92 protein-coding genes and 1 other RNA gene are annotated in these 93,391 nt (G+C 55.2%); 49 read left to right on the top strand and 44 right to left on the bottom strand.

Annotated elements, in window-relative coordinates:
• A partial coding sequence (locus ACKWMY_RS21675) for a hypothetical protein (protein ID WP_409487011.1) occupies positions 1-198 on the top strand: 198 nt, incomplete at its 5' end.
• An 81-nt stretch (positions 199-279) separates the two neighbouring features.
• Here the strand turns inward: ACKWMY_RS21675 and ACKWMY_RS21670 are convergent.
• Complete coding sequence (locus ACKWMY_RS21670; RefSeq protein WP_021180661.1) at positions 280-1,185, bottom strand: LysR family transcriptional regulator; 906 nt, start codon at positions 1,183-1,185, stop codon at positions 280-282.
• Between the two features lie 107 nt (positions 1,186-1,292).
• Between ACKWMY_RS21670 and ACKWMY_RS21665 the strand changes: the two genes are divergently transcribed.
• A complete protein-coding gene (locus tag ACKWMY_RS21665) occupies positions 1,293-1,994 on the top strand; it encodes a pirin family protein (protein ID WP_211136841.1) in 702 nt (233 codons plus the stop codon).
• Between the two features lie 47 nt (positions 1,995-2,041).
• Here ACKWMY_RS21665 and rnpB read toward each other — a convergent pair.
• Positions 2,042-2,420, bottom strand: an RNA gene (gene rnpB, locus ACKWMY_RS21660) — RNase P RNA component class A.
• 237 nt (positions 2,421-2,657) lie between these two features.
• Between rnpB and ACKWMY_RS21655 the strand changes: the two genes are divergently transcribed.
• A complete protein-coding gene (locus ACKWMY_RS21655) occupies positions 2,658-3,170 on the top strand; it encodes an ATP-binding protein (RefSeq protein WP_309046746.1) in 513 nt (170 codons plus the stop codon).
• 16 nt (positions 3,171-3,186) lie between these two features.
• On the opposite strand, the gene rsmI is transcribed toward ACKWMY_RS21655, so the two are convergent.
• Positions 3,187-4,056, bottom strand: a complete 870-nt coding sequence (gene rsmI, locus ACKWMY_RS21650; RefSeq protein WP_166733477.1) for a 16S rRNA (cytidine(1402)-2'-O)-methyltransferase — start codon at positions 4,054-4,056, stop codon at positions 3,187-3,189.
• A gap of 62 nt (positions 4,057-4,118) precedes the next feature.
• On the opposite strand from rsmI, the gene ACKWMY_RS21645 reads away from it, so the two are divergent.
• Genes ACKWMY_RS21645 through dolP form a run of 4 tightly spaced genes read left to right on the top strand, consistent with a single transcriptional unit; the run spans position 4,119 to position 7,709 of the window.
• Complete coding sequence (locus ACKWMY_RS21645; protein ID WP_024528161.1) at positions 4,119-6,131, top strand: penicillin-binding protein activator; 2,013 nt, start codon at positions 4,119-4,121, stop codon at positions 6,129-6,131.
• Positions 6,128-6,481: a YraN family protein gene (locus ACKWMY_RS21640; RefSeq protein ID WP_024528160.1), complete on the top strand. Its 354-nt coding sequence runs from the start codon at positions 6,128-6,130 to the stop codon at positions 6,479-6,481. The genes ACKWMY_RS21645 and ACKWMY_RS21640 overlap by 4 nt, the downstream gene beginning before the upstream one ends.
• Positions 6,482-6,532: 51 nt before the next feature.
• Complete coding sequence (diaA, locus tag ACKWMY_RS21635; protein ID WP_025120033.1) at positions 6,533-7,123, top strand: DnaA initiator-associating protein DiaA; 591 nt, start codon at positions 6,533-6,535, stop codon at positions 7,121-7,123.
• Between the two features lie 10 nt (positions 7,124-7,133).
• Complete coding sequence (dolP, locus tag ACKWMY_RS21630) at positions 7,134-7,709, top strand: division/outer membrane stress-associated lipid-binding lipoprotein (RefSeq protein ID WP_024528159.1); 576 nt, start codon at positions 7,134-7,136, stop codon at positions 7,707-7,709.
• A 206-nt stretch (positions 7,710-7,915) separates the two neighbouring features.
• Here dolP and mtgA read toward each other — a convergent pair whose 3' ends face one another.
• From mtgA to ACKWMY_RS21610, 4 genes are all read right to left on the bottom strand, one after another.
• Positions 7,916-8,647 carry a monofunctional biosynthetic peptidoglycan transglycosylase gene (mtgA, locus tag ACKWMY_RS21625; RefSeq protein WP_261161392.1) on the bottom strand — a complete coding sequence of 244 codons (732 nt, stop codon included), beginning with the start codon at positions 8,645-8,647 and terminating at the stop codon, positions 7,916-7,918.
• The gene (gene elbB / locus ACKWMY_RS21620) at positions 8,644-9,297 is read right to left on the bottom strand and encodes an isoprenoid biosynthesis glyoxalase ElbB (protein ID WP_024530635.1); all 654 of its coding nucleotides are present in this window, start codon (positions 9,295-9,297) and stop codon (positions 8,644-8,646) included. The genes mtgA and elbB overlap by 4 nt, the downstream gene beginning before the upstream one ends.
• Positions 9,298-9,534: 237 nt before the next feature.
• On the bottom strand, positions 9,535-11,874 hold the full coding sequence (gene arcB / locus ACKWMY_RS21615) for an aerobic respiration two-component sensor histidine kinase ArcB (protein WP_074031537.1): 2,340 nt from the start codon (positions 11,872-11,874) through the stop codon (positions 9,535-9,537).
• Between the two features lie 114 nt (positions 11,875-11,988).
• Positions 11,989-12,915, bottom strand: coding sequence for a TIGR01212 family radical SAM protein (locus ACKWMY_RS21610; protein WP_024530633.1), 927 nt, complete (start codon positions 12,913-12,915; stop codon positions 11,989-11,991).
• A gap of 695 nt (positions 12,916-13,610) precedes the next feature.
• On the opposite strand from ACKWMY_RS21610, the gene gltB reads away from it, so the two are divergent.
• Both gltB and ACKWMY_RS21600 read left to right on the top strand, forming a co-directional pair.
• Positions 13,611-18,071: a glutamate synthase large subunit gene (gene gltB, locus ACKWMY_RS21605; protein WP_024530632.1), complete on the top strand. Its 4,461-nt coding sequence runs from the start codon at positions 13,611-13,613 to the stop codon at positions 18,069-18,071.
• Positions 18,072-18,082: 11 nt separating this feature from the next.
• Positions 18,083-19,501 carry a glutamate synthase small subunit gene (locus ACKWMY_RS21600; protein WP_024530631.1) on the top strand — a complete coding sequence of 473 codons (1,419 nt, stop codon included), beginning with the start codon at positions 18,083-18,085 and terminating at the stop codon, positions 19,499-19,501.
• A gap of 135 nt (positions 19,502-19,636) precedes the next feature.
• Here the strand turns inward: ACKWMY_RS21600 and sspB are convergent, their stop codons facing one another.
• The 5 genes from sspB to zapE all read right to left on the bottom strand — a co-directional run bounded on the left by sspB (position 19,637) and on the right by zapE (position 23,431).
• The gene (gene sspB / locus ACKWMY_RS21595; protein ID WP_024530630.1) at positions 19,637-20,140 is read right to left on the bottom strand and encodes a ClpXP protease specificity-enhancing factor; all 504 of its coding nucleotides are present in this window, start codon (positions 20,138-20,140) and stop codon (positions 19,637-19,639) included.
• 5 nt (positions 20,141-20,145) lie between these two features.
• A complete protein-coding gene (sspA, locus tag ACKWMY_RS21590; protein WP_024483694.1) occupies positions 20,146-20,787 on the bottom strand; it encodes a stringent starvation protein SspA in 642 nt (213 codons plus the stop codon).
• A gap of 387 nt (positions 20,788-21,174) precedes the next feature.
• Positions 21,175-21,567, bottom strand: a complete 393-nt coding sequence (gene rpsI, locus ACKWMY_RS21585) for a 30S ribosomal protein S9 (RefSeq protein WP_024530629.1) — start codon at positions 21,565-21,567, stop codon at positions 21,175-21,177.
• Positions 21,568-21,582: 15 nt separating this feature from the next.
• On the bottom strand, positions 21,583-22,011 hold the full coding sequence (gene rplM, locus ACKWMY_RS21580) for a 50S ribosomal protein L13 (RefSeq protein WP_021180678.1): 429 nt from the start codon (positions 22,009-22,011) through the stop codon (positions 21,583-21,585).
• 295 nt (positions 22,012-22,306) lie between these two features.
• Positions 22,307-23,431, bottom strand: coding sequence for a cell division protein ZapE (zapE, locus tag ACKWMY_RS21575; RefSeq protein ID WP_409487010.1), 1,125 nt, complete (start codon positions 23,429-23,431; stop codon positions 22,307-22,309).
• A 230-nt stretch (positions 23,432-23,661) separates the two neighbouring features.
• Between zapE and zapG the strand changes: the two genes are divergently transcribed.
• The 3 genes from zapG (at position 23,662) to degS (ending at position 26,780) form a co-directional block, all read left to right on the top strand.
• Entirely contained in the window at positions 23,662-24,060 is a 399-nt protein-coding gene (gene zapG, locus ACKWMY_RS21570) for a Z-ring associated protein ZapG (RefSeq protein ID WP_024530627.1), read from the top strand.
• A gap of 198 nt (positions 24,061-24,258) precedes the next feature.
• A complete protein-coding gene (gene degQ, locus ACKWMY_RS21565; RefSeq protein WP_024530626.1) occupies positions 24,259-25,632 on the top strand; it encodes a serine endoprotease DegQ in 1,374 nt (457 codons plus the stop codon).
• Between the two features lie 89 nt (positions 25,633-25,721).
• Positions 25,722-26,780 carry an outer membrane-stress sensor serine endopeptidase DegS gene (degS, locus tag ACKWMY_RS21560; RefSeq protein WP_024530625.1) on the top strand — a complete coding sequence of 353 codons (1,059 nt, stop codon included), beginning with the start codon at positions 25,722-25,724 and terminating at the stop codon, positions 26,778-26,780.
• A 57-nt stretch (positions 26,781-26,837) separates the two neighbouring features.
• Here the strand turns inward: degS and murA are convergent, their stop codons facing one another.
• The 7 genes from murA to mlaF all read right to left on the bottom strand — a co-directional run bounded on the left by murA (position 26,838) and on the right by mlaF (position 31,662).
• Entirely contained in the window at positions 26,838-28,097 is a 1,260-nt protein-coding gene (murA, locus tag ACKWMY_RS21555; protein WP_021180688.1) for a UDP-N-acetylglucosamine 1-carboxyvinyltransferase, read from the bottom strand.
• Between the two features lie 53 nt (positions 28,098-28,150).
• Positions 28,151-28,405: a BolA family iron metabolism protein IbaG gene (ibaG, locus tag ACKWMY_RS21550; protein ID WP_021180689.1), complete on the bottom strand. Its 255-nt coding sequence runs from the start codon at positions 28,403-28,405 to the stop codon at positions 28,151-28,153.
• Positions 28,406-28,560: 155 nt separating this feature from the next.
• On the bottom strand, positions 28,561-28,863 hold the full coding sequence (gene mlaB, locus ACKWMY_RS21545) for a lipid asymmetry maintenance protein MlaB (RefSeq protein ID WP_024530624.1): 303 nt from the start codon (positions 28,861-28,863) through the stop codon (positions 28,561-28,563).
• The gene (mlaC, locus tag ACKWMY_RS21540; RefSeq protein ID WP_024530623.1) at positions 28,863-29,492 is read right to left on the bottom strand and encodes a phospholipid-binding protein MlaC; all 630 of its coding nucleotides are present in this window, start codon (positions 29,490-29,492) and stop codon (positions 28,863-28,865) included. Before mlaC ends, mlaB begins: the two co-directional genes overlap by 1 nt.
• A 14-nt stretch (positions 29,493-29,506) precedes the next feature.
• Positions 29,507-30,055: an outer membrane lipid asymmetry maintenance protein MlaD gene (gene mlaD / locus ACKWMY_RS21535; protein WP_024530622.1), complete on the bottom strand. Its 549-nt coding sequence runs from the start codon at positions 30,053-30,055 to the stop codon at positions 29,507-29,509.
• Positions 30,056-30,059: 4 nt separating this feature from the next.
• On the bottom strand, positions 30,060-30,842 hold the full coding sequence (mlaE, locus tag ACKWMY_RS21530; protein ID WP_021180693.1) for a lipid asymmetry maintenance ABC transporter permease subunit MlaE: 783 nt from the start codon (positions 30,840-30,842) through the stop codon (positions 30,060-30,062).
• 4 nt (positions 30,843-30,846) lie between these two features.
• A complete protein-coding gene (mlaF, locus tag ACKWMY_RS21525; RefSeq protein WP_024530621.1) occupies positions 30,847-31,662 on the bottom strand; it encodes a phospholipid ABC transporter ATP-binding protein MlaF in 816 nt (271 codons plus the stop codon).
• A 381-nt stretch (positions 31,663-32,043) separates the two neighbouring features.
• On the opposite strand from mlaF, the gene ACKWMY_RS21520 reads away from it, so the two are divergent.
• The 11 genes from ACKWMY_RS21520 to npr all read left to right on the top strand — a co-directional run bounded on the left by ACKWMY_RS21520 (position 32,044) and on the right by npr (position 40,144).
• Positions 32,044-33,021, top strand: coding sequence for a calcium/sodium antiporter (locus ACKWMY_RS21520; RefSeq protein ID WP_021806956.1), 978 nt, complete (start codon positions 32,044-32,046; stop codon positions 33,019-33,021).
• A gap of 15 nt (positions 33,022-33,036) precedes the next feature.
• Positions 33,037-34,023, top strand: a complete 987-nt coding sequence (kdsD, locus tag ACKWMY_RS21515) for an arabinose-5-phosphate isomerase KdsD (protein ID WP_199062758.1) — start codon at positions 33,037-33,039, stop codon at positions 34,021-34,023.
• 17 nt (positions 34,024-34,040) lie between these two features.
• A complete protein-coding gene (gene kdsC, locus ACKWMY_RS21510) occupies positions 34,041-34,595 on the top strand; it encodes a 3-deoxy-manno-octulosonate-8-phosphatase KdsC (RefSeq protein WP_409487009.1) in 555 nt (184 codons plus the stop codon).
• Positions 34,592-35,170 (top strand): LPS export ABC transporter periplasmic protein LptC, encoded by a 579-nt coding sequence (gene lptC / locus ACKWMY_RS21505; protein ID WP_024530618.1) that lies wholly within the window; start codon positions 34,592-34,594, stop codon positions 35,168-35,170. Before kdsC ends, lptC begins: the two co-directional genes overlap by 4 nt.
• Positions 35,139-35,678, top strand: coding sequence for a lipopolysaccharide ABC transporter substrate-binding protein LptA (gene lptA / locus ACKWMY_RS21500; RefSeq protein WP_021180699.1), 540 nt, complete (start codon positions 35,139-35,141; stop codon positions 35,676-35,678). The genes lptC and lptA overlap by 32 nt, the downstream gene beginning before the upstream one ends.
• A gap of 6 nt (positions 35,679-35,684) precedes the next feature.
• Complete coding sequence (lptB, locus tag ACKWMY_RS21495) at positions 35,685-36,410, top strand: LPS export ABC transporter ATP-binding protein (protein WP_021806959.1); 726 nt, start codon at positions 35,685-35,687, stop codon at positions 36,408-36,410.
• A gap of 50 nt (positions 36,411-36,460) precedes the next feature.
• Complete coding sequence (gene rpoN, locus ACKWMY_RS21490) at positions 36,461-37,897, top strand: RNA polymerase factor sigma-54 (protein WP_021180701.1); 1,437 nt, start codon at positions 36,461-36,463, stop codon at positions 37,895-37,897.
• A 23-nt stretch (positions 37,898-37,920) separates the two neighbouring features.
• Entirely contained in the window at positions 37,921-38,208 is a 288-nt protein-coding gene (hpf, locus tag ACKWMY_RS21485) for a ribosome hibernation promoting factor (RefSeq protein ID WP_024483719.1), read from the top strand.
• A 218-nt stretch (positions 38,209-38,426) separates the two neighbouring features.
• The gene (gene ptsN, locus ACKWMY_RS21480) at positions 38,427-38,888 is read left to right on the top strand and encodes a PTS IIA-like nitrogen regulatory protein PtsN (protein ID WP_024483720.1); all 462 of its coding nucleotides are present in this window, start codon (positions 38,427-38,429) and stop codon (positions 38,886-38,888) included.
• A gap of 129 nt (positions 38,889-39,017) precedes the next feature.
• Positions 39,018-39,875 (top strand): RNase adapter RapZ, encoded by an 858-nt coding sequence (gene rapZ / locus ACKWMY_RS21475; protein ID WP_021180704.1) that lies wholly within the window; start codon positions 39,018-39,020, stop codon positions 39,873-39,875.
• Positions 39,872-40,144, top strand: coding sequence for a PTS phosphocarrier protein NPr (gene npr, locus ACKWMY_RS21470; protein ID WP_074031531.1), 273 nt, complete (start codon positions 39,872-39,874; stop codon positions 40,142-40,144). The genes rapZ and npr overlap by 4 nt, the downstream gene beginning before the upstream one ends.
• Positions 40,145-40,202: 58 nt before the next feature.
• Here the strand turns inward: npr and ACKWMY_RS21465 are convergent, their stop codons facing one another.
• From ACKWMY_RS21465 to ACKWMY_RS21450, 4 genes are all read right to left on the bottom strand, one after another.
• Positions 40,203-41,696 carry an aldehyde dehydrogenase family protein gene (locus ACKWMY_RS21465; RefSeq protein WP_409487008.1) on the bottom strand — a complete coding sequence of 498 codons (1,494 nt, stop codon included), beginning with the start codon at positions 41,694-41,696 and terminating at the stop codon, positions 40,203-40,205.
• Positions 41,697-41,716: 20 nt separating this feature from the next.
• Positions 41,717-42,082, bottom strand: a complete 366-nt coding sequence (locus tag ACKWMY_RS21460; protein ID WP_409487007.1) for a cupin domain-containing protein — start codon at positions 42,080-42,082, stop codon at positions 41,717-41,719.
• A gap of 38 nt (positions 42,083-42,120) precedes the next feature.
• Positions 42,121-43,422, bottom strand: coding sequence for an NAD(P)/FAD-dependent oxidoreductase (locus ACKWMY_RS21455; protein WP_074031530.1), 1,302 nt, complete (start codon positions 43,420-43,422; stop codon positions 42,121-42,123).
• 99 nt (positions 43,423-43,521) lie between these two features.
• Positions 43,522-44,289, bottom strand: a complete 768-nt coding sequence (locus ACKWMY_RS21450; protein ID WP_409487006.1) for a response regulator transcription factor — start codon at positions 44,287-44,289, stop codon at positions 43,522-43,524.
• 287 nt (positions 44,290-44,576) lie between these two features.
• Between ACKWMY_RS21450 and ACKWMY_RS21445 the strand changes: the two genes are divergently transcribed.
• Entirely contained in the window at positions 44,577-45,704 is a 1,128-nt protein-coding gene (locus tag ACKWMY_RS21445; RefSeq protein ID WP_024530611.1) for an iron-containing alcohol dehydrogenase, read from the top strand.
• 168 nt (positions 45,705-45,872) lie between these two features.
• Here ACKWMY_RS21445 and ACKWMY_RS21440 read toward each other — a convergent pair whose 3' ends face one another.
• The 10 genes from ACKWMY_RS21440 to ACKWMY_RS21395 all read right to left on the bottom strand — a co-directional run bounded on the left by ACKWMY_RS21440 (position 45,873) and on the right by ACKWMY_RS21395 (position 55,095).
• On the bottom strand, positions 45,873-47,789 hold the full coding sequence (locus ACKWMY_RS21440) for a BglG family transcription antiterminator (RefSeq protein WP_029711774.1): 1,917 nt from the start codon (positions 47,787-47,789) through the stop codon (positions 45,873-45,875).
• A 50-nt stretch (positions 47,790-47,839) separates the two neighbouring features.
• Positions 47,840-49,069 (bottom strand): lactonase family protein, encoded by a 1,230-nt coding sequence (locus tag ACKWMY_RS21435; protein WP_074031526.1) that lies wholly within the window; start codon positions 49,067-49,069, stop codon positions 47,840-47,842.
• A 467-nt stretch (positions 49,070-49,536) separates the two neighbouring features.
• Positions 49,537-50,277, bottom strand: a complete 741-nt coding sequence (gene dagF / locus ACKWMY_RS21430) for a 2-dehydro-3-deoxy-phosphogluconate aldolase (RefSeq protein WP_024527928.1) — start codon at positions 50,275-50,277, stop codon at positions 49,537-49,539.
• Complete coding sequence (locus ACKWMY_RS21425) at positions 50,274-51,392, bottom strand: DgaE family pyridoxal phosphate-dependent ammonia lyase (RefSeq protein ID WP_308870991.1); 1,119 nt, start codon at positions 51,390-51,392, stop codon at positions 50,274-50,276. Before ACKWMY_RS21425 ends, dagF begins: the two co-directional genes overlap by 4 nt.
• Entirely contained in the window at positions 51,376-52,515 is a 1,140-nt protein-coding gene (locus tag ACKWMY_RS21420; RefSeq protein WP_409487005.1) for an amidohydrolase/deacetylase family metallohydrolase, read from the bottom strand. Before ACKWMY_RS21420 ends, ACKWMY_RS21425 begins: the two co-directional genes overlap by 17 nt.
• 53 nt (positions 52,516-52,568) lie before the next feature.
• Entirely contained in the window at positions 52,569-53,219 is a 651-nt protein-coding gene (locus ACKWMY_RS21415) for a DUF4310 family protein (RefSeq protein WP_024483730.1), read from the bottom strand.
• 11 nt (positions 53,220-53,230) lie between these two features.
• Entirely contained in the window at positions 53,231-54,007 is a 777-nt protein-coding gene (locus ACKWMY_RS21410; RefSeq protein WP_021180718.1) for a DUF4311 domain-containing protein, read from the bottom strand.
• Positions 54,008-54,093: 86 nt separating this feature from the next.
• Entirely contained in the window at positions 54,094-54,390 is a 297-nt protein-coding gene (locus ACKWMY_RS21405) for a DUF4312 family protein (protein WP_021180719.1), read from the bottom strand.
• Entirely contained in the window at positions 54,390-54,755 is a 366-nt protein-coding gene (locus ACKWMY_RS21400; RefSeq protein WP_021180720.1) for a glycine-rich SFCGS family protein, read from the bottom strand. The genes ACKWMY_RS21405 and ACKWMY_RS21400 overlap by 1 nt, the downstream gene beginning before the upstream one ends.
• A 37-nt stretch (positions 54,756-54,792) precedes the next feature.
• A complete protein-coding gene (locus ACKWMY_RS21395) occupies positions 54,793-55,095 on the bottom strand; it encodes a glycine dehydrogenase (RefSeq protein WP_370572534.1) in 303 nt (100 codons plus the stop codon).
• A 466-nt stretch (positions 55,096-55,561) separates the two neighbouring features.
• Here ACKWMY_RS21395 and rnk point away from each other — a divergent pair, with 466 nt between their 5' ends.
• Positions 55,562-55,972, top strand: a complete 411-nt coding sequence (gene rnk / locus ACKWMY_RS21390) for a nucleoside diphosphate kinase regulator (protein ID WP_021180723.1) — start codon at positions 55,562-55,564, stop codon at positions 55,970-55,972.
• Positions 55,973-56,014: 42 nt separating this feature from the next.
• Here the strand turns inward: rnk and ACKWMY_RS21385 are convergent, their stop codons facing one another.
• Positions 56,015-56,803, bottom strand: coding sequence for a sulfite exporter TauE/SafE family protein (locus ACKWMY_RS21385; RefSeq protein WP_409487004.1), 789 nt, complete (start codon positions 56,801-56,803; stop codon positions 56,015-56,017).
• A gap of 117 nt (positions 56,804-56,920) precedes the next feature.
• Between ACKWMY_RS21385 and ACKWMY_RS21380 the strand changes: the two genes are divergently transcribed.
• Entirely contained in the window at positions 56,921-57,685 is a 765-nt protein-coding gene (locus ACKWMY_RS21380; protein ID WP_409487003.1) for an AraC family transcriptional regulator, read from the top strand.
• Positions 57,686-57,727: 42 nt separating this feature from the next.
• On the opposite strand, the gene cybC is transcribed toward ACKWMY_RS21380, so the two are convergent.
• Entirely contained in the window at positions 57,728-58,114 is a 387-nt protein-coding gene (cybC, locus tag ACKWMY_RS21375) for a cytochrome b562 (protein ID WP_024527933.1), read from the bottom strand.
• A gap of 278 nt (positions 58,115-58,392) precedes the next feature.
• A complete protein-coding gene (gene pmbA, locus ACKWMY_RS21370) occupies positions 58,393-59,733 on the bottom strand; it encodes a metalloprotease PmbA (RefSeq protein ID WP_024483736.1) in 1,341 nt (446 codons plus the stop codon).
• A 201-nt stretch (positions 59,734-59,934) separates the two neighbouring features.
• On the opposite strand from pmbA, the gene yjgA reads away from it, so the two are divergent.
• A complete protein-coding gene (gene yjgA / locus ACKWMY_RS21365; RefSeq protein ID WP_021180727.1) occupies positions 59,935-60,483 on the top strand; it encodes a ribosome biogenesis factor YjgA in 549 nt (182 codons plus the stop codon).
• A 33-nt stretch (positions 60,484-60,516) separates the two neighbouring features.
• Here yjgA and ACKWMY_RS21360 read toward each other — a convergent pair whose 3' ends face one another.
• The 5 genes from ACKWMY_RS21360 to aaeX all read right to left on the bottom strand — a co-directional run bounded on the left by ACKWMY_RS21360 (position 60,517) and on the right by aaeX (position 64,598).
• Positions 60,517-60,816, bottom strand: coding sequence for a barstar family protein (locus tag ACKWMY_RS21360; RefSeq protein ID WP_024527935.1), 300 nt, complete (start codon positions 60,814-60,816; stop codon positions 60,517-60,519).
• Positions 60,817-60,820: 4 nt separating this feature from the next.
• A complete protein-coding gene (locus tag ACKWMY_RS21355) occupies positions 60,821-61,270 on the bottom strand; it encodes a ribonuclease (RefSeq protein WP_261161402.1) in 450 nt (149 codons plus the stop codon).
• Between the two features lie 214 nt (positions 61,271-61,484).
• Positions 61,485-63,452: a p-hydroxybenzoic acid efflux pump subunit AaeB gene (gene aaeB / locus ACKWMY_RS21350; RefSeq protein WP_199062766.1), complete on the bottom strand. Its 1,968-nt coding sequence runs from the start codon at positions 63,450-63,452 to the stop codon at positions 61,485-61,487.
• Positions 63,452-64,387, bottom strand: coding sequence for a p-hydroxybenzoic acid efflux pump subunit AaeA (aaeA, locus tag ACKWMY_RS21345; protein WP_024527938.1), 936 nt, complete (start codon positions 64,385-64,387; stop codon positions 63,452-63,454). Before aaeA ends, aaeB begins: the two co-directional genes overlap by 1 nt.
• 7 nt (positions 64,388-64,394) lie before the next feature.
• On the bottom strand, positions 64,395-64,598 hold the full coding sequence (aaeX, locus tag ACKWMY_RS21340) for a p-hydroxybenzoic acid efflux pump operon protein AaeX (RefSeq protein WP_021180732.1): 204 nt from the start codon (positions 64,596-64,598) through the stop codon (positions 64,395-64,397).
• A gap of 326 nt (positions 64,599-64,924) precedes the next feature.
• On the opposite strand from aaeX, the gene aaeR reads away from it, so the two are divergent.
• The 22 genes from aaeR to ACKWMY_RS21230 all read left to right on the top strand — a co-directional run bounded on the left by aaeR (position 64,925) and on the right by ACKWMY_RS21230 (position 87,112).
• Positions 64,925-65,836 (top strand): HTH-type transcriptional activator AaeR, encoded by a 912-nt coding sequence (aaeR, locus tag ACKWMY_RS21335; RefSeq protein WP_024483740.1) that lies wholly within the window; start codon positions 64,925-64,927, stop codon positions 65,834-65,836.
• A gap of 407 nt (positions 65,837-66,243) precedes the next feature.
• Positions 66,244-67,146 carry an acetamidase/formamidase family protein gene (locus ACKWMY_RS21330; protein ID WP_409487002.1) on the top strand — a complete coding sequence of 301 codons (903 nt, stop codon included), beginning with the start codon at positions 66,244-66,246 and terminating at the stop codon, positions 67,144-67,146.
• Between the two features lie 10 nt (positions 67,147-67,156).
• Positions 67,157-68,500 (top strand): APC family permease, encoded by a 1,344-nt coding sequence (locus ACKWMY_RS21325; RefSeq protein ID WP_024527940.1) that lies wholly within the window; start codon positions 67,157-67,159, stop codon positions 68,498-68,500.
• Between the two features lie 132 nt (positions 68,501-68,632).
• Complete coding sequence (locus ACKWMY_RS21320) at positions 68,633-69,577, top strand: nucleoside hydrolase (protein ID WP_024527941.1); 945 nt, start codon at positions 68,633-68,635, stop codon at positions 69,575-69,577.
• A gap of 102 nt (positions 69,578-69,679) precedes the next feature.
• Positions 69,680-70,408, top strand: coding sequence for a MerR family transcriptional regulator (locus ACKWMY_RS21315; RefSeq protein WP_024527942.1), 729 nt, complete (start codon positions 69,680-69,682; stop codon positions 70,406-70,408).
• A 98-nt stretch (positions 70,409-70,506) separates the two neighbouring features.
• On the top strand, positions 70,507-70,917 hold the full coding sequence (gene uraH, locus ACKWMY_RS21310) for a hydroxyisourate hydrolase (RefSeq protein ID WP_024527943.1): 411 nt from the start codon (positions 70,507-70,509) through the stop codon (positions 70,915-70,917).
• 168 nt (positions 70,918-71,085) lie between these two features.
• On the top strand, positions 71,086-71,520 hold the full coding sequence (locus ACKWMY_RS21305) for a nuclear transport factor 2 family protein (RefSeq protein WP_024527944.1): 435 nt from the start codon (positions 71,086-71,088) through the stop codon (positions 71,518-71,520).
• On the top strand, positions 71,517-72,236 hold the full coding sequence (locus ACKWMY_RS21300; RefSeq protein WP_199062769.1) for an SDR family NAD(P)-dependent oxidoreductase: 720 nt from the start codon (positions 71,517-71,519) through the stop codon (positions 72,234-72,236). Before ACKWMY_RS21305 ends, ACKWMY_RS21300 begins: the two co-directional genes overlap by 4 nt.
• The gene (locus tag ACKWMY_RS21295; protein ID WP_211135814.1) at positions 72,233-73,492 is read left to right on the top strand and encodes an NAD(P)/FAD-dependent oxidoreductase; all 1,260 of its coding nucleotides are present in this window, start codon (positions 72,233-72,235) and stop codon (positions 73,490-73,492) included. Before ACKWMY_RS21300 ends, ACKWMY_RS21295 begins: the two co-directional genes overlap by 4 nt.
• Position 73,493: 1 nt before the next feature.
• Positions 73,494-74,207 (top strand): DUF1365 domain-containing protein, encoded by a 714-nt coding sequence (locus tag ACKWMY_RS21290; RefSeq protein WP_409487001.1) that lies wholly within the window; start codon positions 73,494-73,496, stop codon positions 74,205-74,207.
• A 5-nt stretch (positions 74,208-74,212) separates the two neighbouring features.
• Entirely contained in the window at positions 74,213-75,433 is a 1,221-nt protein-coding gene (locus ACKWMY_RS21285; protein WP_409487000.1) for a class I SAM-dependent methyltransferase, read from the top strand.
• Positions 75,430-75,915, top strand: a complete 486-nt coding sequence (locus ACKWMY_RS21280) for a DUF2878 domain-containing protein (RefSeq protein ID WP_409486999.1) — start codon at positions 75,430-75,432, stop codon at positions 75,913-75,915. Before ACKWMY_RS21285 ends, ACKWMY_RS21280 begins: the two co-directional genes overlap by 4 nt.
• Positions 75,912-76,439: a hypothetical protein gene (locus ACKWMY_RS21275; RefSeq protein WP_211135810.1), complete on the top strand. Its 528-nt coding sequence runs from the start codon at positions 75,912-75,914 to the stop codon at positions 76,437-76,439. The genes ACKWMY_RS21280 and ACKWMY_RS21275 overlap by 4 nt, the downstream gene beginning before the upstream one ends.
• The gene (locus ACKWMY_RS21270) at positions 76,436-76,966 is read left to right on the top strand and encodes a DUF3833 domain-containing protein (RefSeq protein ID WP_024527950.1); all 531 of its coding nucleotides are present in this window, start codon (positions 76,436-76,438) and stop codon (positions 76,964-76,966) included. The genes ACKWMY_RS21275 and ACKWMY_RS21270 overlap by 4 nt, the downstream gene beginning before the upstream one ends.
• A 12-nt stretch (positions 76,967-76,978) precedes the next feature.
• Positions 76,979-77,938, top strand: a complete 960-nt coding sequence (locus tag ACKWMY_RS21265; RefSeq protein ID WP_065684770.1) for a YbgA family protein — start codon at positions 76,979-76,981, stop codon at positions 77,936-77,938.
• 439 nt (positions 77,939-78,377) lie between these two features.
• Entirely contained in the window at positions 78,378-79,919 is a 1,542-nt protein-coding gene (locus ACKWMY_RS21260; RefSeq protein WP_211135809.1) for a class I adenylate-forming enzyme family protein, read from the top strand.
• A 138-nt stretch (positions 79,920-80,057) separates the two neighbouring features.
• On the top strand, positions 80,058-81,413 hold the full coding sequence (locus tag ACKWMY_RS21255) for an MFS transporter (protein WP_024527954.1): 1,356 nt from the start codon (positions 80,058-80,060) through the stop codon (positions 81,411-81,413).
• 52 nt (positions 81,414-81,465) lie between these two features.
• On the top strand, positions 81,466-83,043 hold the full coding sequence (locus ACKWMY_RS21250; RefSeq protein WP_074032177.1) for an acyl CoA:acetate/3-ketoacid CoA transferase: 1,578 nt from the start codon (positions 81,466-81,468) through the stop codon (positions 83,041-83,043).
• A gap of 64 nt (positions 83,044-83,107) precedes the next feature.
• A complete protein-coding gene (gene fabG, locus ACKWMY_RS21245; RefSeq protein WP_024527956.1) occupies positions 83,108-83,845 on the top strand; it encodes a 3-oxoacyl-ACP reductase FabG in 738 nt (245 codons plus the stop codon).
• 10 nt (positions 83,846-83,855) lie between these two features.
• Complete coding sequence (locus ACKWMY_RS21240; protein ID WP_409486998.1) at positions 83,856-85,040, top strand: thiolase family protein; 1,185 nt, start codon at positions 83,856-83,858, stop codon at positions 85,038-85,040.
• 219 nt (positions 85,041-85,259) lie between these two features.
• Positions 85,260-86,429: a sugar diacid recognition domain-containing protein gene (locus ACKWMY_RS21235; RefSeq protein ID WP_211135805.1), complete on the top strand. Its 1,170-nt coding sequence runs from the start codon at positions 85,260-85,262 to the stop codon at positions 86,427-86,429.
• Positions 86,430-86,653: 224 nt separating this feature from the next.
• Complete coding sequence (locus tag ACKWMY_RS21230) at positions 86,654-87,112, top strand: GNAT family N-acetyltransferase (protein WP_024527959.1); 459 nt, start codon at positions 86,654-86,656, stop codon at positions 87,110-87,112.
• A gap of 117 nt (positions 87,113-87,229) precedes the next feature.
• Here ACKWMY_RS21230 and tldD read toward each other — a convergent pair whose 3' ends face one another.
• From tldD to yhdP, 3 genes are read right to left on the bottom strand one after another with little or no spacing between them, the layout of a single operon-like run.
• Positions 87,230-88,675, bottom strand: a complete 1,446-nt coding sequence (gene tldD / locus ACKWMY_RS21225) for a metalloprotease TldD (RefSeq protein WP_024527960.1) — start codon at positions 88,673-88,675, stop codon at positions 87,230-87,232.
• Between the two features lie 7 nt (positions 88,676-88,682).
• Complete coding sequence (gene nit1, locus ACKWMY_RS21220; RefSeq protein WP_024527961.1) at positions 88,683-89,540, bottom strand: deaminated glutathione amidase; 858 nt, start codon at positions 89,538-89,540, stop codon at positions 88,683-88,685.
• A complete protein-coding gene (gene yhdP / locus ACKWMY_RS21215) occupies positions 89,537-93,349 on the bottom strand; it encodes an AsmA2 domain-containing protein YhdP (protein ID WP_199063301.1) in 3,813 nt (1,270 codons plus the stop codon). Before yhdP ends, nit1 begins: the two co-directional genes overlap by 4 nt.
• Between the last annotated feature and the right edge of the window lie 42 nt (positions 93,350-93,391).

Genomic DNA, 93,391 nt, shown 5'->3' with positions numbered 1-93,391 from the left:
CGTCCGGTGACCTTGGTGGGCCCGTGTAGCTTCGAAAAGCAGGGATTAAAAACAAGAAAGGCAAGGTATTACGCTGAGCAATTAACGACCTCGATCGGCCCCCCTTCCTCAGGGAGGCGGCTGTCCGGAGTGCGTAATTTGTCCGTACAACTTCGGAAGATTGCGAGTAAAAACAAGAAAGGCAAGGTATTACGCTAAGCAATTAACGACCTCGATCGGTCCCCTCTCCCTGTGGGAGAGGGTTAGGGTGAGGGGACACAATGCGAAAATGCGAAGAAGTTACTGGTTCTCCTCGCGTGCAAACAGGCGCGGGATCTCACGCAGGAACCAGGATTTAGCCTCGCCCATGCTGTCGCGCCGCCAGGCCATAATGATGTCCGCCTCACGGCTATATTCCGGCCCTACCACGCGCAAGCGCCCCTGCTCGATATCCTTCTCCACCATCTGATAAGGCATAGTGGCAACCCCCAGCCCCGCCAGCAAGGCGCGGCGCTTATCTTCGATGGTGCTCACCGTCAGGCGCTGCTGTTTATCCAGCAATTGTACCGTCAAGACTGGCCGCTCCCGCGCAGTATCTGCCACTGCAATACCACGGTATTTCACCCGAGTCAGCTCCGACAGCGGCTCCGGCTCCAGATGGATCGGATGTTCCGGTGCAGCAACGTACACGCTCATCACCTTATACAGCTTGCGGGTGTTGATTTCAGAAGAGGCGCGAAAGTGCATATCCGGCGCAATAACGATATCGGCCCGCCCTTGCTCCAGCCGCTCCCACGCCCCGGCCAACACTTCGGTAAAGATCGAAACCTGGGTATTGGCCTTCAACGCCAGCTTATCGACCAAGGGGAACAGCTTGTATGCCGGCGATAGTGCTTCGCTGACGATGGTGAGATGGGTTTCCCATCCCCGCGCCAATGCCTCTGCATCGGTCGTCAGCTTGTCCGCGGCCTCAAGCAGTACGCGGCCACGCTCAAGCAGCATGCGCCCAACGTTGGTAAATTTGGTGCGATGCCCAGATCGGTCAAACAGCACCACATCCAGTTCTTCTTCCAATTTTTGCATGGTGTAGCTGAGCGCCGAAGGCACTCGCCCCAGCTCATCGGCAGCGGCGGCAAAGCTGCCACGGCGGTCGATCGCATCCATAACCCTAAGCGCTTCAAGCGTTAACGCCCGATCTCTGGCCATCGAAACTCTCTATCAGGAAATTTGAATATACCGACCAGATTAACTGGCTAACAATCCGCCGTCCAGATGCTTACCATCAAGAGAATGAATTTAGAGAGCCGATTGCCATGATCACATGCAGAACAGCACAACAATGCGGGCAAGCTGACTTTGGTTGGCTACAGGCTCGTTATACCTTTTCCTTTGGCCACTACTTCGATCCCAAACTGATGGGCTATGCGTCGCTGCGGGTACTGAATCAAGAGGTATTGGCACCGGGTGCCGCCTTCCAGCCCCGCACCTATCCCAACGTAGATATACTGAATCTGATCCTGCAGGGTGAAGCCGAATACCGGGACAGCGACGGCAATACCGTACGCGCAGCGGCAGGAGAGGCGTTATTGCTGGCTACGCAACCGGGGCTTAGCTATAGCGAACAGAACGTCAGCAGCAGCACGCCACTGACCCGGATGCAACTGTGGCTGGATGCCTGCCCGGAGCGTAGCAATGAGCGTGTACAGCGTTTGAGCCTGCCAGATCAGCCCTATACGCTACTGGCCTCACCGGATGGTGCCCAAGGCAGCCTGCAACTGCGCCAACAGGTCTGGATACATCATTTGAACTTACCGGCGGGAGCACAGCAGACGCTTACTCTGCATGGGCCACGTGCCTACCTGCAATCGATCCACGGTACCGTTGAGGTCAATGGCAACCATCACCAGAGCCAGCGCCTGACCTGTGGAGATGGTGCGTTTATCCGCGAGGAAAACCGCCTCACCATCCAGGCCGAAGCGCCGCTACGTGCGCTGCTGATTGATTTACCGGTATAGATAAAGAAAAACCCCGCGCGACTCTCGTCACGCGGGGTTATCTGTATAGAGGGAGTTGACCGGTAAGCCGGGTTCTGTCGTGGACAGTCATTCCTCTAGGCCAGCAATCGCTCACTGGCTCAAGCAGCCTACCCGGGTTCAGTACGGGCCGTACCATGTGAACCCCTATTTGGCCTTGCTCCGGGTGGAGTTTACCGTGCCACGGACTGTTGCCAGCCGCGCGGTGCGCTCTTACCGCACCCTTTCACCCTTACCTGATCCCGCTTGCGCGGGCCATCGGCGGTTTGCTCTCTGTTGCACTAGTCGTAGGCTTGCGCCTCCCAGGCGTTACCTGGCACCCTGCCCTATGGAGCCCGGACTTTCCTCCCCTCCATCTGTCTCCCCCGAAGAGGACGGCAATGAAGCGGCGACTGTCTGGTCAACTCCGGCGCGGATAGTAGCGTTGTGGTTGCGGTAGGTCAACCGTTTTAGGGGGAACAGAAAACAGATCTAGAGGCGGGGCCTGCAGATATGCTAGCTTGGCGATATGAAACCAAGACCTTCAGCCCTGATTTGCGTCGAGATTATTATTTACCGCTTGCCAATCTAAGGTGGGATGACGCTCGTCAGTTTGTTCCCGCCGGTAAGGCGGGCCTTACCGGCATCACTCCAGTGAGGTTAATCATGACCCGTTCGTCCCGCCATACGCCGGAAAAAGCCAAGCCTACCCTGCATCTTCTGTCAGGAAAAATAGCGTCAGGAAAGTCCACGCTTTCAGCCAAGCTGGCAACCCAGCCTGGCAGCGTGATAATCGCGGAAGATAGCTGGCTTGCTCAGCTATACGCCGATGAGATGCGCACCGTTGCAGACTATATCCGCTGTAGTAGCAAGCTGAAAAACGCCATCAAACCCCATCTGATAGCACTGCTTAACGCCGGGGTGACCCTCATTCTGGACTTTCCGGCCAACACCGTGGCCAACCGTGAATGGATGATGGATATCATCCGCGAGTCGGGTGCCGATAACCAACTGCATTATCTCAACGTGCCCGATGATGTCTGCAAGGCCAGACTGCATGCCCGCAATCAGTCGGGCACTCATGATTTTGCCGCGACCGATGAGCAGTTTGATCTCATCACCCGCCATTTTGTTGAGCCGAATGACCAGGAAGGGTTCAACATCATTCGGCATAGCTGAGTCACAACGCTGGGGCTCAGTTAGCCTGTTCCTGCTGCTCCAGCGCATGTTTATACAGCGCATTTTTCTTCACGCCGTGGATCTCTGCGGTTAACGCCGCCGCCTTTTTCAACGGCAGCTCTTTTTGCAGCAGAGCCAGGGTACGCAGCGCTTCGAGCGGCAAATCGTCTTCCTGTGCCTTGTGGCCTTCCACAATCAGCACCATCTCCCCACGGCGGCGCATCTCATCTTCCAGCACCCAGGCCAGCAGTTCCCCCACCGGGGCTCCGTGGATAGACTCCCAGGTTTTGGTCAGTTCGCGCGCCAGCACCACATAGCGCTGCGGCCCCCACACGGTGACCATGTCCTGCAAACTTTCCAGCAAACGGTGGGTAGATTCGTAGAAAATCAGCGTTCGCGGTTCCTCTGCCAGCGCCAGCAGGGTATCCTTACGGCCTTTGGTTTTGGCTGGCAGGAAGCCTTCGTAGCAGAAACGATCGGAAGCCACACCGGCGGCACACAACGCGGTGGTGGCAGCACAGGCGCCCGGCAGCGGCACGACGCGGATCCCCGCTTCACGGCAACGGCGCACCAGGTGATAACCCGGATCGTTAATCAGTGGCGTGCCTGCGTCACTCACCAGTGCTATGCTTTGGCCTTCCTGCAGTTTTGCCAGCAGTTGGTCCGCCTTCTGCTGTTCGTTATGGTCGTGCAGCGCAAACAACCGCGCGCTAATAGCAAAGTGTTGCAGCAGCAACCCGGTATGGCGCGTATCTTCCGCCGCAATCAGATCGACGCTTTTCAGTACCTCTATGGCCCGATGAGTCATATCCCCCAGGTTGCCGATGGGGGTGGGCACCACGTACAGTGTCGAGGCAGAAATAGCTGATTGTTGGTGTTGATTCATTGTTTCATCCGGGTTGCCGATTTAATATTGAGCATCTTGAAAAAAACATCACTGGATACAGTATGCTTTCCTCAACATTCCTTCGTACCAAAGCAGGGCGATTAGTACCTGTTGTACTGGCAGCCTTGCTGTTAGCGGGTTGTCCAAGTCGGGTTCCACAAACTCCGCCCTCAAATATCCAGGACGAAGCCAGTGCCAACTCTGATTACTATCTGCAGCAGTTGCAGCAAAGCAGCGATGATAACAAGGCTGACTGGCAATTACTTGCGATTCGCGCATTAACTCGCGAAGGCAAACTGCCACAGGCCAACGAGCAACTGAGCACCTTGCCGCAAAACCTGACGAGTACACAACAGCTTGAGCGCCAGCTATTGAGCGCAGAACTGCAGGTGGCCAACAAGAATTTGAGCGCAGCCCGCGACGCGCTGAATAACATCGACAGCAGCGCGCTGTCACCGAATCAGCGGGTTCGCCTGTATCAGGCGCAGATCGCGGCAAATCAGGGCCAAGCCTCACTGCCACTGATCCGCGCCTATATTGCCCAGGAGCCGTTACTAAGCGGCCAGGCTCATCAGGATAACCTGGATAAAACCTGGCAAACGCTGCTTGGCCTGAAACCGGCCGACATGAACAGCCTGGTGATTAACGCCAACGAAAACGTGCTGCAAGGTTGGCTGGATCTGTTACGAGTCTATCAGGACAACCGTCAGGATCCCGATCTGCTGAAGGCCGGGATCAAAGACTGGCAGAACCGCTATCCGCAGAACCCGGCGGCGAAAAGCCTGCCAACGCAGTTGAATCAGGTGCTGAATTTCACCCAGGCTTCAACTTCGCATATCGCCCTGCTGCTGCCGCTGAACGGCCAGGCCAAGGTGTTTGCCGATGCGATCCAGCAGGGCTTTAACGCAGCGCAAAGTGGCATAACGCTCGCAGCGCCGGTTCAGGCACCGCAACCAACCACTAATCCAGACCAGACAGTGGCAGCTACGCCAGACAATGCCAACGGTGCCGTAAGTACTTCAGCCCCTGCGGCGGATGCAACTCAGGTAGCCGCAGTACAACCTGCTACCCCTGCTCCGGTACCCGTCACTCCAGCCCCGGCAACCGGCGGGCAGGTGAAGGTCTACGACACCACCAGCCAGCCTCTGCCAGCATTGTTGGCTCAAGCCCAGCAGGATGGTGCAACCCTGATCGTGGGCCCGCTGTTGAAGGCCGAAGTCGATCAACTCGCCACCACTTCAACGACGTTGAACGTGCTGGCACTCAACCAGCCTGAGCAGCCAAAGGACAGCCCGAATATCTGTTACTTCGCCCTGTCACCGGAGGATGAAGCCCGCGACGCCGCCCGCCATATCTGGGAACAGCAAAAACGCCAGCCGTTACTGCTGCTGCCACGCGGCGCGTTTGGCGATCGCATTGCCAAAGCCTTCACCGAAGAGTGGCAGAAACTCGGTGGCCAGACCGTGCTGCAACAAGGGATTGGTTCTGCCGGTGAGCTACGTCAGATGGTCAACAGCGGTGGGATCCGCATGAGCGGCACCCCGGTGGCCTCACAGGCTCCAGCGCAGCAGTCGGTGACTATCGCTGGCCTGACTATTCCAGCGCCACCAAGCGATATCCCGGCCTCTACAGGCGGCGGCGTAGACTCGGTGTATATCGTCGCCACGCAAGACCAGTTGACGCTGATCAAGCCGATGATCGACATGACCACCAGTTCTCGTAGCAAACCAGCCATGTTTGCCAGCTCGCGCAGCTATCAGGCCGGCGCTGGCCCGGACTTCCGTCTGGAAATGGAAGGCCTGCAATTCAGTGATATTCCTCTGCTGGCAGGGGCCAATCCACAGTTGCAGCAGCAAGCCACCGCCAAATTCCGCAACGACTATTCCCTGGTGCGTCTCTACGCCATGGGGATGGATGCCTGGACATTGGCCAACCACTTTGCTCAAATGCGCCAGTTGCCAGGATTCCAGGTTTCAGGCACCACGGGTGTACTGACATCGTCACCTAACTGTGTGATCACCAGGAAACTGACTTGGCTGCAATACCGCCAGGGCTCGGTCGTTCCGGTCTCCTGAGTCAACGCGCCAAGGGAGCGGGCTATGAGATCCAGGCCCGCCAATACCTGGAGCGCGCCGGGCTTACCTTCACCGCCGCCAACGTGGCGGTACGTGGGGGTGAGCTCGATCTCATCATGCGTGATGGTCAAACCTGGGTGTTCGTCGAAGTCCGCTACCGTCGCAACGCCGCCTTTGGTGACGCAGCGGCCAGCGTGACTTACCGCAAGCAACGGCGATTGCTGCATGCCGCCGCCGTTTGGCTGGCAGGGCGAGGAGCCAGTTTTGACACATCATCTTGCCGTTTTGATGTTTTAGCCATTACCGGTAGCCAGTTAGAATGGATACCCAATGCCTTCAATGCGGATTAAACCCTGTTGACCGGTGTATGCCGGCCCTTTGACCTAGTGGATTAAAACAACGTGCTGGATAGAATCAAAGTCTGTTTTACCGAGAGTATCCAAACCCAGATTGCGGCGGCGGAAGCCTTACCTGACGCGATATCCCGTGCCGCGATGACCCTGGTTCAATCGTTATTGAACGGCAACAAGATCCTGTGCTGTGGCAACGGCACCTCGGCGGCTAACGCTCAGCATTTTGCTGCCTGCATGATCAACCGCTTTGAAACCGAACGCCCTAGCCTGCCCGCGATCGCGCTAAACGCCGATAACGTGGTGCTGACCGCCATCGGCAACGATCGTTTGCATGATGAAATGTATGCCAAACAGGTGCGAGCACTCGGCCACGCCGGTGACGTGCTGCTGGCGATTTCCACCCGCGGCAATAGCCGTGATATTGTGAAAGCGGTCGAAGCTGCGGTAACGCGTGATATGACCATTGTTGCGCTTACCGGCTACGATGGCGGAGAGCTGGCGGGTTTACTTGGCCAGCAGGATGTGGAGATACGTATCCCCTCTCACCGCAGTGCACGCATTCAGGAGATGCATATGCTTACCGTCAATTGCCTATGCGACCTGATTGATAACACATTGTTCCCCCACCAGGACGATTAGAGGAACCGAGATGAAGCTAAGAGCCACATTTGCAGTGCTGTTCAGCGCCCTACTGCTGCAGGGTTGCGTCGCGGGCGTTGTCGTTGGCAGCGCCGCGGTTGCCACCAAAACGGCAACCGATCCACGTACCGTAGGCACACAGGTCGATGACGGCACGTTGGAAGCCCGGGTCGAAAATGCCATCAGCAAAGATCAGCAACTGAAGAAAGAAGCCCGTGTCGTAGCCACCGCCTATCAGGGCAAAGTGCTGCTGACCGGCCAGGCTCCTACCACCGAGCTCGCCAGCCGGGCGAAGCAGATCGCACTTGGCGTCGATGGTGCCGTTGAGGTGTATAACGAGATCCGCCAGGGCACGCCGGTCAGTCTGGGTACCGCCTCTTCCGATACCTGGATCACCACCAAGGTACGTTCGCAGATCCTCACCAGCGATACCGTCAAATCCTCGAACGTGAAGGTCACAACCGAAAATGGCGAAGTGTTCTTGTTAGGTTTGGTGACACAGCAGGAAGGCCAGTCTGCGGCGCAGATTGCCAGCCAGGTTAGCGGCGTGAAGCACGTGACAACGGCGTTTACCTACGTTAAATAATCTCGCGAACCGGGATGAGATCGGCGTTGTCAGCTGCCCTCACCCTAACCCTCTCCCACAGGGAGAGGGGACCGATCGAGTTCATTGATTCTTCCGAGTCATGTCCTATCTTTCTTCCTAAGCTCGACTTTCCGAAGCCGCACGGAGCCAGCACGCGCTCCGTTCAGCTCCCTCTCCCTATGGGAGAGGGTTGGGGTGAGGGGCCATCACTTAAGATCGTTCGCCTGGAGAAATCCTTCCCCACCCAACTGGCGCATCTGACGCATAATCCACTGTTGGCGCTGGGTTACGTACCCCGAAGGAGCACCGGCCTTGAAACGATGTGGATTAGGCAGCACTGCCGCCAGCAGGGCAGCTTCAGATGCCGTCAGGCGGCTTGCCGGCTTGTGGAAAAAGTGCTGAGCCGCCGCTTCCACGCCGAAGATGCCGTCACCAAACTCGACGATATTCAGGTACACCGTCAAAATTCGCCGCTTGGTCCAAACCAGCTCAATACCCGCCGTTAGCCCAACTTCCAACCCTTTGCGCACCCAGCTACGCCCGTCCCACAAAAACAGGTTCTTTGCCGTTTGCTGAGAAAGGGTAGAAGCACCGCGGATGCGCGTTGGCCGCTTTTCGTTGTGGCTGATGGCCTTTTCAATGGCCGCCACGTCGAACCCCCAGTGGTCGGGGAATTTCTGATCTTCTGCCGCCATCACTGCCAGCGCCATCGAGGGGGCAATATCATCCATCGCTACCCAGTCGGAATGCGCCACATAGCCGAAATCCCCGCTCAGCCAAGCACCGACCTGCCGCTCCACCATCACCGCAGAAAACGGCACCGGCAGAAAAGCAAACAAAATGATCCCCGCCAGCCACAGGCCAATAACCGCAAGAACGCCTCGTTTAAACCAAAACCACAGGCGAACAATCCACGATTTACGAGAAAACCTTATCATTCCACCAGATCCAGCACTCGTGACACCAGCTTATCAATTCCCTGCGCCGCCTCGCCGATCGACTGGGCCAACATGTAGGCCGGGGTAGTGACAACCTTATTTTCAATATCAACCACGATGTCATCTACCGGACAGATCACCGGCTCACCGCCCATGGCATCAATCACTTCCCCCAGATCGGGATCGTTACCAATGGTCAATCGCAACGGTTGATCGAAAACTTTCGGCAACAGCGTTGGCGCAATGCACATAAAACCCATTGGTTTGTTTTTCTTATGCATTTCTCGAATAAGCTTAGACAAATCGGGATCAACTGAACATTCCGCACCTTGCGTGGCAAAGCTGCTCAAATTCTTCGCCGCACCAAATCCACCGGGCACAATCAGGGCATCCAACTGCTCGGCATCGGCCAGAGAAAGCGCCTGAATTTTGCCACGAGCGATGCGTGCCGACTCCAACAAAACGTTGCGACTTTCTGGCATTTCTTCGCCGGATAAATGATTAATAACATGCAGTTGTGCCTTATCCGGTGCAAAGCAAACCGCTTGCGCACCGGCACGATCCAGAGCCAGCAAGGTGAGCACCGCCTCATGGATTTCTGCCCCGTCATAAACACCACAACCACTCAGCACTACAGCGACCTGTTTCATCGACATTCTCCCAGCCAGGACCGCCGGTAAAGGCAGGCCCAGAGGCGACAAATACTAACTACATCACATATTTTAATGATTCTTCTAACAAGAGCGCTTACATTTGCTATGTTGTTCGCTGTATGATGTATACGAATTTTGTACCACCTGCTCTACCAGAACGCTAAAAACCAATACGCAGGTTAATGATTTCCCTGGTGTTGGCGCAATATTCGCGCACCCCGGCCTCGGCTGGGGTCATTTTTTTTCAGCGTTCTCTACCCAAGCTCGCAGCACCGCCACATCATTGCGCCATTCTTGCTTCAGCTCATCGACCCACTCCTGCACGTTGTCTTGCCAGGCTGGTAACGTTGGCGTCTGGATCTGCTGGGCCAGCTGTTGCAGATGTTTTAGTCCGACGGAGCCAGCGGCACCCTTGATTTTGTGCCCTTCTTCGGTGATCCCTTTCTCATCCTTCGCGGTCATGTTGGAATCCAGCACCGCCAGATACCCCGGCATCACCTGTTCAAACATTGCCAGACTCTGATGGATCAGCTGCGGCCCCACCAGATCCATGTACTGCTCCAGCATTGCGGTATCCAATAACGATTCATTAATCTGCATCGACTTTTGCTCCGTTTTCTTTGTGGTATGTTGGGGTTGATGATCCCAGTAATGTTTGATCATCTTGGTCAAGGCCGGTACCGACAACGGCTTACTCAGTACATCGTCCATGCCCGCTTCAAGATACTCTTTCTTGTCTTTCAGTACATTAGCTGTCAACGCAATCAACGGCGGCAGTGAGCGCCCCGCATAACGCTCGCGCAGCTCACGGGCGATATCCAGCCCGCTCATGTCCGGCAATTGGATATCCAACAGGGCCAGGTCGAATTCGTCCGGGTCGAACATGGCTAACGCATCGCGGCCGTTCATCGCTACCGCAACGCTGTTGCCCAGCTTCTCCAACACCGAACGGGCCACTATCACGTTCAGTTCGATATCTTCCACCAGCAGGATATGCAACGCAGGTAGCGGCATTTCTTCCACCGCCTGGACCTCATTGACCACTTCCTCCACCGCAGGTGCCTTGATGGTCAAGGTGAAGCAAGAACCGTGCCCTTGCACGCTGTTTACCGTGATATCTCCGCCCATACTCTGCGCCAGCCGTTTGGAGACCGCCAGACCGATGCCGGTGCCGGTCGCCGGACGCCCGCCGTTCTGGTCTTTGACCTGATAATACATGGCGAAAATCTTGTCTTGCTCATCCTGCGGGATCCCCATGCCTGAGTCTTCAACCTCAAACACGATCTGTTCCTGCTCTTCGCGCCTGACGCGCACCACGATCTGGCCTTGCTGGGTGAATTTCACCGCGTTGCCGATCAGGTTCCACAGGATCTGCCGCAGGCGCGTGCCGTCCGTAATGATTTTCTCCGGTAGCGGTAACTCGGGCTCCATCACGAACTGCAGCCCTTTCGGCTGCACCAGCAGGCCGGAGAGGTTCTCCAGATCCGCCAGGAAGCCGGTAAAGTCGACCGGCTGATTGTCCAACTGGACCTTACGCCGCTCGAGTTTATCCATCTCAATGATGTCGTTGAAAATATTACCCAGGGTGATAGCGCTGACGTGGATGGTTTTCAAATACTTCAATTGTTCATCGTTCAGTTCGGTATCGAGCAGAATACGGCTCAGGCCGACGATGCCATTAAGCGGCGTACGCAGCTCGTGGCTGATCGTTGAGATAAAGGTAGTCTTCTCCCTGCTGGCATTCTCCAGCGCGTCCTGGTAGCGCTTACGCTCGGTTATATCGCGGCCAAAGCCCATCAGCCCGTGACGTTTGCCCACGCGGTCGTAAAACGGCACCTTGCGCAGTTCAAAACAGGCCTTGCGACCGTCTGGGTACACCAGCCATTGTTCATAGGTCAGGGAGACGTTGTGGCGGAAGACTTTCTCATCGGTTTCGATGACTTTTTCGGCGATCTCTTTGCTGTAGACATCAAAGGGGGTCAGGCCAATCAGCTGTTTTTCACTCTTGCCGGTCAGCAACTCCATCGCCCGGTTGCAGCCGGAAAACTCTTTTTCTTCGTTGCGGTAGTAAACCAGATCGGGGGAGGCATCAAGGAAAGAGCGTAGCAATGCCGATTGTTGGCCCAATTCTACCTGTGCCTGTTCGCGCTGCTCCATCTCTTCGGTCAGCTTATCCATCACCTGTTGGCGATCTTGTTCCGCCTTGATACGGTCGGCAATTTCCTGATTGAGCTGGCTGATGTTCTCTTGCATCTGCTGGTTCAGCGCGAGATCGCGATTGCGCATCTCCTCAAGCTTATCCACCAGCCGAGCCAGGCGCTGACGCGACTCCTCCAGTTGCTCCACCACCACCGAAAGGAAGTAAACCGCCCACGGCGTGATCAGCAGGCCGAAGAAAATGGATCGCACCACGTCGATGCTTTCCACTTCACCACGCAGCAGCATGGTGACCGCCATCTGCACCACCATCGCCAGTATCACCAGCGCTGAAGCCAGCAACAGTGAAAAGCGCACCAGCCCCAGTTTTACCATCAAATCAACGTAGTACTGGGCTAACACCCGGATTTGCTTCATGAGCCATTCCCAACAGACATAATCTCTCAAATCATACCGTAAAATGCGGTTAAGATAAGAAACCTTACTGTGAACTGTGGGAATGGTTGCAATTCGCAACCTGAGAACGGGGTTTTAAGGCAGGTATTGCTGGTCTGCGGCCAAAGCCGAACCCTGGCCACCATGCCGCTGAAGATAGCCGCCGACGGCCTGCATGCCGTTCCAACGGTTTTCGCACCATAATGGTGCCAACAGGGTGGGCCGACGGGCACTGGCCGAGATGCGGTGGTAGATAATCTCCTTCGGCGTATGGCGGATCATTTCCCCGGCGCTGAATGCGTAATCCTCCAGCGACAGCTCAGGCAAACGCCCCGCCTGCCAGGCTCGTGCCATGGTGCTACCGGTGACGATATGCAGCGGGTGCAGCTTGATGCCGTCTACCCCGCTCTCAGCCACCGCTTGCAGCGTGGCCAAATGGTGTTGATGAGTCTCTCCAGGCAGGCCAACGATCAGGTGGCTGCATACCTTCAGGCCGCGTTCCCGCGCCAGGCGGCTGGTCTGCTGGTAACAGGAGAAATTGTGGCCACGGTTGATACGCTTTAGCGTTTTATCGTGCGCCGTTTGCAGCCCCAGCTCCAGCCACACCTCGAAGCCCTGCTCACGGTAGCCTGCCAGCAGATCGAGCGCCGCCTCTGGCACGCAGTCTGGCCGGGTGCCGACACAGATACCCACCATCTCAGCCTGCGTCAGCGCCTGTCGGTACATGTTGGCTAACAGTTCGACTTCGGCATAGGTGCTGGTATAGGCCTGGAAATAGGCCAGATAGCGCTTGGCCCGGTTAACTTTCTGCGCCTGAATGGCCAGTTGCTCCGCAATGCTTTGCTGCTGCATCTGCTCATCGGCAAAAGAGGCCACGTTGCAGAAAGTACAGCCGCCGCGCCCCAGCGTGCCGTCGCGGTTTGGGCAGCTAAACCCACCGTGCAGCGTGAGTTTGTGGATCTTCTCCCCATAACGGCGCTGAAGATCGCTACCAAACATATTGACTAATTGCGGCAACTGCATAATCTTGGTGTCTCTCTGTGTTTGAAGGCCGTTATGCTATTAAGAAACGGCTTTTCCCGCGATGACAGGGATCAACGCTTTTCCCCAAAGGCCGCCGTAGGCATAACTATTCATTATTAGTGCAAATAAAATCATTTTTATCTCGATGAAAGTTTCTAATCCTCAGTGCGCTATTAACAGCTTTATGACAAAGCGATGAAAAATAGTTATAAACAACAATAAATGTAAATTTACCAGAATAAAATTCTGGCATTGCCGCCAGCACTAGCATGGTGCAGAGATTCAGGCATTGCACTATAGTGAGACAGCTCACATTTTTGCGGCACTTCCCCTGCCTTTCCATCGCACCAAAAAGGTCTGAAAAAACTTATTTTTCATCATCATAAACCTCATGCAAGCCATCAAAATCCCTGTTAAGCCCATATTTGACCTGCGTATTCTTTCTCGCTAAGTTGGAGGTCCGCTGGAAGCTTTCTGGACGGGCAAACGTCTCGTCATAATTATGCAGTAATTTAAGACTCCCTCTTAAAACAAGTCATTTACCACTTGTGAGAACCGTCACGAGAGGCCATTGATGGAGGGCGGAAAAGCAGATTGGCGATATTAACCTTGCTGATTGGACTTCTGCCTGAAATTGAGCAGGCCCTTCGCAGTGGGTTGTAAGAGTCACACAGAGCCTGGGGAGGTTCACTGATATGCTGTACGATAAATCCCATGAGAGGGACAACTGTGGTTTCGGCCTGATCGCCCACATAGAAGGCGAACCTAGCCACAAAGTGGTGAGGACCGCTATTCACGCACTGGCCCGTATGCAACACCGTGGTGCAATTCTTGCTGACGGCAAGACTGGCGACGGTTGCGGCCTGTTATTGCAAAAGCCCGATCGCTTTTTCCGCATGGTGGCGGAAGAGCGCGGCTGGCGTTTAGCCAAGAACTACGCCGTTGGCATGATGTTCCTCAGCCAGAACGAAGAGGAAGCCCGTGCCAGCCGCCGCATTGTTGAAGAAGAGCTGCAGAACGAAACGCTGTCGATCGTCGGCTGGCGTGAAGTTCCTACCAACCCGGACGTTCTGGGTGAAATCGCCCTCTCTTCCCTGCCGCGTATTGAACAGATTTTCGTGAACGCCCCTGCGGGCTGGCGTCCACGCGATATGGAACGCCGCCTGTTTGTGGCCCGCCGCCGTATCGAGAAGCGCGTCCAGGACGACAGCTTCTATGTGTGCAGTTTCTCCAACCTGGTGACGATCTACAAAGGTCTGTGCATGCCAGCCGATCTGCCACGCTTCTATCTGGATCTGGCCGATCTGCGGCTGGAATCGGCCATCTGCCTGTTCCACCAGCGCTTCTCAACCAATACCGTGCCGCGCTGGCCTTTGGCACAGCCGTTCCGCTATCTGGCGCACAACGGTGAGATCAACACCATCACCGGTAACCGCCAGTGGGCACGTGCTCGTACCTACAAGTTCCAGACCCCGCTGATCCCTGATTTGCAAGCCGCTGCGCCTTTCGTTAACGAAACCGGCTCCGACTCCAGTTCGCTGGATAACATGCTGGAACTGTTGCTGGCAGGCGGTATGGATCTGATCCGTGCCATGCGTTTGCTGGTGCCACCGGCCTGGCAGAACAACCCGGATATGGACACCGATCTGCGCGCCTTCTTTGACTTCAACTCGATGCACATGGAGCCGTGGGACGGCCCGGCAGGCATCGTGATGTCCGATGGCCGCTACGCCGCCTGTAACCTGGACCGTAACGGTCTGCGTCCAGCGCGCTACGTCATCACCAAAGACAAACTGATCACCTGCGCCTCGGAAGTCGGCATCTGGGATTACCAGCCGGATGAAGTCATCGAAAAAGGCCGCGTCGGGCCAGGCGAGCTGATGGTGATCGACACCCGCAGCGGCAAGATCCTGCACTCCGCCGAAACCGACAACGATCTGAAAAGCCGCCACCCGTATAAAGAGTGGATGGAGAAGAACGTCAAACGTCTGGTGCCGTTCGAAGACCTGCCGGAAGATCAGGTGGGCAGCCGCGAGCTGGATGACGCCACACTGGAAACCTACCAAAAGCAGTTCGGCTACAGCAGCGAAGAGCTGGACCAGGTGATCCGCGTACTGGGCGAGATCGGCCAGGAAGCTACCGGTTCGATGGGGGATGACACCCCGTTCGCCGTGCTTTCCAGCCGTCCGCGCATCATTTATGACTATTTCCGCCAGCAGTTCGCTCAGGTCACCAACCCGCCGATCGATCCGCTGCGTGAAGCCCACGTGATGTCTCTGGCTACCAGCATCGGCCGGGAGATGAACGTATTCTGCGAAGCCGAAGGCCAGGCCCACCGCCTGAGCTTCAAATCGCCAATCCTGCTGTATTCAGACTTCAAGCAGCTCACTACGCTGGAAGGCGAATATTATCGTGCCGACACCCTCGATCTGACCTTCGATCCAGCGGAGCAGGATCTGGAGCAGACCATCCATGCCCTGTGCGACGAAGCGGAACGTAAAGTCCGTGACGGCGCAGTGTTGCTGGTACTGTCCGACCGTGCCATCAGCAACCAGCGTCTGCCAGTACCCGCGCCAATGGCGGTGGGGGCGATCCAGACCCGTCTGGTGGACAAGAACCTGCGCTGCGATGCCAACATCATCGTTGAAACCGCCAGCGCCCGCGACCCGCACCACTTCGCCGTGTTGCTGGGCTTCGGTGCTACCGCTGTCTACCCGTATCTGGCCTATGAAACGCTGGCCAAGCTGGTCGATAGCCAGGCGATCGACAAGAAATACCGCGACGTGATGCTCAACTACCGCAACGGCATCAATAAAGGGCTGTACAAGATCATGTCCAAAATGGGCATCTCGACTATCGCCTCTTACCGCTGTTCCAAACTGTTTGAAGCCGTCGGCCTGCACCGTGACCTGTCCGATCTCTGTTTCCAGGGTGTGGTCAGCCGCATCGGCGGTGCCAGCTTCAGCGACTTCCAGCAAGATCTGCAAAACCTGTCCAAACGCGCCTGGCTGAAACGCAAGCCGCTGGATCAAGGTGGCCTGCTGAAGTTCGTCCACAACGGCGAATACCATGCGTATAACCCAGACGTGGTGAACTCGCTGCAAAAAGCGGTGCACAGCGGTGAATACAGCGATTACCAGGCTTATGCCAAGCTGGTGAACGAGCGCCCGATTGCCACACTGCGCGATCTGCTGGCGATCACCCCGAAAGGCGCACCAATCCCGGTCGATCAGGTTGAACCGGCCGAATCGCTGTTCAAACGCTTTGATACCGCCGCCATGTCCATCGGGGCACTCAGCCCGGAAGCCCATGAGTCGCTGGCGATTGCCATGAACAGCCTGGGCGGTTTCTCCAACTCCGGTGAAGGCGGTGAAGATCCGGCGCGCTACGGCACCAACAAGGTTTCCCGTATCAAGCAGGTAGCCTCTGGCCGCTTCGGTGTGACACCTGCCTATCTGGTGAACGCCGACGTGATCCAGATAAAGGTCGCCCAAGGTGCCAAGCCGGGTGAAGGTGGTCAGTTGCCTGGTGATAAGGTCACGCCGTATATCGCCAAACTGCGTTATTCGGTGCCGGGTGTTACCCTGATCTCGCCTCCGCCGCATCACGATATCTATTCGATTGAAGATTTGGCACAGCTGATTTTCGATCTGAAACAGGTGAACCCGAAGGCAATGATTTCGGTGAAGCTGGTTTCCGAGCCGGGCGTGGGCACCATTGCCACCGGCGTAGCGAAAGCCTATGCCGATCTGATCACCATTGCCGGTTACGACGGTGGTACCGGTGCAAGCCCGCTGTCATCGGTTAAGTACGCTGGCTGTCCGTGGGAGCTTGGCCTGGTGGAAACCCAGCAGGCGCTGGTAGCCAACGGCCTGCGCCACAAAATCCGCCTACAGGTGGATGGTGGCCTGAAAACCGGCGTCGACATTGTTAAGGCTGCCATTCTGGGGGCAGAGAGCTTTGGCTTCGGCACCGGCCCGATGGTCGCACTGGGCTGTAAATACCTGCGTATCTGCCACTTGAACAACTGCGCGACCGGCGTGGCAACTCAAGATGAAAAACTGCGCCGCGATCACTATCACGGCCTGCCAGAACGCGTGACCAACTACTTCCAGTTCATCGCTCGGGAAACCCGCGAGATCATGGCTACGCTAGGCGTCAGCCAACTGGTCGATCTGATTGGCCGCACCGAGTTCCTGACCGAGCTCGACGGGATCTCCGCCAAGCAGAACAAGCTGGATCTGTCGCCGTTGCTGAAAACCGCCACGCCACACGCGGGCAAAGCCCTGCACTGCACCGAAAGCAGCAACCCGCCGTTCGATCAGGGCGTGCTGAACAAGGAGCTGATGGCACAGGCGCAACCGCATATCGAGGCCAAGCACAGCAAGACCTTCTATTTCGATATCCGTAACACCGATCGTTCCGTCGGCGCGACCTTGTCAGGGGCTATTGCCACGCTGCATGGCGACCAAGGGATGGCTGCCGATCCGATCAAGGCGCATTTCTCCGGTACCGCAGGCCAGAGCTTCGGCGTGTGGAATGCCGGCGGCGTTGAGCTGACCCTGACCGGCGATGCCAACGACTACGTCGGTAAAGGCATGGCCGGTGGCCGTATCGCCGTGCGTCCTCCGGTGGGCTCTGCCTTCCGCAGCCACGAGGCCAGCATCATCGGCAACACCTGCCTGTACGGCGCAACCGGCGGCAAGCTGTTCGCCGCAGGCCGTGCCGGGGAGCGTTTCGCCGTGCGTAACTCCGGGGCAATTACCGTGGTTGAAGGCATTGGCGATAACGGCTGTGAATACATGACCGGTGGCATCGTCTGCGTATTGGGCAAGACCGGCATCAACTTTGGTGCAGGCATGACCGGCGGCTTCGCCTATGTACTGGACGAAGACGGCGAGTTCCGCAAACGCGTCAACCCGGAACTGGTGGAAGTGCTGGACGTCGATCAACTGGCGATCCATGAAGAGCACCTGCGCGGTTTGATCACCGAACACGTGCAGTTGACCGGTTCATCGCGGGCAGAAGAGATCTTGGCTAACTGGCCGGTATGGGCGCCGAAGTTTGCGCTGGTCAAACCGAAGTCCAGTGATGTCAAAGCATTGTTGGGTCACCGTAGTCGTTCCGCAGCCGAGCTGCGGGTTCAGGCGCAGTAAGGGGTCATTGAATGAGTCAGAACGTTTATCAATTTATCGACCTGCAGCGCGTTGATCCGCCAAAGAAACCGCTGAAGATCCGCAAAATTGAGTTTGTAGAAATCTACGAACCCTTTTCGGAAACCCAGGCGAAATCACAGGCCGACCGTTGCCTGTCCTGCGGCAACCCCTATTGCGAATGGAAATGCCCGGTTCACAACTATATTCCGAACTGGCTGAAGCTGGCGAATGAAGGCCGCATCATGGAGGCGGCGGATCTGGCACACCAGACCAATAGCCTGCCGGAAGTGTGTGGCCGCGTTTGCCCGCAAGATCGCCTGTGCGAAGGTTCCTGTACCCTGAACGATGAGTTTGGCGCGGTGACCATCGGCAATATCGAGCGTTACATCAGCGATAAAGCCATCGAGATGGGCTGGAAGCCGGATATGTCCCACGTGCACCCAACCGGTAAGCGGGTGGCCGTTATTGGCGCTGGCCCGGCGGGCCTGGCCTGTGCCGACGTGTTGACCCGTAACGGCGTCAAAGCGGTGGTTTACGATCGTCATCCAGAGATCGGCGGTTTACTGACCTTCGGTATCCCGGCCTTTAAGCTGGAAAAAGAGGTGATGGTAAAACGCCGCGGCATCTTCAGCGAGATGGGTATCGAGTTCCAGCTCAATACCGAAGTCGGTAAAGACATCACCATGGATGCACTATTGAGCGAATACGATGCGGTGTTCCTCGGCGTAGGTACCTACCAATCGATGCGTGGTGGATTGGAGAACGAAGACGCACCAGGCGTGTACGATGCGCTGCCGTTCCTGATCGCCAATACCAAGCAGTTGATGGGCTACCAGCCAGAACAGCACGAGCCGTATGTCAGCATGGAAGGCAAGCGTGTGGTGGTGCTGGGTGGTGGTGACACCGCCATGGACTGCGTGCGTACCTCTGTTCGTCAAGGCGCGACTCAGGTCATCTGTGCCTATCGCCGGGATGAAGCGAATATGCCGGGTTCCAAACGCGAAGTGAAGAATGCGCGTGAGGAAGGGGTCGAGTTCCAGTTCAACCTGCAGCCGCTGAGCATTGAGCTTAACAGCGCGGGGCGCGTCGCTGGCGTCAAGATGGTGCGTACTCAGTTGGGTGCCCCGGATGCCAATGGCCGCCAGGTTGCCGAACAGGTGCCAGGCTCTGAGCACGTGATCGACGCCGATGCGGTGGTGATGGCCTTTGGCTTCCGCCCGCACCAGATGGACTGGTTGGCTGCGCACGACGTGCAGTTGGACAAGCAGGGCCGCATCGTGGCACCGGAATCGGTCGATAATGCTTTCCAGACCAGCAACCCGAAGATCTTCGCCGGTGGCGATGCGGTTCGCGGTTCCGATCTGGTGGTTACCGCGATTGCCGAAGGGCGCAAAGCTGCCGAAGGCATCATGTGTTATCTGGAAGTGTGATTTACACTTCTACGTTCTCCCAAAGGGTCGGCACGCCGGCCCTTTGCTTTTACCTTCCGGATACCCAACTTGCCGGTCTACAGGCAATAAAAAAGGCACAACCTGAGTTGCACCTTTTTCCCTGCCTGCCGTAGCTTACTTCACGACACGCAACGCCGGACGGCCACCACCGCGTGGCGGCTGAGGCGGTTCATCATCAGGGCCGTTATCGTCTTCAACGCTATCCTGACGATCGCTATCAACCACTGACATCAGACTACCCGCAGGGGTAGACACCTCTTCCAGCCCTTCGAAAGCCCCTTCATCTTCATACTTGGCTTCCGGTTCAAACAGGGTACCGGCCCCGTTCTCCCGTGCATAAATCGCCAGCACGGCCGCCATTGGCACCAGCACCTGACGAGGAACGCCACCAAAGCGTGCGTTGAAGGTCACTTCGTCATCGCCCAGTTGCAGGTTGCCTACGGCACGCGGAGCAATGTTCAGCACAATCTGACCATCGCGTGCAAACTCCATCGGAACCTGCACGTCTGGGCGCATCACGTCCACGACCAGATGCGGAGTCAGTTGGTTATCCAACAGCCAGTCATAGAATGCCCGCAAAAGATAAGGACGGCGCGGGGTCATCTGAGACATATCCATGATGCTTAGCCCCGAGTCTGCAGGCGCATTTCGCGCTCGGCTTCGGTCAGAGAGGCCAGGAATGCATCACGCTCGAAGACGCGGGTCATGTAGCCTTTCAGCTCTTTGGAGCCGGCACCGCTCAGTTCGATACCCAGTTGCGGCAAACGCCACAGCAGCGGGGCCAGGTAGCAGTCTACCAGGCTGAACTCTTCGCTCATGAAATACGGGGTCTGGCCGAAGATTGGCGCAATCGCCAGCAGCTCTTCGCGCAGTTGACGGCGTGCTGATTCAGCTTCCTGGCCGTTGCTCTGCTCGATTTTGTACATCAGCGTGTACCAGTTTCTCTCGATACGCAGCATCATCAGACGGCTTTCACCACGTGCCACCGGATACACCGGCATCAACGGCGGGTGAGGGAAACGCTCATCAAGGTATTCCATGATGATACGGGATTCATACAGCGTCAGCTCGCGATCGACCAGCGTCGGTACCGTTTGGTATGGGTTGAGGTCGATCAGATCCTGCGGCAGATTATCGGGTTCTACCTGCTCGATCTCGACGCTGACGCCTTTTTCCGCCAGTACGATACGTACTTGATGGCTAAAGATGTCGGTCGGGCCAGAGAACAGCGTCATTACCGAACGTTTGTTGGCAGCGACAGCCATGAAAACCTCCAAGTTATCTAGAAAATACGGCGAATAGCCAAATACCCATCACTCCACGAGCCATTGCGTTGTTGCCGCCTGGCTGCGACGTGAAATTGATTGGGTATCTCAGGCTGCTATCCTGAATAATCGTGACCGCAAGCCCGCAGCTCACAGATAAACCTTAGGTCTGGAAAACGGCCTCGGAGGTAGACTGACAGCACTGCACGGCGAACAGGCGCAAAAGTGGATGATAGTTTACCAGATTTTGACTGTTTTGTGGTGGTTATGCGTTGATTTATCACATAACAAACTGATTTAAATGAAGTTTAATCTAATTGCAGGCATAAAAAAACCCGCCGGAGAGGCGGGTTTTTCGCGTAAATCGTCCTGCCGAAGCAGAAGAAATTAACGCTTGGAGAACTGCGGACGGCGACGTGCTTTACGCAGACCGACTTTCTTACGCTCAACTTTACGCGCGTCACGAGTGACGAAGCCAGCTTTACGCAATTCACCACGCAGAGTCTCGTCGTACTCCATCAGTGCACGGGTGATACCGTGACGGATAGCGCCAGCTTGACCAGAAATACCACCACCTTTAACGGTGATGTACAGATCCAGTTTACCAACCATGTCGACCAGTTCCAGCGGTTGACGAACTACCATGCGGGCAGTTTCGCGACCGAAGTACTGTTCCAGGCTGCGCTGGTTAATAACGATGTTACCACTGCCCGGCTTGATAAAAACGCGAGCGGCGGAGCTTTTGCGGCGACCAGTGCCGTAGTATTGATTTTCAGCCATTGCCTATAATCCCGATTAGATGTCAAGAACTTGCGGTTGCTGTGCCGCGTGAGTGTGCTCGGTGCCCGCGTAAACTTTCAGTTTACGGAACATTGCACGACCCAACGGACCCTTTGGCAGCATGCCTTTAACCGCGATTTCAATCACGCGCTCAGGACGGCGGGCAATCATCTCTTCAAAGGTCGCTTGCTTGATACCACCGATGTGGCCGGTGTGGTGGTAATACACCTTGTCTGTACGCTTGTTGCCGGTTACAGCAACTTTTTCTGCGTTCAGAACGATGATGTAGTCACCGGTATCAACGTGCGGGGTGTATTCCGCTTTATGCTTGCCGCGCAGACGACGAGCCAGTTCAGTAGCGAGACGGCCTAAAGTTTTACCGTCTGCATCAACAACATACCAGTCACGTTTTACGGTTTCTGGTTTAGCTGTAAAAGTTTTCATTAGAAAGCTTACCCAATAATTTAGTTACACGTAGGTGTTCACCCAACGCTCGAAAACAGTTGAGGCTCACACGACCATCAAGTCCAGCAAACCTACCCCTTCGAATAGCCATTGCCGGCACTATACAAAGTTTTGGGAAAAAAACTTTGTTGTAACGTGGGGTCGCAAGATTATAGAGAAGTCGCTCACAAAGGTCGACCTGTTTTTAGCGGGAAAACGGATTTAGCACGGGGGACCGATTTGGCAGCGATAATCGGGGACGAAACTGGGCCTGGAAGCCAGGCCCGAACGTCGTTTACGGCAGATGAGGCAGCTTCAGATACTCCTCGCTCTGCATCTCTTGCAGGCGGGACAGGCAACGCTGAAACTCGAACTTCAGCTGTTCACCCTGGTAGATCTCGAACATCGAAGCTTCGGCGGCGATCACCAGTTTGACGTGGCGCTCGTAGAATTCGTCCACCAACGCCAGGAAGCGGCGGGCGGTGTTTTCCTTCAGTGGCCCCATAATGCGCACATTATACAGCATCACGCTGTGATAGAGGCGAGACAACGCGATGTAATCCAGTTGGCTACGCGGCTCTTCGCAAAGAGTATGAAAATCGATCGCCAATACCCCTTCCACCGCACGCAAGGTGGGCATTGGCCGGTGATTGATTTGCAGCACTGGAGCCTCTTCCCCGACGTGACCCGCCAGCTTGAGGAAGATGTGATCCATCGTGTTCTGCGTTTGCTGATTGAGCGGGGTCAGATACAGATGGGCCTGCGTCAGGGTACGTAACCGGTAATCAATGCCCGCATCTACGTTCATCACGTCGCAATACTCGTTGATCAAATCGATCGCCGGTAGGAAGCGTGCGCGTTGCAGCCCGTTGCGATACAGGTTGTCCGGAATAATGTTAGAGGTAGCCACCAACGTAATACCGCGAGCGAACAGCGCCTGCAACAGCGTTGCCAGCAGCATGGCGTCGGTAATGTCGGAGACAAAGAACTCGTCAAAACACAGCACGTCCGTTTGCGCCTTGAAGCCGTCCGCGACGATCTCCAGCGGGTTTTCCTGCCCTTGCAGCTCCGTCAGCTCTTCGTGCACCCGCAGCATAAAGCGGTGAAAGTGCAGCCGCAGTTTGCGATCGCCGGGCAGGCTGTGGAAAAACAGGTCCATCAGCCAGGTTTTACCCCGGCCAACGCCGCCCCACATATACAGCCCCTGTACCGGCCGCTGCGAGGTGGTTTCCTCACTCTTACCTAACCAACGGCTAAGCAGGTTACGGCGCTTGCCAGCGTTAGCGGGAGCCGGTACCTGCTGCAACGCCTGATAGACCTGATCCAACTGCGTGACGGCCTGGCGCTGAACCGCATCGGCCTGATATTCCCCCGCATCCAGCGCCTGCTGGTAGCGTGATAACGGTGACTGTGCCTGCATGTATTCGCAATCCCTAACAACGCTGAGAATTTATTTATCCAATTTTCGCGGCGGATGGCGGCCGCTTCCCACCCTGATCGCCACATTTATCGGCGTTATGCCCCAAGAAAACCCCTGCAAACTGCAGGTATTGGCTTATCAGGATTCCACTCGGACAAGGTTAACGGTTATAGTGGATATTATTAAGTGAAAAATCCCTGCGGAACAACGAAGTCAAAATAGGAGTCATCATGACCTGGGAGTATGCGCTGATTGGTTTGGTGGTCGGTATCGTGATCGGTGCGGTAGCGATGCGTTTTGGTAACAGTAAATTACGTCAGCAACAGGTGCTGCAAAAGGAACTGGATAAAAGCAAAACCGAGCTTGAAGAGTACCGTCAGGAGCTGGTTGGCCATTTTGCCCGCAGTGCCGAACTGCTGGATAACATGGCGCGCGACTATCGCCAGCTGTATCAACATATGGCGAAAAGCTCCAATAACCTGCTGCCGGATCTGCCGATGCAGGACAACCCGTTCCGCTATCGTCTGACCGAAGCGGAAGCGGATAACGATCAGGCGCCAGTGGAAATGCCACGTGACTATTCCGAAGGGGCCTCCGGCCTGCTGCGCGGCGCACCACGCGATAATTGATCCCCGTTATACTGACCCGTGGGGTGTTCCCACGGGTTGTTCACTTTGTTCGTCCCTAATTCCCCGCACTGACTATGCTTACTCTTGACGATTAAGTGAACTTTTCGCGTAAATTCATTGTCCTAGACTGCACAAATGGTATTGCTATGGCAGTATCGTAAAAAATTTCACCGGCAGATTTTGAGAGAGCTATAACCAATGAAGAAAAGATCTTTATTTCTTAGTGCATTAGCAATGAGCATTAGCCTGGCATTTGCCTCTGTCCCGGCAGCCAACGCAGCCATGCCTGCCGCCGTTGCTGGTGAGTCGCTGCCAAGCCTGGCGCCGATGCTGGAAAAAGTGCTGCCCGCCGTAGTTAGCGTGCGTGTAGAAGGCACCCAGGTACAACGCCAGCCACAGCTGCCAGAGCAGTTTAAATTCTTCTTTGGCCCGAACATGCCTACACCGAAAGAAAGCACTCGCCCGTTTGAAGGGCTGGGTTCCGGTGTGATTATCGACGCGGCGAAGGGTTACATCCTCACCAACAATCACGTCATCAACAACGCCGACAAGATCAGCGTGCAGCTCAATGATGGCCGCGAATATGACGCCAAGCTGATTGGCCGTGACGAGCAGTCTGACATTGCCCTGCTGCAGGTCAGCGATGTCAAAAACCTGACGGCGGTAAAAATCGCCGACTCCGACAAACTGCGCGTTGGTGACTTCGCCGTAGCCGTCGGTAACCCGTTCGGCCTTGGCCAGACGGCAACCTCCGGCATCATCTCCGCACTGGGCCGTAGCGGCCTGAGCCTGGAAGGGTTGGAAAACTTCATCCAGACCGATGCCTCCATCAACCGTGGCAACTCCGGCGGCGCGCTGGTGAACCTGAACGGTGAGTTGATCGGTATCAACACCGCAATCCTGGCACCGGGTGGCGGCAACATCGGTATCGGCTTCGCCATTCCAAGTAACATGGCACAGAGCCTAAGCAAGCAGCTGATTGAGTTTGGTGAAGTGAAGCGCGGCCTACTGGGCATCAAAGGCAGTGAAATGACGGCCGATATGGCGAAAGCATTCAATACGGATGCCCAGCGCGGGGCCTTCGTCAGCGAAGTGATGCCAAAATCCGCCGCAGCCAAAGCCGGGATCAAAGCCGGTGACATTCTGGTCTCCCTGGATGGCAAGCCGATCAGCAGCTTTGCCGAGCTGCGTGCCAAAGTGGGCACCACCGCACCGGGCACGACCGTTAAAATAGGCCTGCTGCGTGAAGGCAAACCCATGGACGTTGCCGTCACCCTTGATAACAGCGAAAGCGTATCAACCAATGCCGAAACGCTGTCGCCTGCGCTGCAAGGTGCCTCCCTCACCAACGGTGCGCTGCCAAACGGTGATAAAGGCGTGAAGATCGACAAGGTGGATAAAGGCACTCCGGCGGCGCAGTTTGGCCTGCAGAAAGGGGATGTGATCATCGGCGTCAACCGTCAGCGCGTTGAAAACATCAACGCACTGCGTAAACTGCTTGAGGCTAAACCGGCGGTGATGGCGTTGAACATCGTACGTGGCGACGAAAACATTTATCTGTTGCTGCGTTAATTTGTTGCGAAACCGGGCGCGCCAGCATACTGCGCCCGGTTAACTCGTGCTATCCTCCGTTCATCTTCCTCAACACTAACTAAAACTCTATGTTTGCTAAGCTCTTGCGTTCTATTGTTATTGGTTTGGTCGTTGCCGGTATACTGCTGGCCGCCCTGCCCGTATTGCGTTCCGCCAATAACATATTCGCCAGCAAATCTGAGAATACCAGCGATCAAACGCCGGCCAGCTATAACACCGGCGTGCGCCGGGCTGCCCCTGCCGTCGTCAACATCTACAACCGCAACATCAGCGGCGCGACCAACGTACTCTCCCTGGGTTCCGGCGTGATCATGAACGATCGCGGCTACATCATTACCAACCGCCACGTGATCAAAGACGCCCAGCAGATCACCGCCGTACTGCAAGATGGCCGCCGCTATGAGGCGTTACTGGTCGGCTCCGATAGCCTGACCGACCTGGCCGTACTGAAAATCGATCCGGGCAATTTGCCAGTGATCCCAATCAATACCGCACGCCCCGCTCGCATCGGTGATGTGGCGCTGGCGATCGGTAACCCGTACAACCTTGGGCAAACCGTTACCCAGGGCATTATCAGCGCCACCGGGCGTATCAGCCTGAGCACCACCGGGCGACAAACCTTCCTGCAAACCGATGCTTCAATCAACCGGGGTAACTCCGGCGGTGCGCTGGTTAACTCCCTGGGTGAGCTGATGGGCATCAACACGCTGACCTACGACAAGATCACCGATGGTGAAACGCCAGAGGGGCTGGGCTTTGCCATCCCGGTAGAGCTGGCAACCAAGATCATGGATAAGCTGATCCGCGATGGCCGGGTGATCCGCGGTTACTTTGGTATTCAGGGCAAAGAGATTATCCCGGTGCGTACCTCGACAACCGGCATCGATCGCCTGCAGGGGATCATCGTGACCGAAATCACCCCTAACGGCCCGGCCGCCAATGCGGGGTTCCATATTAATGACATCATCATTAACGTCGATAACAAACCGGCGGTGTCGGTATTGGAGACGATGGACCAGGTGGCGGAGATCCGCCCTGGGACGGAGATCCCGGTGGTGGTGCTGCGCGATGGGCAACGTATTACGCTGCATATGGCGGTGGGTGAGTTCCCGGAAGATAATAATTAGTCAGCAAAAAGCCCGGCTCGCCGGGCTTTATTCGCACAAACAGGCTAAAACTGTCGATTACTCGCCTTTCACACGTTCGATATTGGCACCTAGCGCACGTAATTTGTCTTCAATGCGCTCGTAACCACGGTCGATGTGATAAATACGATCCACCACCGTTACGCCTTCGGCAATACAACCCGCCAATACCAGGCTGGCAGAGGCACGCAGATCGGTCGCCATCACCTGTGCACCAGAAAGCTGCTCTACGCCGTGGCAAATCACTGTGTTGCTCTCGATTTCTGCGTGTGCGCCCATACGGATCAGCTCAGGCACGTGCATAAAGCGGTTTTCGAAGATCGTCTCGGTGATCACACCGGTTCCTTCCGCTACCAGGTTCAACAGGCTGAACTGCGCCTGCATATCGGTTGGGAAACCAGGGTGTGGAGCCGTACGCAGGGTTACCGCTTTCGGGCGTTTGCCATGCATGTCCAGGCTGATCCAGTCTTCACCCACTTCGATATCGGCCCCGGCTTCACGCAGTTTGGCCAACACCGCATCCAGCGTATCTGGACGAGTATTGCGGCACAGCACCTTGCCACCGGAAACGGCAGCGGCAACCAGGAAGGTACCGGTTTCGATACGGTCTGGCAGTACACGGTAAACCCCGCCACCCAGGCGCTCAACGCCTTCGATGGTGATCCTGTCCGTGCCTGCGCCGCTGATTTTGGCACCCAGCGTGTTGAGGAAGTTGGCGGTATCGACGATTTCCGGCTCACGTGCCGCGTTCTCGATGATGGTCGTGCCAGTCGCCAGGGTTGCAGCACTCATGATGGTGACGGTCGCACCTACGCTGACCTTATCCATCACGATATGTGCACCCTTCAGGCGCCCTTCCACAGAGGCCTTGACGTAGCCCTCTTCCAGTTTGATTTCAGCACCCAGTTGCTCCAGGCCAGTAATGTGCAGATCAACCGGACGTGCGCCGATGGCACAACCACCTGGCAGCGATACCTGGCCACGGCCAAAGCGCGCTACCAGTGGCCCCAATGCCCAAATGGAGGCACGCATGGTTTTCACCAGATCGTAGGGAGCACAAAACTCATTCACGCCGCTGGCATCAACATAGACCGAACCATTGCGCTCGATCTTGGTACCCAACTGGCTGAGCAGTTTGATGGTGGTGTCAATGTCCTTCAGCTTCGGGACATTTTGCAGTTCGACAGGCTCTTCCGCCAGCAAGGCGGCAAACAGGATCGGCAGGGCGGCGTTTTTCGCCCCGGAAATGGTCACTTCACCGCTAAGACGGGTCCGGCCATGCACACGAAATTTATCCATTTAACTACTCTCTGTTATCTGTTCTGAGCTGCCTGCCCGCAGGGCAAACAGCCTTAAAATCCGTTGAGTTTGCGATCCCGCTGCCACTCTTCTGGGGTATATGCCTTGATCGACAAAGCATGAATGCGGTTGTCCGCGATGTATTCCATCAGCGGCGCATAGACGGCCTGCTGTTTCTTGACGCGGCTCATGGTGGCGAACAGTTCACCCACGGCAATCACCTGAAAATGGCTGCCATCGCCGGTCACATGCGCTTCTTCCAGTGCCAGCGCCTTCATCAGCACGTCTTTAATTTCGCTATTTTCCATAGTATCCAATTCTGCATCGAAGGATCATAGTCACCCGTGGCGACTTCTTGGCGTCTATCTTAGTGGAATCCGCCGCTTTCTTAAACCAAAGAAAAAGCCCCTGAGCAACAGGGGCCTTTAACTGATTTTTCCCGGCCGAACAGCCAAAAATGTGGCTAACTAGCGGTTTCGACAGGCATTATTGCTGACAAATTGTAGAGCGTGATCAGCGTTTGCAACCGATCGGTAATGCCGGAAATTTTTATCTCAATTCCCTGCTGGCTCCGTTGCTCACGTAAATGCAGCAGCAGGGCCAGACCGGAAGAGTCCACGCGCTGCAGTTGAGCCACATCAATCACGGTTTTATCTGCCAACAGCGTCTCACGTTGCTGCCACAGCGGCAATAATGTCTCACGATCCAGCTCACCGCTCAGTACCAGCGTTTGCTGTTGTGATACCCAGCTCAGCGCTGCGGCCATCAGTTTTTCTGATCCAGGGTGATCGGCTGTTTGGCGGCCGCTTGCAGCTGCTGGGTCAAACCGTCTACACCTTTGAGGCGCAGAGTCGATGCCCACTCATTCTGCTTGGTGGTGATCATGCTGACGCCTTCGGCGATCATGTCATACGCCTGCCAGTGGCCGGTTTTGCTGTTCTTGCGCCATTGGAAGTCCAGACGCACCGGCGGGCGGCCACCTTTATCGATGATGGTCACGCGGATCGCGATGATATCAGCATTGCCCAGAGGCTGTTCCGGTTCGATCTGATAGGTCTGGCCCTGATACATGGCTAACGCCTGGCCATACGCCTGCTCCAGATAGGCCTGGAAGGCGGTGAAGTAAGCTTCACGCTGGGCTGGCGTAGCGTCTTTGTAGTAACGGCCCAGAACCAACGCACCGGCATATTTCACCTGCACGAACGGCATCAGCTCTTCATGCACGATGGTGCGCAGGTAGTTAGGATCCTGCTTGATTTTTGGCTGCTCGCTTTTCAGGCGGGTGAAGGTTTTCTGCGCAGCGTCTTGCATCAGGCTGTATGGGTTAGTCTGATCGACCGCATTAGCTAGCGGTGCAACCACCAGCAGGGCAACCATTAAAAAACGTTTCAACATGCAGGTTTCCTCGATTAGTGAGTGGTAGCGGAATGCGCAGCGGCATCCGGTGCCGAAGGTGCAGCAGCGGCATCCGGTGAGTTCGGGCTATCCTGACCTCCGCTCTTGTACAAGAACTGGCCGATCAAGTCTTCCAGCACCATGGCTGATTTAGTGTCCTGAATGGTCCCACCATCTTTAAGGATAGCCGTGCCCATCTCAGGATCTTCAAAACCGACGTTCAGCGCCAGATACTGTTCCCCCAGCAGGCCGGAGGTGCGGATCGCCAGCGAGCTGGTGTCCGGGATCTGGTTGTACTGTTGCTGGATATCCAGCGCCACTCGTGGCGTGTAGGTCTTCGGGTCGAGCGAGATAGCCGCAACACGGCCAATCATCACCCCACCAATCTTCACGGGCGAACGCGCTTTCAAACCACCGATATTATCGAAGGTGGCGTAGATACGGTAAGTCGGTTCATTACCGATCGATTTAATATTGGCCACCTGGAGGCAGAGGAAGATGATGGCGCACAGCGCAATCAGCATAAACGCCCCAACCCAGATTTCACTCTTCTTCGTTTGCATCAAATCAGTTCCCAAACATCAGTGCAGTCAGCACGAAATCCAATCCCAACACCGCCAGTGACGAATGTACCACGGTCCTTGTCGTTGCCTGACTAATCCCTTCAGAGGTCGGTACGGCATCGTAACCATTGAAGATCGCAATCCAGCTAACGGTTATGGCAAACACCACGCTCTTGATCAGGCAGTTAAGTAAATCCTGACGCCATTCAACGGCCCCTTGCATCGCTGACCAGAAGAAACCGCTGTCGATCCCTTTCCAGTCCACGCCGACAATTGCGCCGCCCCAGATGCCGATGGCCACGAAAATAATCGTCAGCAACGGCATGCTGATAAGGCCGGCCCAGAAACGTGGGGCAACAATACGCCGCAGTGGATCGATCGCCATCATTTCCAGGCTGGAGATCTGCTCGGTGGCCTTCATCAGACCGATTTCGGCCGTCAGAGCCGAACCGGCGCGGCCAGCAAACAGCAGAGCGGTCACTACCGGCCCCAGCTCACGCAGCAATGACAACGCCACCATCATACCCAGGCTCGCCTCGGCACTGTAGGTGGTGAGGACGATGTAACCTTGCAGCCCCAACACCATGCCGATAAACAAGCCGGAAACCATGATGATCAGCAGCGACTGAACGCCCACGCTGTGGAGCTGTTTGAGCAGCAGCGGCCATTGTTTACGCGGCTCCGGGCGCCCGATCAGCGCGTGGAACAGCATCAGCCCGGCGCGTCCAAAGGCTGCGCTGGTGTTGATGCCACGGCGTCCTAACGACGCTAACGCCTTTAAAAACATGAGGTTATTTACTCCCTTCCCCTAAAAGCTCTGTCTGATAATCACCGGCCGGGTAACGGAATGGTACCGGCCCATCGGCAATACCATCCAGAAACTGACGCACTCGCGCATCAGGATTGTTCTGTAATTGTGCTGCCGAGCCTTCGGCAATCACATGGTGATCCGCCACAATATAGGCGTAATCCGCGATACTCAAGACTTCTGGCACATCATGGGATACCACGATGCAGGTGATCCCGAGCGCGTTATTCAGCTCATCGATCAGCTTGACCAGCACGCCCATGGTGATCGGATCCTGGCCAACGAAGGGTTCATCGAACATGATCAATGTCGGATCCAGCGCGATGGCACGCGCCAGGGCAGCTCGCCGGGCCATCCCGCCGGAAAGCTCGTTCGGCATCAGATCTGCCGCGCCGCGTAGCCCTACGGCTTCCAGTTTCATCAGCACCGTGCTGCGCAGGATTGGCTCTGGCAGGCGGCTGTGCTCACGCAACGGGTAGGCCACGTTCTCAAATACCGTCAGATCGGTGAACAGCGCTCCCGACTGAAACAGCATGCTCATCTTTTTGCGTGACTCATACAGCTGATGGCGCGACAGCGCCGGGATGTTGTCCCCATCAAACCAGATCTCGCCACAGTCCGGGGTCAACTGGCCACCAATCAGGCGTAACAGCGTGGTTTTACCAATGCCGGACGGCCCCATGATGGCCGTCACTTTGCCACGGGGAACCGTCAGGTTGATGTCTTCGAATATCAGCCGATCGCCGCGAGAGAAGCTCATGCCGCGTACTTCGACCAGATTATCTGCCTTCTGGTGCATGTTTATTGATCCTGTACAGGCTATTTTTTTGCCAAATCATCCGTGATGGTAAAGCAATAGGGGCGATACGTCCTATTTTTACCGAAACTTACCCTCAATGCGCTACCAATGATGCCATAGGTTTTACTTTTAGGCTCCAGACGGTCAAAATTAGGAAATAACGCAAAAAAATAAATTCTGACTGATGACAAACTGAGAATGTTTCTGAGGGCGCAGCATGCGGCGCCCCTACAAAGCCAGTTCATCAGGATTAGTCGCAGTCTTATGTGGTTCGACCTTTTACCGGGAAAATTCGTTGTTATGTGCAACGAGGGGTGTGCAAGCTGGCCGATGATGGCCTTTAACCAACGAACCGGGATTATACCCAATATAGGACCCTGAATGTTTCTCGCGATAGTGCTGTTGATCGTTGGTTTATTTTTACTGGTGTATGGGGCAGATAGATTGGTTTATGGTGCGGCAGTGATTAGCCGCTCGCTGGGGGTTCCCCCGTTGATTATCGGCATGACGATAGTCGGTATAGGCACTTCGTTGCCAGAATTGATTGTGTCGGTCACCGCCGCCCTCAATGGGCAGACCAACCTGGCGGTGGGTAACGTGATTGGCTCCAACATCACCAATATTTTACTGATCCTGGGGGTGGCAGCCCTGATACATCCGCTGTCGGTTCGCTCCGAAGTGTTACGGCGTGAACTGCCACTGATGCTGGGGGTTATCCTGCTGTGCGGCTACGTGCTGATGGATAACACCCTGAGCCGGTTCGATGGTGTGCTGCTGCTGTTGGCCGCCACCGGTTTTATTCTGCTGATGCTGAAAATCGCCAGGCTGGCGCAACGTGAAGGCAACGACAGCCTGACGGTGGAGCAACTCGCCGAACTGCCGCAGGACAGCAGCAACACCGTAGCCATTCTCTGGCTGGTGCTGGCCTTCATTATTCTGCCGCTGTCATCAAGGATGATCATCGATAACGCTTCGGTGATTGCCCACTACTTTGGCCTGAGTGAACTGGTGGTTGGCCTGACGATTATCGCCATCGGCACCAGCCTGCCCGAATTGGCCACCTCGATCGCTGGAGCACTAAAAGGCGAAGATGATATGGCGGTAGGGAATATCATCGGCTCGACGATTTTTAACACGGTGATCGTGCTGGGCGTGCCTGCCCTGCTATCACCGGGCAGTATCGATCCCGCAGCCTTCCAGCGCGATTACTGGGTGATGCTGGCGGCCGGTATCCTGCTTGCCGCGCTGTGTATTGGCCGCAAACATCGTATCGGTCATCTGGCGGGAGCTCTGTTATTATGTGGCTTTATTGCGTATCTTGCAGTGCTGTTCTTTAACCCTTTCAGTACGTTCGGCTAACCGTTGAGAATGAGTATGTCATCTAACCAGTTGCAACCGGGCTTTGACTTTCAGCAGGCCGGCAAAGAAGTGCTTCAGATTGAGCGTGATGGCCTGGCCCAGCTCGATCGGTACATCAATGCAGATTTTACCCGGGCATGTGAAGCGATCGCCGGATGCTGCGGTAAAGTCGTGGTCATGGGTATGGGCAAATCCGGCCATATCGGCTGCAAAATTGCCGCCACGCTGGCCAGTACCGGAACCCCAGCGTTCTTCGTGCATCCGGCGGAGGCTAGCCACGGCGATCTGGGTATGGTGTCGACGCAGGACATCGTGCTGGCGATCTCCAACTCCGGTGAGTCGAACGAAATTCTGGCGCTGATCCCGGTGTTGAAACGCCAGCAGATCCCACTGATTTGTATGACCAACAACCCGGAAAGCTCGATGGGCAAGGCGGCAGACGTGCATCTGTGCATCAAGGTACCGCAGGAAGCTTGCCCACTGGGTCTGGCCCCTACCACCAGCACCACCGCCACCTTGGTCATGGGCGATGCGTTAGCCGTAGCGCTGCTGAAGGCCCGCGGCTTTACCCCGGAAGATTTTGCCCTGTCTCATCCTGGCGGAGCATTGGGCCGCCGCCTGCTGCTGCGCGTTAGTGATATCATGCACAGCGGTGACGAAATTCCGCACGTCAGCCCCGAAGCCTCGCTGCGCGACGCGCTACTGGAGATCACCCGTAAAAACCTGGGCATGACGGTAATCTGCGACGATCTGATGAAAATCGCCGGTATTTTTACCGATGGTGACTTACGCCGGGTGTTCGATATGGGCATCGATCTGAATAATGCCAACATCACCGACGTCATGACGCTGGGCGGTATCCGGGTGCGCCCGAACCTGCTGGCGGTCGATGCGCTCAATCTGATGCAGCAACGCCATATCACCGCCGTGCTGGTTGCCGATGGCGACCAATTGCTGGGTGTGGTACATATGCATGACATGCTGCGCGCTGGCGTCGTTTAATGAAAGGAACCAACTGCATGAGTCTGGTTGAAACCTGTTACGGGCCGGTAGCTGAAGAAGTCATGGCCCGCGCCGGGAAAATCCGTCTGTTGATTTGTGATGTCGACGGCGTGCTGTCAGACGGCCTGATCTACATGGGCAATAACGGTGAAGAGCTGAAAGCCTTCAACGTCCGTGACGGCTACGGCATCCGCTGCCTGAAAACCTCGGGTATCGAGGTGGCCATCATCACCGGGCGTTCGGCCAAGCTGCTGGAAGACCGGGCAAAAACGTTGGATATCACCCATCTGTATCAAGGACAGTCCGATAAGCTTTTGGCCTTCCGTGAACTGTTGGATAAACTGTCCCTGGTGCCAGATGAAATCGCCTACATCGGCGACGATCTGATCGACGGGCCGGTCATGGCCGAAGTCGGTCTGGCCGTCGCAGTGGCCGATGCGCATCCATTATTGTTACCTCGTGCCCATTATGTCACCCGTATCAACGGTGGCCGTGGTGCGGTGCGCGAGCTGTGCGACCTGATCCTGCTGGCGCAAAACAAGCTGGAGGACGCCAAAGGGCTGTCAATATGAGTAAAACCAAACTTTGGATCACCCTCTTGCTGACCGTGATCGCGCTGGCGCTGATTGGCTGGAACATGGCCGATTTCAGCGATGACGGCAGTTCGGTACCGGTCAACAACCAAGACCCGACCTATCAGAGCCAGCATACCGTGACCGTGGTGTACAACCCGGCCGGGCAGCTAAGCTACAAGCTGGTGGCAGAAGAGGTTAAATATTACACCGCCGATGAGTTAAGCTGGTTCACCCAGCCGGTGATGACGCTGTTTGATGAGCATGCCGTGGCCACCTGGTCAATACGCGCCGATCGCGCCAAGCTGACCAAAAACCGCATGCTGTATCTGTACGGCCACGTGGAGGTGAACAGTTTGACAACCACCTCACAGCTGGAAAAAATTAAAACCGATAATGCCCAGATTAATCTGGTCACCCAGGACGTTTCTTCCGATGATGAAGTGACCCTGTTCGGCACGAATTTCACCTCTAACGGCATGAAAATGCGTGGTAATCTGCGGAACAAAACCGCTGAGCTGATTGATAAGGTCAAGACCAACTATGAAATTCAGAACCAAAAGCCAACTCCGTAATCTGTTGATCGTCAGCCTCGTTTTGACCGCCAGCTCCCCCGCATTGGCGTTGAAATCCGATTCTGACCAACCGGTAAGTATCGACTCGCTGAAACAGTCGCTGGATATGCAGAGCAACGTCAGCACCTTTACCGACAACGTGGTGATCAAGCAGGGCACCATCGAGATCAAGGCCGACAAGGTCGTGGTCACGCGCCCGGGTGGCGATCAGAACAAAACCTATATTGAAGCGTTCGGTAATCCGGTAACCTTCTACCAGATGCAGGACAACGGCAAGCCAGTGAAAGGCCATGCGCAGAAAGTTCGTTACGACGTCGCGCCGCAGCTGATCACCCTCACCGGCAACGCCTATCTTGAACAGCTCGATAGCAACGTGAAGGGCGACCGTATTACCTATCTGGTGCCACAGCAGCAGATGCAGGCGTTCAGCGATAAAGGCAAACGCGTGACCACGGTTCTGGTGCCATCACAGTTGCAAGACAAAAACGGTCAAAAGAAGAGTAACTAATTACTTATGGCAACACTCATCGCAGAAAACCTGGCGAAAGCCTACAAAGGCCGCAAAGTCGTTGAAGACGTGAGCCTGAAAGTGAAATCTGGCGAGATCGTCGGCCTGCTGGGGCCAAACGGTGCCGGTAAGACCACCACTTTCTACATGGTGGTTGGCATCGTTCAGCGCGACGCCGGGCGCATCGTAATCGATGACGAAGATATCAGTATTCTGCCGCTGCACGCCCGCGCACGCCGCGGTATCGGCTACCTGCCGCAGGAAGCGTCGATTTTCCGCCGCCTGAGTGTTTACGACAACCTGATGGCAGTGCTGGAGATCCGCAACGATCTCACCAGTGAGCAGCGCAACGATCGGGCTATCGAGCTGCTGGAAGAGTTTCATATCTCCCACCTGCGTGACAACCTGGGCCAATCGCTTTCCGGGGGTGAACGCCGCCGCGTGGAGATTGCCCGTGCGTTGGCCGCCAACCCAAAATTTATCCTGCTGGATGAGCCTTTCGCCGGGGTTGACCCGATTTCCGTTATCGATATCAAGAAAATCATCGAGCACCTGCGTGACAGTGGCCTCGGCGTGCTGATCACCGATCATAACGTGCGCGAGACGCTGGACGTGTGTGAACGTGCCTATATCGTCAGCCAGGGCAAGCTGATTGCCCACGGCACGCCGGACGCCATCCTGGCCGATGAGCAGGTGAAACGCGTTTATCTGGGCGAAGAGTTCCGCCTGTAGGTTCCAGCGGCAGGCCAACAGGCCGCCGTTAACGGAAGTAGCAGAAGATTATGAAGCAAGGTTTGCAACTCAGGCTCAGCCAGCAACTGGCCATGACCCCCCAACTTCAGCAGGCGATCCGCCTGTTGCAGCTGTCCACGCTTGAGCTCCAGCAGGAGATCCAACTGGCACTAGAGAGCAACCCGCTGCTTGAACAGACCGAAGACCAGCACGAAGAGATCGACACCAAAGAAAGCGTCGAGACCGAAGGGCTAGACACCCGCGAAGCGCTGGAACAGAAGGACATGCCCGAAGAGCTGCCTCTGGATGCCACTTGGGATGAGATCTATACCGCCGGTACCCCTTCCGGCACCGGTACCGACTATGGCGATGACGAACTTCCGGTCTATCAGGGCGAAACCACGCAAACGCTGCAGGACTATCTGATGTGGCAAGTGGATCTGACGCCGTTCTCTGACACCGACGCCGCCATCGCCACCTCGATCGTCGACGCCGTCGATGACACCGGCTATCTCACCGTACCGCTGGAAGACATTCTGGAGAGTATGGGTGACGATAATGTGACGATGGACGAGGTCGAAGCGGTATTGAAGCGCGTACAGCGTTTTGATCCGGTCGGCGTCGCGGCGCGCGATCTGCGTGACTGCCTGTTGATCCAGCTTTCCCAGTATGCCAAAGACACGCCCTATCTGGCGGAAGCCCGCCTGATCGTCAGCGAGCATCTGGATTTGCTGGCCAACCACGACTTTCGCAGCCTGATGCGAACAACTCGCTTAAAAGAAGATACACTGAAAGAAGCGATGGTGTTGATCCACTCGCTCGATCCGCGCCCTGGGCAGTCGATCAATACCGGGGAATCCGAGTATGTGATCCCGGACGTGCTGGTGCGCAAGGTGCAGGATAAGTGGGTGGTGGAGCTTAATGCAGACAGCATCCCACGGCTGAAAATCAACCAGCAATATGCGGCACTGGGCAATACGGTGCGCAACGATGCCGACGGCCAGTATATCCGCAGCAACTTGCAGGAAGCGAAGTGGCTGATCAAGAGCCTGGAAAGCCGGAACGACACGCTGCTCAAGGTGACCCGCTGTATTGTCGAACAGCAGGAGGCGTTCTTTGAACAGGGTGCAGAATTTATGAAGCCCATGGTGCTGGCGGATATCGCCCAGGCCGTGGAAATGCATGAATCGACAATCTCACGCGTGACGACGCAGAAGTTCCTGCACAGCCCGCGTGGTATTTTCGAATTGAAGTATTTCTTCTCAAGCCATGTGAATACCGACAGCGGTGGCGAAGCCTCCTCTACGGCGATCCGGGCGTTAGTGAAGAAATTGATCGCGGCGGAAAACCCTGCCAAACCGCTTAGCGACAGCAAGCTGACCACGATGCTTTCCGATCAGGGGATCATGGTGGCGCGGCGCACCGTTGCCAAGTACCGAGAGTCTTTGTCCATCCCGCCGTCCAACCAGCGTAAACAGTTGGTTTGACCTCTATAGAGAAGGAAGACATTATGCAGCTCAACATTACCGGACACCACGTCGAAATCACCGAACCAATGCGTGAGTTCGTCAACACCAAGTTTGCCAAACTCGAGCAGTATTTTGACCGCATTAACCAGGTATATGTCGTACTCAGTGTGGAAAAAGTGCAGCAGATTGCGGAAGCAACGGTGCATGTGAATGGCGGCGAGTTGCACGCCACCTCGGAAAAAGAAGATATGTATGCCGCAATTGACTGCCTGATCGACAAACTGGCGCGTCAATTGAACAAACATAAAGACAAACTAAAGCAACACTGACATTCTGGACCGTTATGCAATGCGTAATGGCCCGCATCGTAGTCGTATTGGCTACACGGCAACCCTCGGCGCAGCACCTGTATGGGTATGCGCCGATAAGCCATCAGGGTTAAACAGGCGAAAAACCGTTTCATGAAGGTTATCAGCGCAAGCCTACTTTCCAATGGTAAAGCAGGCTTGCAATAAAGCGACAGGACGCGGTTTTAAGTGAAGATGAGATGAACAACGAAATAATGCAATTAAGCTCGGTGTTAAACATCGAGTGCACCAGAAGCTCGGTACACTGCACCAGCAAGAAACGGGCTTTGGAAATTATCAGCGAGCTGGCGGCCAAGCAGCTTAACCTGCCTTCACAGGTGGTGTTTGACGCAGTACTCACCCGGGAACGTATGGGCAGTACCGGTATCGGCAACGGTATCGCGATCCCACACGGCAAACTGGAAGAGGACACTTTGCGGGCCGTTGGCGTGTTTATCCGCCTTGAGCAACCTATCGCCTTTGATGCCATTGATAATCAACCGGTCGATCTGCTGTTCGCCTTGCTGGTACCGGCCGATCAATGTAAAACTCACTTGCATACGCTGTCGCTGGTCGCCAAACGGCTGGCCGACAAAACCGTATGCCGCCGCCTGCGCGCAGCGCTGAGCGACGAAGAGCTGTATCAGATCATCACCGAGTAACCAGCGGCTGGCGTGACTTTCCGCCATGAAAACGCTACTGTTTTACTCACGATATATCCGGGCCGTGGCCCGGATACTAGATCCTAACGGTGGCGATGAGCGCCATTGAGATGCCAGGGGAGTTACCACATGGTGCTGATGATTGTCAGCGGCCGTTCCGGTTCGGGGAAATCCGTCGCCTTGCGGGCGCTGGAAGACATGGGTTTTTACTGCGTTGATAACCTGCCCGTGGTGTTGTTGCCACAGCTGGCCCAGACGCTGGCCGAACGTAATAGCTCCGCTGCGGTAAGCATCGACGTCCGTAACATGCCGGAATCGCCGGAAGTGTTTGAATATGCAATGACCCAGCTGCCGGAGAGCTTCACGCCGCAGCTGCTGTTCCTTGATGCCGATCGCAACACTCTGATCCGCCGCTACAGCGACACCCGTCGCCTGCATCCTCTGTCTGCCAAGAACCTGTCGCTGGAAAGCGCGATCGATGAAGAAAGCGATCTGCTGGAACCGCTGCGTTCCCGTGCCGATCTGATCATCGATACCTCGGAAATGTCGGTACACGAGCTGGCAGAAATGCTGCGTACCCGTCTGCTGGGCAAGCGCGAACGCGAACTGACGATGGTGTTCGAATCCTTCGGTTTCAAGCACGGCATTCCTATTGATGCCGATTACGTGTTCGACGTCCGTTTCCTGCCCAACCCGCACTGGGATCCTAAACTGCGCCCGATGACCGGCCTGGACAAGCCCGTAGCCTCGTTCCTCGATCGCCACACCGAAGTGCACAACTTCATCTACCAGACCCGTAGCTATCTGGAACAGTGGCTGCCGATGCTGGAGACCAACAACCGCAGCTATCTGACGGTCGCCATTGGCTGTACCGGCGGTAAGCACCGTTCGGTGTACGTGGCTGAACAGTTGGCGGATTATTTCCGTTCACGCGGCAAGAACGTGCAATCCCGTCACCGCACACTGGAAAAGCGTAAACAACAATGACGGTCAAGCAGACGGTTGAGATCAAGAACAAGCTGGGCATGCATGCACGCCCGGCGATGAAGCTGTTTGAGCTGGTGCAGAGTTTTGACGCCGAAGTGCTGCTGCGTAATGACAGCGGCACCGAAGCGGAAGCCAGCAGTGTGATTGCGCTGCTGATGCTGGATTCCGCCCAGGGCCGCCAGATCGAAATTGAAGCCAGCGGGCCGCAGGAAGTACAGGCGCTGGCAGCGGTTATTGAGCTATTCAACTCAGGCTTCGACGAAGACTGATCCCCCGACAAATAACCTCACTCTTGTAAGGGCGCTGCAAGCTGCGCCCGTCTAGCTGTCAATATCTCATCATCACCGATTTCAACTCGGTATAATGTTCGATAAACGCACTGCCGAACTCTCTACCCATCCCCGACGATTTCACCCCACCGAACGGCAACGCCGGATCGAGGAAGGTGTGCATGTTGATCCACAAGGTGCCCACTTCAATCCGCGGGATCATGCGCATCGCCTTGCTGAGATCGTTAGTCCACAGGCTGGCGGCCAGACCATAAGGCGAATCATTGATCATGGCGATCATCTGCTCTTCATCCTCATAGGCCAGGAAAGTGCCCACCGGGCCAAAGGTCTCCTCACGCATTAACGCATCATGCGGCCCATTAGCGCGGATCGCCGTCGGCGCAACAAAGAAGCCAGGACCTGCCAACGCCTGACCGCCGCAGACGATGTGGCTGCCATCAGCCCGTGCCTTGTCAAACAGCGCCAGTACCTTGCGGTAATGTGCCTCGTTGGCTAACGGCCCCACTTCCGTGCTCTCATCCAGCGGTGAGCCCACCGTCATGGCTGCCAAGCGCTGCGTCAGCTTTGCCAATACCTCGTCGATATGGCTGGCAGGCAGGTAGAAACGTTCCGCTGCGGCACAGATCTGGCCCTGATTCAGGTAACCCGCCTCGATAATCCCGTCGACCATCTTGTCGACCGAGACGTCCGCCAGAAACGCGGCGGCATTCTTACCCCCCAATTCCAGCGTGGTACGCACAATCCCTTGCTCCATCGCCGCTTTTCCCACCGCGATCCCGGTAGGCACCGAGCCGGTGAAGGTCACTTTGGCACAGCGTGGATGGGCGATAAGCATAGGGCCAAGACGTGCGCCTGAACCGTTGATCACGTTGAGTGCACCTGCCGGGATACCCGCTTGCGTTGCCAGCTCGGCCACCCGCAGCATGGTTAGCGGCGTGTATTCACTCGGCTTGAGCACCACCGTACAGCCGCAGGTGAGCGCCGCAGCCAGCTTCCAGATGGCGATCATGATCGAGAAGTTCCACGGAATGATGCCGACCACCACACCCAATGGCTCACGCCGGGTAAATGCGCTGTATTGCTCACCCTGGAAGGAAGGCAATGAAACGTTCAGCGTTTCCCCGCTGATTTTGCTCGACCAGCCAGCAAAATAACGCAGGAACTGCGAGGCCATATCGATTTCCAGCCCGCGAGACAGCTGAATGGTTTTGCCGGAACACAGGCTTTCCAGCTGCGCCAGTTCCTCACGATGGGTTTGCAGCAGATCGGCCAGACGCGTCAGGCAGTTACCACGCTCTAATGGCGAAACCTGTGCCCAGCTACCGTGGAAAGCGTCAAAGGCCGCCTGCATCGCCGCATCGACTTCAGCCTGGCCGCCTTCATTCACCTGTGCGATAGCCAGCCCGGTGGCCGGGTTAACCACCGCAAACCTTTCTACGCCTGCCCCGGCTACGGGTTGCCCATGAATGTAATGGCCCTGCTGGCGGTCCAGAAAAGCCGTGACCTGTGGCAATAGTGTAATATCCGTCATCGCATCGCCCTCCTTGCGGGTTAGCCTTCGACAATCGCCAGATAATGCTTCACAAAACGATCGGAGGTGATTTCCCAGCGTACCGGGGTACCCTTCTCAACAAACCAGGAATCCCCGGCCTGATACTTTACCGACTCGCCGGTGTTCTCATTGGTCAGCGTTGCCGTGCCTTCCCACACCGTGGCATGTTCCGCAAACGGGTATTCCATCACGAAGCTGCCACGGGTGCAGCTAAAGACACCACAGTTCAGGTTGTCCGTTGGGGCGCCAAAAATCATCGCCACGCCGACGTTAGGTTCACCGGCGACCACCGTGGCCCCCAGGTTGCTGACGCTGCCAATCTGTTGCAGTTCTGGGAGCGCTTGCTTAAGCAGTAATGGTTTCATGGTTTTTTCCTTTTAGATCAGTAATAAGGGGGTCAGAACTAACGACGCCCCTTCCAATAGCCGGAAGTCTGGTGCCAAACCTTGCCCGCGGTGGTCATCACACGGCGCAGCTTGTCTTTGCCAAAAATATCCACGTGCGGGATCGAACTCATCAGGTCATAACGATCGGATCCCTCACTCATTCCTTCCGCCAACACCTTGCAAACGATATGGCTCGGCGTCACCCCAAAGCCGGAATAGCCTTGCACGTAAAACACGTTATCGTGCTGCGGCAGGGTGCCGATCTGCGGGAACAGGTTGGCGCTGCAACACAGCGGCCCGCCCCAGGCCAGGTCGATCTTCACATCCTTCAGATACGGGAAAACCTTCAGCATCAGGTTGCGGTTCCAGGCCTTCAGGTCTGAAGGAATATATTCGACCAGCCGGGTAGCGCTGCCGAACAGCAGGCGGTTCTCGTTGGTGACGCGGTAATAGTCGATCACCGGCCGGATATCGCTGTAAGCCCCACGGATTGGGCTGATCTGGTTGATCAGCTCGTCAGACAGCGGTTCTGTCGCTAACTGGAAGGCGTAGGTATTGATGGTCTTTTTGTAGATAAAGGGATCCATGCCGTTGAGGAAGCCGTTGCATGCCCACAGCATCTTGTTGGCGCGTACCGATCCCATGGCGGTACGCACGGTAATGCGCGGGCCGTATTCCACATTCAGCACGTTGCTGTTTTCGAAGATTTTCACCCCATAACCACTTAGCGCCTGCGCCTCCCCCAACAGCAGGTTGAGCGAATGAACGTGCCCCCCTCCCATATGTTTCAACGCACAGGTATAAGCATCAGATCCCACCACCTGCTTCACTTCGGAACCGGTATAGAGCTCGATCTCTTCATCCGGTGAAACCGCTTTGAACTCTTTGAGCCAGGAGCGCAGGGTCTTTTCCTGCCTGGCGTTGCTGCCGAGGTAGCCATAACCAAAGCAGAAATCGGCGTCGATGGCGTACTTTTTAATCCGCTCGCGGATAATCCCGGCACCAAGGTTACTGATCTTGAAGATGGTTTCTAACCCTGCCGGACCAACGTGACGTTTGATCTTCTCCAGATCGTGGCCGATCCCGGCCATCACCTGACCACCGTTGCGGCCCGTCCCGCCGTAGCCCAGGTGGCGGCCCTCCAGAATAGCGATATTGGTGATGCCTTTTTCCGCTAGTTCCAGCGCCGTGTTAATGCCGGAAAAGCCACCGCCGATGATCACCACGTCAACATCCAGATCCTCTTCCAGCGTGGGGAAGCGCAGATCGTATTTCTTGGTCGCCGCGTAGTAGGTTAACGATTCGATTTGATTATTCATTGCTGCACTCCCTTTACCCATTGCCTTAGCCTGGATTATCAGCAGAGCGTGGGCGGGCGGCTATGTCCCTTTAGGGATATTCGCAACACTTTTTTAACATTATGCCGTACGGCGCAGGGGGGGACTCAAGAACAGGCTGAACAACTCGGCCTGAGAGCCAATATTCAGCTTGCCGTAAATATTCTTGCGATGATTTTTTACCGTGCCCAGGCTGATAAACAGCCGTTCGGCGATCTGCTGCGATCCGTTGCCGCTCAGGATCAGATCGACGATCTCACGTTCACGCGGGCTTAAGGCATAGCGCGCCTGGGCTGCGCTATCTACCAGTGGGGTGGAGGGAGTGGGCACATTAGCCGCAACCACCACTTCCCCATGCAACCGCGCCACGCTTTTTACCAGCGTCAACGCGCCACGCAGGTCAGCCAGTTGGGGATAACGCACGCCGACCGTTTGCCGCGCCGAGCCAAAAAATATGCCTAACCCGCGTTCCGGCGTCAGTTGCAGCAATACGCCAGCCTCGTCGTGCCAGCCGGTTTTACGGTAAAAGTTACGGTAGTAATCCGTCTGGTAAAAACCACAGGGAGCCAGTTGCCGCAGCGTAAACACATCGCCATGGCCGCCGCCGTTCAGCGCCTGGTAAAAGGGATCTTCAAGGTAAGCACCCTGCTGGTAAATCTGGTTTACCGCATCGCTGTTTTCTTTCTCGGTTTTCATCAGACAGCGCGGTGCCTGACCATATTCGAAGGCATAGACGATGGCATTATCAAAGGCGAAGAAGCCCTCCAGATAACCCAGCAGGCTGGCATAGAATTGGCGGGTCGCTACTGCATCGATCACCGCCGATAATCTTTCGACCTGAATATTCATTTCGCCCCCCGCAATCATTAATAAATTAACAATCAACCTTTCCCAACGTATCAGTGACCGACATTGGGCCAATAAGCTATAAAAAGCATTCAATTGGCCAGAATGCAAGGGCATTACTGTTTACATGTTAATCAAATCACAAGTTAGGCCCCTGCAACGATTAACCACACAATTCGAGTTGATTAATATCTTAACAATTTCGCGTTAAGCGACGGAAAAGCGTTGGTTCGCCTAGCCAGGCTGAATTATGCTGTGGTTTCGATGCCCAAATGCGCCAAGGAGAGAGCATGACCACTAGTCTGATGATCGCCAACCGGCAGGCCTGGTTTGGCAAGGGCAGCATCCAACAACTGATCCCACTGCTCCAGGCCGAGTCGCAAACTACGCTGCTGTTCACCTGCAGATCGTTTCTTAACGGTCCCCTCTATGCTGAATTGGCCCCGGCGCTGACGCCGTTGCTGGTGGGCAGAGAAATTGTCGCTCATGAGGCCTCCCCGCAAGAAATCGACCAATGGGTGGCCCGCTGGCGAGGCCAAGTGCAAAGAGTGGTCGCCATCGGTGGAGGTAGCGTGCTGGATGCCGCCAAGGCGTTCGCTGCCCTGATTGAACACCCACTGCCAACCTTGCGTTACATGGAAAAAGTGGGTGACAGCAAAATCAGTGGCTCAACGCTGCCGTTGATCGCCATCCCCACCACCGCAGGCACTGGCAGCGAGGTAACGCAAAACGCAGTGATCACCGATACTCAGGTCTCCAAGGTGAAAGCCTCATTGCGGCATAATAACTTTGTGCCGCAGGTGGCGATCCTCGATCCTGACCTGCTGAAGGGAGCGCCAGACCATGTCCTGGCCTATTGCGCTATCGATGCCTTCACCCATCTGTTTGAAGCCTACCTTTCCAAGACCGCCAGCAGCCTGTCGCGTGAGATGTCGTTGAGCGGCATCCATCACTTCCTTTGCGCCTGGCCGGTGCTGAAACAGAGCGATGAGGCCCGCGAAGCGATTATGCAAGCTTCCTACCTGGGTGGCCTGACGTTGAGTATGGCGGGCCTGGGTGTGATCCACGGCATCGCGGGCGAGATAGGGGCATTGCGTGATTACCACCACGGCCAGGTCTGCGGCCGCCTGCTGCTGCCGTTCCTTGAATTGCTGGGGAAAAGCGAACAACCGCAACAACGTGCATTAATGACCGAACTGGCCCTGCGGCTATTCCCTGAAGAACAGGACAGCCCAGCGCGGTTTTTGATCGACTTTATCACCCGCCACGCCATTGCCCCGTTCTGGCAGGACGAGCTATCCCTTAGCAAGGCGGAACTGGCCATCGTACTGGAGAAGTCCAACAGCAAGAATTCCTGGCTCAGCTACACTACCGAGCAACGGAGAGTAATGATCGATGGGGCGTTCTTGATTGAATGATAATATAATCAGAACTATAGGATCGCAGGAGCACAACAATGAGTTTGGTTGACTGGATTTTAGGCGGTATCGCCCTGGGGCTGATCGTCGGCGCGCTGATGAAGATATTCGGCAAGAAGAAAGACGATTAATGCGGTGCTCCCCCTCTGCCTTCAGAGGGGGAAGCCGTTAAATGCGGCTCAGGCAGTCCAACGCTACCGCTTTGAAGCTGTCGAAATTGTCACTGCCCAGCAGGCGGGTCATCGAACGTTCGCGCACAAAGGTGACGAACAGATCGTAGATCGCCATCGCTTCCTCATAATCACTTTTGCTGATTGCCAGCAAGAAAATGACGTGTGCCACCTCACCTTCTCCCCATGGAATACCCTGCGGTGCCAGCAGCGTGACCACCACGGTCTTTTTCGCCAACAGCCCCAGAGAGTGCGGCAGAGCAATCCCCTCCCCCAGCAGGGTAGAAACGATGGCCTCCCGCTCAACGACCGAAGGGTAGAAATCACTGCCCACATAGCCTTCCTGCTCTAACTGAGCGCAAACTTTGCTAAACAGCTGCTCCTGCGTTAACGGCTCGTTGACGATCATAAAGTGGCTGGCATCAAAGAATTTTTCCAACATATACGGCTTGGTACGATCGACCAGCACCAGCTTGCCCAACTGCTCTAGCTGATACTCCGTTGGGAACGGCGACATCACCACAATCGGCTTGTTCTTCTCGCTGATGCGCGCATTGGAAATGATAAAATCTTCGTCGATACTGGCGAGAATTTCGTAATCACGCAGCGAAACGATGCGCGTCACTACCAGTTGCGGGTACTTGCGTGCGATCTGCGCCTGGATCATCCGCACCGTGGAGTTACCGGTATCGCACACCAGCATCACCTGTGGATGGCGCTCATAGCCAATGTTGTAGTGGCGCTCCAGGCCGACGCCAATATGCAGCACCAAGTAGCCGATTTCGTTCTCGCTCAGGGTATAAGGCGTGTGTTTACCCCAGCTCGATACCGCCGCCAGCGTCACATCATAGGCCATCGGATAATGCTGCTTGATATTGGCCAACAGCGGGTTCGGGATATTGATCTGGTATTTCACCCGGGTGATCATGGTTTTGATATGGGTGAGCAGATCGGCCCGCAGCTGCTTGTCGTTCTGCAGGTTGTAGTTATAGTGCGAGTTGATGTAGGACAGGATGTAATCCACCAGCGCCTCTTCGTCATCGGCGTTGATTTTGGTCGGCTGTACTTCCTGCACTCTTCTGGCGGCGATGTTGACCCGCAAATAGGCCTCTTCCGCCGCCGCAATCTCTTTGCCCGTGGCCTTGCTCAATTCACCCGCCAGCCAGGTTGACGCTTTGCGCACCGCATCATCGCCGTCTTCCACGTCAAAATCCTGTAGCGGATAGCCGTCCGTGATGCGCCGCAGCGCCACGGCACAGTAGAAGATCAGGTATTGCTCGCCCTCATCGGTCAGACGAATGGCATATTGCGACAGCAATGGGTGCAGCAGTCCGGCAAAGGTCAGTACCTGCGGCTGATGGAGGATGTCATTGTTCAGCAATGGGTTTTCCGCATCCGCCAGATGCAGTTGAAACAACAGATCGGTCAGGCAGGAGCGGATCGCCATTTCCGCACCAAACAGCTTCATACCGTAGCGCGGCTTGGTCTCGATGGTTAACTGGTAATGCGCCAGACGCTCCCTCACCTCAGCCATGTCGTTTTGCAGCGTACCCCGGCTGACAAACCATTCATCGGCCAGATCTTCCAGCTTCATCGAGAAGGCTGAGGTCAAAAAGCGAATCAACAGATAATGCACCCGCTCCTGCGCGCTGCGCGGCGTGGCGTGCTGTTTACGTTCCCGATGCTGGAGTGCGCTAAACCGGGCCTCATCATCAACCTGCAGGCGATATCCTGCCCCACGGCTGTGGACAAACTGCGCACCATAACTCTCCAGAATATCGTTCAGCGCGGTGATATCGGCGCGTACCGTGCGGGTAGACACGGCAAAACGCTTTGCCAGCTCGTCCTGCGGCAACGTTTCGGATTGCAAGGCATCAAACAGCGATGCCAAACGTGGGTAGGGAAATCTCACCATTCTCTTTCCGTTATGAACGTGCCCGCCTGAGGGGTCAGGCGGGCAACTGGTTACTTCGCAGCTGGCAAGAACACTATTTGTGAAGGGCTGCCCACCGGGGTGTAGCCTTCAACAAAACTGAGCTTACCGCTGAGCTGGTCTACGCTAAAGCGGGTTACGTTATCGCTACGCTGATTCATGGCATACAGATAACGGCCACTCGGATCCAGGGTGATGGTGCGCGGATAATCACCTCGCGTCCAGGTCTCTGCCACCGGTTTCAGCTCGCCCTCACCGCTTACGCTGAACTGCGCAATGCTGTTGTGCAGGCGATTGGCGACATACAGATTTTTACCATCCGCAGCCAAGGCAATGCCAGCGGCAAAGCTGGTACCCTTATAATCGGCAGGCAGCGTTGAAACTGCATGTAACTGTTTCAGCGTCCCCTTTTGACTATCAAAGCGGTAGCTGGTTAGTGTAGATGCTTCCTCATTGATTAGTAGGACAATTTTACCATTTGGATGAAATATGAAGTGGCGCGGGCCGGCTCCGGCGGAAGAGGCGGCGATCCACGGCGGATCGTTCGGCGTCAGCTTGCCGCTGGCGGCATCGAAACGCCACTGGTAGATACGATCCAGCCCCAGATCGGTAGAGAACACAAACTTGCCGCTCGGATCGCTAGCGATCATATGCGCATGCGGACCATTGTGATCGCTGATGGCAAAGCTGCCTTCCACCGCGGCAGCGGGTTTAGCCGCGCCCGCAGGGCCTGCATCCTGCTGTACAGAACTGGCGGCTCCCAACTTGCCTTCACTGTCGACAGGGAACGCCGCAACGCTACCGCTGACATAGTTGGCCACCAGCAGATGACGACCATCCGGCGTCAGAGAAAGGTAAACCGGCCCCGCACCTTGTGAGTCCACCTGATTAAGCGGCGTCAGGCTGCCGTCCTGTGGGTTGATGCGATAGGCGACAATGCCCCCGTGCTGGGTGCCATTAAAATCGGCCACCTCGCTGGCAACGTATAGCGTCTGTCCTTTGGCATCGGTGACCAACTGGGCCGGATTAGGCAGGCTGCTGACCAGCGTCTTGGCACTCAGTGCCCCGGTTTTCGCATCCACCTGCATGCGATAAACCCCCTCACCGTTCGGGTTATAGGTACCAATATAGGCAAAATGAGACGACGTGGGTTTCATTGCATCCTCAGCATGTAACGCCGGGCTGGCGATAGCCAACAACGCCAGGGACAGCGCGCTCCACAGCGGAGCGATTCGTAATTTCGAAGCCTGCCAGTTTCGCATAGTTATCCTTTTGACCGATAGATAGGGACAAAAAGATGCCCCTCACCCTAACCCTCTCCCGAAGGGAGAGGGGACCGAACGTGCCACAACTTAACTCCAGTATCCAACCGCAACATCAAATCGAACATGCCACTAAATCGAACATGCCACTGTTTTCACCACACCTAACCACAACTCCGTACCAGCCCCTCTCTCTGTGGGAGAGGGGACCGAACGTGCCACAACTTAACTCCAGTATCCAACCGCAACATCAAATCGAACATGCCACTGCTTTACACCACACCTAACCACAACTCCGTACCAGCCCCTCTCCCGAAGGGAGAGGGGACCGAACGTGCCACAACTTAACTCCAGTATCCAACCGCCGCATCAAATCGAACATGCCACTGCTTTACACCACACCTAACCACAACTCCGTGCCAGCTCCCTCTCCCTGTGGGAGAGGGTTGGGGTGAGGGGCCGCGGGTTTACCCCACCAGCCGCTTGGTGATTTCCAGCAGAGTTTTGACATCTTGCGGGCGAGTATCGCCACTGGTGGAATCAATAATGGAGCTGTAGATATGCGGGATCACCTGCTTCACACCGGCTTTCAACGCAATCTCCAGGATCGGCTCGAAGTTTTCCAGATCGATGCCCCCGGTCGGCTCCAGCATAAAGTCATGCTCGGCACAGGCTTTCGCCACGTATTCATATTCGTCCTGATGCTTCAGGCCGCCCATCGGGAAATACTTAATCGAACTGCCGCCCATATCCTTCAACAACGCAATGGCAGTCTCTACCGGCACGATGCCATCCGCTGCATGAGCGCTCAGCGGTCCGGTGGAAATCTTTACCCAGCCCACACGGCCGGTCGGGGAGACCAGGCCATTCACCACGGTTTGGTTTTGCTTCAGCAATGCACGGCTGGCACCGACGCCGGTAAACACCTGGTTCACATGCTGCGGTTGGACTTGCTCGGAGATCAGGCTGACCATATTCGACTGCTTGGGATCGCCAGCCCCCAGGCCTACGGAAAGCGCGTTCTCGATCAGGCGTGCATAACGCGACATATCCGCCACGGCACTCTCAACGTCTGGATAGTTTTTGGAAAGAACGCCCACCAGCACGTGCCCCTGCGCCGCATTATAGATGTCCTGCGCGTTGGCTTTTGAGCCAGCCAGCACGTTGAGGCAAACGCGGTCTTTATAGTAATTAGGCTTCAGCTTCATGCTTGGTTCTCCATAAACAGATTTTTAATACAGGTAAAGACAGTCATCAGCTGCTGCTCGTTCACGCTGCGGACATCCACCTCAATCTTGCCTTCGTTGGCCTTGTAGCCACGGAAATAGATGGCGATATCACCGGTTTTCAGCCGCTGGACGATTTCCACAGTCGACATCCCCAACACCGCTTCATCAAAGGTGATTTCAACGCGGGCAATATCGCGCCCTGCGCTGTCCCAGACGGTTTTGGCGCTGATGCCATTCAGGGTATTCAGTTGGCTGATAAACGGCGTCATGCGCTCTACCATTTGCGCACCGGTGGTTTTCTCCGACGTCAGGTAGCTTTCGATAGCCTGCGTCAGGCCGAGGATGCCCTCTTTGCCCACTTTCATCGCCCGGCCAATACCGCCTGACTGCTGCTTCACCCACTCTACGTATTGCTTCTTGCCGATCACCAGCCCGCTGGTTGGCCCCTCAATAGCCTTGGCACCGCTGTAGATCACCAGATCGGCCCCCATCTGGTAGTAACACATCAAATCTTCTTCGGCAGCGGCATCGACGATCAGCGGCAGGTTATGCTTACGTGCCACCACGGCCGCCTGTTCGACGGAGAGAATGCTTTTCTGCACGCAGTGGTGAGACTTGACGTACAGAATGGCCGCGGTCTGCGGGGTGATGCAGGCTTCAATCTGTTCAGGGGAACATTCGTTGGCATAACCTGCTTCCACCACCTTGCCGCCGCCGAGGGCGACCATGGTATCCACCGGCGCACCAAAGTTGACGTTATGGCCACGCGGCAACACGATCTCGCGCGGCTCGTTCACCGTAGCGGAATGCAGGTTGACCAACAGGTTGGCGTTATCTTTGACGATCACCGCCGCCACCGACTGGGCAATACCGGCAGAAGCGCAGGAAACAATCACCGCGTCTTCCACATTCAGCAGGCCAGCAATATAGGCGCCGGTCTTGTTGACCAGATCCTTGATTTCAAAGTAATGATTCAGGCCGTAATCCACAGCATCAATCACCTCCTGGCGTGGCGTAGAAACGCCAAGAATGGTCATGCGGCCGGAAGTATTGATCACCTGCTTTAAGTTATATTTTTCATAGACTGAAGACATGAGCGGCTTTTCCTTGTTCGGTTAATAGGACTTCCCCGGCCACCACAGCAGCCAGCGGCACCAACAGTTGTTCGCCATTCACGGACTCCCCTTCGGAGTCGGCAAACACCTGCGGCCCCTGGCGGAGATCAAAAATGGTCAGGTCGGCATCAAAGCCGGGTTTCAGCTGCCCCTTGGTGGTCAGGCGCAACGCCGCAGCGGCATTTTCCGTCACGCAGCCAATGACCTGCGCCAGAGAAAGCCCAACGGTAAAGAATTTGGACATTACCGTCGCCAGGCTGTGCACGGGGCCAGCCAGACGGTTACGGCAGTAGATATCGGAACTGATGGTGTGCGGGAAGACCCCCAGCGCAATGGCCTGGCGGGCAACCTCAAAGCTGAAGCTGGCCGAGCCGTGGCCTACATCAAGTAACACGCCACGTTTTAACGCGCGTTGGATCGACTCGCGCAGCGTGCCTGCCGGGGTCAGAATGCGGTTCGGTTTACCGTTGTAGCAATGAGTGATGATGTCACCCTGGGTCAGCAGATCGGCGATCTCGTCCAAATCCGGCGGGTTGTTGCCAATATGCACCATCAGCGGCAGTTGCTGATTTTCCTGCTGGATCTCTTTGGCCAACACCAACGGTTTGGTGCCGTTCTGGCCCACGACGCTGCTGCTCATACGCGCCTTGATACCAATGATAAATCCCGGCTTGCCGTCGATGGCCTGCTTGACCTGCTGCTTATTGATATCCGCCATATCAGCCAGTTCATTCTGCCTTAGCAGACCGATACGCGAGATATTGAGGAAGGCAAAGACGTTGGTTTTGGTGCTGCGCGTCAGGGCATAGAATTCATCGATATCGTCGGTACCGGTGCTACCAGCATCCACCACCGAGGTGACGCCGCTGCTCACGCCCACCAGGTCCGGGTCGTCATGATAAATCGGTGAAGAGGGATAACAGTGTACGTGAGAGTCGATCCAGCCAGCGCTCAGGCGGTAGTTTCCTGCCAGATCCAGTTGTTTGTGGGCGCTGGCATCGGCCGCCAACTGCCCGACGACGGCAATCTTACCTGCCTCAATAGCCACATCGGCCAGGGTGTCGTCCACCAGCCTGGCGCGCCGGATGATTAGGTCATACATGCTTCGCTACTCCTTGCCAAACCCTGGGCGGTGACCCAGGGTTTGGGACTTGATTAAGAAATGGCTACCGGGAAGAATGCCCCCAAGATCATGGCCCCCAGGATCGCGCCGCCGGTGATCGGCTTGCCCCAGATATAGAACAGCAGCGCACCCAGCAGGGAACCCAGGCCGATCGGGATCGAAGCGGCCATGGCAGACAGGATGATCAACGGCCCAAGGAAACGCCCGGAAGAGTTACCCGCCCCCATCATCACGTCCGCCCCGTAGGTGGAGTTGCTCTGATTGATGGTAAATTTACGCGCCAGGATAATCAGGTAACCAATCGCCAGGCCAATGACCAGGCCAGTCACCAGCGAGGCGGCAAAGTTGGCTACCGGGAAAACAATCCCCGCGCCCAGCAACAGCGCAGGAACACCAAGGCCAACCCCGGTCTGGATCGCCCCGCCAATATCCAGGATCCCTACCAGAGAACCTTCGATAATACGGGCAAACAGGAAGCTGGCACCGAACGCCGCCACCGCACCGTAAACCCCGGTGTCCATCCCGGCACGCAGCATGGAAACGAAAGCCACTTCGTTAAACGCACCTATGCCATACAGGTAATACATGTGTGTCCCGGCGAACACGCCGGACGAGAGCAGGCCAACAAAAATCGGGAACGACCAGTCGGCATACCAGAAGCCTTTGTCTGCTTGTGCTTCCATCATTCAGCTCCTTATTTTCCGCTCAGGGTGTTATGAATGGCATCCAGCCAGCCAGGCACGCCCAGGCTGAAGGATTCGAGAACTTTCATATCAAAGCCGCGGAAGAAGCCGCTCAGCACGAACAGCAGCACAATCGCCACCATCATGATTTTGGTGACTTTGTTCCAGCCGCTTTCTTCAACGCCCTTGCCAATCAGGATACCCAGCACCAGACCCGGTACGGCGTTACCCATAATCAGCTGTGCCAGACCACCGAAGATGGTGCCCCAGAAGCCAGAACGTTTGCCCGCTTCAATCGCCGCCAGCCAGAAGATCACCGGCATGACGGTGTTCACCAGCAGGTTGGCCGCTGGAACCAAGACTTTGATGGCCGTAACCTGCAAGGCCGCAGGCACTGCCGAAGCGGTGGTGTTAAGGAAGGCCACGACCAAAATGCCGATGATCCCGCACGCGATGGCCATCTTTTTTGGATCGTGCATGGTTTCCGCAACGTTGCGGTTTTTGATCATCAGGGCTGCTGCGCCCCAGTTAGGAATGATGCGATGGTCAACGTCCTGCGTGAAGGCCCCCGCCGCCACAGAAGACGCCCAGGCGTTGAAGAAGAAGCCCAGACCAAATGAGAAATGAGAAGCCGGATCGCCTTCGCAGGAGTTCAGCTCACCCAAGGTACGGAACGCTCCCATACCCTGCGTCGTCGGTGCGTGGAACATACGTGCGGCACCGGCCCCTACACCGACGCCAACCAGCCCGCCGATAATAATCGACTTAAATAAGATGATTAAAAACATCAGAATATCCTTCTTATGTCATGCCCAGTGGATCCCAAGACGCAGCCCTAGCGGCTATAGCTTGAAACACGACGGATATAACGTTTTTATTTCTGGGTGAAGACCACCTTTTCGGTATTGATGATCGTCACGTTCACGGTTATTTCTAATGAAACGGCATAGCTTTTTCTTTCACGCGCCAGGAAGAAGAAAAGAAATTTTTCTTTGGTGGTTCTCTCTTCCGCCTTTACTATTTTGACATCCTGCGGTTCGATACGCAGCAGAACATTATTGGTGGATTTTAAAATCACGCCCTGTACATTCGCTAATGCACCGGCAAAAGCTTTAGCTTTACTATCGCCTTTGCCCTCCACGTTAACCGAGGTGGTATAAGTCTCTTTCATTACGGATTGCCGTATTTTTTGACATACGCTTCCACTAGCCGCTGGCCTAATTCTTCTTTATCCATAAAGCCAAAGCCTAATACATTGCAGCCTTCGTTAATTGCCGTCACGCCTTCTTCAATAGAACGCATACCATATCTGGATTTATAACCATATTTGGTTTGTGCGGTGATCGCCCCAGCGCCACCGCTGCCGCAGAAAGAAATGCCCAGTTGCGCATTCTCTGCTTTCATCACGTCACCCAACTTCATATCCGCCGCCATGCCAGGGATCACAATCACCTTGGCACCTGCATTTTCAACGCCTTGGCCTACTTTCTGGCCTTTACCCAGCCGATCGCCGATCACTACGGTAATTTGTCCCATGGGTTTTTTCTCCTGAATAATGTTAAATAATTAAACGTTATTGGTCGTTATCTTTAGCCACTTCAAAATGAACCGAAAGCAGATACGCCTCTTCAATCGGTAGCGTGGCAAACTTATTTACCACTCGCTCTGCCAGTTGCATTGAGCCGGCAGAAATTTCATCAAACAGTGATTTATCAACTTCCGGCAAGGGTTCACCCGTTATTGAGCGCAACACCATCGCGCGGATATGGGATTCCAACATTTGTTGTTGCACCGCATTGGTGTAAATATTCTCTTCACCCAACATGGCGGTAATATCGGCCAGCAGTTGAGTGGTAATCGCTGCGGCCTCACTGATGTCAGTCTGTTCCCTGTTACTTACCGAAGCAGTTCCGTCATTCACTTTGCAGTCACCTCTGGATCCAGCTATTTATCCGTTAACGGTAAAGCGCTTTACCTTTACCCGCTTTCTTTGATGTCTTTACCCTAACCCTTGGGGCATTGCTTGTGTAGCGCGTTTTTTTCCAGTTCGAACTGGAAATTAAGTGACGCCAGGGGATCCATTTCGCAAAATCGGGGGTTTTTACGCTAAGTAAATGAGATTGCAAAAAGAGTTTGCAACGCAGAGTTGCCAGTTAGCATCGCGGCGCAAAAAACTTCGTGATCGAGATCTCTTTCTTTTCCGGCCCTAACAGCCTACTATCAGTAGGACAAACCGACATTTTTCACACCCCCGCTCCCAAAGGTGCGGGGGTGTTGCTTTTGTGTTGTTTTCCGAATTTATGGCGCAGAAAGGGCGCCCTTTGATTGGACTGGAGAGTGGAATGACCAAACCAACCATTACCATTAATGAGCTGGATGCGGAACGCCTGGATGCGCTACTGGCACAGCCAGCCTTTGCCAATACTGACGTCGCCGCCGCGCTGAACGCTGAACTGGATCGCGCTGACATTGTGCCAGCATCGCAGATCCCTGCACACGTCGTCACCATGAACAGCCGCGTACGTTTTCGCGATCTGCATACTTCAGAAGAACATGTGCGCACGCTGGTTTACCCTGCCTCTCTCAAAGACAGCGCTGAACAGCTGTCGGTGATGGCACCTCTGGGTGCAGCACTGCTGGGAATGCACGTGGGTAAACAGATCAATTGGCAGTTGCCAAACGGCGAAGAAGCCCGCATTGAAGTGCTGGAATTGCTGTATCAACCTGAGGCTGCGGGCGAGTATCACCGCTAAGTCAGGTTTCCGGGCGGCCATTCAGCCGCCCTGTTTGCACCTTTACAGGCAAATCGCGATCAGCACCACTACCAGCAGCAACACGTAAATTCTGGCGTGCAGCCTGTCATCTACGCTGGGCAACACCCGTTTGGCAAACACGATCCCCGCGATACCCGCCACCAGCAGTAACCCCAAAATCAGCAGATTCACATAGCCGACATAATGCGGTCCGCTCACCTTCCCCATGCCGAGATAGCTATACAAAACCGTCGCCACCACCGCGACCGGGATCGATAGCGGATTGGCCGCACTGACGCAGTGCTTCATGTCATAACCCTGACGGCGTAACAGTGGAACTGTCATCACGCTTCCCCCAACCCCCAGCATAGCGGCAATCACGCCAATTAATGGCCCACCGACCCACACCGTCGTCTTGGATAACGCCGTCTTGGCGGGTTTGGTCAGGAACCCTTTGCGCAGCAGACAATCGGCAATAGTCGCCATCATATAGAGAATAAACAGCCCGCGAATGGCGGAGTCTGCAAGCTGCATCGCGGCAAAGGCACCGATGACCGCCCCCGCGCCGATATAAAAGATCAGCGGAGTGATGGTTTCACGTAGGATATTGCCGCTGCGCCACTGGGTGACGCTGGCATAGCTGGCGTTTAAAATCATGACCGCCGCCGAGGTGGCCACGGCAATATGCATCGCCTGACCGGCATGATTACCGGAGGCGGAAACCACATGATAGACAAAAGGCACCACCACAAAGCCACCGCCAAAACCGAACAGAATGGTGGTCATGCCGGTCAAAAAGCCGGTAAACAGCACCAGTAAAATATCAGCCATCACCCTGCAACTCCTCGCTGTCGTTGGTCAGCTAGCAGGATAGGCGGCCACCTTATGGCTTGCACGCTATCATCGGTCAACTATCATAGCGTTTCGGCCAAAATGATAAGGCAGGCTATGCGCAATATCACCATTGATTCCCTCGACCACACGCCAAGATCGGTAATTGCCATTGGCACCGACTATCCACCGGACTATCTGCTGCCCTTGCATAGCCACCGGCGCGCGCAGCTACTGTATGGTGCCACCGGCGTGATGCAGGTATTTACCCAGCAGGGAAATTGGGTGGTGCCACCGCAGCGCGCCGTCTGGATCCCGCCGCAGGTCGCACATGAAGTCAGGATGATGGGAGTGAGCACTCGCAGTTTATATATCGAGCCGGACGCGCTGATCGCGCCCATCGCCGAGGTGTGCCAAGTGGTGAGCGTAACCCCGCTGATGCGTCAGTTGCTGATGGCTGCCGTTGATATGCCGCTAGTGTATCAGCAGGAAGGGCGAGATGGCGCCTTGGTGGCGCTGCTGCTGCATGAGATTGCCCAGATGCAGGCATTACCGCTGCATATTCCCCTGCCGGAAGATCCCCGGCTCAGCGCTCTGTGCCAGGCCTTTTTACGCCAGCCAGACGCCCACACGCCACCAGGGCTTTGGGCCGCCAGCCTGTATATGAGCCTGCGCACCTTTAGCCGTTTTTTCCGCAAACAGACCGGGATGTCGTTTTCGCAGTGGCGTCAACGAGCCTGTGTGGTATTGGCGCTGGCACGCCTGGCGGCGGGCAACAGCGTTACTCAGGTGGCAATAGAGTTGGGCTATGAGAGTAGCGCGGCCTTTTCGGCGATGTTCCGTCGGGTGCTAGGGCTGGCGCCATCTTCTTATCTGGGGTGATAGCAATGACCGCCATCGGCGGTCACCAAGCATTACTGACGTTTAGCGGAATTTCTTGTGATTGGCATCGCGGGTTTGCTTGAAGTCCTGCGCCACTTTGCGTGCGTCCTCCAGTTTGCCCTGATTCGCCAGCGCCATTGACTGATCGATCTGCCCGATCAACGTCGCCAGCCCTTGACGAAACTCCTTCATCTCCGGGCTGTCTGGCGCTTTACTTTCCAACTTTGGCGGTGTGCCTTTCTGGGCATCCGTGGCGGCAGCGCGCATATTCTGCAGGCTCTGCTTGAAGGTATCGGTAGAGTCGGTGTTTAGTACGGTTTTGTAATTGGCGGCCAGGGTATCCATGTCATCAGCCAGATTGGCCGCCATCGCCCACGAACTGGCTCCCAGCAGCGTCAGTGCTGCCAATACTTTCAATGTCTTCTTCATGCTCACCTTCCAGTTATTGTTTTAGTTAACCCGTTATAAACATAGGCATGGAAAGGTAAAACCGATACCTGATATTTGTAAGGAAGGTTGAAACGGGGAGTTGGGAGGAGCGTCTCAGCCCTCTCCCACAGGGAAAGAGGACCGATCGAGTTCATTGATTGCTCTGCGTAATACCTTGCTTTCTTTGTTCTTACTCCCGACTTTCCGAAGCAGTACGGACCAACCACGTACTCTGGGCTGCTCCCTCTCCCTGTGGGAGAGGGTTAAGGTGAAGGGTATTACTGCCCTGCTATCTTCATTTCCGGCAACAGTACGGAACCGCACTGGATATTGCTGCGCAGTTCGATATCGCTGCCGATGCTGACGATATTGCGCAGCATATCCTTCAGATTGCCGGCAATGGTGATCTCGCTGACTGGATACTGGATCTCACCGTTTTCTACCCAGAAGCCAGAAGCCCCGCGTGAGTAATCGCCGGTAATACCGCTGACGCCCTGCCCCATCAGTTCGGTGACCACCAGACCGGTGCCCAACTGTTTGAGCATGCCCGCAAAGTCATCACCCTGCCCGGCAATGCGCCAGTTATGGATCCCGCCTGCGTGGCCAGTGCTATGCAGCCCCAGTTTGCGCGCAGCGTAGCTAGTCAGCAGCCAGGTTTCCAACACGCCGTCTTTGACGATGTCGCGGCGCTGGGTCCGTACGCCTTCACTGTCGAACGGCGTAGAGGCCAGCCCTTTCAGCAAGTGCGGATGTTCTTCAATGGTCATCCACTCCGGTAGGATCTGTTTACCCAACGAATCCAGCAGGAAGGTAGATTTGCGATAGACGCTGCTGCCGCTGATAGCCCCAACCAGGTGGCCAAACAGACCGGTTGCCACTTCTGAGGCAAACAGCACCGGCGCTTTCATGGTTGACAGCTTGCGTGGGGAAAGACGTGCCAGCGTGCGGCGAGCACATTCCTGGCCGACCCACTCAGGGCTGGCCATATCGCCCATAGCTCGGCCAATGGTGTAGGCGTAATCCCGTTCCATATCACCATCATGCTCGGCAATCACACAGCTGGAGAGCGAGTGACGGCTGGAGCAATAGCTTTGCAGCATGCCGTGGCTGTTGCCGAAGACCTTGATACCGTAATGGCTGTTGAAGCTGCCGCCTTCGGTATTGGTAATCCGCTTATCGGCTGCCAGCGAAGCCTGCTCGGCACGGGCTGCCAACTCGATACCGCGTTCGGCATCCAGCTCGGTGGGATGGAACAGGTCCAGATCCGGCGCGTCAAACGCCAGTAAATCTTTTTCCGCCGGGCCAGCATGGGGATCTGGTGAAGTGTAACGAGCGATATCCAGCGCCGCCTGCACGGTGCGGGCAATGGCATCCGGATTAAGATCGGTGGAAGAGGCACTGCCTTTACGGTTTTGATAATAGACGGTAATGCCTAATGCGCCGTCGCTGTTGAATTCGACGTTCTCCACTTCACCGAAACGGGTGCTGACGCTGATACCGGTGGTTTTGCTCACGGCAACTTCTGCCGCATCGGAACCGGCGCGTGCCAGCTCCAGTGCCTGTGAAACGGCTTGTTCCAGCGCTTTGCGCTGCTCTGCAACTTGGGTGACTACTTTCATCAATCGGCCATACTTAATCAGAAAATCGTTGAGAAAAGTGCCGTGTCGGCATGGTTTTGCGCGCAATAACGCGCCAAAATAATTTCAGGCTGCGCCCGCTGGCCACAGCCCGATGTACTTTTGAGTCTAACAGGAACCGCGTGGAATTTCGCATAAAGCCGGCAACCTGTTAGGATTAGCCTCTTTTTAACGGAGCCTACCATGAACAAACAGCCTGAAGACTGGCTCGACGAAGTCCCGGAGAACGAAAACGAGGACGATGACGAGATTATCTGGGTCAGTAAAAGTGAAATTAAACGTGATGCCGAAGCGCTGAAAGACCTGGGAACCGAACTGGTTGAACTGGGTAAAAACGCCTTGGAACGCATCCCGTTGGATGAAGATCTGCGTGCCGCCATCGAACTGGCGCAGAAGATCAAGAAAGAAGGCCGCCGCCGCCAGATCCAACTGATCGGCAAAATGCTGCGTGCTCGCGATGTCGAACCAATCCAGACCGCGCTCGACAAGCTGAAGAACCGCCATAACCAACAGGTTTCGCTGTTCCACAAGCTGGAAGCGCTGCGCGATCGCTTGGTGGCAGAGGGTGATGACGCGATCCCGTCCGTGCTGGATCTGTATCCACAGGCCGATCGCCAGCAGTTACGCGCCCTGATACGTAACGCGCAGAAAGAGCAGGCCGCTAACAAGCCGCCAAAATCATTCCGCCAAATCTTCCAGTACTTGCGAGAGCTGGCCGAGGCACAACAGTGATCGTCAGCGGCATCGCTGCGGGATGGACCCCGTTCATCCCCGCTGATGCATCGCTGCGCTGCTCGTTTCACGGATATTGAACCGCAGGTTGCCCTCCAGCTCCTCCTCCGCTTCTTCAAACAACAGAATAATGGCACCAAAGCGGCGTTTGCTGCGGGCGTTGAGATTGAGAAATTCAATCTCGACCGGCAGGCTGATGTCGCCGGTCACCACGTCCCACAGCGCGTCCAGGTTGGCGCCAAATCCTTCACCCAATGCAAACCGCTCGGCAAAGTGGCGATAGAACGCTGGCAAGTCCGCTATCTGGTTAAAATCGAACTCTATTTTCCCCATCGGCTCACTCCATCCGCATGAAGTTCTTATAATGGTCGCGCGTGACATAAATCAGACCGTCACTGGAATACAACAGCCGATCGGCACCGCGTCGGCCGCATTGGTAGTTGATATCCGCTTCGCGCCATACCCGGTTGTTGGCGGTAGGTAACAGCCCCTCACGGTTGGAAAAACGGTCGCCGCCAATGGCCTTGCCCGGCAATACTTTACACAGATTACCGTCGCCCGCATCCCAACCCTGTTCACGTGCCTGTTTTTTGGTGATGTAGTAGTCCGGCAGGCGCTGATGCTGTTGCACATAGCTGACCACCCGCTGCTGCTGCGTCAGTTGCTCAATGCTCTCTGCCGCTGGGGTTGAAACGTTGGTAATAGCCCGATCGCCATCCCTATGCAGCGCACTGAACCCCGCCACCACCAAAGCAATCAACATCGCAATAAGCGTACGTTTATTCATACTGTCCCTGCATATATAGCAAAAATTAATGAATCAAAGATGACCAAGATGTAACCATTTCGCATCTAAAAGGCCTGACGCCCGAGCAAAAGCCGCAATTGATACGGAATTATTATGGGTAATGAAGCCTTCCTGCGTGCATTTTAGCCCCCCGTGCCGGGGGACGTAAACATGCTCAGTATATACCCGATGGTTTGATGGGAAGCTGAAGATATCAATCAATCAGCGCGTGACGGTAGCGATGCAGCATATCGGCCAGGCGTTTTACCGGCCCGGTGACGCTAAGCGGAGCGAGGTTATCCACCAGCTTTTGTTGATATTCATTCATCTCTTTGAGTAACCGATCGTAGTAGTAAGCCCGCTTCACATCGTTCTTGGCGGTGACCACGTGGTCGGCGGTGCTGCGGATCTGCTTGTGGAACACCGAAAGCTCTTCCCGTTCCGGGATCTCGGTCATCTGCATCCGCTGGTGGGCAATAATCAGGTTGAGCGCCAGCCGGTATTTGGCAATGTCGTTCGGGAACATCATCAGCAGTTGGTTCAGGCGCTGATAGAGCGCGGGCAGATGGTTTTCCTTACGGCGTGCCGCCTTGGTGGTCAACGCCGAAACGGCGCTGCTGACCAACTGATTCATCAACGTGCGGCCGGTACGTTCACGGGAGGTATCACGGATCAGGAACAGTACGATCATCGCCACAAAACAGCCGATAATCTGGCCGATGGCGCTGTCGATAAACGAGGAGACATGGAAACTCATCGGGTTGCTCAACACGATAATGTTAATGGTACTCGCCAAGGTGCCCAACGATCCCAAACGGCGTTTCTGCACTTCGATACCGATGACAAAGGACATGATGCCCAAGCTCAGGCACAGCAGGAACATACTTTGCTGGGTTTCAGGCAAGATAAACATGTAAAACAGCGCACCGAGCGGCAACGCCATAAGTACACCCAACATAAAGTCGAGTGCCGTCATTTTCGGATTTGGCGTACGCATCGCCAATGCGGTCACGACGGCGATCATCACCATACAGCCGCTGCCGGACGTCCAGCCGGTCCACAGCCAAAACAGGCAACCTATTGAGGTCGCCGCCCAGGCTCGCAGCCCGTTAATCATCGCATGGTGGCCTTCCGCTGAGGGCCTTTTCACCACCACTTCTCCGGCCAGTATCTCGTTTTCTACCGCGTTGATACCGCTGTTGGTATGCACACCTTTTGCCACCAACAGATAGCGCGTCGCCGCACCAACCCAACTGGTGACCGTTTGCAGATGTTCATCACTGCGGTTGATTGCCAACACCTGGCGCACCAGCTTTAGGCGTTTACGCACTTCTTGCGCGGTTTCCGCCGGGACCATCAGCAGCTCGCGGATATTCTCCTTCACCGCCTCCGGATGATTGAGCAAAATCAGGTAGGTTTCACAGGCCTGGGTGATCAACGTCAGCGAAAGCGTATGCAGCGCATGCAAGCGGCTGTTGACCCGCTGCCAACGTGACGACTCCAACATCAGGTTGCTGCGCATCCCGTTGATGGCGGTGGTGCTTTTTACCAGATCGCTCCAGGCACGGTCGATATCCTCTTTCCCGGCGTCGCTGATACACATCTGCATCAGTTTGTACTGCCCCACCAACAGCTGATCCACCGCGCGATCGATATCCTGTTTGATCGAACGTGGGGAAAACAGCAGGTCGGCCAGTATCGCACTGAGAATACCGAGTACGATCTCGCTACAGCGCTCTACGGCGAACTGTGGCGCGGCCAGCAGTGAAGTGGTGGTGGTTGCGGAGGTGACGATGATAATCAGTGCCGTGTAGCCCGCCAGCCCCCAGGCGTAGGAGTTTTCGACCTTCACCAGCGAGGAGATCCAGGTACAGACCCCCAGCCAGACGCAGCACAGCATCAGCATCACCACCGGTGCACGCGCACAGGTAACGATAATCAGCAAACCGACAAAACAGCCCATAAAGGTGCCGATAATACGCAGCCAGCCACGATAGCGAATGGCACCAGAGAAAGGTTCCCCTCCGGCGGCAAAGGCCGGGCCGGCAGCCACAATGGCCGCCGTCAGCACCGACCAGCGCGGGGTTTCCAGATTAAGGTGGAAACCGACAAACAGGGCAAAGACGATCGCAAAGCTGAGCTTGCAGGCAAACCGCAGCCGCAGAAAGGTTGGGTTGTTCATTAGCCGAACTCGCGCAACCGATGCATCAGCCGGATAAACGGTGAGCCGCTGTCGATGCTACGATCGTTCTTGCCGGTAATGACCACAGTCGCGGTGGTGCCCGCCGGGTAAGAGTGCTGCTGATCTTTCTCATCGAGGATGATTTTCACCGGCACACGCTGTGCCAGACGCACCCACTCCAGGTTGCTGTCGATCGATGCAAGACCTTTGCTGTTTGGAGTGCTGCTGCTGTTATTCACCGCTGCGGCCAGGCTATCGACGGTGCCGTGCATAATGCGGTTGCTGCCCAGCGGGGTGATCTCGGCACGATCGCCTTTGCTCAGCCCTTCAAGCTTGGTTTCTTCCAGATAGGCGATGACATAGAAGCTGTTTTTCTTCACCAGCGCCACCGCGGTAGAACCACGGGTGATAAATTCCCCCGCGTGGACGTTCAGGTTGGTGACCCAACCGTCTGCTGGCGCACGCACCGTGGTTCGTTCCAGATCCAGTTGCGCCAGATCGCGCACGGCGATCGCCTTGGCCAACTGATGCTGCACGGTTTGCAGCACGTTATTGGATTGGTCGATCTCTTCTTGTGACATCGCCTGGATCCCCAAGCGCACACGGCGGCCCGCTTCACGCTTCTTCTCGGCCGCCAGCGTCTGATAATAGGCCACATCGGCGTTAGCTTCGGCCAGTGCCTGTTGGTAACGTGGCTGGTCGATCACCATCAGGATCTGGCCCTGTTTCACCAGTTGGTTGTCGGTGATCGGCACGTCGGTCAGCAAACCGCTGACGTCCGGAGCAATCGCCACCACGTCGGCGGTGAATTTGGCATCACGCGTCCACGGCGACTCGGTGTAAAACGCCCAAGCCTTGAACACGGCGATAGCTGCCAGCAGGACCAGCAGCAAGGTGATCGCAATGCGGATTATTTTTAATGACAGAGTTTTCACAGCAGCCTCAAACGAAAAGACACGAAATCAGATAAAACAAACAGCAATACAGCGCGGTATTGAACAGCGCCGGATGCCAGACAAAGTCGTAAATCCCGGTCGGCTGCAACAGGCGGCGTATGACGAAGAACAGGGCCAACGACGCTAACAGCTCAAAAAATACCGGTGGGAACGACAGTCCAAAAATGACCATAACCGGAAGCAAACTCATCACTTTATCCTTAATTGTTTACTGCACCGGGGTTTTCCCTGCTGATTTCACATTCTATTTACATTCTAGCGCACGGACGCCAAACGTTATGATCTGGTAGTTGACCAGGCCATAAACCTGAAAAAGGGTTAAGCTAACAGCAGGCTTCCGCGAGAGGGAATGTATGGATGACCGGAGGGATCGCGCAGCCACGGCAGTATACCGCGGCATGGCTGACCACGCTCAAGCGTTCAGAAGATCTTTACACCCGACGCGTTATATTAGCCTGCTTACTATCAACTCATCTACAATCTGTGATCTAAATCACTTTTAAGCCAGAGTGAACAATGGAAAGACTAAAACGGATGTCCGTGTTTGCTAAAGTCGTTGAATGTGGGTCATTTACCGCGGCGGCACGCCAGCTCGACATGAGCGTTTCATCCATCAGCCAGACAGTGTCCAAACTGGAAAATGATCTACAGGTGAAACTGCTTAACCGCAGCACGCGCAGTATCGGCCTGACCGAAGCCGGTAAAATCTACTATCAGGGCTGCCGCCGCATGTTGCAGGAAGCCGCCGAGGTCCATGAGCAGCTTTATGCGCTGAACAATACGCCCATAGGCACACTGCGTATCGGCAGTTCCTCCACTATGGCGCAAAACGTTCTGGCAACCATGACCGCCGACATGCTGCAAGAATATCCTGGTTTGACGGTTAATCTGGTCACCGGCATTCCGGCCCCGGATCTGATTGCCGACGGCCTGGACGTGGTGATCCGCACCGGCGAACTGCAGGATTCCAGCCTGTTTTCCAAACGCCTGGGCTCGATGCCGATGGTGGTCTGTGCCGCCAAAAGCTACCTGACTCAACACGGGACACCGCAAAAACCGGCGGATATGGTGAATTTTTCCTGGTTGGAATACAGCGTACGGCCAGACAGTGAGTTTGAATTGATGGCTCCCGAAGGCATTAGCACGCGCATTTCCCCTCAGGGGCGCTTCGTGACCAACGATTCACAAACCATGATCCGCTGGCTCAAGGCCGGGGCCGGGATTGCCTATGCGCCACTGATGTGGGTCATCGAAGAGATCAAACGCGGCGAGATTGAGATCCTGTTCAAGCGTTACCATTCAGAACCCCGCCCGGTTTACGCACTGTACACCGAGAAGGACAAACTGCCGCTCAAGGTGCAGGTGTGTATCAATTACCTGACGGAATACTTTAAACGCGTGGCGGAAGTGTATCAGGGCTATCGCTGAAGCTCGCCATTACCCTGGAGTCCACTCCAGGGTAATAAGTTTGCTATAGCCGATATATAGCGTTTACTGCTATAAAACCGATTGCTCATTTTATTAATGCCAATTATCGAAAGTATTTACCTTCATTTGATTCCCATTCTCTACTGAGAACTCTGCTGTATTCATTCGGGGTAACCGATCGATTATGCGGAAGTTTCCGCCATAGTTGCGGGTAATAAACCACCGTGATAATTGTTTGAAGCATATCCTGCCAATCCAACAAAAGTGCCCATTCTCCTACCGCTTTCGCGTGCTTGCTTACGCCCCTGCGGGTGTGATTTATTGATGAATTGGCGCAGGTTCGCCCAATTATCATTATTGCCATAAATAATAAAAACTAGGCTCCATTATTCATTATAGGAATCACCATGGAAAAGATCTCCCGCACACACCTGGTATATGCCATGTCGCGCGATAACGCCCCTGTGGCTACCGTTGCCAGCGGCAGCGACGTTTGTTTTGAAACCTGTGACTGCTTCGAAGATCAAATCGCCTCCGAACAGGCCGCCTTCACCGAACTGGACTGGAGCCGCATCAACCCGGCTACCGGGCCGGTTTACGTGCAAGATGCGAACCCCGGCGATGTATTGCGGGTAGAGATTAAGCGTATTACCCCAACCAGCCATCAGGCAGTCATGGTCACGGCTCCGGGCCTGGGCGTCATTGGCGATGAGTTGCAGCAACCGCAGATCCGCACCGTGCCGCTGGAAGACGGCTTCGCACTGCTCCCCGGCGGCGTGCGTTGGCCGTTAAAGCCGATGATCGGCGTGATTGGCGTCGCCCCGGCCGAAGAACCTATCTCTTGTGGCACACCAGATGCCCATGGCGGCAACATGGACTGCAAAATCATCACCGAAGGCTGCACGCTGTGGCTACCGGTTAACGTTCCCGGTGCGCTGTTTGCACTCGGCGATCTGCATGCCGCCATGGGCGATGGTGAAGTCTCGGTATGCGGGCTGGAAATTCCCGGCGAAGTGGTGGTGAACCTGAGCGTAGTCAAAAACCGCGCGCTGCCAACCCCGATGATGAGCACCGCCGATACGCTATATACCTTGGCATCCGCCAAAACGCTGGACGAAGCGGCCGAATTGGCAACGCGCAATATGGCACACTTCGTAGCGGACTATAGCCAGGTCTCGCTGGCCGACACCATCAATCTGCTGAGCATCACCGGCGATCTGCAAATCTGTCAGGTGGTCGATCCGCTGAAAACCTGCCGTTTCGCGCTGCCACGCAGCGTTGCCGAGCAGTTAAACATCCAGCTGGATTAGGGATAGCGCCATGTCTGTAGAACAATTTGGTTATAAGCAGGAACTGCACCGCACCCTCACCCTGAAAGATCTGGTGATTTACGGCATGATCTTTATGGTGCCGATTGCGCCGTTTGGCGTGTTTGGCTACGTGTGGGAAGGTGCACAGGGCATGGTGGCGCTGGCCTATCTGATCGGCATGGTGGCGATGTTCTTCACCGCCATGAGTTACTGGTCAATGTCCCGCGCTTTCCCGGTCTCCGGTTCGGTCTATGCCTATGCCCAGCGCGGCATTCATGAAACCGTCGGCTTCTTTGCCGGCTGGCTGATCCTGCTCGATTACATCCTGGTGCCTTCGCTGCTGTATATCGTCAGCGCGGCGGCGCTCGGTCCGATCCTGCCAGAAGTACCCGCCTGGGTATGGATCGTGACCTTCATCGTGATCAACAGCGCGATCAATCTGGTGGGGATCCAGTTCACCGCCAAGGCCAACCGCTACATCCTGGTGGCAGAGATCGTCATCCTGACCATTTTTGTGGTGATGGGCCTGACGGCACTCTATTCCGGTGAAGGTGCCGGTGGTCTGACATTGAACCCGCTCTACAACGCCGAGAAATTCAGCCTACCCTTGGTGATGGGTGCGGTGTCGATTGCAGTGCTATCGTTCCTGGGTTTTGACGGTATTTCAACGCTGTCCGAAGAGAGCAAAGGCGGGGCCGATGCCGTGGGGAAAGCCTCGCTGTATGCGCTGCTGTTGGTAGGATCGCTGTTTATCCTGCAAACCTGGATTGCCGCCGATTTGGCTGCGGGCCAAAACTTCACTAACCTGGATACCGCGTTCTACGATACCGCCAATCTGGCGGGCGGCTCCTGGTTAAAGCAGGCCACCATCTGGGCGACGGCGCTCTCCTGGGGGATTGCCAATGCGTTAGTCGCGCAGGCCGCCATCTCCCGCATTCTGTTCGCCATGGGGCGTGACCGCCAATTGCCGAAGATCCTGGCAAAGGTGCATCCACGCTTTAAAACCCCTTACGTCAGCACCCTGCTGGTCGCGGTGATCTCCCTCGGTTCCGGGCTGTACTTCAACGGCAGCATCGACAACCTGAGCCGGTTGGTCAACTTCGGGGCGCTGATGGGCTTTTTGATCCTGCACCTGTCGGTGATTAACCACTACATCATCCGCCAGAAGTCCAAGGCCTGGGTAAAACATCTGCTGTTCCCACTGGTTGGTCTGTCTATCATCGCTTTTGTATTGTACGAGATGGATATCGAAGCCAAGATCCTCGGCCTTAGCTGGCTGGCGATCGGCATCGTGTATTACTTCGTGCTGCGCGTAGTGCTGAAGAGAGAGCCAGTGCTGAAGCTGGAGGACTAAGCCAGCAATCTGCCCCTTCTGGGGCAGATTTATTCAATCCTTTGATGACGTTAACAAAACGGCCCGCTGGTCATACCCCTCTGCCCGCCTCTAGGTTATGCTCGAAAAAATTCCCCTGCATCAGGAAAAATCATGAAGAAAATCATACTGGACTGCGACCCGGGGCATGACGATGCGATCGCGATGTTGCTGGCATGGGGCAACCCAGATATTGAACTGCTGGCCGTAACCACCGTCGTCGGCAACCAGACGCTGGAGAAGGTCACGCGGAATGCGCTGGCCGTGGCTCGCATTGCCAACATCACCGGCGTGCCCTTTGCCGCTGGCTGTTCGCGGCCTCTGGTACGGCAAATTGAAGTCGCCCCCGACATCCACGGCGAATCGGGCCTTGATGGGCCAGTCCTACCGGAACCCACGCTGCAACTGGCCGATATCCATGCCGTCGATCTGATCATTAACACCATCATGGCACACCCACCAGGCACCGTAACACTGGTGCCCACCGCTGGCCTGACCAACATCGCCATGGCGGTGCGCAAAGAGCCTCGCATTGCCACACGCGTGAAGGAAGTGGTGCTGATGGGCGGCGGTTACCACGTAGGTAACTGGAGCGCAGTGGCTGAATTCAATATCAAAATCGATCCGGAAGCCGCGCATATCGTGTTCAACGAACCCTGGCCGTTAACCATGGTTGGGCTGGATCTGACGCATCAGGCGCTGGCCACGCCAGAAGTTAGCGCGCGCATCGCTGCCATTGGCACCGGTCCTGCGAAATTTGTCGTCGAACTGCTCGAGTTCTTCGGCCATATGTATAAGCAGGCGCAGGGTTTCACTTCGCCACCGGTACACGATCCCTGCGCGGTCGCCTATGTGATCAACCCCAACGTGATGACGGTGCGTAAGGTGCCCATCGATATTGAGCTGACCGGTACCCTGACGCTGGGAATGACGGTCGCGGACTTCCGCTTCCCGGCCCCGGCGGATTGCCATACCCAGGTGGCAGTGAAGCTTGATGAAACCGCCTTTTGGGATCTGATTGTCGATGCGTTGCAAAGAATTGGTGAAGTTGAGGTTTGAGGCACGGTTGGGATTAAAGTGTCGTGCACACGCCCGACACTTCATTCAAACCGGCATTATGCGTAGTATATTGAAAGTGTTCTTTGTTATCGGATGTCTCTCATGGCTTACTCTATCGGCGAATTTGCCCGGCTTTGCGGAATAAACGCAACCACATTACGCGCTTGGCAGCGTCGTTACGGCCTGCTTAAACCGATGCGCACCGATGGTGGGCATCGCCAATACAGTGATGATGATGTCCAGCAGGCGCTCAAAATTCTCGACTGGGTAAAAAAAGGGGTCACCATCAGCCAGGTAAAACCCCTGCTCGCTCGCCCAGCAGAAGGCCCGACAAACAACTGGCTCACTCTGCAGGAGAAAATGCTGCAGTTGCTTAAAGAGGGAAAAATCGAAGCGCTGCGCCAGCAGATTTACGCCTCTGGCCGCGAATACCCTCGCCCGGAGTTGGTCACGGAAGTGCTGCGCCCGCTGCGCAGTAAAGTCTCTGCCAATATCCCGGCGATGATGACCCTGCGCGAGATCCTGGATGGCATTATCATATCCTATACCTCATTTTGCCTCGAAAGGGACAAGAAAGCGGCAGGGGATAACTATCTGATCACCGGCTGGTACCTGTCAGACCCGTGTGAAATCTGGCTGGAAGCGCTCAAGCGTACGGGTCAAGGACAGCACATTGATGTCCTTCCCGTTCCGCCTGCCAGTCTGGCTCCGGAGCTGTTTCCTGAACGAAAATGGCTACTGGTCATGACTGGCAAACTCACCCCCGCCCGCAAACAACAGATTGAATTGTGGCAACAACAGGTGATGTCTCTCGAGGTCATTACACTTTGACGTTGATCTTCGGTTAATTATCACAAAAGTTTGAATATTAATTTTTTACCGGGATGCTACCTTTTTCCTGTTTGTTTTAACCCCTACAGGAAATCATGATGAAAAAAGCGACCGGTCTTATTCTGTTAACCTCTCTGGCAATGGCTCCTGCCGCATTCAGTGCCCCTGCTGGCACGCTGAGCGTCCATATTCTGAACCAACAGACAGGTATTCCCTCGCCGAATGTCATCGTCACGCTTGAAAAAGAGCAGCAAAACAGCTGGGTAACGCTGGCTAGCGGTAAAACGGACGAAGACGGGCGCATTAAATCGCTATATCCACAGGACCAGGATATGCAGCCGGGAATTTACAAAGTGACCTTCAAAACCGGTGACTATTTCCACCAACAGAAGCAAACGTCGTTCTTCCCAGAGATCCCGGTGATGTTCACCGTCACCAAGACCAATGAAAAACTGCACATCCCACTGCTGTTAAGTCAGTATGGATACTCTACCTACAAAGGAAGTTAAAGATAAAGCATGCTCATGTTGCGCAGTTAACCGCATGAGCATGCAAACTTAATACGTTGAAGCTACTGAGAAAATAATTATCACCCTCCCAAAGTTGGACAAATAGAAATAATTGTGTAAGTTTTAACTATGCAATAACGCTACGTTGTTCACTTCCAGGTGAGGCTCATGAGCTCTATGCCATCCATCATCAACAGGTTTGTTGATTACTACAGCAAGCTGGATAACCAGCCGCCATCTGCGTTGGCGGAGATCTATCATGCTGATGCCAGGCTGAGCGACCCGTTTGGTGAGCATCAGGGTCTTTTGGCGATCCAGCGTTACTTCACTCATCTCTTGGCCAACGTAAAGCATTGCAGCTTTACCATCGAAACCCCCCTCTGCGAAGGCCATCGTTTTGCCGTAACTTGGGCAATGCATTGGTCTCACCCGCGGATTTCAGGGGCAGAAACACTAGTCCTCGCAGGATGCTCAATTGTCGAGGTGCAGGACAACCTGATTATTCTCCAGCGCGATTACTACGATGCCGGGGAGATGATTTACGAGCATCTTCCCCTTCTTGGCTGGGCGGTGCGAAGTGTAAAAAGGAGAATGCGCTCATGATGACCGTCCTCATCACCGGCGCAAGCTCCGGCATTGGCGCCGGGCTCGCGAAGTCCTGGGCCGATGACGGCTGCCACGTCATTGCCTGCGGGCGAGACCGGGCCAGGCTGGAAGCACTGCAACAGTACAGCTCGAATATCACGTTACGCGTGTTCGATATGACGGACAGGGAGGCCTGCCGTCTGGCGCTTGCAGATTGCACTGCCGATCTGATCGTTCTTTGTGCGGGAACCTGCGAATACCTGGAGCAGGGTGTGGTGGATGCCGCTCTGGTGGAACGTGTGATGAGTACCAACTTCCTGGGGCCAGTGAACTGTCTGGCCGCACTGCAGGCCCAGCTCCTTCCAGGAAGTCGCGTGGCGCTGGTCAGTTCGATGGCACACTGGCTGCCGTTCCCACGAGCAGAGGCGTATGGCGCGTCAAAAGCCGCCCTCACCTGGTTTGCCAATAGCCTGCGCCTTGACTGGGAACCCAAAGGCATTGCCGTCACGGTGGTTTCACCGGGCTTTGTGGATACACCACTTACCCGTAAAAATGATTTTGCCATGCCCGGCCAGGTGAGCGTCGACGATGCCGTAAAGGCGATCCGTCGCGGGCTGGCGAAAGGGAAAAAGCACATCGCCTTTCCCACCGGATTCAGCCTGGTCATGAAGCTGCTTTCAGGGCTCCCGAATTTCCTTCAGCGCAGGCTGTTGCGCAGGATGGTTCGCTCATGAACATCGCCATTATCGGTAGCGGTATCGCAGGGCTCACCTGTGCCTGGCGGTTGGCCGGACATCATCAGGTCACACTTTTCGAAGCGGAACCCACGGTGGGTGGGCATACCGCCACGGTAGATGTCACCACGCCGCAGGGCACGTATGCCATCGATACTGGGTTTATCGTCTACAATGACCGTACCTATCCGCGCTTTATGGGTCTGCTCAGCGAGCTGGGCATCAGCGGGCAAAAAACGCAGATGAGCTTCTCCGTGCATAATCCGCAAAGCGGGCTTGAGTATAATGGCCACACCCTCACCTCGCTGTTTGCACAGCGTCGTAACCTGGTTAATCCGGCGTTCTGGGGGCTGCTGCGAGATATCGTGCGCTTCAACCGCCTGGCAAAAGAGGCGTTGGCGGGCGATGTTAACGAAAACGCCACGCTGGAGACTTTTCTCGAACAGCACGGCTTCAGCGCGTTTTTCGCGCGTCATTATATCCTGCCGATGGGGGCTGCCATCTGGTCCTCGTCGCTGCAGGAGATGCGCCGCTTCCCGCTTCCGCTGTTTTTGCGCTTCTTTGAGCATCACGGCCTGCTGGACGTTACCCAACGTCCGCAGTGGTATGTGGTGCCCGGCGGATCTCGCGAGTACGTACGCGCCATTTTGGCCCAGTTGGGTGACCGCCTGACCCTACACCTCAACGCACCGGTGCAGCAGGTCATCCGTAACAACGGGGGCGTTGAAATCCAGCTTGCACAATCGAGCCACACATTTGACCAGGTGATCTTCGCCTGCCATTCCTCACAGGCGCTGGCGATGCTTGCTCATCCTACTCCTGCGGAAAGCGAGGTGCTGGGCGATATTGGCTGGCAGCATAACGAGGTGGTTTTGCACAGCGATCCACGCTGGTTGCCGGTGCGCGAGCGTGCCTGGGCAAGCTGGAACTATCGCCTGAGCGAACGGGACCAGGCCAGCGCCTGCGTCACCTACAATATGAATATCTTACAAGGGTTACCTGAGGGTAGCCCTCTGTTCTGCGTCACCCTGAACCCGGAAACGCCGGTGGACGAGCGCTACGTCTGGAAACGCTTTGTCTATGAGCACCCGATGTTCAACCCGAAAAGCTGGCGCGCCCAGTCGCGCCGCGGCGAGATTAACGGCCACCAACGGAGCTGGTTCTGTGGAGCTTACTGGTACAACGGTTTTCACGAGGATGGGGTACGCAGCGCGTTGGACGTGGTGAAAGGGATCGCTGCAGGGGAGAACCTGTAAGATGAACAGCTGCCTTTACCAGGGTGTGTTACGCCATCGTCGCTTCCAGCCGAAATCACACCATTTTCGCTATAACGTGTTTATGGCCTGGATCGATCTGGACGAGCTGGATGCGCTACCGTCGGCGGGGATCCGCCGTAATCGATTTGCCGCGGCCGCCTTCCATGATGCGGATTACCCACTCGGCACACCGCTTAAAGAGAACGCCCTCAACCAGCTGCAAACCCTGACCGGGGAACGTCCCGATGGTCGCGTCATGCTCCTGACCCAGCTTCGTTATTTCGGCTTCCATTTTAATCCGATCAATCTCTACTACTGCTATGACAGTACGGGCATCCTGCGCTGGGTACTGGCCGAAGTGCGCAACACCCCGTGGAACGAGCGCCATTACTACGCGGTGGATGGCCAGGCGGCTCGCCCGCAGCCGAAAGCCTTCCATGTCTCCCCGTTTAATCCGATGGATATGGTCTATCACTGGCGCTTCAACGCCCCCGGTAAAACGCTGCTTATGCATATCGAAAATCATCAGGACTCGAAGGTGTTCGACGCCACGCTTGCGCTTCGCCGTGAGCACCTTACGCGTGCGACCCTGAGATCGATATTGCTGCGCATACCGCTGATGACCCTGAAAACCGTCCTGGCGATTTACTGGCAAGCGTTACGGCTGTGGCTTAAACGCGTGCCGCTGTACAACCATCCCGTCAGAAGGAGTTAGCGCTCATGACCGATCCTGCCTTTGCGCTTGAATCCGATATCCCTCGTAACGCCCGTATCGCGCGCTGGCTACTCTTTCGTTTGCTGAGCGGTATCCGCGAGGGCTCGCTCACCGTGCGTGAAGGACGGCAGACTCTCCATTTTGGCGATGTGTCTTCCGCGCTGCGTGCTGAAGTGCAAATCCTCGCGCCAGGTGTTTACTGGCGTCTGCTCACCGGTGGAAGCCTTGCCGCAGCCGAATCCTGGATGGAGGGTGAGTGGGAGACGCATCAATTAACCCCGCTGTTGCAGATCCTCGCCCTCAACGGCAAGGTGTTGGGAAGGCTGGAGAGTGGCTTTCGCCTGCTGGGCAAGCCCTTGGAGCGGCTTCGCCACTGGACGCGGCGTAACTACCGCAAACAGGCGCGGGAAAACATCGCTGCCCATTACGATCTGGGTAACGAATTCTATGCGCACTTTCTCGATGAAGATCTGCTCTACTCCAGTGCGCTGTTCACCACCGAAGACCAGGCTCTCTCCCAGGCCCAGCAGGCGAAAATGGCGCGTCTGTGCGAACAGTTGACGCTGACCGCAAGCGATCACCTGCTGGAAATTGGCACCGGCTGGGGGGCGATGGCGGAATACGCCGCCCGTCACTACGGCTGCCGCGTCACCACCACGACGCTGTCGAGGGAGCAGTACATCTGGGCTTCAGAGCGGATAGCACGCGCGGGATTGCAGGACAGAGTACAGGTTCTGCTGTGCGACTACCGCGACCTGACCGGAGAGTTCGACAAACTGGTATCGGTTGAGATGATTGAGGCCGTGGGTAAACGCTACCTGCCGGATTTCTTCCGCACCTGTCAGGCGCGCCTGCGTCCGGGTGGAAAAATGGCGATTCAAGCCATCACCATTCAGGATCAGCGCTACCGCGACTACAGCAAAAGCGTCGATTTTATCCAGCGTTACATCTTCCCCGGCGGGTTCCTACCTAGCATCACGGCAATGAGTGAACTGATGACGCGTCATACCGATTTTGTCGTCCGTAATCTATTCGATATGGGGCCAGACTATGCCCGCACGTTGACGCACTGGCGGCAGCGTTTTCTGCACGCCTGGCAAGACATTGAAAAGCTCGGTTTCGATGAAAGGTTCCGCCGTATGTGGCTCTACTACTTTGGCTACTGCGAAGCCGGTTTTAACGCACGCACCATCAGCGTGGTGCAACTGACCGCAGAGCGCGTATGAACCGCTCTGTGCAGGTCGTGCTGATGGCTCTCGCGTTCGATCTCTACTGGACGCTGGTAGTGTTGTTTCGCGAGCGCGGCCTGTTTCTGTGGCTCGCCCTGGCGATCCTGGCCTGTCTGATGCTGTCGCCTGCACACCGTGTTTACGCCCTGCTGCTGGCCGCGGCGGGCTGCGGTATGGATACCCTCTGGGTGATGACGGGGCTGATCGGTTTTAACAGCGATGCTCTGTTACCCCTGTGGATGATGGCGCTGTGGCTGATGTTCGCCACCGTCTGGACCCACTTGACCCTCACGACCACGCTGCCGGGATGGATGCTGGCTCTGCTGGCAACCGTTGGCGGTCCCGTAGCGTATGTGATTGGCGAACGTCTGGGCGCCATGACCTTCCGGGAGCCGACCTGGATCGTCGTCAGTTGGATGGCGCCGGGTTGGCTGGTTCTGATGCTGTTGTTCCATATTCTGACGGGGAGGCGACAATGAGAACCTCTTTACTGATGCTGCTGTGGTTGGCGGCTATCACGCCCGTCGCCCATGCCGCCGACTGGTTAAGCTGGCGCAAAGTGGGTGATGCCAGCCTCACATGGGGGCCGTTTACCGTTTATACCTCCCAGTTGAGCACGCCGGATGGTCGGTATCACGGGCCGGAGCAGGATCAGGCGCTGATTATTACCTACAAACGCGACATCGATCGCGACCAGTTGGTCGAAGCCACCCGTGACCAGTGGCAGGCGCAGGGTATCCTGGAGCGCGAACCACAAAGCGAAGCCTGGCTGCGCATGCTGCAGTCACTCTGGCCGGACGTCACGCCGGGCTCACAGCTTACCTTTGTTCTTAAAGGTAAGCAGGGGCAGTTCTGGTATCGCGCCTCGGCGGCAGAAAAAAGCTTTACCCCGCTCGGCTCCAGCCAGTCTGCAGCCTTCAGTACCAACTTTCTGGCCATCTGGCTCGATCCACACACGCAATATCCCGAACTACGTCAGCAGTTGATCGGAGGTGAAAAATGAAACGCATTCTGACACTTGGCCTGGCGCTGATGATGCTTCTGGTGGGTTGTAGTACAGACATCAGCGACTACCGGCATCAACAACCGCCGCTCGATATCTTCCACTACTTCCAGGGGAAAACCGAGGCATGGGGCATGGTACAGGACCGCAGCGGAAAACAGCTGCGCCGCTTCCATGTGGAAATCACTGGCAACGTCATCGGTGACACGCTGACGCTAAATGAACACTTTGTCTATGACGATGGCGAGAAGCAGCAACGGGTGTGGCATATCCGGCGCGTCGGCAACAATCGCTACGAAGGCACCGCAGGCGATATTGAAGGTGTGGCCAGTGGCGTGGCGGAGGGCAATGCCTTTAACTGGCGTTACAGCATGAACGTGAAAGCCAATGGCAGTACCTGGCTGCTTCACTTTGATGACTGGATGTACCTGCAGGATGACACGCATCTTTTTAATAAAACAGAGATGAAGAAATTCGGTATCACTGTCGGGCAGGTGACGCTTTTCTTCACCCGAAAAGAACAGTAAGAGGATCGCGACATGAATAAGCAACCCGTCATTGGGATCAGCGGATGTTTAACCGGCTCGACCGTACGGTTTGACGGCGGACATAAACGCATGAGCTTTGTCATGGACGGGCTGGCGCAGTGGGTGGCCTTCAAACCCATCTGCCCGGAGATGGCCATCGGCTTGCCCTCTCCCCGTCCTGCCCTGCGCCTGGTCCAGACCACCGAAGGGGATTTCCGGCTGCACTTCAGCCAAGCGCCACACGACGATATGACGGAGAAAATGGCCGAATTCACGGATTCCTATCTCTCACATCTGGACGAACTATCGGGCTTTATCGTCTGCGCAAAATCGCCGAGCTGCGGTATGGAACGCGTGCGGTTGTACGATGAAAAGGGCAATCGCGGGCGTAAAGAGGGCGTGGGCGTCTTTACCAGGGCGCTGCTGGAGAAATACTCGTGGTTACCGGTCGAAGAAGATGGCCGCCTGCACGACCCGGTGCTGCGGGAAAACTTTGTCGAGCGCATCTTCGCTCTGCACGAGTTGAACACCCTGAAGGCCAACGGCCTGACCCGCCATGCGCTGCTGGACTTCCACAGCCGGTACAAGCTCCAACTGCTGGCGCACCACCAAGCGGGCTATCGAGAAATTGGACCGTTTGTCGCCTCGTTGCACGAGTGGGAAGACCTGGATGCATTCTTCGTGGCTTATCGCGAAAAACTGATGACGATCTTAAGAAAACCCGCTTCGCGCAAGAACCACACCAACGTGCTGATGCACATTCAAGGGTATTTTCGTAACCAGCTGAACTCACGTCAGCGCGGCGAGCTGAATAACGTGATCCTCCACTATCGCGAGGGGTTGCTGCCAATACTCGCGCCGTTGACGCTGCTGAAGCATTATCTGGGCGAATACCCAGACAGCTACCTGCTGACGCAAAAATACTTTGACCCCTATCCGCATAATTTGGCTTTGCGGCTGGCGGTTAATTAAGTACGCATGATTTGTGGCCGAACGGCTCGCGTTTTTCGGCCATAGATATGAATAGGCTTAGGGGGGCACTTCTCCACCAGCATACGATCCTTGTGCGGTTACCCATGTGACGTGATGGCGGTGCGCAAGGCACCAATCAATATTGAACTAACCGGTACCCTGACGCTGGGGATTAGCCCGAGCGTCATCCCCCTCTTTTATGCAGATGCATAAAAGCAAAACCCGCAACTCACCTTTTTCATCATAATTTTTATCATTTTCGATAACATTTGCTAACCAGCTCGTCATAACATCGATTTTTTTGCCCTCCCTGGGTTGGCATTTTATACAAAGCGTCAGCCTTGTTTGCCGAAGAAAGATGTGAAATTTTGCGCATTCTTGCACCGTTGCCTTTCCCTATACTCACCACCATCAGTAAATGTCGGTGAAGGGGCAACCTATGCAGCAGGCAAAAATCACACACCTCTATCAGAGTTTACAGCAGAGCGTTAAGCGCCGAACTGAGCATACCGCCCTGTTCTTTGAAGGCCATAAATACAGTTATAACCATTTAAATCATAATGTTAATTTATCATCCGCCTGTCTGAAAGAGAGTTTTAACCTCACCAAAGGCGATGTGATCGTTCTGGCTCTGGGTAACCGACCTGAATTCTGCTCGCTGTTTTATGCGGCAATGGCATTGGGGATTATCGTGGTGCCGTTAAGCACCAAGTTAAAATCGCAAGACAGCCATATCATCCTGTCCAGTGTTAATGCCAAGGCGGTTTTCTACGATCCCAACAGTCAGCCGTGGATGGCGACGCTGGAACCCGTGCAACAAAGCCAGGTGGTGTCACTGGCCGATTGGCAACTGATGCTGAGTAATGCAGATGACCAAAAGGTGATCCAACCCGTAGAGCCTGCCGCCATCGTAGCGGATGACATTGCCGCGATTATTTATACTTCCGGCACCACTGGCTCCCCAAAAGGAGCGGCGCTCACTCACGGTAACTTTATTGCGGCTATCACGGCTTACCAACAAGCTCTTAAGTTAACCGAACAAGACAGCGCCATCCTGCCGATCCCTATCTGCCATATTACCGGCCTATCGGCTTTGCTCTGCCTATTTATTCATCTTGGCGGCACGCTGCATTTGCAGCAAAGATTCAATGCAGAAGAGATTTTAAAAACCGTCAGTAACCATCACATTACCTTCCTGCATGGCTCGCCAACGGTGTTTATCCTACTGTTGCAAGAAGCGGAAAAGTATCCACAAGCGGGCGACTACTCCAGCTTACGGATGATCGCTTGCGGTGCCGGGCATTTGAACGTGGGAATTATCGAAAGGCTCGCACAACTGTTCCCAACCACGGAAATCAGACCGATCTATGGACTGACAGAAACTTCTTCACCGGCCAGCATTTTCCCACTCGATGTGCGCAGCAGCGATAAGATAGGCAGTTCTGGCTTACCCATTCCCGGCCTGAGTTGCCAAATTCGCGACGATCATCACCAGGTGCTTGCTGCCGGTGAGATTGGCCATCTATGGCTGAAAGGGCCGGTGGTCATGAGCCAGTACTGGAAGAATCCGGCGGCCAATCAGCAGTTCTTCCACGACGGCTGGTTCTACACCGGCGATATCGCCTGCCTCGATCAGGATAACTACCTGTATATCAAAGATCGCAGCAAGGACATGATCAACCGCGGTGGTGAGAAAATATACTGCATTGAAGTGGAAAACCTGATCTCGAATTATCCTGGCGTCAAGGAGATTGCCATCGTTCCCAGCAGCAGCGAAATCTACGGAGAAGAAGCCGTCGCCTTTATTGTGGCACAAAGGAATAAACCCTTGGTGAGTGACAATATTATTCATTGGCTCTCAAATAAGATTGCCAAATTTAAAATACCATCAAAAATCGTCTTTGCGGCGGAATTACCGAAAAACGCCAATGGCAAAATCGATAAATTAGCATTACGACAAAAATTGACGCAGGCAACGTGAAATCCAACTGAGTCAAATAAGTGCGCCAACACCAGGAAACGTGCGCACCATGAGAATAACAGAACATCTGCACCTCTAATAATAACGCAGAAAATGCAACCCTATTTAATCGCCTCATCACGAGGAGGAGTCATTATCATGTCAAACCGGCCGTTAGATATTGCATCGAAAAGCCAGGCGGCAATAACGAATGCAAAAATATATAAACACCTGATGCCATTACTGATCATTGTTTATATCATCAGCTTTATCGACAGAACCAATATCGGCATTGCCCGAGCCTCGATGTCCATCGATCTTGGGCTTTCCGCTACCGCTTACGGGTTGGGAGCCGGTCTGTTCTTTCTGACTTATTCCACCATGGAGATCCCTAGCAACCTGATCATGGCGCGGGTCGGGGCCCGATTCTGGATCACCCGCATCATGTTCACCTGGGGTGTGATTTCCGCAGGTATGGCCTTCGTCACCGGCCCCACCTCTTTCTATGTCATGCGCCTGTTGCTTGGGGCGGCAGAGGCGGGGTTGTACCCCGGTATCATCCTGTATCTTACCTACTGGTTTGGCCGTGAAGATCGCGCCAGAGCCGTAGGCATGTTCCTGCTCGGTGTCTGTATCGCCAATATTGTCGGGGCACCATTGGGCGGCGCATTGCTCATGCTGGATGGCCTGGGTGGACTGCACGGCTGGCAATGGATGTTTATCGTGGAAGGGCTCCCGGCAGTGCTGCTGGCGTTTTATGTGTATGCCGTACTCCCTAATAAACCACGCGATGCCAAATGGCTAACCCAAACCGACATTGAGTATATTGAAAACAAGCTGGCTGCAGAGCAACCGGTCGGGGTGGATAAGAACCAGAAGTTTTCCTTTAAAACGGCGTTTACCAATAAGACCTTCATGCTGATCGTGGCGATTTATTTCACCCATCAGATTTCGGTCTACAGCCTGACCTATTTCCTGCCCAGCATTATCAACAGCTACGGCAAGATGAGCACTCTGATGCTCGGCCTGCTAACCGCCATTCCGTGGATCGCGGCAGCCTTGGGTGGCTTCTTCCTGCCCAAATATGCCAATACCGCTTCTCGCTCACGCATCATGCTGGTGTCCGGCTTTATGTCGATGGCCGTCGGTTTCCTGATTGGCGTACTGGGTGGCCCGGTATTAGGGCTGATCGGCTTCTGTATCGGTGCCTCGATGTTCTTCGTCGTGCAATCCATCATCTTTACCTACCCAGCCACGCTGATGAGCGGCCCCATGCTCGCTGGCGGGTTGGGATTACTGGCTTGCCTTGGCATTACCGGTGGGTTCTTCGGGCCTTATGTGTTCGGTCTCCTCGAAGATAGAACCGGGTCACCTAGCGCTGGCCTGTGGTTTGCCATCGTGCTGCAGACCCTTGCCATCATCGGGGCTGCACGGGTGAAACAACCCGCAGGCAGCAAAGATAAACCGGCCAATCAATGCCCCCCGGCTGCAATGAATAGCGTGATTGAGAAATAGAGCCTAAACGCGGTGCCATGGCGCACCGCCGCACAGAAGTAAGGTAGCAATAATGAGAAATAAAGTCATTTCGGCTCAGCAGGCCGCAGAGTTAGTGAATAACGGTTCGACCCTGTGCACCATCGGCATGACATTGATTGGGGCTGCGGAGTCGATCTTGAAGGCTCTGGAAAAGCGCTTTCTTGAAACAGGGACACCGCACGGGCTGACCTATATTCACTCTGCAGGACAGTCGAATCGTGAGCGCGGTAACCAGCATTTTACTCCTTCAGGGATGGTAAAACGCATTATTGGTTCGCACTGGGGGCTGGCACCCAAGTGGATGGAAAAGATTGCCGCCAATGAGGTTGAAGCCTTCTGTCTGCCGCAGGGGCAGATTGTCCATCTGTATACGGCCATGGCGGCCGGTCAGGCCGGGTATTTATCCAAAGTGGGGCTGGGTACCTTTATCGATCCCCGGCTGGAAGGCGGCAAAATGAATACGTTGACCCGCTCCCTGCCTGATTTGGTGGAAGTGGTCAGTATGCGCGAGGAGGAATATCTTTTCTATCCAGCCCTCCCGTTGGATACGGTGATCATCCGTGGCACTACGGCGGATACCGCAGGCAACCTCACCTGTGAAGAAGAGGCCATGAAGCTGGAGATCCTGCAGGCCGTGCTGGCGGCGAAACGCTTTGGCGGCAAGGTGATAGTCCAGGTAAAAAACCTGGCGGAGAAAGGGAGTCTGCACCCGAAACAGATCGTGGTACCGGGCAATTTTATTGATGCCATTGTGGTGTGTGAAGACCCTGAACAAGACCACCGTCAAACCTCTTCCTGGTTCTATGATCCGGCCTATTGCGGCAATCTGATTACCCCTGCCAGCGAAGTAGAAACGCTGCCGCTGAACATCCGCAAGGTGATTGGCCGCCGCGCTTGTCAATTCCTATCCCCGGACTGTGTGATCAATCTAGGCACCGGTATTCCCAACGATGTTATTGGCACCATCATCCATGAAGAGGGAGTGAGCGAAGCGGTCACCATCACCGTTGAATCAGGTATCTACGGCGGCGTACAGGCCGGCGGGGTTGATTTTGGCATCGGCAAAAACCTGACCGCCATGATTAACCATCAGGAGCAAATGCTTTATTACAACGGGGCCGGTGTGGATATTACCTATATGGGAGCGGGCGAGATGGATGCCAACGGGCATATCAATGCTACCCGTATGGGAGACCGCTGTACCGGGGCTGGAGGGTTTATCGATATTACCCAAAATGCACACCACGTGGTGTTTTGCTCCACCTTTACCGCCAAGGGGCTGGAGGTGGCATTCCAACAAGGGCAATTAACCATCCTGCAGGAGGGCTCGGTTAAAAAGCTGGTGAGGTCGATTAACCAGATTTCCTATAACGGTGAAATAGCCCGCCAGAAAAAACAAAAAATGCATTTGGTGACTGAGCGAGCGGTGTTTGAACTGACGGCGCAGGGCCCGATGTTGATAGAAATCGCCCCCGGCGTCGATCTTGAGCGTGACATCCTACAACAAATGGAATTTATGCCGCTTATTTCCCCCTCATTAAAACAGATGGACGCGGCACTATTTTGCGATGCCCCTTTTGGTCTGAAGGAAATGCTGGCCAGGCAGTAAAAACATATTTGTTATCTCTGCGCTAATTCAGCGTGGTCATGAATTAAAATATAAGGAGTACCCTATGTGTTTAAAGAATAAAGTGGCTATCGTCACCGGGGCCAGCCGTGGTCTTGGGCGAGGCATTGCCCAGGTATTGGCTGAGAAAGGGGCCGCCATAGTCATTTGTGATGTCGACCAGGAAGGCGGTAATAAAACCGCCGCCGAATTGGTGAGCGCGGGCCATAAAGCCATTTTCATCGCCTGTAATATTGCCAACCGCGAAGAGGTTAACCAGTTATTTATTGCTGCCGAGCAGCAGCTGGGGCCGATAGATATTCTGGTCAACAACGCCGGGATTAACCGTGATGCCATGTTGCACAAGCTGACGGAGGAGAATTGGGATCTGGTGATGGATATCAACCTGAAAGGGACCTTCCACTGTATGCAGGAAGCCGCCGTACGCATGCGCGAGCGTGCCAGCGGGCGCATCATCAACATTTCGTCGGCCAGTTGGTTGGGCAATGTAGGGCAAGCCAACTATGCCGCTTCAAAAGCCGGGGTGATCGGCCTGACCAAAACGGCCTGCCGGGAGCTGGCAAAAAAAGGGGTGACCGTTAACGCCATCTGCCCAGGATTTATCGAAACCGATATGACCCGCGGGGTGCCGGAAAAAGTCTGGGACATTATGATCGGCAAAATTCCTGCTGGATATGCTGGCGATCCGGTTGATGTCGGCCATTGTGTGGCCTTCCTGGCGTCCGACGAGGCACGCTATATCAATGGCGAAGTGATCAACGTCGGCGGCGGCATGGTGCTGTAAGGAGAATCGAATGAAAAATGCAAATGACATTGTCGTCGTCAGCGGCGTACGCACGGCGATCGGCACCATGGGCGGTAGCTTTAAAGATACGCACCAGCATGATTTGGGGGCTGCGGTGATCCGTGAAGCCGTGGCCCGTGCCGGGCTGCAACCCGCACAAATTGATGAGGTGGTGGTAGGTAACGTCGGGCAAATCGCGGAAAGTGGCTTTATCGCCCGCATTTGCCAACTGCGCGCGGGCTTACCAAACGAAACGACGTCCTATTCGGTAAACCGCCAGTGCGGTTCGGGTCTGCAAGCGATTGTCGATTGCATGCTGGAACTGCAAACCGGTAACGCCGAGATCACCGTCGCCTGTGGGACAGAGAATATGACTCAACTGCCCCACTATATTCGCAAGGCTCGTTACGGTTATCGCCTTGGGCACGGAGAGCTGGAAGACGGCATCGTCTCTATTTTAACCTGGCCGGAAGGCCCTTATCACAACGGTATGACCGCCGAGTTCGTCGCGGAACGTTTTCACATCAGCCGTGAGGCGATGGACGAGTTTGCCTGGTGCAGTCAGCAAAAAGCCTTGGCAGCCATCAAAGAGGGGCATTTTACCTCGCAAATCCTGCCGCTGGAGGTTTGTGAAGGCAAGAACAGCCGTCTGTTTGCCACCGATGAGCACCCAAGGGATACGCCGAAAGAAAAGTATGCGCAGCTGAAACCGGCGTTTAAAAAAGACGGCACGGTCACGGCAGCAACGTCATCAGGTATCAATGATGGGGCTGCCGCGTTAGTTGTCACTACCCGAGCCAACGCGGAAAAACTGGGGCTACCAATCCGGATGGTGATCCGAGGCTGGGCAGTGGCAGGTTGCGAGGCAGAAGTCATGGGCTTTGGCCCGGCTCCGGCAACTCGTAAACTGATGCAAAAGTTGAATATGTCGGTGCACGATATCGATCTTATTGAGCTAAATGAGGCCTTTGCTGCCCAATCATTGGCGGTGATTAACGATCTTGAGTTGGATCCGGCGAAAGTGAACGTCAATGGAGGAGCAATTGCGCTGGGGCACCCTGTTGGGGCCAGCGGGGCCATCATCGCTGTAAAACTGATGTATGAGATGGAGCGCCGTGGCGTCAATACCGGCTTAGCCACTATGTGTATCGGTGGAGGCCAAGGGATCTCTATGCTGTTTGAGCGGGAAAGGTAGTCTCTTAAGTTAGCGCAATAGATATTTCCGGCCCTCTGCCCAAGAGAGGGTCGGATGGCAAACATCGGCTTACACATTGAGTTGCCTGAATTGTTTTAAGTTCACTACGTAGCGCTGTTGATGGGTGAATAAGGTTATCGTGAAATTGGCAAGAAACATTCAATATTATATTTACCCCCCCTCACTATAATAGAGGTTTTATATCATAAAGGTATGAGTATGCTGATCACCTTAGAGCTGGCTAATACCATTGTGAAACGAGCGATGAGTATTATCCATTATAACGTTAATGTTATCGATCATCAGGGCATAATTATCGCTTCTGGCGAACCACATAGGATCGGTGAACGGCATGAAGTGGCATTTGAGGTGATAAAAAGCCGCCAGCGTATGACGATAGAAAATGCTCAGCAGGCCGCCCGGTACAAAAATGTGCAACCCGGTATCAATCATCCGATTATCGTTGATGATCAGGTGGTTATGGTAATAGGTATCAGTGGCAATCCCGCCGCGATTGCGCGTTACGCCGAGCTGGCCATCCTGGCGGCGGAGCTGTTGATCAAACAGTCTTTAGCTATCCGGGAAATGAACTGGCAATACCGTATCAGGGATCTGCTGCTAAAACAGTATCTGGAAGTGGGCGACACAGAGAAAGGAAAGGAAATACTTCACCAGTTGGTACAGCAAGAAATCGACCTGTCTCAACCCCTGCTGCCGGTATTGATCAATATTGAAACCGGAGGGCATTTATTGGGGCAAACCATCGATCACATCCTCAATAAACTCTCACATATTTTAAAATCCCAGCGGGTAATATTGCTCAGCAATGATGAGATCCTGTTAATTATCACCGCTATCGACCAGACCGATGCCACCGTTAAAGCTATTAACGCATTTATGGAAACTCAGCTGAGCCATTACACTATTGGCATTGGGATAGAGTCTGGCTCTGCCGGAATTTTCCGCCAATCGATATTTATGATCAAAGAGATGATAGAACATGCTCGTGAGTCGTTACCACTATCGCGAGTCATTAACGGCCAGCAGTTTGCCTTTAGCGGATTGTTGAATGAAGCCAGAAGCAGCTCATTCACCCTTTATTTCAAACAGAGAATTGATAAATTGCTGATGCTGGGCACCGGTCAAATGCTGCTCAATACCTTGAGTACCTATATCGCGCACAATGCCGAACTGGCAAACGCGGCGCGGGAACTTGGGGTACATCGCAACACGCTCACCTACCGGCTTAACCAGATCAAAGAAGCGACCTCATTGGATCCGTTTAACTTCAAAGAGCTTAGCCAACTGATGATTTCGCTTTACTATCATCAGGGGACGTTGCTGTCTATTGCGACGGCTGGCACCAACGATCCCCAACGATGTGTCTAGACAGGTTGCTACGGCCCAGACTCACCCTCTTTGTCAGAAAACATCATTATTCACCCGGATAATCGCACCGTAAAATTCAGTATATTCATTAAGTTATGGAATGATATGATGATGACTGAACGACTAGCTGTTATCACCATTACCATTCTGGCCGTCATCAGCCGGACGCGTTAATGCCAGAAAGGCCGTAATTTAATGGTTAAGAAACAAAGTAGGGGTTAAAGATGGAAATAAGCTGGCAGGCATTGAAGGGCAGCAGCCTCAGCGCGCAGCAGTTGCATGATATTCTGGCGCTGCGCATGGCAGTGTTTGTCGTAGAGCAAACGTGCCCGTTTCAGGATATTGATGGACAGGATCTGCTTAATAGCACCCTTCACGTTGCCGGATACAGCGATGGCAAGCTTGTCGCCTACGCGAGAGTGTTGCATGTGGGTAATTCTCTGGATGCGGCCAAAATCACGCGAGTGATTGTTGATGATTCCGTCAGGGGTCAGAAATTGGGTGTCAGGCTGATGGAAAAAACCATGTCCTTAATCCACGGCGACGAACCAGGCAAGGCGATAAAGCTCTCAGCACAAACTCACCTCGTCAAATTCTATGAAGGATTCGGTTTCAAAACGGTATCCGGCGAATACCTTGATGATGGCATACCCCATAAGGATATGGAGTATACAGACATGTAATCCAGGCTGGGTCTTATCCGGCTTCACATTGATTCTTTGATAAATCGTGCGCCAGCTGTAATTAGCTTTAGCCCCAACCCACCGAGGGTCAGGGCTTGATACATAAAACCGCGCTTATTACGCCGTGCCGCCCACGGTCAGTGAATCCAGCTTCAGCGTCGGTTGGCCAACCCCTACCGGCAGGCTCTGCCCTTCTTTACCGCACACGCCCACGCCCTTGTCCAGCGCCAGGTCGTTGCCCACCATCGAAATCTGCTGCATCGCCTCAATGCCGGAACCGATCAACGTGGCCCCCTTCACCGGTTTGGTAACGCGGCCATTTTCGATCAGATAGGCTTCAGAGGTGGAGAAGACAAATTTCCCGGAGGTGATATCAACCTGACCACCGCCAAAGTTTGGCGCATACAGGCCATACTCCACGCTGGCGATAATATCTTCTGGCGTCGACTTGCCCGCCAGCATGTAGGTGTTGGTCATGCGCGGCATCGGCAGGTGAGCATAAGACTCGCGGCGGCCGTTACCGGTAGGCGCAACGCCCATCAGCCGTGCGTTGAGTTTATCCTGCATGTAGCCTTTAAGAATGCCGTTCTCGATCAGCACGTTGTATTGACCCGGCACGCCTTCGTCATCGATCGCAAGCGATCCACGGCGGCCTTGCAAGGTGCCATCATCCACTACGGTGCACAGCTCAGAAGCCACTAACTGCCCCATCTGGCCGCTGAATACTGAAGTACCACGGCGGTTGAAGTCACCTTCCAGCCCGTGACCGACAGCTTCATGCAGCAACACGCCCGGCCAACCCGCGCCCAACACCACAGGCATGGTGCCCGCTGGGGCAGCCACGGCAGAGAGGTTGACCAGCGCCATACGCACCGCTTCTTTGGCAAAAGCATCTGCACGTACTTCACCATCCACCACTTCCAGGAAGTAGTCATAGCCAAAACGGCCACCGCCACCGCTGGCTCCGCGCTCACGCTTGCCATTTTCTTCCACCAGCACACTGACGGAGAAACGCACCAGCGGGCGAACGTCCGCCGCCAAGGTGCCATCCGTTGCCGCAACCAGAATCTGTTCATACACGCCGGTGATACTGGCCGTCACTTCCTGCACGCGCTTGTCTTCTGCACGTGCCACCTTATCTACCCGATGCAATAGCGCGATCTTCTCTTCCCGCGGCAGGCTTTGCAGCGGATCGAGCATAGGATAAAGCGCCTGATAGCCGATCTCACCCAGCGTATGGACTTTGCCATTGCCGCTGTCACGCACGATGCTGCGAGCGGCCAGTGCGCTTTGGTTGAGGGCGTTCAGGGTGATTTGGTCCGCATAGGCAAAACCGGTTTTTTCACCGCTGACCGCGCGCACACCAACGCCCTGGTCGATATTGTACGAGCCATCTTTGATGATGCCATCCTCAATCACCCAGGATTCATGGTAGCTGGACTGAAAATAGAGGTCGGCGTAATCGAGGCGGCGTTCGGCCAGTTGACCCAATACGGAGAACAGGTCTTGATGACTCAGCTTATTCACAGCGAGTAACTGCTCACTGACAAACGACAGGCTCATAATTTTTTCACTCTTTATTGGAGGAGTTTTCAACCGGCGCAATCAGCGTCGGCTGGAATCGGTTGTGCTGCATCACCGGCATCTGCTTGCGCACCGTATGCAACTTGCCGGTATTCACGCGCACTTTCAGCGCGGAAACCGCGTCGGGGTTTTCTGCCAGCACATTGCCCCAGCTGTCTACCACCATGGAATGGCCCCAGGTGCGGCGGGTAGCTCCGTGACGGCCAACCTGCGCAGGAGCCAGGATCACACACTGGTTCTCGATAGCGCGGGCACGCAGCAAAATCTCCCAGTGTGCCTCACCGGTAACGCGGGTAAATGCGGCGGGCACCGAGATCAGCTCCGCCCCCTTCGCGCGCAGCGCCTGATACAGGCCAGGGAAGCGCAGGTCGTAGCATATCGTCATGCCCAAACGGCCAACCGGCGTATCAACCACCGTCAATTGCTGGCCATGCTGATAGGTATCTGACTCGCGATAATGGGCGTGGATATCATTGATATCTACATCGAACATGTGCAGTTTGTCATAACGACCACGGATTTCCCCCTGATCGTCAAACAGCAGGCTGCTGGTGGTGATACGTGTCGGATCTTCGCGGCTGATCAATGGCATAGAACCCACCAGCAACCATACCCCGTAACGGCGAGCCATATCGCGCACCGCCTGCTGCAACGGCCCGTGACCTTCCGTTTCCGCATGTTCACGGTAGGCAGCCGAGTTGGCAAACAGTAAGGCGTTCTCCGGAGTCATCACCAGCTTGATCCCGGGATTGAGCTGCTTGATCTGCTGCTCAATCTGGGCCAGGTTGTCCCGTATCTGCTCACCGCTACACAGCTGTAATAACGCAACGTTAGCATTTTTCATGGCGATTTATCCTCTTTTGGCTTACGCAACACCTCATGAATACTTGGGTGGTCCAGGCTGCCGGTAATGTCATAGCGGATAAACGAGATCTTGCTCCACAACGGCCCCAGCACTTTCGAGGCCGCAAACACCGCCGCCCCCACAATCGGGTTGATCACAAACGCGGTCGCCACGCCGACCGTTGCCGAGATCTCTGGCGCTATCACGGCCTGCATATCAATCTGGCGCTTCACCAGGTCGATCTGGCCACTCATGGCGATATCCGCCGCCAGCCCATCCACCAAAAAGTTATCTGTATGCATTATGCCATCTTTCGCCCAGATAGTGCCGCGTATGGAGTCAAAGTAAAATCCATTACCGAAGGTATCACGGAAGTCGAACTGTAATTTGCGCAGCAGGGCATCAAAGCTGACCAGGCGTAACAACTGCCCAGCCCTGCCACCGCCGACGTTGTCAATCTCGCCTTTGCCCAGATCGACCTTCATGGTGCCATTGAGCGTGTTGATCTGCGGTTTCCATGGTTGCCCATGCCAGTGCAGATCAAAATCAATATCATAGGGTGCGTCTTTTAATGGAATGATCACGCCGAAGAAGCTGGCGGTGCGATCGATTTTGCTGCCCAGCAGTTTACCTTTTAACGCACTACGTTCTTCCTGAGCGTTCTGTTTCCACAGGCCGGTGGCGCTCATACGGCCATAGCCGGTATCTACCAGACCATGACTGAGCACTAACGAGTCGCCCTCGTGTTTAACGTCGGCTTCAACCGTGCCAAGGTTCTGCCCCATCATCCAGCAGGATTTACAGCGCAACATCAGTGAAGGCCAGCCCTGGAAAGAGATCCGCTCCTTAGAGTCCAACGGGTTGGTAGCGCCAGCACTGCCGTCGCCGCTAGCAAACTGCGGGTTGTAGTAAAGATAGCCAAGATCCGCGCGCCACACGCCCCTATCCGGCATCGACAGGCTACCATCAATCTCTTTACCCTTGGCGGTGACGGTCGTTCCCGCCAACTGCTGCAAGACCGCCAACTGAAGGTTATGCCACGCCTGTCCGCCCAGCGTCAGTTGCGGGGTTTCGAGCGTTACGCTGGTTGGGAACACAAAGTTGCCCACCTTGCCTGCGCCACTGCTTTGCTTCATCGCCGGTGCCAATAGCCCCAGCCATTGCTCGCCATCCAGCGCGGGCAGCTTGAGCACCAGGGATTTATCTTTGGGTAACGTTGGGGTAGAGGAACCGCCAGTTTGCCAGGCGGCACGTGCCAGCGTTACCTGTTGTTTAGCCAGCAGCCATTCGCTGTTGAAGTGGTTTTGCTTACCCGCACTGCCATTGAGCATAAATCCTTGCAGGCCGCCGTTCACTTTTACGCTAACGGGTAACGCTTCCCCTGCGGGTTTATTCAGGGGAGAAGGTAAGTGACTACTTACTTTTTTCAGATCGGCATTCACACCAATCTCATAGCTCGGCTCACCTTTATGCGGCAGGTTGATCGCCACCTTACCCTGCCAGGCGGCGCTGCCTGCCAGCTTTTTGGCAAACTCTGTCGGCAGGCCTTCAACCTTGGCCGGTTGCCAATCGCCTTTCAGCCCAACGTTAACCTTATAATCCTGTTTGCCTTCCAGCGTATCGAAGTTGACCGTCAGCGGCTGCCCAAACCAGTTGGCCGTCAGGGTATCGCTCTGCAGGTTGCCGTTGTCGAAGCGGAACTTGCCGCTCACTCTCTCTAGCTGGCTCTCCAGTGGCTTGACCAGCAGCGAGTTGTTGTTCAGCGTCACTTCACCACTGGCGTTAACCAGCTCACCGTCCAACGGAATATTCAGATGTAAGCGCCCACTAACATTACCACCTACCTGCAGCTCATCTAATGCCGCCCCGACAGAATCATCAAGTGGCGTCTGCATGAAATAGTCGTGGATAGCTTGTCCGGTGCCCGCAACGTCAGCATCAATCAACAGGCGTTCTTTGCGATAGTCCGGAATGATGGCGCTAATATTTCTCCCCGTCGCGTCACCCAGTTTGGTTTGCGGCGCGTTCATCCACAGGCCATTGTTGGCAAAGTCGAGGTCGATCGCCAGATCGTTCAGCGCTGGCCATTCCGGCTGGAACTGGAAGGTCGCGTGGCGTAGTGGGACAAACACCTGAAACTGCCCTTCGTTCTTTTCATACGGGAAGTGCTGCGGATCGCCCGCATAAATCAGGGAAGCATTATCAACCTGCCCACCCTGGATCGCTTCGCTGAGGTAATCCACCAAATGTTTACCCATCAGCGGTTCAGGGAAATAACGCCAGGCATCGGCGGCATCATACAAACGGATGCCAGCCAGAATATCCAGCCAAGGCTCGCCGTTGGCCGGTTGCTGATAGCGGAAATCACCGTTAATCCACAAGGATTTGGCCTGTACATCCAGACTTTGACTTGCCAATTGCCAGCCTTGAGCGTTGTTTTGCCAGGTCAACGCCCCGCTCGCACGGCCGATCTCCAACGGTGCCCGGAACATATCGCCATAAGGCAGCGTGCTGTTGTTCAGCCCCAGCGTCAGGCGGCCATTTTCCACGCCCCCGGTTAATGCGCCAGAAAAGTGATCAACGCCCGGCAGCAGTTTCCAGTGTTGCCAGCTCAGATCCTGCCACCACGCCTGAAAACGGGTTTTTTCCGGCTGTTGCAGCGGGATATCCAGCGCCAGCGCCCTGAGCATGCCGCGAGGTTGTAAGTCTTTCCAGTGCTCCAGCACTTCCGGGCTGAGGAACGAAAAAGTAGGCAGCAACGCTTCCAACCGTTCCAACTGGATGCCGGTGGCGCGTATACGGAGTTCTTCACTCTGATTTGGCCCGATAAATTGGGTATTTTCCGGCAACCACAGCGCAGTAAGGGTTCCCGGTGCCCAGGCTTGGCCATCGGTTTTCAGGTTCAGGGCCGGCACATGCACCTGCCAGCCGTTGCCCTCACGGCTCAGTGCCAGCGCCAGGTTATCGACGTCCAGCCGGTGTTGATCGCTACCCGCCGACCAACTGGCGGTACCTTTATTAAGCAGGGCATTCCCGCTGTAGATTGCACCATTTTTGATATTGAGCCAGGCGGCCAGGCTGAAATCGGCGCTTTCCAGGCCGGTATTGGTTTGCAGCCAGCGGCTGAACCAGGGCTTCATGTCAATATCATCGGCCTGCATATAGATGGTACCGGTATTGAGTAACCCCTGCTCATCCCGCAGATCCAGGCGTAACTGTGCCGCACCGTGCTGGCCATTCAGGCTGGTCAGGCTGATCTGACCTTCCGCGCGATGGCGGTTATAGCTGTTGAGCCAGGTCATTTGCGGGATGTGGAATTCAGCGCGGGAACCGGATGGGGTCAGGAACGAGAGACGGCTATTGCGCAGATCAAAGTGATCCAGCTGATACAGGAACAGATCGCTGACCCCGTTCGGAGTAAGGCCATTACCATTACTGCCTTCCCCCCCGAGCGTCGCGTCAAGATCGAGCTGAAGTTGGTAGAAGGTGAGATCGCGGAACTGCCAGCGCCAATGCAGCAGGGATTGCCACACGTCCAGCGCCAGCGTGACCCGCTCGATCTGGAGCGTGCTTGTTGGTAGGGCCAAACGGATATTGCGGGCTTCCAGCGTTGGGCCAAAGGTTTCCCAACTGCCTTGGATAAAGTCCGCTTCGATGGGCACCCCAGCGATCGCCTGCACCTTCTCCAGCAATTGCGGGCGATAGTGGTTAAGCTCAGGCAGCACCAGACGCAACCCGCTGATCAGCAACGCCACAACAACAATCAAAATGGCGCCTGTGGCTAACAGGATCCCGGGCAGTCGCCTCACGCATTTCTCCTTAATGACCAAATATATAACCTAACGCTTGTG

This window comes from Serratia sp. J2 (assembly GCF_046269175.1).
GTDB classification, from domain to species: Bacteria; Pseudomonadota; Gammaproteobacteria; order Enterobacterales; family Enterobacteriaceae; genus Chania; species Chania fonticola_C.
This window is presented reverse-complemented; position numbering and strand designations above follow the sequence as displayed.

Coding starts and splice junctions, on each gene's coding strand:
- ACKWMY_RS21670 (WP_021180661.1), bottom strand. CDS start 1,185: ATGGCCAGAGATCGGGCGTTAACGCTTGAAGCGCTTAGGGTTATGGAT.
- ACKWMY_RS21665 (WP_211136841.1), top strand. CDS start 1,293: ATGATCACATGCAGAACAGCACAACAATGCGGGCAAGCTGACTTTGGT.
- ACKWMY_RS21655 (WP_309046746.1), top strand. CDS start 2,658: ATGACCCGTTCGTCCCGCCATACGCCGGAAAAAGCCAAGCCTACCCTG.
- rsmI (WP_166733477.1), bottom strand. CDS start 4,056: ATGAATCAACACCAACAATCAGCTATTTCTGCCTCGACACTGTACGTG.
- ACKWMY_RS21645 (WP_024528161.1), top strand. CDS start 4,119: ATGCTTTCCTCAACATTCCTTCGTACCAAAGCAGGGCGATTAGTACCT.
- dolP (WP_024528159.1), top strand. CDS start 7,134: ATGAAGCTAAGAGCCACATTTGCAGTGCTGTTCAGCGCCCTACTGCTG.
- mtgA (WP_261161392.1), bottom strand. CDS start 8,647: ATGATAAGGTTTTCTCGTAAATCGTGGATTGTTCGCCTGTGGTTTTGG.
- elbB (WP_024530635.1), bottom strand. CDS start 9,297: ATGAAACAGGTCGCTGTAGTGCTGAGTGGTTGTGGTGTTTATGACGGG.
- arcB (WP_074031537.1), bottom strand. CDS start 11,874: ATGAAGCAAATCCGGGTGTTAGCCCAGTACTACGTTGATTTGATGGTA.
- ACKWMY_RS21610 (WP_024530633.1), bottom strand. CDS start 12,915: ATGCAGTTGCCGCAATTAGTCAATATGTTTGGTAGCGATCTTCAGCGC.
- gltB (WP_024530632.1), top strand. CDS start 13,611: ATGCTGTACGATAAATCCCATGAGAGGGACAACTGTGGTTTCGGCCTG.
- ACKWMY_RS21600 (WP_024530631.1), top strand. CDS start 18,083: ATGAGTCAGAACGTTTATCAATTTATCGACCTGCAGCGCGTTGATCCG.
- sspB (WP_024530630.1), bottom strand. CDS start 20,140: ATGGATATGTCTCAGATGACCCCGCGCCGTCCTTATCTTTTGCGGGCA.
- sspA (WP_024483694.1), bottom strand. CDS start 20,787: ATGGCTGTCGCTGCCAACAAACGTTCGGTAATGACGCTGTTCTCTGGC.
- rpsI (WP_024530629.1), bottom strand. CDS start 21,567: ATGGCTGAAAATCAATACTACGGCACTGGTCGCCGCAAAAGCTCCGCC.
- rplM (WP_021180678.1), bottom strand. CDS start 22,011: ATGAAAACTTTTACAGCTAAACCAGAAACCGTAAAACGTGACTGGTAT.
- zapE (WP_409487010.1), bottom strand. CDS start 23,431: ATGCAGGCACAGTCACCGTTATCACGCTACCAGCAGGCGCTGGATGCG.
- zapG (WP_024530627.1), top strand. CDS start 23,662: ATGACCTGGGAGTATGCGCTGATTGGTTTGGTGGTCGGTATCGTGATC.
- degQ (WP_024530626.1), top strand. CDS start 24,259: ATGAAGAAAAGATCTTTATTTCTTAGTGCATTAGCAATGAGCATTAGC.
- degS (WP_024530625.1), top strand. CDS start 25,722: ATGTTTGCTAAGCTCTTGCGTTCTATTGTTATTGGTTTGGTCGTTGCC.
- murA (WP_021180688.1), bottom strand. CDS start 28,097: ATGGATAAATTTCGTGTGCATGGCCGGACCCGTCTTAGCGGTGAAGTG.
- ibaG (WP_021180689.1), bottom strand. CDS start 28,405: ATGGAAAATAGCGAAATTAAAGACGTGCTGATGAAGGCGCTGGCACTG.
- mlaB (WP_024530624.1), bottom strand. CDS start 28,863: ATGGCCGCAGCGCTGAGCTGGGTATCACAACAGCAAACGCTGGTACTG.
- mlaC (WP_024530623.1), bottom strand. CDS start 29,492: ATGTTGAAACGTTTTTTAATGGTTGCCCTGCTGGTGGTTGCACCGCTA.
- mlaD (WP_024530622.1), bottom strand. CDS start 30,055: ATGCAAACGAAGAAGAGTGAAATCTGGGTTGGGGCGTTTATGCTGATT.
- mlaE (WP_021180693.1), bottom strand. CDS start 30,842: ATGTTTTTAAAGGCGTTAGCGTCGTTAGGACGCCGTGGCATCAACACC.
- mlaF (WP_024530621.1), bottom strand. CDS start 31,662: ATGCACCAGAAGGCAGATAATCTGGTCGAAGTACGCGGCATGAGCTTC.
- ACKWMY_RS21520 (WP_021806956.1), top strand. CDS start 32,044: ATGTTTCTCGCGATAGTGCTGTTGATCGTTGGTTTATTTTTACTGGTG.
- kdsD (WP_199062758.1), top strand. CDS start 33,037: ATGTCATCTAACCAGTTGCAACCGGGCTTTGACTTTCAGCAGGCCGGC.
- kdsC (WP_409487009.1), top strand. CDS start 34,041: ATGAGTCTGGTTGAAACCTGTTACGGGCCGGTAGCTGAAGAAGTCATG.
- lptC (WP_024530618.1), top strand. CDS start 34,592: ATGAGTAAAACCAAACTTTGGATCACCCTCTTGCTGACCGTGATCGCG.
- lptA (WP_021180699.1), top strand. CDS start 35,139: ATGAAATTCAGAACCAAAAGCCAACTCCGTAATCTGTTGATCGTCAGC.
- lptB (WP_021806959.1), top strand. CDS start 35,685: ATGGCAACACTCATCGCAGAAAACCTGGCGAAAGCCTACAAAGGCCGC.
- rpoN (WP_021180701.1), top strand. CDS start 36,461: ATGAAGCAAGGTTTGCAACTCAGGCTCAGCCAGCAACTGGCCATGACC.
- hpf (WP_024483719.1), top strand. CDS start 37,921: ATGCAGCTCAACATTACCGGACACCACGTCGAAATCACCGAACCAATG.
- ptsN (WP_024483720.1), top strand. CDS start 38,427: ATGAACAACGAAATAATGCAATTAAGCTCGGTGTTAAACATCGAGTGC.
- rapZ (WP_021180704.1), top strand. CDS start 39,018: ATGGTGCTGATGATTGTCAGCGGCCGTTCCGGTTCGGGGAAATCCGTC.
- npr (WP_074031531.1), top strand. CDS start 39,872: ATGACGGTCAAGCAGACGGTTGAGATCAAGAACAAGCTGGGCATGCAT.
- ACKWMY_RS21465 (WP_409487008.1), bottom strand. CDS start 41,696: ATGACGGATATTACACTATTGCCACAGGTCACGGCTTTTCTGGACCGC.
- ACKWMY_RS21460 (WP_409487007.1), bottom strand. CDS start 42,082: ATGAAACCATTACTGCTTAAGCAAGCGCTCCCAGAACTGCAACAGATT.
- ACKWMY_RS21455 (WP_074031530.1), bottom strand. CDS start 43,422: ATGAATAATCAAATCGAATCGTTAACCTACTACGCGGCGACCAAGAAA.
- ACKWMY_RS21450 (WP_409487006.1), bottom strand. CDS start 44,289: ATGAATATTCAGGTCGAAAGATTATCGGCGGTGATCGATGCAGTAGCG.
- ACKWMY_RS21445 (WP_024530611.1), top strand. CDS start 44,577: ATGACCACTAGTCTGATGATCGCCAACCGGCAGGCCTGGTTTGGCAAG.
- ACKWMY_RS21440 (WP_029711774.1), bottom strand. CDS start 47,789: ATGGTGAGATTTCCCTACCCACGTTTGGCATCGCTGTTTGATGCCTTG.
- ACKWMY_RS21435 (WP_074031526.1), bottom strand. CDS start 49,069: ATGCGAAACTGGCAGGCTTCGAAATTACGAATCGCTCCGCTGTGGAGC.
- dagF (WP_024527928.1), bottom strand. CDS start 50,277: ATGAAGCTGAAGCCTAATTACTATAAAGACCGCGTTTGCCTCAACGTG.
- ACKWMY_RS21425 (WP_308870991.1), bottom strand. CDS start 51,392: ATGTCTTCAGTCTATGAAAAATATAACTTAAAGCAGGTGATCAATACT.
- ACKWMY_RS21420 (WP_409487005.1), bottom strand. CDS start 52,515: ATGTATGACCTAATCATCCGGCGCGCCAGGCTGGTGGACGACACCCTG.
- ACKWMY_RS21415 (WP_024483730.1), bottom strand. CDS start 53,219: ATGGAAGCACAAGCAGACAAAGGCTTCTGGTATGCCGACTGGTCGTTC.
- ACKWMY_RS21410 (WP_021180718.1), bottom strand. CDS start 54,007: ATGTTTTTAATCATCTTATTTAAGTCGATTATTATCGGCGGGCTGGTT.
- ACKWMY_RS21405 (WP_021180719.1), bottom strand. CDS start 54,390: ATGAAAGAGACTTATACCACCTCGGTTAACGTGGAGGGCAAAGGCGAT.
- ACKWMY_RS21400 (WP_021180720.1), bottom strand. CDS start 54,755: ATGGGACAAATTACCGTAGTGATCGGCGATCGGCTGGGTAAAGGCCAG.
- rnk (WP_021180723.1), top strand. CDS start 55,562: ATGACCAAACCAACCATTACCATTAATGAGCTGGATGCGGAACGCCTG.
- ACKWMY_RS21385 (WP_409487004.1), bottom strand. CDS start 56,803: ATGGCTGATATTTTACTGGTGCTGTTTACCGGCTTTTTGACCGGCATG.
- ACKWMY_RS21380 (WP_409487003.1), top strand. CDS start 56,921: ATGCGCAATATCACCATTGATTCCCTCGACCACACGCCAAGATCGGTA.
- cybC (WP_024527933.1), bottom strand. CDS start 58,114: ATGAAGAAGACATTGAAAGTATTGGCAGCACTGACGCTGCTGGGAGCC.
- pmbA (WP_024483736.1), bottom strand. CDS start 59,733: ATGAAAGTAGTCACCCAAGTTGCAGAGCAGCGCAAAGCGCTGGAACAA.
- yjgA (WP_021180727.1), top strand. CDS start 59,935: ATGAACAAACAGCCTGAAGACTGGCTCGACGAAGTCCCGGAGAACGAA.
- ACKWMY_RS21360 (WP_024527935.1), bottom strand. CDS start 60,816: ATGGGGAAAATAGAGTTCGATTTTAACCAGATAGCGGACTTGCCAGCG.
- ACKWMY_RS21355 (WP_261161402.1), bottom strand. CDS start 61,270: ATGAATAAACGTACGCTTATTGCGATGTTGATTGCTTTGGTGGTGGCG.
- aaeB (WP_199062766.1), bottom strand. CDS start 63,452: ATGAACAACCCAACCTTTCTGCGGCTGCGGTTTGCCTGCAAGCTCAGC.
- aaeX (WP_021180732.1), bottom strand. CDS start 64,598: ATGAGTTTGCTTCCGGTTATGGTCATTTTTGGACTGTCGTTCCCACCG.
- aaeR (WP_024483740.1), top strand. CDS start 64,925: ATGGAAAGACTAAAACGGATGTCCGTGTTTGCTAAAGTCGTTGAATGT.
- ACKWMY_RS21330 (WP_409487002.1), top strand. CDS start 66,244: ATGGAAAAGATCTCCCGCACACACCTGGTATATGCCATGTCGCGCGAT.
- ACKWMY_RS21325 (WP_024527940.1), top strand. CDS start 67,157: ATGTCTGTAGAACAATTTGGTTATAAGCAGGAACTGCACCGCACCCTC.
- ACKWMY_RS21320 (WP_024527941.1), top strand. CDS start 68,633: ATGAAGAAAATCATACTGGACTGCGACCCGGGGCATGACGATGCGATC.
- ACKWMY_RS21315 (WP_024527942.1), top strand. CDS start 69,680: ATGGCTTACTCTATCGGCGAATTTGCCCGGCTTTGCGGAATAAACGCA.
- uraH (WP_024527943.1), top strand. CDS start 70,507: ATGAAAAAAGCGACCGGTCTTATTCTGTTAACCTCTCTGGCAATGGCT.
- ACKWMY_RS21305 (WP_024527944.1), top strand. CDS start 71,086: ATGAGCTCTATGCCATCCATCATCAACAGGTTTGTTGATTACTACAGC.
- ACKWMY_RS21300 (WP_199062769.1), top strand. CDS start 71,517: ATGATGACCGTCCTCATCACCGGCGCAAGCTCCGGCATTGGCGCCGGG.
- ACKWMY_RS21295 (WP_211135814.1), top strand. CDS start 72,233: ATGAACATCGCCATTATCGGTAGCGGTATCGCAGGGCTCACCTGTGCC.
- ACKWMY_RS21290 (WP_409487001.1), top strand. CDS start 73,494: ATGAACAGCTGCCTTTACCAGGGTGTGTTACGCCATCGTCGCTTCCAG.
- ACKWMY_RS21285 (WP_409487000.1), top strand. CDS start 74,213: ATGACCGATCCTGCCTTTGCGCTTGAATCCGATATCCCTCGTAACGCC.
- ACKWMY_RS21280 (WP_409486999.1), top strand. CDS start 75,430: ATGAACCGCTCTGTGCAGGTCGTGCTGATGGCTCTCGCGTTCGATCTC.
- ACKWMY_RS21275 (WP_211135810.1), top strand. CDS start 75,912: ATGAGAACCTCTTTACTGATGCTGCTGTGGTTGGCGGCTATCACGCCC.
- ACKWMY_RS21270 (WP_024527950.1), top strand. CDS start 76,436: ATGAAACGCATTCTGACACTTGGCCTGGCGCTGATGATGCTTCTGGTG.
- ACKWMY_RS21265 (WP_065684770.1), top strand. CDS start 76,979: ATGAATAAGCAACCCGTCATTGGGATCAGCGGATGTTTAACCGGCTCG.
- ACKWMY_RS21260 (WP_211135809.1), top strand. CDS start 78,378: ATGCAGCAGGCAAAAATCACACACCTCTATCAGAGTTTACAGCAGAGC.
- ACKWMY_RS21255 (WP_024527954.1), top strand. CDS start 80,058: ATGTCAAACCGGCCGTTAGATATTGCATCGAAAAGCCAGGCGGCAATA.
- ACKWMY_RS21250 (WP_074032177.1), top strand. CDS start 81,466: ATGAGAAATAAAGTCATTTCGGCTCAGCAGGCCGCAGAGTTAGTGAAT.
- fabG (WP_024527956.1), top strand. CDS start 83,108: ATGTGTTTAAAGAATAAAGTGGCTATCGTCACCGGGGCCAGCCGTGGT.
- ACKWMY_RS21240 (WP_409486998.1), top strand. CDS start 83,856: ATGAAAAATGCAAATGACATTGTCGTCGTCAGCGGCGTACGCACGGCG.
- ACKWMY_RS21235 (WP_211135805.1), top strand. CDS start 85,260: ATGCTGATCACCTTAGAGCTGGCTAATACCATTGTGAAACGAGCGATG.
- ACKWMY_RS21230 (WP_024527959.1), top strand. CDS start 86,654: ATGGAAATAAGCTGGCAGGCATTGAAGGGCAGCAGCCTCAGCGCGCAG.
- tldD (WP_024527960.1), bottom strand. CDS start 88,675: ATGAGCCTGTCGTTTGTCAGTGAGCAGTTACTCGCTGTGAATAAGCTG.
- nit1 (WP_024527961.1), bottom strand. CDS start 89,540: ATGAAAAATGCTAACGTTGCGTTATTACAGCTGTGTAGCGGTGAGCAG.